Raw genomic sequence first — 113,161 nt, forward strand, 5'->3', positions numbered from 1 at the left:
CATCAGCACCAGCGAGTGCTTCTGTTCCTCGAAGAACCAGATGCTCATGAACGCCGAAAAGTCGGAATCGTGGCGATTGTCGCGCAGGAACATTTCGGTCGCGGGCAGGGCGGACCATTCCGTGATCGCGTTCATCCGGATGGTCTTGGCCTGGTCGTCCGTCAGCATGCTGGCGTCAAAGGTATCCCACGGGATGTCCTTGTCCATGTGCCAGCGGACGGCTTCCAACGATTTGAACAGTTCGGGGTAGAGCATGGTAAGCCTTTGAAATTACGCGAGCTGAAAGCATCATGCGCTCGCCTTGGTTCATACGAAAGAACCAAGAATCGAAATCTTGGATGTACCATGCGGCTATGGCCACAATCTTCGACTTCAAACTGGATCGAACAGCCAAGACCTCGTTGGCTGAGCAGATTCGCATCGGGATTGCCGGCGCCATCGAGAGTGGCGTGCTGGCGCCGGGCGCCAGGCTGCCTTCGTGGCTCGACCTCGCGGCGCAGCTGGGTGTGGCAAGGGGCACGGTCAAGACGGCGTACGAGCGGCTGGCAGATGCGCAACTGATCGTCGCGTCCCGGCCCGGGGGGACCAGGGTGGCCGACCATCCCACAAGGATTCTGTCAGCGGAGCGGTCAAGGTCAGTCGAGACGGATCTGCAGTCAGACCTGTACCAGCATTTTCTTCCCGGGCCGGCGGTTTTCCAGATGGGGGTGCCGGCTTCCGATTGCTTTCCCGCGACCCTGATCGCGCGACTGCGCGCGCGTGCCGTGCGCGATGAAGTCGAAGCGCCCGCGGTCTATCCGGACCCCCGCGGCGAACACGAGCTCAGGCGAGAGATTGCCGCGCATCTGGCGCTCTCGCGAGGCATCGAATGTCGCGCCTCGCAGATTTTTATTACGGCAGGTTCTTCCGGGGCACTTGGCGTTACGTTGCAGGTATTGCGTGCGGAAGGGCGAACTGCGTGGGTTGAAAATCCGGGGTACCTGCCGAGCCGCAGGGCACTCGAGATCTCCCGGATTTCCACGGTCCCGATTCCCGTTGACGAAGACGGGATCGATGTTTCGTATGGGGAGCAGCATGCGCCGGAAGCCGCCCTGGCGCTGGTGACACCAGGCCAGCAGGCGCCATTGGGTCCGACTTTGTCGCTTTCACGCAGACTCCAGCTCATTGATTGGGCGAAACATGCGGACGCATGGATCATCGAGGACGACTACCTCGGCGAACTGCAACTGAGGCGCCGCGCCGCCCCAGCCCTGGCTTCACAGGATCAGTTCGGACGGGTGATCCATATCGGCTCGTTCAGCAAGACGATCAGCCCAACGTTGCGACTCGGCTTCGTGGTCGCGCCGCCAGCGCTGGTTCCGCGGTTCGATGAAGCCGTGGCCTGCCTTGCTCCCGCTCCCGGGCCCGCGGTGCAGACTGCTACAGTTGAATTCATGCGCGACGGTCATTTCCTGCGGCACCTGCGCAGAATGAAGCGAATCTATTCCTGCCGGAGCAATGCGCTGCTCGGCAACCTTGCATCCCGAGGCCTTCAGGCCTATCCCGCCGGGCTGGCGGTCGTACTTCGACTGCCAGATGGTGCCGACGATAAGGCTGTCGCTCGTGAAGCCTTTGCCTATGGTCTCGCTCCCGCTCCCCTTTCAGCATGGTATGGCGCTGCCGCGACGAAACGGTCGGGTCTTCTTCTCGGCGTCGCCACCGCCATCGAAACGCAGCAAGCGACGGCTTGTGCGCGCCTGCATCAGGTGATCAAGCGCTATGCCTGATTGCCTGGCGGCATCCTGGCTCTGCCGTCGCTCAGCGCGGCAGGCCGCTGTCGCCCTCGCCGAACAGCTCCAGCGCGGTCGCGCGCAGCCAGCGGTTGGCCGGATCGTCGTGCTGGCAGCGGTGCCAGTGCTGCTTGAGATCGAACGCCGGGATCGGGAACGGCGGTTTGAGCACCTGGATATCGGCGATGCGCGCGAACAGTTCGCCGACCGGCAGTGGCACCGTCACGATCAGGTCGGTCGAAGCGATCACCAGTGGGATGCTCAGGAAGTGCGGCGAGTGCAGCAACTCGCGCCGCTTGACGCCGTGCTGGCGTAGGTATTCCTCGACCAGTTCCTGGCTTCGGCTCTCGCTTTGAATCACCGCATGCGGCAGTCCGACGAATTGCCGCGCCGCGATGCGTCCGCGCGCCACCGGGTGGTTCTTGCGTGCGAGGAGACAAAGCCGTGCCGGAACAACCGCTGCTGGAATACGTCGGCGCCGCCGAGGTCCGGGAAATAGCCGATCGCCAGGTCCACCTTGCCTCGCTCGAGCCGATCCATGAGGTCCGCATGCCGTGCGGAAATCGTGCGGACGTCGATGTTCGGGGCATTCAGCATCAGTCGCGCGAGCAGACGCGGCAGGAGCGCCGCCTCGCCGACGTCAGACAGTGCCAGCGTAAAGGTCCTGCGCGCCTGGGCCGGATCGAAGCGAGGTGCGGTCAGCAGGTGCGTGCGTACCTGGGACAGCACACCCTGTACCACGATCGCCAGTTCCATCGCCCGGGGCGACGGCTGCATGCCGGTGCGCACCTTGAGGAATAACGGATCGCCGAGTTGCTCGCGCATGCGTTGCAGCGCGTGCGACATCGCCGGCTGGCTGACGCCCAGTTCCTCCGCCGCCCGGCCTTGCGGGCCTACCACGTCGACGCCCATGGACAAGTTCGCCGGGCGCATGCTCGGGGCGACCGGCGTGCTGGGCATGATCGGCAAGGCGGAGCGGGGGGCTGCCGCGGTGCGAGCGATCGTCGAGAGCGGCTGCGTCTATCTGGCCGCGACCGGTGGCGCTGCCTACCTGATCTCGAAGGCCGTCCGTTCGTCACGTGGGCTGGCGTTTGCCGATCTCGGCATGGAGGCCATCTACGAGTTCGAGGTGGAAGACCTTCCGGTGGTAGTCGCCGTGGATGCCAATGGTGGCAATGTCCATGAGCACGGCCCCAAGGCGTGGCGTATCGCAGCGGCCTGATGCGGTTCAGGCACGCTTGCGTGTTCTTGCCTGCGGGGGGTCGGTCTTGTCGCCGCGTCGGTTGGCTGCGCGATCGGTCAACCATTGGACCACCTGCGGACCGTAGCTGGCCGGTGCCTTGTCCATGGTGCGATGGACCAGGTCAGCCAGCGTGTGCTGCTTGAGTTCTGCACGCATGGCCCCTTCCGCCGACTGCATCACAGCGTGGATTGAGCAAACGCCGCGCGTCGCCCACGCCGGTGGACCGCTCTCGAATACCGCGCAGCGGCCACGGATCTCGCGGCAGTCAAACAAAGGCTTGTCGCCGTCGATGGCTACCACCACGTCGTGCACGGTAATGCGGTCAGCGGCGCGGGCCAGCCTGAACCCGCCCTTGATGCCTTCAGTCGCCACGACTAGTTCCGCCTTGGCCAGCTTGGTGAACAACTTGGCGAGGAACTCGTTTGGAATGCCCTGCAACTCGGCAAGGTCACGGACGCTGGCTTCATCCACTGCGGCCTGCGAACGCGTCAGGTACAGCAGGCAGTGCAGACCGTACTCAACTCCGGTGCTGATGTGGGACATTTGCGAACTCAGACTATTTATATCGTAGTTTCAAGCCTATACAAATCTGGCGCGGACCGCAAGGCTTCAGGCGATTAGATCACCATTGCTCGACGCTTCGATAGCCAGACATACGCCGTGTGGCCGAATGGACGGGGCGGCCGAGCTGGAGCTGGTGATGTGCAATCCACCCTGAACCCGGACCACGGGACTTGCCTGCAGTGCCTGCCAGCCCCACCGGCCGTCTTGAGAGCCATCAAGCCCCGCACCGCCTTGCGGCCTAGACTGGAACAAACGATTCCGAAGCGAGGGGCATCATGGCGTACAACAGCATCCTGGTCCATCTCGACGGGAACAAGCAGGCCATGCAGCGCCTGCACGTGGCCGGGCGTATCGCCGCCGCCAGCCAGTGCGCACTGATCGGCCTGCTCGCCGGGCGCGTGCCCGATCCCACCTGGTTCTACCGCATGGACAATGCCCAGCGCTGCCTGGCCGAAGACCAGGAGCGCCGCCGGCTGCAGCGCGAGAACATGCGCTGCGCGTTCGAGGCCGCCACCGCGGATCTGCCGCTCGCCTGCGAGTGGCGCACGGCCGACCGCGACCCGGTCATGCTGGCCCTGCGCGAAGCGCGCGAGGCCGGCCTGATCGTGTCCGGCCAGTATGATGCCGACAACGCCGAAGGCCCGGTCGCGCGGCAGTTGCTGGAGGCGCTTTTGCTCGAAACCGGCCGGCCCACGCTGGTGGTGCCCTGCGCCGGTGAGTTCGCCAGCGTCGGCACGCGCGTGCTGGTGGCATGGAACGGCAGCCGCGAGGCCGCGCGCGCGCTGCACGACGCGCTGCCGCTGCTGGCCGGCGCGCGGGTGCGCGTGCTGAGCGCGCATGCCGCGGCCAGGGAGCCGCGCCCCGATGCCACCCCGGTCAGCCACGCGGTGCGCGTGCTGGAACGGCAGGGCGCGACGGTGGAGGTGGAGCACGGCCCCGGCGGCGCCGACCTGGCCATCGGCGAGCTGATCCTGTCGCGCGCGGCGGACTTCGGTGCCGACCTGATCGTGATGGGCGCCTACGGGCACGGCCGGCTGCGCGAGCTGGTGCTCGCCGGCGTGACCAGGGTGGTATTGCAGTCGATGACGGTGCCGGTGCTGTTCTCGCACTGAGGGGGGCGGCGGCGGACCACATCTGATCCGCAAGAACCTGGATCACAGCTGCGACGCAAACTCCTCCAGCTGCGTAATGCAGGTATTCCAGCCCTCGTAGAAGCCCAGCTCCTCATGCTGCTTGCGCGTGGCCTCGTCCGGATGCATCACGCGGGCGATGTAGCGGGTGCCGTCACCTTCGTCAGCCATGGTGATGACTGCGGTCATGGACAGCCACGGCTTGCCCGGCCGGTAGCCCGCCACCAGCGCCGACGTGGAGACGATCTTCTCCATCGGTACGATCTCGAGGAAGCAGCCCGGGTTGTCGCTGGTGCCGCCGTCGGGGCCTTTCATGAAGGTATGGAATGCGCCGCCGGGCCGCATGTCGAAGGCGCGCACCTCGGTGGTCCAGGGTTTTGGGCACCACCATTCCTTGAGCAGCTGCGGATCGCTCCAGGCGCGCCAGACCTTGGCGCGCGGGGCCTTGATCAGGCGCGAAATCACCAGGTCCTGGCTCTCAGGGCTGGCGGCGTTTTGATTTGCTTCCGGGTTCGGCATCAGACAGTTCCTCCTGGTGGAGCGCTTCGACAAAGGCGGCCATGCGATCCGTCCTGGCTTCCCATAGCGCGCGTTGATCGGCCAGCCATTGCTGCGCGTCGGAAAGCGGCTGCGGTACCAGCTCGCAGGTGCGCACGCGCCCCGTCTTGCGCGAGCGGATCAGCCCGCTGCGCTCCAGCACCTGCAGGTGCTTCATGAACGAGGGCAGTGCCATCGCGAACGGGGCCGCCAGCGCCGAGACCGTTTCCGGCCCGCGCCCGAGCACGCTGACGATGGCACGGCGGGTCGGGTCCGCCAGCGCGTAGAACACGTCGGAGAGCGGGGAGACATCGACAGCCTGGGACACGTCAGGAAACTCGGCACGAATGGTTAGTCATGTGGCTAAGTATAGGGAGGGCGAACGAAGTTGCAAGGTGAAATGCAAAGCGCCCCGGAGGACCGGGGCGCTTTGCAGTGGAACGGCCTAGCGGGCAGGGCGGACGCTATTGCTGCCGCACGTATGCTGCCAGCGCCTGCAATTCCTCCGCCTTGAGCCCGGCAAACGGTGGCATCGGCACCGATCCCCACTTGCCGTTGCTGCCCGCGCGGATGCTCGCTTCCAGCTTCGCTTGCGCCTGCGCGTCGTTCTTGTAGCGGCTCGCGACCTCGTGATACGCCGGTCCGACCACCTTCTGCGTCACGCTGTGGCAGCTCAGGCAGGCGTTCTTCGCCAGCAGGCCTTGCACATCGACGGCGGTTGCGGCGGGCGTGGAAGCAGGGGCCGGCTTGCCTGCCTTCTGCGCGATGGCGACGATCTCGGGATCCTTCAGCTTTGCCGAGCCGTAAGCCACGGCCAGGTAGGCGCCCAGCTGCTCGACCTCGGCGTCGTCGATGGGCGCGCCATAGGCTTGCTGCATCTTTTTCATTTCGCCGGTCCACTGCGCCAGGCTCAGGCCGGGCGGCTGGTAGGAGACGTAGTCGGCCGAATGGCAGATCGCGCATTTCTGCATGGCGATGCCGTAGCCTGGCAGCTTGGCGGGTTTGAGCTTGACGGTCTCTGCCGGAAGCTTGATGTCCTGCGATGCCGCGCAAGCGCTGCCTGCACTGGCCAGCAAGGTGAGCGCCAGCAGCGCGGGGGCGATGGTTGCTTTCATGGCGCGCTCCTCAGGCGATGGTGACCGGCGTGGATTCGATGACGTTGCGGCGGTAGCCGGCTGGGTTCCAGTTGGCCTTGGCCTGCTGCACCTCGCCCTGGACGCTGGTGGCGCGCACCATCAAAACCGCCGGGCCCTTGCGCGCGAACTTCACCGGCAGTTGCCAGGGTCGGAACGAGAAGCGGCCCAGGTCCTGGCCCAGCGTGGCGGCCTGCCAGTTCTGCCCGCCGTCGACGGAAACCTCCACGGTACGGATGCCGGAGCCGCCGTCGAAGGCGATGCCTTTCAGTTCGACCGAGCGCCCCGCGGGCAGCACGCCGCCGGCGCCCACGCTGGTGATAAAGCTGCGCACCGCCAGCGTCGAGATCGGCCGCGTCTTGCTGGCGGGGGTGCCCGGCGCCACGCATTGGCAATCGTTGTCGGGTACGCGGTAGCCCTTGGTCATGAAGAAGGCGTCATGGCCTTCGAAGGGGTGGTCCAGCACCTCGATCTCGGACAGGTGCTTGATCCAGTAGGTGCCGAAGTAGCCCGGCACCACCAGCTTGAGCGGATAGCCATTGAGCAGCGGCAGGTCTTCGCCGTTCATGCCCCAGGCCAGCATCGGCTCGCCGTTCATCGCGTGCGCGATATCGAGCGACTTGCGGAAATCCGGCGTGCTCGGCAGCACCGGCGTATCGAGCCCGTTGAATGTGACCACCTTCGCGCCAGCCTTGACGCCCGCGTGTTCCAGCACCTTGCGCAGCGGCACGCCGGTCCAGCGCGCATTGCCCATCGCGCCGTTGGCCAGTTGCGCGCCGAACACGCGCGGCTCGGAGAAGCCGCGGCTGTTGCCCGAGCATTGGTTGACGGCGACTACCTCGACCGGCTCGGCCAGCTTCTTCAGCTCATCCAGCGACAGCCGCAAGGGCTTGCTGACATGGCCGCCGATCGTCAGGCGATAGCTGGCGAGATCCACCGACAGCGGGATATTGGCCAGGTGGTAGCGCACGAAGAAGGCGTCGTTGGCGGTGATCGGGCCTTCGTTGAAGGCGGCGAAGGGCGTCTCGAGGTGCGGCGGCCGGGTGCTGACGCGCAGCAGCGGCCGCTTGCCCGGATAGCGCACCAGCGGGCGCGGCCCGTCGGCCAGCGTGACGCCGTCGCCGGACTGCGCCGCCAGCGCGCCGAGCGGCGATGCGCCGAGCGCCAGCAGGCCCGCGTTGCGCACGAAGCGGCGGCGGGCGGGCAGCAGCAGGGGATGGTCGGCTGGGTTGTCGTTGTCTCGCATGGGGGCGTCTCCTTGGGCGCGACGGGTCGTGCGCGCTGCGTTGTGGCGGTTACTTTGCTGCGTACGCCTCAATTTGTGAAACGGGTTTTCCAGCTAGCGCTTATCGATTTTGTCGATATAGGGGAAGAATCCGCCATGGCGCCGGGCGGGGGGCGGTCTGGCGTGGAATCGGTCATTCGGGCCATGGGCGATGTTTCAGGGGGCTGCAACAGCGGCACTCGCATCGCCGTTGTCAACGGCGCGCGCCGTTGCCGGACGGCGCCGACGACAGTTCTTTCCAGTGCTCTCGCGTGAAGTCGTAGAGCGCTTCCAGCGCTGGCGACAGCGAGCGCGCCGCCATGCGCGCGATGCCATAGCGGCCGCAGCGGCGCGGGTCTGGCGGCATCGGCACTTCGGCCATCAGTCCGGCGGCGCGCTCCTGGCGCGTGATGGACAGCACGCCGAACAGCAGCGTGTCGGTCGCCAGCGTCACGCTGCGCAGCATGTCGAGGTTGTCGCAGTGCAGGGTGAAGAGCTTGTCCGGCGCGGCCCCGGGGCCCCACAGCTCGGCCAGCTGGCGGCTGACGACGGTGCTGAGCGTGGTGGTCGCGACCGGGTAGGCGCGGATCGCCTCGATATCGACGCGGCGCTTGCGCAGGATCGGATGGCCGGCGCGGCACACCAGGCCCGCGGGCAGTTCGCCCAGCGGTTCCAGGTCGATGTCGTCGGCCGCGCGCAGCACATAGGCGTCGCCGACGATGGCGTCGATGGTCTCGTTGCGCAGCGCCTCCAGCAGCGCGCTGGTGGCGCCGGTCTCGGTGCGCACCTTGATGCGCGGGTGCGCTTGCGCCATGTGGATCAGGAAAGGCGTCAGCAGCAGCGCTGCCGGCGCGGGCGCCACGCCGATCGCGATCGCGCCTTCCTCGCCGCCGCGAAGCAGGTCCAGGTCGCGACGCAACTGGCGCTCTTCCAGCCGCATGCGGCGCGCGCGGTCCGCCACCAGTTCGCCGAACACGGTCAGGCGCGCACGCCGGGCGCCGCGGTCGAACAGCTGCGCCTTCAGTTCGTCTTCAAGCGCGCGGATGCTGCGGCTCAGCGCGGGCTGGGTCAGGTGTACGGCGCGGGCCGCTTCGGAGAAGGTGCCGTGTTCGACCACGGCGAGCAGGTGCAGAAGTTTCTGGGTGTCCATGCAGGATCCCATGCGTGTTAGTTATGGGAGCGGTTCAACATTTGCATTTGAATCATACCTCAGCGCTCCCTATGATGACCGGAACACAAGAGCGCGGGCCGGTGACAGCACACACGGCGCCCGCCATCCACCGTCCATCGGAAATCGGAGAGACATCATGCTCAAGCTGTTTATCGGCCTCGGCCTGCCGTATATCGGCGTCATCGGGCTGCTGCCCTGGGTGGCGACCGTCGAGCGCTTCGTGCTCGGCGTGCCCTTTATCTACGCCTGGATCTTTGCCTGGTTCGTGCTGACCTCCGGCTGCATGCTGGCGTGCTGGCTGCTGTTCGACCGCCACGCCGCCGACGCGGCGCATGAAGCCTGAAGGGGAGACCAGCCATGACCACAGCGGTATTCCTCGGCTTTATCGTCTTCTCGCTCTACCTCGCCATCCGCTCGAAGAAGGGCCACGGCGCGCAGAGCGTGCATGACTTCTTCGTCGCGTCGCGGCAGTTCGGCGCCTACCTGGTGTTCTTCCTGGCGGCGGGCGAGATCTACAGCATCGGCACCATGGTGGGCTTTCCGGGCGGCATCTACGCCAAGGGGCCGACCTACGGGGTCTGGTTCCTCGGCTACATCCTGCTGGCGTATCCGCTTGGCTATTTCCTGGGCCCCAAGATCTGGCAGGCCGGCGCGCGCTACAACGCGATCACGCTGCCCGACCTGTTCAAGGGTCACTATGGCAGCCGCGCGCTGGAGTTGATCGTGGCGGGCTCGGCGATCCTGTTCCTGCTGCCCTGGGGCCAGCTGCAGTTCACCGGGCTGGTCGCGGCGCTCAAGGGGCTGGGATGGGAGTTCAAGCCGGTCTATCTGGTGATGATCTCCGCGGTGCTGGCCTTTACCTATATCGCCATCTCCGGCGTGCGCGCGTCGGCCTATATCGCCATCCTGAAGGACATCCTGATGGTGGTGGCGATCGTTGCGACCGGCGTCGCAGTCGGCTGGCAGGCCGGCGTGGGCGATGTGTTCCATGCCGCCAGCGTGCAGGTGAGCAACCAGATGAACGACACCCAGCTGCGCTTCTCGATGAGCACCATGCTGTTCCAGGCGCTGGGCTTCTACGTGATGCCGTTCGCGGTGCAGAACTTCTTTACCGCCAAGAGCGCCAATACCATCCGCCGCACGCAGGTGGCGATGCCGCTGTACATGCTGATGTACCCGTTCCTGGTGCTGGCGTCGTACTACGCGATCAGCCAGAACCTGCAGCTCGCCTCCCCGAACGAGGCCTTCTTCGCGGCGGCGGTGCGGCTGTTGCCGGACTGGCTGCTCGGACTGGTGACCGCCGGCGCGGCGCTGTCGGGGCTGCTGGTGCTGGCCGGCATCTGCCTCGCGATCGGTCCCATCGTCACGCGCAACCTGCTGCCCGGCATGCCTGAGGCGCGCCAGAAGCAGGGCGCCAAGGTGGTGATCGTGATCTACCTGGTGCTGTCGATCGCGATGACGCTGGCCACGCCCAACCTGATGCTGACACTGATCAACACCACCTACTACGGCGTGACGCAGTTCTTCCCCGGGGTGATGGTGATCCTGCTCTCGCTGAAGGTGCGGCCGCTGGCGATCGCGCTGGGCATTGTCAGCGGGCAGGTGCTGGCGTTTGTGCTCTATGTGCAGCAGGTGGATTTCGGCGGCATCAACCTCGGGCTGATCAGCCTTGGCGTCAACCTGCTGGTGACTGCGCTGGTCAATTACGCGCCGCGCCTGTCCCGGGTGCAGCCCGCCTGAACCCATGATTCATACGCAAGCCATGACTGATAACGACACGGCGCGCACGCAGGTATTCGTCGCGCGCAAGATCCTCACGATGGATGCCGCGCAACCGCAGGCGACGCATGTCGCGGTGCGCGATGGCGAGATCCTCGCCCTCGGCGGCCCGGCCGAGATGGCGCGGTGGCCGGACGCGGTGCAGACCGACACCTTCCGCGACAAGGTGCTGATGCCCGGGCTGGTGGAAGGCCACTGCCACCTGATGGAAGGCGCGATGTGGGATGCGGTCTACGTCGGCTACTTCGATCGCCGCGATCCGGACGGCAAGCTGTGGCGCGGCCTGCGCACGCTGGAGCAGGTGATCGAGCGGCTCGCGGGTGCCGCCGGCCGGCTGCAGGATCCGGACGTGCCGCTGTTGGCTTGGGGTTTCGACCCGATCTACTTCGGCACCGAGCGGCTGTCGGTGCGCGAACTCGACCGCGTCTCGGCCACCCGGCCCATCGTGGTGATGCATGCCAGCGTGCATCTGATGAACGTGAATTCGGCGATGCTGACGCTGGCGGGCATCGACGAGGATACCGATATCGACGGCGTGCACAAGGATGCGGACGGCAAGCCGACCGGGGAGTTGCAGGAGTTCGCGGCGATGTTCCCGGTGCAGCGCGTGATCGGACGCGGGCTGTCGCTGGCGGCCGCCGAGGATGCGGAGGCGGTGCGCCGCTTCGGCCGCGTGGCGCAGCTGGCCGGCGTGACCACGGCGACCGACCTGGTCAATGACTTGTCGCCGAAGGGGCTGGAGACGCTGCATGCGGTGACAGCGGATGACAGCTTCCCGCTGCGCATCGTGCCGGCGTTCGCGCCGCAGCGCAACGCGCAAGGTGGACCGGCGCGCGTGCGGGCGGCTGCCACGCAGGGTACCGACAAGCTGCATTTCGGCCCGGTCAAGTTCATCGTCGACGGCTCGATCCAGGGCTTTACCGCGCGCCTGCGCGCGCCGGGCTACGCGGGCGGCCAGCCCAACGGGCTATGGCTGATCCCGCCGGAGCAATTGCTGGACGCCTTCACGCCGTTCCACCTCGCCGGCCTGCCGCTGCATATCCACACCAATGGCGACGAGGCGACCGAAGTGGTGCTGGACGTGCTCGAAGCGCTGCTGGCCCGCCATCCGCGACGCGACCATCGCCATACGCTGCAGCACTGCCAGCTGGCCGACGCCGCACAGCTGGCGCGTGCGGCGCGGCTCGGACTGTGCATCAACTTCTTCTCTAACCACTTGTACTACTGGGGCGACGCGCATGCCGGGCAGACCGTCGGGCCGGCACGTGCCGCGCGGATGAATCCGGCCGGCACGGCGCGGCGTCTGGGTATCCCGTTCGCGATCCACTCCGATGCGCCGATCACGCCGCTGAACCCGCTCTTCACCGCGTGGTGCGCGGTGCAGCGCCAGACTGCCTCGGGCCGCATGCTCGGGGAGGCCGAGCGCGTGACGGTCGCGGACGCGTTGCATGCGATCACGCTGGGCGCCGCCTATACGCTGGGGCTCGACCACCGCATCGGCAGTATCGCGGCTGGCAAGCTGGCCGACTTTGCCGTGCTGGAAGACGATCCCACCGCCATCGGGCCCGATGGCCTGAAGGACGTGCGCGTGTGGGGCACTGTGTTAGGCGGGCGCGTGTTCGCCGCGCCATCGCGATGAAGGCGCCGCCTCCGATTCCGCTGGCGGTCGTCGGCGGCTACCTCGGCGCAGGCAAGACCACGCTGCTTAACCGGCTGCTGGCCAATGCGCAGGGGCGCCGTATCGCGGTACTGGTCAACGACTTCGGCGAAATCAATATCGACGCCGCGCTGATCCGCACGCGCAGCGACGACGTGATCCAGCTGGAGAACGGCTGCATCTGCTGCTCCATCGGCGGCCGGCTGGCCGAGGCGCTGATGGCCATTGCCGCGCGCGAACAGCGCCCGGAGCTGCTGGTGATCGAGGCCAGCGGCGTCTCCGACCCACAGCGCATCGCACAGGTCGGGCTGCTCGATCCGGCGTTCCGGCTCAATGCGGTGGTGGTGGCGGTCGATGTGACTGGCGTCGATGGCAGCCTGGGCGACCCGCTGGTGGGCGAGATGGTGCGGCGGCAGATCGCCGGGGCTTCGGTGGTGGTGTTGACCAAGGCGGACCTGGGCGATGCCGCCGCGGTTGCGGCGGCCGCCGACAGCGTCGGCGGCATTGCGCCGCGCGCGGCGGTGCTGATGGCGCGGGCAGGGGAGGTGCCACTGTCGGTCTTTGTCGACGCCGCCGCAATGCCGCAACCGCATGGCGCGGCGATGCTGGTGGCGGGATCGCGCTGGCAGCGCGCCGTCGACCCCGTAATACATGAAGGCATCCGCAGTGTCTCGTACCGGACCCGCCGTCGCTTCGACAAGGCACGCCTGCGGCAGGCGCTGGCTACGCTGCCTGTGCGCCTGCTGCGCGCCAAGGGCATCGTCACGCTGGCTGCCGACCCGCGGCTGCATGAGGTGCATGTCGTCGCCGGCCGCATGCGGCTGAGTCCGATTGCGCAAGGAGGGACTGGCGAGTCCGCGCTGGTCTTTATCGGCGCTTTCGAAGCGGCTGATGAAGACCGCCTGCGCGCCTGCCTCGATGTCGCACTGGCCTGAGTTGCCTTGGTGGTGGCCGGTCAGGTATGAAATTCCTCCGAGGCCGCGCGCGGCGTCGCTTCGCCTTCCCACCCGCCACGCTCGAACTCCGCGATCACCTGCGCACCCAGCAGCAGCAACGTCGCCGCGATCTCCAGGCTCAGCAAAACCACGATCGCAGTGGTCAGCGACCCATAGACCCGGCCGACCTGCGACAGCGTGGTGAAGTACCACACCAGCACATGGCGGGAGATTTCCCATAGCACGGCCGCAATCACCGCGCCGCACAAGGCATGCCGCAGCGACAGCCGGCCCACCGGCATGACCAAATAGATCGACGTCAGCAGCAGGATTTCGCCGAGAAAGCCGAGCAGGTAGAGCAGGGTGGTGGAAAGCCGGTCGAGCGACCACTCGTGACCGAGCACGGCCACATGCCGCTCGCCGATGGCCAGCAGCGCGCCGGAGACCACGCTGACCAGCAGCAGGCCCACGCTGAGCACGACGATATAGCAATAGGGCAACACGGCGGAGACCAGGAAATGCCGCCGCCGGATTGCCACGCGGTGCTCAAAGACCACCGACATGGCGTTCTCCAGCACGGTAAAGGCCAGCGAGCTGAAGAACAGCATGGTGCCCAGCAGCACCCACCCCACCGTGCCCCGGTTGCGCATGAACGCGGCCAGCTCGTTCACCAGCGCACGCGACTGCCCCGGCACCACCCACTCGAGGTAGCGCGCCAGCGTGGACAGCAGCAGGTCAGGGTTCACCACATGCGACAGCGCGATCACCATCAGGATCAGCATCGGCACGATTGACAGCAGCGCATAGTAGGCCACCGCCCCGGCCAGCAACAGGCCCTGGTTGGCGCGGAATTGCCTGAGCGTGTGCCAGGCAAAGCGCCCTGGGTGGCGGAGCAGGTCGCGGACGCGGGGGTCGAGCAGCTGCATGGAGGGCGTCGGAGAGGGCAGGTGTCGACATTATGCGGCGACGAGGGGTGTCGGCGGTGTCGGGTTAGCTGGTGTGCCTTATTCGGCATACAAAGATTAATCGTCTTGAGGATCGCATCTCTCGATCGATTGCCCAGCGCAAGGGCGCGGTTGTCCTGCGCTCCGACCTCGTCAATATGGGAAGCACCGCGCAGGTGGGGCGAGTACTGTCTCGCCTCATCGACAAAGGCAAGCTGATCCGCGTCAGCAAGGGCGCCTTTGCAAAAACCTGCATCAACAAGTTCACCGGGCAACCCATGCCCGACGGAACGCTCGAGGAAATCGGGGCCGAGCTCTTCCACAAGCTCGGCATCGAACTCATGCCGAGCCGGCTTGTGGCCGAGTACAACAGCGGCAGGAGCACCCAGGTGCCAGTAACATCGGTAGCCAATACCGGCCGCCGGCGCATCAGCCGGAAGGTGACTGTCGGCACTCGCTCGGTGATCTATGAAAACTATATCGAACGCGGTCAGGGCTGACATTCTCGATGCGACGCGAGGATTTCGCGCTGCAGTTGACGCCCCTTCTCTTCGCCACCGAAAAGCCCGACTTCCACACCTGTTTCACTGCGTTCCATGCGATTGCAAGGCGCTTGCTCGAGCGCCTTCTCCACTAGCCTGAGCCCTGCCCCAACCAATCGGCAGCCATTCCACAAGGTTATGGCGCTATTCCCAATGCATCGTTGTGGTCATGGCCCGCGTCCTTCAACATGGCGCCCGCGGCCTGCAGCACGCGGGCTTGCATTCCAGGAAAACGAGGCGACGCAACTTGCGTGGCACCAGCCTCGATAAAAGAGGAGGCAACATGCGAGCGCATTCGCCATCGCGCAGGACGGGATTCGGGCGCAGCCGCGCCTGGCTGGCAGCGGCGCTGCTGTTGCTGCCGACAGGCGCATCGCTGGCGCAGCAGGGCGGGCAGCCATCGGCCGTAGCCAATGATGGCGTCATGCAAGGCTTTCCGCCGCCGCCGGACAAGCAAGTCAGCCGCGGCAACGGCCTGCGCCCGCCATACATGCGCTGGGCGTTCCGGCATGCGCGCGAGATGTCGCCCACCGCCGGCATCCGCCACGCGAGCCAGCCGTTGGCACTGGCGGGCGAGCAGGGCACGGGGCTGGATGGTACGACGTTCACCGTTGCGGGCAATACCGTCCGGCTGGCGGACTACCTGCACGACACGCATACCGACGGCTTTATCGTGCTGCACCAGGGCAAGGTCGTGTACGAGCGCTACTTCGCGGGCTTCGGCCCGTACCAGCCGCATATCTGGGCCTCGATGACCAAGTCCGTAACCGGCCTGCTGGCCGTGCTGGTCGAGGAGCGCAAGCTCGACCCGCAGGCGCGGCTGGCGCAGTACGTGCCCGAACTGGCCGGGAACCCGTTCGGCGAGGCCACCGTGCAGCAGAACCTGGACATGGAAGTGCCGGTGGGCTACCCGGAAGCGTTGCCGCCGGACCTGAGCCTGTTCGGCGCGGTTGGCATCGTGCCGCGCAAGCCGGATGCGCCTGACAACATCTATGACTTCCTCAAGGTCGTCCACGGCACCTGTGTCAGCGCGGAAGGCGGGGTCTGGTACTACCAGAACGGCTCGCCGGAAGCGGTGGCGTGGGCACTGCGCCGCATCACCGGCAAAAGCTGGGCGCAGCTGGTTACCGAGCGCCTGTGGTCGCGCTTTGCCGAGGACGATGCCTATACGCACGTGGACCGCCTCGGCACCGAGATGGCCAGTGGCGGCCTGAACTCCACACTGCGCGACGCCGCGCGCTTTGCCGAGGCGGTGCGCCGCGCGACGTCGGGCGACGCCTCGGGTGGGATCTCGCCGGCAGCGGTGCGCATCGCGCTGCAGCCTGCCGGCAACCAGGCCCGCTTTGCGCGCGGCAACACCATGCCTGGCCGCGATGGCTATGGGTATCGCAACTACTGGTTCCAGCGCAATGACGGCCACGGCAGCATCGAGGCCAGCGGGCGCTTCGGGCAAAAGATCTACATCAATCCGGCCAAGGCGCTGACGGTGGTGAAGTTCTCCGCCAGCCCGGACGGCGCCGCGCGTGCGACCAGCGCCGCCGGCGTGCGCAAGCGCGACGATCCGTCGCGCGCGCTGGAGTCAGCCGAAGCCATGGTGGCCGCGGCGCTGGCGATCCACCGCGCGGTCAGCCGCTGAGCCAGCCGGCAGCGTTGGCCAGGCAACAAACCACAACGATAGTTACTTCTTCCGCAGCGGCCACTGCAGCATGACGGCGGTAGCCGTCGGCATCCGCCACCGCTTCCGAGCATCGCGTCGCGTCTATGCTATGCCGGAAACTCGGCCGGGGTTTGCTGCGCCCCGGCCGCCCGCCGCAAGCACTCCAGCATCGCCACCACCGCCGCGCGCGACAGCCCGTCCTCGCGCCAGTACATCGACACCGAGCCAAAGCCAGCCAGCCGCAGCGGCACGATGCGCAGCGCGCCTAATTCCTCCAGCCGGCGCGCGGTGCGGTGCGAGGCCAGGCCGATCATGTCGCTGTTGTTGAACAGCGTGAGATTCAGGATGGTGGAATTGCTTTCCACGCAGTCGGCAGGCAGCGCGCGTTCGGCGCTGACCAGCGCGCCTTCCAGCGCATTGCGGATCGGCGTACCGCGCGGCCATACCACCCAGCGGTAGCGGTACAGGTCGTCCCAGCCGATGCGCCCACCCTGCAGCAACGGATGGCGCGGCCGCGCGACAAAGTGGATCGGCTCCATGTAGAGCGATTCCGTGCGCATATGCGCGTCCTGCAACTCCGGTGCGGAGCGGCCCACCACGATATCAAGCTCGCTGCGCGACAGCTGGTTCATCAGCCGGTCCATGGTGGTTTCCACCAGCCGCACGCTGGCGCGCGGCATCTGCTGCAGCAGTTGCAGGGAGGCCAACGGCACCGTGTCGGCCGCCGAGGCCCCGGACGTGCCCACCACCACCAGCCCGCTGCCGCCGTCGCGCATGGCCTGCAGGTCGTCGCGTGCGGAATCGAGCTGCGCCTCGATCCGGCGCGCGTGCTCGATCAGCGACTCCCCGTAGGGTGTGGGCCGCAGCCCACGCGCCTGGCGCTCGAACAGTGGCAGCCCGATATCGTCCTCCAGGTCCTTCAGCCATTTGGAAAGGCCCGGCTGGGTCGTGTTCAGCATGGCCGCCGACTGGCTCATATTGCCGGTCTCGGCCAGGCTCAGCAGCATCTGCAGGTTGCGCAGCCGCAATCTCTGGGTCCAGTCCATGGGGCTACCTATATAAAAAATCGTATCGATAAGATGAAAAGTTCATTTCAAATCTTATAGGGCGGCGCGTATAACGACAACAAGACGGTGCGAGCGATGACGACGCACCCACAAAAGCGCTCCCAAAGCCCTGCACAAAGTTACGGAGACAGCATGTCCGAACACACCCCTGATCCGGCCCGCGTGGCCTATTACGAACACATTGGCCGCAGCCACATGACCCCGTTGTGGGAGTCGCTGCATGCGCTGGTGCCGCCGCAACCCCGCCCGCAGATCGTTCCCGCCATCTGGAAGTACGCTCAGGTCCGCCCGCTGGTGATGCAGGCGGGCAGCGTCATCAGCGCCGAGGAAGCCGTACGCCGCGTGCTGGTGCTGGAGAACCCCGGCATCCCCGGCAAGTCGAGCATCACCTCCACGCTCTACGCTGGCCTGCAGCTGATCCTGCCGGGCGAGGTAGCGCCCAGCCACCGCCATACGCAGTCGGCGCTGCGCTTTATCGTCGAAGGCAAGGGCGCCTGGACCGCGGTCAACGGTGAGCGCACCACCATGCATCCCGGCGACTTCATCATCACGCCGTCGTGGACCTGGCATGACCATGGCAACCCGGCCGTCGAGGACGGCGGCGAGCCGGTGGTGTGGCTCGACGGGCTGGATATCCCGCTGGTGCAGCAGTTCGATGCCGGGTTTGCCGAGAACTACCCGGAAGCCCAGCAGCCCGTCACCCGCGCCGAGGGCGACAGCTTTGCCCGCTTCGGCCACAACATGGTGCCGGTGCGGCATCGCGTGACCGATCCCACTTCGCCGATCTTCAGCTACCCGTACGAGCGCTCGCGCGAGGCGCTGGACCAGCTCTACCGCAACGGCGAGCTCGATGCCTGGGACGGCGTCAAGCTGCGCTATATCAACCCGGCCACCGGCGGCTGGCCGATGCCGACCATCGCCACCTTCATGCAGTACCTGCCGGCGGGCTTCCAGGGCAAGACCTACCGCAGCACCGACGCCACCGTCTACAGCGTGGTGGAAGGGCGCGGCACGGTGCGCATCGGTGACGACCAGTTCCAGTTCGAGCCGCGCGATATTTTCGTGGCCCCGTCGTGGGCGCCGGTGCAGCTGGGCGCGCTGGAAGACGCGGTGCTGTTCAGCTATTCCGACCGGCCCGTGCTGTCCGCGATGAACCTGCTGCGCGAAGCGCGCACTTGAGCGTCCCGCAACCCTGATCCGATTCTGGCCCGGGCGGTGCCTGCGCGCACCGCCGGAGCCCCCCGCTTACCTGACGATTTCCGGAAACTCCGAACCATGTCCTACGTCTTCACGCCCCCCGCCACCGTTTCCATCCCCGTTGCCGGCAGCGACGACCAGTTCGCCGTGCGCCGCGTCTACTGCGTCGGCCGGAACTACGCCGCCCATGCCCGCGAGATGGGCTTCGATCCCGACCGCGAGCCGCCGTTCTTCTTCTGCAAGCCGGCTGACGCGATCGTCCCGGTGCAGGCAGGCACCACGCTGGACCTGCCGTATCCGGCGCAGACGCAGAACTACCACTACGAGGCCGAGCTGGTGGCAGTCATCGGCAAGGCCGGCTCGGATATCCCGGTCGAACAGGCACTCGAACACGTCTGGGGCTATGCCGTCGGCCTCGACATGACCCGCCGCGACCTGCAGATGAAGATGCGCGAAATGGGCCGCCCCTGGGAAATCGGCAAGGCCTTCGATGCCTCGGCGCCGGTCGCTCCGATCCACCGCGCCAGCGAGATCGGCCACCCGCAACAGGCCGGCATCTGGCTGACCGTCAATGGCGAGACCCGGCAACGCAGCGACGTATCGCACCTGATCTGGTCGGTGGCTGAGACGGTGGCCTACCTATCGCAGTTCTTCCGCCTAGAACCGGGCGATGTGATCTTCACCGGCACGCCGGAAGGCGTGGGCGCTGTCAAGGCAGGCGAGACCATGGTCACGGGCGTGGATGGCCTCGGCGAGCTGACCGTGCGCGTGGTCTGACCCGCGTGAATCGCAGCACACAGGCATTATCGATCATGCAGCTCTATAGTTTCTTCAACAGCTCGACGTCCTACCGGGTGCGCATCGCGCTGGCCCTCAAAGGCCTGCCGTACGACTACCTGCCGGTCAACATCCGCACCGGCCAGCACCGCGAGCCGGAGTATGTCGAGGGCATCAACCCGTCCGCGACCGTGCCCGCGCTGGTGGATGGCAGCTTTACGCTCGGACAGTCGTTCGCGATCATCGACTACCTGGACGCGCTTCATCCCGAACCGCGCCTGCTCCCGCAAGACCCGGTACAGCGCTCGCGGGTGCTGGAACTGGCCACGCTGATCGGCTGCGATATCCACCCGGTCAACAACCTGCGCGTGCTGCGCTACCTGCAGGACGTGCTGAAGGTCACGCCCGAGCAGAAGGACGCCTGGTACCGCCATTGGATCGATGAAGGCATGGCCGGCATGGAGCGCCTGCTGGCGCTGCACGGACATGGCAGGTGGTGCTTCGGCGATGCGCCAACGCTGGCCGACATCACGCTGGTGCCGCAGGTGGCCAACGCGCTGCGCATGGGCTGCGACCTTGGCCGCTACGAGCGCGCGATGGCGGTCTATGCCCACGCCAGCGCCCATCCAGCCTTTGCCCAGGCGGCGCCTGGGCGCCAGCCCGACCACACCGCCTGACGCATCGCGCAGGCCAGGAGACAAGACATGAGCAGTACCAACAACGCGACCGGCAAGGTCCTCATCATCGGCGGCGGCATCGGCGGCCTGGCCGCGGCGCTGGCGCTCGCACGCCAGGGCATCCGCATCGAACTGCTGGAGCAGGCCGAACAGATCGGCGAGATCGGCGCCGGCATCCAGCTCGCCGCCAACGCCTTTGCCGCGTTAGACGCGCTCGGCGTGGGCGAGGCCGCGCGCAGCCGCGCGGTCTTTACCGACTACCTCAGCCTGCGCGATGCGATCGATACCAGCGAGATCGCCCGGGTCGACGTGGGCCAGGCTTACCGCGAGCGCTTCGGCAACCCGTATGCGGTGATCCATCGCGCCGATATCCACCTGTCGATCCTGGAGGCGGTGCAGGACCATCCGCTGATCACCTTCCGCACCAGCACGCGGGTGGAACAGCTGCTGCAGGACGACAAGGGCGTGACCGTGATCGACCAGCACGGCGAGCACCACCGTGGCGACGCGGTGATCGGCTGCGACGGCGTCAAGTCCGCCATCCGCCAGGCGCTGATCGGCGATGAGCCCCGCGTCACCGGCCATGTGGTCTACCGCGCCGTGGTCGACGTCGCCAACATGCCGCAGGACCTGCAGGTCAACGCACCGGTGGTGTGGGCCGGCCCGCACTGCCACCTGGTCCACTACCCGCTGCGCGGCGGCCAGCAGTACAACCTGGTGGTGACCTTCCACAGCCGCGAACAGGAAACCTGGGGCGTGCGCGACGGCAGCAAGGCAGAAGTGCTGTCGTACTTCGAAGGCATCCACCCGCTGCCGCACCAGATGCTGGACCGCCCGACCTCCTGGAAGCGCTGGGCCACCGCCGATCGCGACCCCGTGGAGCGCTGGAGCTTTGGCCGCGCCACCATCCTCGGCGACGCTGCGCACCCGATGACCCAGTACGTCGCGCAGGGCGCCTGCCAGGCACTGGAAGATGCCGTCACGCTGGGCGAAGCGGTGAAGGTGGCGGGCGGCGATTTCGAAGCGGCATTCCAGCTTTACGAGCAGGCCCGCATCCCGCGCACCGCCCGCGTGCTCTACGCCGCGCGCGACATGGGCCGGGTCTACCACGCCAAGGGTGTGGACCGCCTGGTGCGCAACAGCCTGTGGACCGGCCGCACGCAGGCCCAGTTCTACGACGCGTTGCAGTGGCTGCATGGCTGGCGCGCCGACAAGTGCCTCAGCCAGACGCCGTGGCAGTAGCGCGCTGACGCAGCTTTCCTTTTCTCTCGCAGCAAATCCCGATAACGATCCGGCGGCCCATGGAGCCGCCGGCCGTGACTCGCCCCTGATCCCTGGCAACAAGGAGGAGACACCATGCCTGCCAGCCAACCCCTGAATGTCACCGCGTTCATCGACCGCCAGCCGCTGTCGGCGTTCCAGGTGACCATCGTCGTGCTGTGCTTCCTGATCGTGGCCGTCGATGGCTTCGACACCGCTGCGATCGGCTTTATCGCGCCTGCCATCCGTGCGGAATGGCAACTCACGCCGGCGCAGCTCGCGCCGTTGTTCGGCGCCGGGCTCGGCGGCCTGATGGCCGGCGCGTTCCTGTTCGGCCCGCTGGCCGACCGCTTTGGTCGCAAGAGCGTGCTGGTGCTGTCGGTCTTGTTCTTCGGCGCGGCCAGCCTGGCCTCGGCGTGGTCGCATGACTTGTGGACGCTGGTGCTGCTGCGCTTTCTGACGGGGCTCGGCCTCGGTGGCGCGATGCCCAACGCGATCACCTTGACGTCGGAGTTCTGCCCCGACAAGCGCCGCTCCTTCCTCGTCACGACCATGTTCTGCGGCTTCACGCTGGGTTCAGCGTTTGGCGGCCTTGCTTCGGCCGGACTGATCGAAGCGTTCGGCTGGCGCTCGGTGCTTGTGATGGGTGGCGTGCTGCCGCTGGCGCTGGTCGTCCTGCTGGTGTGGCTGCTGCCGGAGTCGGTGCGCTATCTGGTGCTGACGGGCAAGTCGCGGGAGCGGATCGTGGCCACGCTGCAGCGCATCGCGCCGAAGGAGGATCTGCGGGATGCGACCTTCTCGGTGGGTGAACGGCGCACCACCAGTTCGCCGGTGCGGCACCTGTTCCGTCCCGAACTGCTGCGCGGCACGCTGCTGTTCTGGCTGACGTTCTTCATGAGCCTGCTGGTGATCTACCTGCTGTCGAGCTGGCTGCCTACGCTGCTGCGTAGTACCGGCCAGTCGATGCGGACCGCGGCGCTGGTGACCACGATGTTCCAGATTGGCGGGACGGTGGGGGCGATCGTGCTGGGATGGCTGATGGATCGGATCAATCCGCACTATGTGCTGACCGCAAGCTATTCGTTGGCGGCGCTTTGCATTGCGGCGGTGGGGAGTTTTGCTTCGGAACCGATCGCTGCGGGGATTGCGGTGTTCTTTGCCGGATTTTGCATCTCGGGCTCGCAAGTCGGCGGCAACGCGCTGTCTGCGAACTTCTATCCGACGGATTGCCGTGCCACTGGCGTGAGTTGGGCCAATGCCGTCGGCCGGATGGGATCGGTCGTGGGCTCGGTTGGCGGGGCGACGATGCTGTCGATGGGGCTGGGGATGCCGGCGTTGTTTGCCTTGATCGGCTTGCCGGCGCTGATCGCTGCGATGTCGATGTTTTCGCTGGGGGTGGTGAGGCGGGGGAGAGTGGTGGAGAGGTTGGCGGTTTGAAGATTGGCTTCGGAGCGATGATGCCACCGAAGTAGTTAAGCAATCATTCTCCGCCGCGCTGAACGCAAGCCGCCAACGCTGGTGTACGCTCCCCCCTCTCGCGCAGTGGGAGAGGGGAGCCAACCGGCAGCATTCAGGCTTAGTCAGTAATCTGGAGCCAGCGAAGTATCGCTGGCTTTTCACTCTGATTTCGTTTCCGGCGCAGCCCAGCGTGACGGCTTGTAGGGTGCAGTCAATAGACTAGGATTGCAATCGATAAAATCGAGTCGGGGCTGTGGCTATGGCAATTCTGATGGTGCGCAATCTGCCTGACGAGGTGCATCGCGCTTTACGGATGCGTGCAGCCCAACACGGCCGCAGCATGGGGGCAGAAGTCCGCGAGATTCTGGAAAATGCGGTGAATCCGGAGCAGCGAGTCCGCATGGGCGATGCGCTGGCGGAGGTTGGCCGCCGCGCAGGGCTGACGGACGATTTCGGAGCATTGGACCTCGTGCGCGACAAGGCGCCGGCGCGGCGGGTGCGGTTTGAATGATCGCATAACGCATGGTGAATGGGGCGGGATGCCCTCGTAACCGCCGCCTGTGCATGCAGCGCAGTGGTATCGAACACCGGCAGGGCCACGTCGTCTTGCCCGAGCAGCAGCGTGATTTGCGTGCAGCCGAGGATCACGCCTTCGGCGCCCTGCTCCGCGAGCGCGGCGACGATGCGCTGGTATTCGGCCCTTGCGTCATCGCGCACGATGCCGTGGCATAACTCTTCATAGATGACCTGGTGTACCCATTCTCGGTCCGCCTGCTCCCGCACCACCACGACGATGTCGTGCAACTCAATCATCCGCGCGCGATAGAAATCCTGCTCCATCGTGAAGCGCGTGCCAAGCAAGCCGACGCGCCCGATTCCCGCCTGGCGCAGTGCCTGCGAGGTGGGATCGACAATATGAATGAAGGGCACCTTCAACACCGACTCGATGGCCGGCGCCACCCGGTGCATGGTATTGCTACACAGCAGCACGAAAGCCGCACCTCCGGCCTCCACCTGCCGCGCTGCCTGCTGCATGCGCCTGCCGAGTTCGTCTCACTGTTGTGCGTGCTGCAGTTCCTTGATTTCTTCGAAGCAGACGGTGGCCATGATGCTACGAGCATTGCGATGCCCGCCCAGGCATGCCTTCATGCCCAGGTTGATCAGCCGGTAATACTCGGCGGACGATTCCCGACTCATGCCGCCGATCAGCCCGATGGTCTTCATGTTTGCCTTCCCCTTGCGCCGTCAGCGCTTGTAACGTGGGGCAAGTTAGCAGTGCGGAATCGTTGCGGCCATGGACAATTCCGGCGAATCCGACCTTGCCAGTCCCGGTAATGCCGGCCACAAAGGTCGGTCGCGGCAGGCCCTACAGCTTTCCTTCAATCGACTTGCGCTCCAACCAGATTTCCTGCACGAACGGATCCGTGACGCCATAGACCCCGTGCCCCTTGCGCATGATCAAGTTCGTCGCCATCAGTTCATTGACCACCGGCTGTGCCTCCTCGATACGGACTTCGCGTCCGATTGCCGCGGAATACGCGGCGGCGGACTCCGCCGAGAACAACCCGCGGGCGTCACCGTCAGAGCAGGCTATGCGGTCGAAGATCGCTGTGGCTAGTCCGCCCAACTGTTCGAGCTTCATCAGTTCGAGGTCCGCGGCTGTCGATCGGAGCGTATTGGCGATCACCGGCAGATGTTCGTCCGGATTGCTGCCTTGCGGCAAATGGAAGTGCAATTGCCGCAAGGCCTTGATCATCTCTTCGGGACGGCTGCCCAACGCACGGAACGCCTGGACCGCTACCTCCGGCGACGGCAGGGCGCTGAATCCCTCGGCCGACAGGCGTTCAAGCAGGTACGCGACATAGTCTTCGCCGAGTACCGGGTAGGAGATCGAGGTGGCACCGGCGAAGGCCTGGTTGCGGCGTGCCGTCAGTTCGCCTACCAGCGCCCGGTGCGAACCAGTCCCTACGAAGAGGAAGTACCCTGGCGTGCCGGGGCGCGGGTTGATGGCGTCGCGCGCAGCCTTGAGCGCGAGCAGCATCCGGTTGCCTTCCTCGGAGGTAATGGCGTGCTGCACCTCGTCTACGATCAGGACCACGTTGGTCTTTGCTTTGTCGACCACTTCCGCCAGCGCCTGGGCCAGCGTGGCCCCGCCGGGCTCCCCGACACTGTCCAGCTTGAATCCGAACTTGAACCCAAAGCCGCCGATGTCAGCACCGGCAACTCGCTTCAGGTGCTTGAGGGCTGCAGAGCCGGGCTGCTCCAGATCGGCTAATGTTCTTTTCACCGCTGCCAGAATGAGTGCGGCAGGGCTGCGCTGCGTGTCGCTCCAGAGATCGACATAGATCACGATCGCCCCGTCGGCCTCCAGGGCCGGAACGAGGTCGTTGAGCAGGAACGTGGTCTTGCCGGTGCGCCGTAGCCCAGACAAGAAAAGGCCGGAACGCAAGCCTTCGTCCAGGACCCCGGGGTGCAGCAATTGCCGCGCCATCTGGGCGGCAAGGGCAGGGCGGCGATAGATGTTGGTCATGGCGCACTTATGGGAAATTATTGGATTCCAATAATTATAGTCCAGCCATAATTTGCACTAAACCATATGCTGCTGGCGTGACCCTATGCTTCCATAGGTGCAGTAAAGATATCTTTTTGGGTGCATCCCTCTCAACCTTCAGCGGCGTTGTGTTCGCCGACACCCGCCACAAAATCCTCCCCCTCCGGCAACCCCAACGAAAACCTTACCGGAAAATTCACAGCAATCCCGTCCTCGCCGGCTACCCGCCGCACCACCTCCCGCGCCTGGACGTGAGGGTCTTCGAACAACGCCGTCGCCCCCAGCACCGGGGAGAATGGAATATCCAGCGTTCCGAAGAACACCTCCCAATCCGCCAGGTCACGGGTACGGAACACCGCTGCCAGCAGGTCATTCACCGCCAGCTTGTGCCCGTACCGCCCCGCACGCGTGGCAAAGCGCGGATCACGCAGGTCGGGAAACGCTTCGCCAAGCGCCTCGCACAGGTTGACCCAGAACTTGTTCTCCAGGATCCCCATCGCGAGATGACGGCCATCGCGCGTCTCGAACAGGTCGTTCTCCGGCATCACCGTCGGCGATTCCTGCGGCGCCGCCTCATGTCCCCGCGCCGCCCATGCCCCGTGCGCGGTCCAGCACAGGATCGCATCATGGATCGAGACATCGAGATGCTGCCCGCGCCCATGCTGTCGCGCACTCATGATCGCAACGGCAAGCGACAGCGCAGCGTAGCCGGACGCGGCATAGTCCGACACCCGCACGCGCGGACGCGACACCACGTCATGCACCTGTACCGGCGTCGCCCAGTATCCCGCCAGCGCAAGGTAGTTCAGGTCATGCCCGGCGTGCTTCGCATAAGGACCGGTCTGGCCGAAGCCGGACACGGAACAAAGCACGATGGCTGGGTTGACCGCCGCCAGCGCTTCATAGGCCAGCTTCAGCCGCGCCATCACGCCCGGACGGAACCCCTCCACCACGGCATCGGCATTGCGCACCAACTCGAGAAAGGCTTCGCGGCCCGCGTCCGTCTTCAGGTCCAGCGCAACCGAGCGCTTGCCGCGATTGAACTGCGCAAACACCGCCGGCCCAAGCTGTCGTGCGGTATCGCCGGTACCGGGCTGCTCGACCTTGATCACATCGGCCCCCAACTGCCGCAGCAGACTGCAGGCGTGCGGCCCGGGCAGCAACTGGCTGGCATCGATGATGGTGACGTCCTTCAGACAAGACCATTCTGGCTTCATGCGGAATCCCGTTCTCAAATGCGGAGGGGCTAGCCCAGGTCGCCAACCATGCCGATCGACTTCATCAGCTCGCCATAGCGGGTATTGTCGGCGGCGACCACGGTGCCGAACTGCGCGGGCGATGCGCTGCGGCGCAGCTCACCCGCGTTGGCCTTGAGCTGGGCATCGAAGACGCCGGCGGTCTGCAGCGCGCTGACGGCGGCATGGAGCTTCTGCGTCAGTTCGGCCGGGAAGTTGGCCGGTGCGAACAGCCCGCTCCAGTTGTCGATGACAAAGCCCGGCGGCAGTGCCTCGGCCATGGTCGGCACGTCGGGAAAGAAGGGCGAACGCGCCGCGGCAGTGACCGCCAGGACGCGGATCTGCCCGTTGCGCACGTATTGCGTGGCAGTGCCCAGCACCGGCATGCCGAACTGGGTCTGGCCAGTCAGCATCGCGGTGATGTTCTCCGGCGCGCCCTTGTAGGGGATGTGCACGGCATCGCAGCCGGCCTGGTGCAGCATGGTCTCGACCGCGAGATGGGCGATGCTGCCCTTGCCGCCGGAGCCGTAGTTGAACTTGCCGGGCGCCTTCTTCATCGCGGCGACCAGTTCGCCGGCGGTCTTGCAGGGCGACGATGCCGGCACGACCAGCGCCGTCGGGCCGCCGGAGAGCGCCGTGATCGGCGTGAAGTCACGCGCCGGGTCATACGGCATCTTGCGGTACATGTGCACGTTGATCACATGCGTGTTGGCGAGAATCCCCAGCGTATAGCCGTCCGGCGCGGCACGGCGCAGCGCGCTGGCGCCGATGATGCCGCCGGCGCCGGGCATGTTCTCGACCACCAGCGGCTGCCCGAGCTTGTTGCCCAGCTCCGCCGACAGCGTGCGGGCAACGTTGTCCGGCGTGCTGCCGGCGATAAACGGAACGATCAGCCGGATCGGGCGGCTGGGGTAGGGTGCGGCGGCGCGCGCGGGCAGCAGCAGGCTGCCCAGCGCGGCGGCGCCGGCGGTGGCAAGCCAGTCTCGGCGGTTCATGCGTAGTCTCCGTGGTCTTGTCGTATTGTCTTCATGCCGGCGGCGACCGTGCCGCCGGCACGGTCATGCGTTCTGCTGCAGCGGTTCGAGAATAGTGCGCGCGATGGTGTTGCGCTGGATCTCGCTGGTGCCGGTGAAGATGCGGAACATGCGCAGCTTGCGGAAGGTCTGCTCGACCGGATGGCCGCGGGTGACGCCGACGTTGCCGTGGATCTGCACGGCCTTGTCCGCCACCTCGAAGCAGCGTTCCGAGACAAACAGCTTGCAGGCCGCGGCCTTCATGCGCAGGTCGGCGCCGGCATCGGCCAGTGCCGCGGTGTGCGTGATCATGCTTTCGCAGGCCCAAAGCGCGGCGGCCATGTCGGCCAGCATGTGCTGGATCGCCTGGAAGCGCGCGATCGGGCCGCCGAACTGGCGGCGCTGGCCGGCGTATTCCAGGGACGATTCGTACGCCCGCGTCGCCAGCCCCAGCATGGTGGGGCAGTGCAGTAGCCGGTTGACGTTGATTCGCGACATGCCCAGCTTGAAGCCATTGCCCTCGCCGCCGAAGATATTGGCGCGCGGCAAGCGCACGTTGTCGAAGTGGATATCGCCATCTATGTGCTGGCCGGACATCGGCACGTACTCGTTGGTCACGGTCACGCCGGGCAGGTCCAGGTCGACCAGCACCGCGCTGATGGCAGGCGGCGTGGTGCTGGCGTCGGTCACGCACATGACGATGGCGAAGTCCGCGAACGGCGCGCCGCTGATGTAGTGCTTGCCGCCGTTGATGACGAGGTCATCGCCGTCGGCGATGGCGCTGGTCTTGATGCTTTGCGCATCGGAACCGGAGTGCGTTTCGGTCAGCGCGAAGCAGGTCGATTTCTCGCCGCGGATGACCGGCTCGAAGTACTGCTTCAGCTGCGCCGGCGTGGCGTACTTGAGCATATTGCCCACACGCGGCGGGCCCCCAGGTCGCCCAGGACGTGCGGGGCCAGGGCGGAGCCACTGGCCGCCAGGTCGGCCTTGAGCGCGCATTGCTCCTGGATGTTCAGGCCCTTGCCGCCAAGTGCCGTGGGCAGGCAGGCGGCGTAGAAGCCCAGCTTGCTGGAGCGGCGCCAGACATTGCGCAGCGTCTCGCGCGGCCATGCGTCTTCAGAGTCCAGCCCGAGTTCGCGCTCCAGCGGGCGCAGTTCTTCGTCGATAAAGCGGCGGATGCCGGCGCGCGTTTCGGCAAGGACGGGGTTGGTCAGGTGATCGAACATAACAGTCTGGCTCCTTAATTGACGCGGCGCTCGACGCCTTGCCAGTAGCCTTCGCGCACGATCTTGCGGGCCAGCTTGCCGCTGGCGTTCTTGGGCAGTTCGGCGACAAAGTCGACCGAACGCGGCGATTTGTAGTCGGCAATGCGCTCGCGGCAGTGCGCGATCAGCTGCTGCGCGCTGGCTTCGCAGCCCGGCCGCAGCGTGACCACGGCCTTGACGCTTTCGCCCCAGGTGTCGTCGGGTACGCTGATGACGCAGGCTTCCAGCACGTCGGGGTGCTGGTACAGCGTGGCTTCGACCTCGGTCGGGTACACGTTGAAGCCGCCGGAGATGATCATGTCTTTCTTGCGGTCCACCAGGTACAGGTAGCCGGCCTCGTCCACGCGCGCCATGTCGCCGGTATGCAGCCAGCCGTCGACGATGGCCTCCCGGGTCAGCTCTGGCTCGCCCCAGTAGCCCTGGAACACGTCTTCGCCGCGGATCACCAGTTCGCCGATCGCGCCCACCGCGACCTCCTGACCCTGCTCGTCGACCACGCGCACTTCGGTTTCGTTCAGGGCGCGGCCGCACGAGGCCAGGCGTTCGGGATGATGTGCGATCGCTTGCGCGTGGTCTGCCGTCGACAGGCGCGTAACGCCGGAGGTCGATTCGCTGGCGCCATAACCCTGCGACAGGATCGGCCCGATGCGCTCCCACGCCTCGCGGATGCGCGCCGGCGCCATCGGCGCGGCGCCGTAGGCCAGCGTCTTGAGGCTGGACAGGTCCGTCTGCGCCAGCGTGGGCTCGGCCAGCAGCATGTTGATCATCGCCGGCACCATGAACACGTGCGTGATGCGCAGCCGCGCCACCTCGGCCAGGAAGTGCGCGGGCTCGAATTTGTCGAACAGCACCAGCGTGGCGCCCAGGTAAAGGTAGGGCTGCATCAGCATGCCGGAGGCGTGCGTGACCGGCCCGATCAGCGCCAGACGGTCGCCGGGCCGGGCCGGGCGGTCCATGCCGGCCACCATCTTGCGCAGCGCTGCCATGCGGTTGCCGTAGCCCTGCATGGCGGCCTTGATCTTGCCGGTGGAGCCCGACGAGAAGTGGAGCACCGCCAGGTCGTCGGCTGCCGGGGTAATGTCGGGCGGGGTGGTGCCAGAGCTGGCCAGCAGGGATTCGTAGCCGACATAGCCGGCCGGCGCGTCCCCGATGGCGATAAAGGTCTCGATGCTGCCAAAGCCCGGCGTTGCACTCGAATACCCGGTATAGCCGGGCCCGGCGATCAGCACGCGCGGCGTGCAGTTCTCGACCACGTCGCTGGCTTCGGCCGCGGTAAAGCGGGGGTTGAGCGCCGCCTTGACCAGCCCGGCCTTGTACAGCGCGCATTCCAGCTCGACCAGCTCGGGCCGGTTGCGCGCCTGCACCGCCACGCGGTCGCCGCGCTGCAGGCCCAGCGCCAGCAGCGCGTTGGCCAGGCGGGTGGAGCGCTCTTCCAGCTCGCGGTAGGTCACCACCTGGTCTTGGTAAAGGATGGCGGGCTGATCGCCCCAGTAGCGCGCGGCGCGGCGCAGGAAGTACGCGAAACCCATGCTGTCTCCGTGATGCTCGATGGTCTGTGCGGGCGTTTTTGTGTGTGCCCGTGCGCCGTAGTCTGTAAGATGGCTGGCATCACCACAATGAAGCAATGGCTATAAAGTCATAACCATCGGGAATGAGGTAATGGAGACGCGGGATATCGAATACATCCTCGCCGTGGCGGCGCACGGCGCCATTGGCCGGGCGGCCGAGGCGCTGGGCATCAGCCAGCCGGCGCTGACCAAGGCGGTACAGCGGGTGGAGATGCAGGCCGGGCTGCCGCTGTTCGAGCGCACCGCCAACGGCATGACCGCCACCTACGCCGGCACGCGTTTCCTGGAGCGGGCGCAGCGGATCCGGCTGGAGTACGAGGACGGGATCAAGGAGATGCTGGGCATCCGCACCGGCGAGCAGGGCATCCTGCGCGTGGGCTATTCACCGTCGATTCCGGGCAAGGTCATCCTGGGTGCCTGCCAGCAACTGGTGCGCGAGCGGCCGGTGGCACGGCTGCGGCTGCGCCGACGCCTGGCGCGCGACCTGCTGGACCTGCTGGCCGCGGGTGAACTGGATATGGCAGTAGCGCCTGCCCCACAAAAGCAGGCGGTCGCGGGGGATTTTGCGGTGGAGCCACTGTTCGACGACCGCCTGGTCGTGGTGGCGGATGAAGGACATGCGCTGCTGCGGCGGCGCAAGCTGCGGCTGGCGGACCTGGCCGACCAGGAATGGTTGCTGCCCGAAGCGCATATCACGCTGCGCCAGCAGGTCGATGCCGCCTTCCGCCAACGCGGGCTGCCCGAGCCCAGGCCGCGCATCGAGATCGATTTCGGCAGCACCTCGCTGTTCGCACTGATGCAGGGCACGCAGATGCTGAGCATCGCAAATGAAGGCGGCGATGCCATGCAGCATGGCCTGCGCGCGCTGCCGCTGGCGCTGGAGGAACTGGACCTGCGCCGGCGCATCGGCGTGATCACTCGCGCCGGCGCCTACCTGTCGCCGCTGGCGCAGCGGCTGACGGCGCTGCTGCGCGAGCACAGCCGATAGCAGCGCCGGCGCTTATTGCAGCGGGATCTTCGCCACGACGGCCAGCCGCTTCCAGCGCACGATCTCGTCCTTCTGGTACTGGCGCATTTCCGCTGGTGACGACAGGATCAGCTCGGTCGACTGGCGCGTGTAGTAGTCGCGCACGTCCGGCGCGTTGCCGGCCTGCGTGAACAGGTCTTGCAGCCGCTTCACCACCGCGGGCGGGGCCTTGGCGGAGATCGCCGCGGCCACCCAGTTGTAGGCCAGGAAGTCCGGCAGGCCGGCCTCGACGATCGACGGCACTTCCGGCAGCAGCGGCGAGCGCTGCGGCGCGGTAAAGGCCAGCGCGCGGATCTTGCCGCCGCGCGCGAGTTCGATGGCGCCGGTGGCATCGACCACGGCAAAGTCCACGTTGGCCGCCATCACGCCGTTGATGGCATCGCCCGCGCCCTTGTACGGCACGGAGGTGGTCTTGATCTTTGCCAGCTCATTGAGCCATTCGCTGTACAGCGTGTACGAGATCGAGCCCGAGCCGTAGTTGAGCGCGCCGGGCCGCTTGCGGGCGTCTTCCAGCAGTTCCGCCAGCGTGCGGTAGGGCGAGCTGGCCGGCACGATGATCAGGCACGGCCCGCGTGACAGCAGCGTGATCGGCGCGAAGTCGGTCAGCGGGTCATAGGGCAGCTTGCGGAAGGTGGCGGCGTTGGTCGACAGCGTGGAATTGCTGCCGATAAACACCGTGTAGCCGTCCGCCGGCGCGTTCAGCGCGGTCTGCACGCCGATAAAGCCGTTGCCACCGGGTTTGTTCTCCACCACCACGCCCTGGCCGGTGAGCTCGCCGATCTTCTTGGCGAACATGCGCGCGGTGGTGTCGGTGCCGCTGCCGGCCGGGAACGGCACGATAAAGCGCATCGGGCGTGTTGGGAAGACATCTTCCGCGGCTGGCGCGGTCAGCGGTGCGGCGATGCCCGCCAGCGCTGCGGCGGCCATGCCCAGGAAGCGGCGGCGCGAACGAAAAGGCTGTTGCATGGTGTCTCCTTCAGTCGGAAAGAAAGCCCGGCGTGTGGCCCGCCGGTGCATGGGGTCAGTGAGGCTCAGCGGCGCAGGCCGAGCAGGTCGCGCGCTATCACCCAGCGGTGCACTTCGCTGGGCCCTTCGTAGATGCGCATCAGGCGGGTTTCATTGGCCATCTGCTGCAGCGGCAGTTCCTTGGTCATGCCCATCGCGCCAAAGGTCTGCATCGCCTGGTCGATCACTTCCCAGGCCATTTCCGTGGCGAAGACCTTGATCATCGATACCTGCGTACGCGCCTCGGCGCCGGCATCGATGCGGCTGGCGGCCTCGTACGTCATCAGGCGGCAGGCGTGGATGCGCGTGGCGGCATCCGCCACCCACCACTGGATCGCCTGGCGCTGCGCCAGCGGCGCGCCGAAGGTCCGGCGCTGCGGCGCGTACTCGCAGATCATGTCGAGCGCTCGCTGGGCGCGGCCGATGCACCACGCGGCCATCTGCACGCGGCGCGTAGACAGGCGCGCCTGCATCGGGGCAAAGCCCTGGCCTTCGGTGCCCAGCAGCTGCGAGGCGGGGATGCGGCAATCCTCCAGCACGACTTCATAGGTGGAGGCGCCGCCGATCATCGGGATGCGCCGCTCCACGCGCAGGCCGGGCGTGCCGCGCTCGACGATAAAGGCCGAGATGCCGCCACGCGCGCCCTTGGCCTTGTCGGTGACGGCCATCACGATGGTCCAGTCGGCCCGCGCGGCGCGGCTGATCCAGATCTTGCGGCCGTTGAGCACCCAGTCGTCGCCGTCGCGCTCCGCGCGCGTGGTCATCATGGCGGGGTCGCCGCCGGCGCCGGGTTCGGAAATGGCGATGGCCGAGACCGTCTCGCCACGCGCATATGGCGCCAGGTAGCGTTCGCGCTGCGCGTCGCTGGCAGTCAGCATCAGCATGCGCAGGTTGGGCGAGTCAGGCGGCAGCTCGTATGGCGTGATGGTCTTGCCGAGTTCTTCGTTGACGCCGACCATCGCCACCACGGGCAGGTCGGCGCCGCCCATCTCGGTGGGGGCGTCCAGCCCCCACAGGCCGAGCTCGCGCGACATGCCGTCCAGGCGCGCGTGTTCTTCCGGCAGCAGCGTCAGCTGCCCGCCCTCGGCCTCGCGGGCCAGGACCGCCGGTTCCAGCGGAATCAGCTGCTCGCGCACAAAGCGCGCGACCAGGTCCTTGAGCATGCGGTGTTCTTCATCCAGCTCGAAATTCATGCGTGTCTCTCTTTGTTATGCCATGCCGCCGTTTTTGCCACCATGCGCGGCAGGCGGGGTGATGCCGATTTCCTGCAGGACCTCGGCGGTGTGTTCGCCCAGCGCCGGTGCGTGACGGCGCAATGACAAGGGCGTGGCCGAGAAGCGCGTGGCCGGGCGCACTTCGCGCAGCGGGCCTTCGGTGGGGTGGTGGGTAGCCTGGAACAGCCCCACGGCGCGCAGGTGCGGATGCTCGACCAGCGCATCGAGGCCGTAGATCGGCGTGGCGGGGATATCGAGCGATTCGAACAGCCTCATCCATTCATCCGTGGTGCGCTCAGGCGTCAGCTCGGCCAGGTGGTTGTACAGCGCGCGGATATTGGCATTGCGCTGCGCACGGTCGCCTACCTCGTAGCGGTCGGCAAGGTCGTCACGGCCGACCGCGCGGAAGAAGGCGTGCCAGTGGCGTTCGGTGTAGGGCAGCGCGCAGATCCAGCCGTCGCGCGTGGGCGCGGGGCGGCGCCCGCCCTGCAAGAGCCGCGCATAGCCGGCGCCGGCGGGGGCGGGCTCGAAGGTCAGGCCGCCCAGGTGCTCGGCCATCACGAAGGCGGCCATGGTTTCGAGCATCGGCACTTCGACCGACTGGCCCACGCCATGGCGCTCGCGGTGCAGCAGCGCGGCCAGCACGGCGTTGGCCAGCGCCAGCCCGGTAGTCTTGTCGGCGATCAGGCTGGGCACGTATTCCGGGCGCTCGCCGCTGCCCGAGCCCAGCGCCACCAGCCCGCAGCCGGCCTGGATGATGTCGTCGAAGGCGGGTTTGTCGCGGTGCGGGCCGTCCTGGCCGAAGCCGGTCGCCACGCAGTAGACGATGCGCGGGTTGATGCGCGCCACCGCGCCGTAGCCAAAGCCCAGCCGCTCCATCGCCGCCACGCGCATGTTGTGCACCAGCACGTCGGCACCGGCGATCAGCGCGCGCAGCGCTTCGGCGCCCTCAGGCGTCTTCAGGTCGAGCACGGCCGAGCGCTTGTTGCGGTTCAGCGCTAGGTAGATCGAGCTCATGCCGGCGTGCTGCGACACACCGTTGGCGCGCATCAGGTCGCCTTCCGGTCCTTCGATCTTGATCACGTCGGCGCCAAAGTCCGCCAGCACCTGCGTCGCCAGCGGGCCGAGCACGACCGAGGTGAGGTCCAGCACGCGGATGCCGTCCAGCGGGCCGGCTGGCGTGGCGCGGGGTGCTTGTTGAGGCACGGGTTCCCTCCTTGTCGGCTGCATGGCTTAGCGGCGGTGGAACACCGGCGTGCGGCGTTCGGCCATCGCGGCCACGCCTTCGCGGAAGTCTTCGCTGCGGAACTGACCGCGCTGGATCGCCAGCTCGCGCTGGTTGACTTCGGCGATGCGGTCGGCCAGCCCCTCGCGCAGCGTGGCGCGCGTGGTTTCAACGGCCAGCGGCGCGGAGGTGGCGATCTCCTGCGCCAGCGCCATGGCGCGGTCGTTGACGTCGGCCTTGGCCACCAGCTCGTCGGCCAGGCCGATCGCCACCGCATCGGTGCCGGTGATGCGGCGGCCGGTGTAGAACAGCAGCGCGGCCTGCTGCTCGCCCACCAGCCGCGGCAGCGTCACGCTGAGGCCGAAGCCGGGGTGGAAGCCCAGCCGGTTGAAGTTGGCGCTGTAGCGCGCCTCGGCGCACGTCACGCGGAAATCGGCCACCAGTGCCAGCCCCAGCCCGGCGCCGATGGCAGCCCCTTCCACCGCGGCGACGATGGGCTTGCGGTTGTGGTAGAGCTTCATCGCATGCACGTAGAAGCCGGCGGGGTCGTTGGCGACCTCGCCCTGGCCGGCGCCGCTGAAATCCGCGCCGGCGCAGAAGGCGCTGACTCCGGAAGCCAGCACGATGGCGCGGCAGCCGGGGTCGTCGTCCAGCGCCAGCAGGGTGTCGGCCAGGCGCCGCATCAGGTCGGCATCGACAAAGTTGTGCGGCGGACGGGACAGCACGATGCGGGCTACGTGGCCGTCTCGGGTCAGCTGGATATCGGCATCGGATGACATGCGGGGCGCTCCTCTGTGATTGGGTCCGGCGCGGGCCGGTGGAGCACACAGTATTCGCGCTGCGGCGCCTCGCCGCTATACTCGAATTTCGCTTACTGAAATTATGCGGAGATGGCTGAGACAGCACGGGAGCAGGCGTCGACGCGGCGGCTCACCCACCAGACCGGGCGTTTCACCCGCGACACCGCGGGCAGCCAGTCGCTGGAGCGGGGGCTGCTGCTGCTGCGCGCCTTCCGTATCGGCACCACCAGCCTGACCAATGCCGAGCTGGCGGCGCGCACCGGCCTGCCGCGTCCCACCGTCAGCCGGCTGACGCGCTCGCTGGTGGACGCGGGCTTCCTGCGCTACGACGTCAATGAGCGCGCCTACCGGCTGGCGCCGGTGGTGCTGAGCCTGGCCGATGCCTTCCGCCACGCCAACGGCGCCGCGGATATCGCGCTGCCGCTGATGCGCAAGGTGGCCGAGGCCGACAAGGTCAACGTGGGGCTGGCCGTGGGCGACCAGCTGGAGATGGTGTACCTGGCCTCGATCCGCCACAGCCGCGACAGCGTCTCGCGCACGCGGCGCGTGGTGCCGGGCTCGCGCGTGCCGATGGAGCTGACGGCGATCGGGCTGTCGTGGCTGGGGGCATTGCCGCCGGGCGTGCGTGAGGACATGCTGGCGGGCATCGCGGCGCGGCAGGGCGAGGCCTGGCCCGCCATGCGCACGCGCGTGCTGCGCGCGATTGCCCAGTCGCAGCAGCGCGGCTTCTGTACCGCTGCCTACCAGCCCGGGCACTTGCTGGCGGTGGGCGCAGCGTTCTGGGGTCCGGATCAGCAGCTGTACGGGCTCAATATCAGCTTCCCGTATTCAGCAAGCGAACGCGGGCGCGACAACGCCCGCTATGCGGCAAAGCTGGAGCGCCTGGTGGACGATATCCAGGCAGCGTGGCAGCGAGCCGGTGCTGGCTAGCCCCGGCGTCAGTACACCGGCGCCATGCCGGCGGGCCGGTTCTTGAAGCGCCGGTGGACCCAGTAATACTGCTCCGGCATGGTCGCGATCTGGGTTTCCAGGAAGGCATTCATGCGGCGCGAATCCTCCTCCACACTGCCCGACGGAAAGCCCTCGAGCGGTTCGAACACGCGCAGCCGGTAGCCGCGGTAGTCGGGCAGGACCTCGGTGGTGAAGGGCACCACGCGCGCGCCGGTCATGCTGGCCAGGCGCGAGGCCGAAGTCAGCGTGCAGGCCGGCACGCCGAAGAACGGCACGAACACGGAATCCGTGACGCCGAAGTCCATGTCCGCCGCCAGCATCACCGGGCAGCCGGCGCGCAGCGTGCGCACCACCTGCTTGCCGCTGCCGCTGCGCGGGATCATCTCCGCGCCGAAACGCCCGCGCTGCATGCGCGAGATCTCGTCGAGCATCGGGCTGGACATTTTGGTGTACAGCGAGGCCACCGGGTAGCGCATCGAATAGAACATGCAGCCGGCCTCGATCCCGACGAAGTGAAAGCCCATGAAGATGGTGGGCTGCTCCGCGCACGAGGCCAGGTCGATGCGGGTGTCCAGTTCGACCAGCTTGCCCAGGCGCTCGGCGCTGCCAAACCATTGGATGCCGCGCTCCAGGTAGCTGCGCAGCACGTGGCCGAAGTGATTGCGCGCCAGGTTTTGGCGCGTGTCTTCGTCCATGTCCGGGAAGCACAGCTTCAGGTTGGTGAGGACGATGCGGCGGCGGCGGCTGGGAATGCGATAAAGCAGCTTCCCAATCCCGTCTCCAATGCGTGCGGTCACGCCATAGGGCAACGCGGCAAGCAGCTTGAAGAGTGCGATGGTCAGTGCGGCCTGGAGCCGTTGAGTCATGAAGATCCTGTGGGGGCAGTGGCAGCGGCGGCGGGGCGTCGGCCCGGGCAGGCGGCTGCGCGGCAATGGTTGGGCGCCACGGACTCGTGGCGGGCGGCGTGCGCGCGAAAGCGGTGAAGAGCGATTGCCGGCCGCCCGGCCCGCGATGGGGCGGCGCCTGGCGCGGCACGGTGTGCGCGTCGGGGCTGAGAAAGCATGGCAGTGCGCAATGGCGGCCGCACCGGCGCGCGGGCGCTGTCGGGGGCGGCCCAGGTGCGCTATATGGCTCTGCGCAAGCTTTACCTGAAGGGCGCACTGTAGCACGCCCGCGCCCCTCGCTGGTGCTCCGCCAGCGTGCGCAGCCTTCCACTTGCCGGCGCTACAGCTTGCAGCCCACGCCGCGGTGCCGGGCGTCTTCCAGTTGCAGCCGGCGGCCGCCGATTTCGATATCCGGCAGCACCGGCGGCGCCAGCCGGAACGTGCCATGGGCGAGCGCCTCGCGCACGGCGGTGCAGTCCGGCCCGATATTGACCGTGGCGATCAGGCGCCATGCGCCCGCGGCGTCCTGGCCGAACACCGAGCCGTTGGCATTGGTGCCGGGAAAGAGCACGACATTGGGGGTGTCCTGCGCGGTCAGCGCCAGTACGTAGGCGTCGCAGCGCATGGTGCGCGAGGTCAGGCAGGCCGGCAGCCGCCAGCGTGGCGTGGCCTGCTGCCAGTCGTTGGCGAGGAATGACGGCGGCACTGTGCGGCCGGGCGTGCGCAGGTCCAGGTTGGCGGCGATTGTGGCGGCATCGGGCGCCGGCTGTGGCGCGCGCGCGCCGTCCGGGCCGCGCTGTTGCGCGGCCTGTGCGCTCAGTTCCCGGATGGCGGCGGCCTGTGGCGACGCGGTCTCGGCCTGCAGCCGCGCCAGCGCCTGCAGGCCATAGTTGCCGGCGCGCAGGCCCAGGTAGCTGAAATCAAACTGCTGGGGCGCCACGCGCCCGTCGAGCAGCCGCGCCACCTGGCTGTTGACGGCCAGCCGCGCGGGATCGGCCAGCGGCGTAAACAGGGCGGCCAGCACCACCAGCATGACCCAGGCGGTCAGCACATTGACCGGCGCCATCCGCTGCAGCGGCGCGCCGCGCCCGAGCGCGGCCCAGGCATAGCCGATGGCATAGCACAGCGCCACGGCCAGGCACGCGGCCATCAGCACGCGCCGCTCCGACAGGCCGTACTGGCCGATGCGCAGCGCCAGCGCATATGCGGCGATGGCCGCCAGCGGCAACAGTGTCAGGCAGGCGGCGCGGGCCGACCACAGCAGGGCGCGCGGCAGGGCCTCGTCTTCCTGCCCGCTCTTGAACACGGCGTTGACCAGCACCACCTGCAGCGCGATCACCGCCAGCAGCAGCATGCCGGCGTGCCGGGTTGCCCACAGCGGCGCCAGGCCGCGGAACGCCAGCGTCAGCAGGAAGCCGGCCACGATCAGCACCAGCACCGGCAGGATCCAGGACAGCAGCGTCAGCACCAGCGTGCGCACGCCGCGGATAAAGTCGTCGCGCACGTCGGTCAGGTGCAGGCCGGCCGCGAACGCCATGGCCACCACGGGGATGTTGAACCACGCGTCGCGCAGCAGCAGCTGCAGGAAATCGAGCTTCAGCAGCATGAACAGCGCGGCGCCCGCCCACAGCACCAGGTACAGCACCGCGGCGAACAGCCCCGCCAGGTGCAGCTGCAGGCCGAGCTTCCAGCTCAGCCGGAAGTAGGCCGGGTAGGGGGCAAAGGCCCGGCGCGCGGTTTCGCCGGCAAGGATCAGCGCAAAGCCGATAAACAGAATGGCCGATGCCGCCTGCACGGCCCGCATGGACGGATAGCTGGTCAGGACGCCCGACTGCCTTGCGGCCAGAGCGGCCGGATCCAGCTGGCGCCAGGCGTCGTGGTAGCCCAGCACCGCCACCACGGCGGCCAGCGCCGCGCCCCACAGCAGCAGCCGGCGCCCCGGCAACTGCGTGATGCCGACGACGGCCAGCGGTGGCACCAGCAGTGCCGACAGCAGCAGAGGCACGAATACCAGGCTGTTGCGGGCGAAGTCGGAATGGGCGGCGGCTTCGCGATACAAGCCATAGAGCAGCAGGCCTTGCACGATGCCGATCGCAATGCGGATGCCGAGGCCGGAGCGGCCGGGCTGTCCTGTATCGGGATGTTGATGGTGAGTCGACCCTGGGATGGTGCGCATGGATTTCCTTTTTTATGTGGTTCTGGACCGGAAACGCTGTGCAATGATAGCGGCTGGTTTCCCTGTCCCGGATTTCCGTGCATGCGAGGATCATCGCGCCCTGCGCGGTGCCGGCAGCCGGGCTGGCGACCGGCGCTGAACGGGCTGCCGCAGGCGCGACGGCGCTTCCCGTGCCACGTCCCCAGAGCGGGGCCAGCGTGGGGAGCGTTTCAAGGATGGGCGGCGCTGGCCGGGCTGCCGCAACGGCGCTGTGGCCCGTGCGCACCAGCGCTGGACGTGAACGGCGGTGGATGCTGCGCAGGGCGTCGGGCTGCAGCAGCCGGATGCGCCGGTGATGGACCTCGATCACGCCGGCCTCGGCCAGGCGCGAGAACAGCCGGCTGATGGTTGCGAGCTTGAGTCCCGGGTTGCTGCCGATCTCCTCCCGACTCATGCACAGCACGAATTCGTTGGCGGCAAAGCCTCGCGCCGACAGCCGCTCGGACAGGCGCCCCGCCTATGCGCTCAGGTTTTCAGCTCGCCAAGGTAATAGTTGATTTCCGCCAGCAGGGTATCGTGGAATTCGCCAGGCAGGGCGCGGTCGTCGGTCAGCGCCAGCAGCTGGTCGACGCGCTGGCGGAAGCGCCGCTCCACACTGGCGCGAGCCGCGGGCGGCAAGCCGGCCGACATCGCGAACAGCAGTTCCCGCATGACCAGCAGCCGGGCACCGTACTGGATCATGGCGTCGCCCTGCGTCTTGAGGTTGCGCGCGAATTGTTCAGGCGTACCGGACGGTGCAGATGGCGCGGCGGGCGCGGTGGGCGTGGCATTCGCGGCATGCACGGCGGCGATGGCCGGTTCCGCCGGCTGGACGGCCGGCGCCTGGTCGGCAGGGTGGTCCGGCAGGGGCGTCGCGGCGCCCAGTATTCTGGAAAGCATGTTGATCCTGAACATGGCGGGCTCCCGGGAGCGAGCCGGCCGCCCTGCCGGATGGCGGCGCGGCGGATGGCTGTAGTGGCTGACGCACTCATCATGAAAGCCCGCGTCCGGCGGGACTGTGCGGCAGGAGACAGTTCCAATGGCGCCTCAGCCGGTGGCAGCTGAAGGTGCGGCCTTGCGGCCCCTGCCGACACGCGCCGGCGGCATGCACAGCCCGCAGACAAAGCGGCGGCGCAGATCGTGGGCGTGGGCGACGTATCTGCCCCCGCAGCAAGTGCAGCGCGCCGGCTTCAGCATGCCGCGCTCGTAGAAGCGGACCAGCGTCCAGGCGCGGGTAAAGCTGAGCTGGGCGGCCTCGCCGGTCACGCTGACCTGTTCGCGGTACATGCGGTAGCCGGCCAGCATCGCGCGGATGCCCTCCAGGCTGCCGTTGCCGGCGATGAAGCGGTAGGCATTGAGCAGCATCGAAGCATGGGCGTTGGGGCGCCAGGCCGCGAAACCAGTCGGTCGAGAACGGCAGCATGCCCTTGGGCGGCGAAACCCCGCACAGTTCCTTATACAGTCGGATCAGCCGTGCGCGCGGCAGCGCGACCTCCGATTCCAGCACCTGCAGGCGGGCGCCGAGGCCGATCATCTCGATCGCCACCCGGGTCTGTTCCATCTCGTGCAGCATGCTTCCGCTTCTGGTCTCGCTTCGTTCCGCGCGACTTCTTTCGTTATTTCGTTGCTCGGTGCGTTGTGCCATCTGCGCGGTATTGCGTGCGTCCATCGTGTTCCTGCTGCGAGTGATCGGAAAATCGCGCAGCCGGAATATCCCCGGGCGTGTCTCCAATAATCATGACCCGCCGCGCCATGTTGCGTGGCCCGCTTCGTCGAATTCGCGGGGCTGCGCCCGCGTTTCTCGTTGAGCGATGCATTCTATTAACCGATGTGGTGATTGCCATGATATGCATCAACAGTCGCATCCCCGGCGTATTAATCTCCGTGCGGTGTGTATTGCGGATGTGGCTTTCGCGGATTCGTGTAGGAGGACCGCCCACACGGTATCGGACAGACCCCGATTTCACCTGTAGGCCCATGCGCTACGCTGCAAATACACCAACGACTATGGAGTAACCCATGGCTGCGAACTTCCTCATCAGGCAGACGCCCCTAGGCTGGGAACTTACGGTCGAAAGTGCACGCAAGGGCCTGGTCCATTGCGAAGACCGGGACGTCGCCGTCAATATCGGCACGGCCGCGGCCAAGCGGCGCGGCGTCGCGCTGATCGTGCAGGAAGAACATGGCGGCTGCGATACCCCGCGGGGCTTTGCGCAGTCCCTGGCTGCCTGAAGCGACATAACACCGCGACACAACACCGGGAACGCCGGCCTGGGCATGCCGGCTGCCGCATTTCCCACCCCTTTGCGGACGGCAAAGGATGCCTTTACAACGGCGGGCGCTTTTTACCCATGGCGCCCGCCGTTGTTTTGTCCGTGCATGACAGGCGCTGCCGACGGCCGTGCCATTTCAGTGGTACGGAACTTGCGCCCTCGGCTACTGGCGTGGCATAGCCGCGATGGCGGCGCCGCGGTTCCAATCAGCGGAGACAGCGATGCATCCATTCCGTAATGAAGGCGGCGGCTCCTGGTGGCGCGAGGACCGCGACGATGACGATACCCGCCGCAGCGAGCGCGGCGGGCAAGGGCAGGGCCGAGGTCAGGGTCAATGGCAGGGCCAGGGTCAGCGGCAAGGACAGTGGCAAGGCCAGGGGCGCAGCGATGATTCGCGCGGCTACGGTGAAGGACGCTACGGCCAGCGCGGCGGCCCGGCCAGTGATTATGGCGAAGGCCGTTATGAAGGCCGCCAGCGGCATGAAAGCGACGTGCGCGAACGGGGCTATTACGGCAGCCGCGAGAGCGCCGGCGGCCAGGACTGGCGCCAGGAACGGCGCGAAGACTGGCAGCAGGCCGGCCGCCGCGCGCCATGGGAAGACGATGACACCTGGCGCGGAAGCCAGGCCGGCGGGCAAGGTGCCCAAGGCAGGCAATGGAGCGGCGGTGGCAGCGTCCGCGACGAATGGGGCGACAGCCGCACCGGCATGTACGAGCGCCCCGGTTCGGCTGGCCGCCGTGCCGGTGAGCCCGGCAAGGATGCGCCCGGCGCGCGCGAACAGGGCTTTGGCGCCATGCGGCGCGGCCGCGACCGGATCGGCCCGAAGGGCTATCAACGCAGCGACGAGCGCATCCGCGAAGAAATCTGCGAACGGCTGGCGCATGCACGCCATGTCGATGTGCGGGACGTGGAAGTCGAGGTGCAGAGTGGCGTGGTGCGCCTGACCGGCAACGTGCAGGACCGCCGCGAGAAGTACTGTATCGAGGAAATCGCCGACGACGTGTTCGGCGTGCGCGAGATCCACAATGCCCTCAGGCTGGGCTCGCCCGGAGCGTTCGGCGTGTCTGGGATTACGGAAGGCGCGCAGGGCACGCAAGGCACGCAACAACGCATGCAAGTCTCGCAACAAGGCGTGCAAGGCACCACCGGCACCCAGTCCGGTGTCTCCACCCCGGGCCGTGTCAGCGGCGTCAGCAGCTCAGGTAGCGCCACGGGATCCACCGCCAGCAGCTATGGCGCGGGCATGGAAACGGGCAGCGGCGGGCTTGGCAAGGGTCGTGACAGTACCGGCGGGACCACCCGCATTTGAGTCGCGGCAGGGGCTGCGCCGGCTGGCGCAGCCTCGCCCGTGTCGCGGCGTAATTTGCCAGCGCGCGGGGAAACATCCCCTCAGCGGGCCGGCGGTTGCTGGTCCGCTTCTGCGTCCGGCTCTTCGGTGCGCGGCTCGGCCATGCGGCGGTGCCGCTCGGCCAGCACGTCCGCCGGCGTCACCATCGCGATGGCGGCACGCAGCTTGTTCTGCCATCCGGTAATCACTTCGCCTTCACCGCGCATCATCGCGTCAAAGCCGATCCGCGCCACCTCGGCAGGGTCGTCCTTCTTGCTTTGCGCGAGCTTGGTGTCGAGCATGTCGGCGCGCTCGAAGAATTCTGTCTCCGTCGCCCCCGGCATCAGGCATGTCACCGTCACGCCGCTGCCATGCAGCTCATGCCTCAGCGCATACGAGAACGAATCCAGGAAGGCTTTGGGGGCGTTGTAGACCGCCTGGTATGTCCCTGGCATAAAGCCGGCGATTGAACCGGTGATCAGGATGCGGCCACCGCCCGCCTCGTGCATGCGCTGGCCAACGCGGTGCAGCAGGTGCAGCGTGCCGGTCACGTTGGTTTCCACCACATGTTGGATATCCGCGAAGTCTTGGTCGAGGAAGGCATGGCCCAGGCCGCGGCCAGCATTGGCACACAGCTCGTCCACGCGACGCTCTTCCAGAGCGGCCAACACCTTGTCGACGCCTTCGGGCGTGGACAGGTCCGCCAGCAACGCCAACACTTCCGCGCCTTCGTCGCGCAGCTGCGCGGCGGCGATCTCGATCTGCGGCTCGTCGGCGGCGATCACCAGGTCATATCCGTGCCGTACGCAATTGCGCGCCAGTTCATAGCCGATCCCCGACGACGCGCCAGTGACGACGGCAAGCAGGCCGGTTCGCGGCGCGGGGGCGTCCGGATGGTCCGGGGGAAGGGAGGTGTCGGGAATGTCAGACACGATGGACTCCATACAGAGGATCTGTATATCGGCTACTGCAAGGTCCATTCCAGGCGTGCGGCCGGTGAAGCCAGGTAAGGCGGCGACGGACGTCGTGCGGCATCGGCCCGCGCCGGAGACGGCGCAGGCCCCTTTTACCGCAGCGTTGTAAGGTTTAGCGACGCGTCAGCCCACGCGCCGCCAGGTGCGCACGCCCATCCACGCCCCCAGCAGCGCCACCAGCGTGGTCAGCAACGCCAGCGCGGCGGTGGCCGCCGGCTCCAGCGAGCCGAGCCAGGTAAAGGCGTCGGTGCGGCGCCAAAGCACCCACGCGAGTGTGGCGGTTGCCACTACCAGCGCGGTCTGGGTCAGCGCATCGACCAGCCGCATGGGGCCGCGCGCGGTGCCGGCAAGCGGGTCGCGGCGGGCTTCTGAGGCGATGATTTCGGGGTCTTCCATGGTGGATGCCGATCGGGGGCGCCGATATTTGCCGTGCAAGTCCTGTTTCCGGCAGTGTAGCCCTGTTGCGGGGAATAGCGCGCCACCAACGCCCGGCTCGTCAAAACACCCCGAGCCCCAACCCGGCCGCCAACCCCTCCCCGAGTTCCGCACACCGTGCAAGGTCCTCCGCCCCGATCTGCTTGGGCGCCAGGATCCGCTCCGGCGTCTGCGCATGCGTGCAAACGATCAGTCCAGGCGCCACGCAATTGAGCCGCCACCCCGTGGCGATGCGTTCGATCTGCCGCAACGCGTTCTGCCCGTCGCTGCCGGCACAGATCATCGTGGCGTACGGTCGGCCATTGATGCGGTCGAGCGCCGCGTAGTAGCAGCGGTCGAAGAAGTCCTTCATCATCCCGGCCATCGCGGCCAGGTTTTCCGGCGTGGCGAACAGGTAGCCGTCGGCGGCGAGGACATCGTCGGGGCCGGCTTCGCTTGCGCGCTTTAGCACGACCGTCACCCCAGTCTGCGTGCGGGCCGCATCGGCGGCGGCCTCCGCCATCTGCCGGGTGCCTCCGGTCATTGTGTGGTAAACGATCAGCAGCGTCTTCATGCTTGCCGGTTTGCGGTGTGCCGTACGCTGAGGACTGTATCACGCGGGCCCGGCGCGATTCCCGCCGCGGCAAGGGCGGCGCGCCGCTGCTGCATCGCTTCACGCCTGCGACGTTGAGGTGCCTCGCAGTGGCGGCGAGGAAACTTTTGTTGCGGCGGCGCGGCCTGAAAGGGTTTGGCGGCGGCGTTAGAATGTCGCGCTAGTCACTGCCGCCCCCAGGAGTCCAAGATGCAGGTTTTGCCGCTTTCGCCCTGTTCCCTGTCCGCCACGCTCGTGCTGATGTTGTCGGCCGCGTGCGCATCGGCGGCGCTGGCCGCGGGGCAGGACAACGCGCCCAAGCCGCGCGGCAAGGACGAGGCCCCGGAAGCGCCGGTCGCCTGCATGAAGGCCGTCAAGGCGGCGCTGCCCAACCCAGGCAGCTTCAAATGGGTCAGCGGCAAGACCCGCAAGGTGGCGGAAGACGCCTACAGCGTAGTGGGCGATGTCGAATACCTTGCGCAGGATGGCGCCGTGCGCAAGGCCAAGGTGCAATGCGACGTGCTGCGCGCGCCCGGCAACAAGTTCGTGGTGCCCAAGGTCCGGCTGCCGCAGTAATTCCTCCAGCCGCTGCCACCCGCGCGGCCTGTCTCCTCGCTTTATCTCCTCAGCTGGCGATCCTGCTCCGGCCACCGCCCGGCCCATTGCAATCAAATGTGGACGCTGTCCATCTCCTTTGCTAGGATATGTGTACAGCAACCACAAAAGGAGTCCAGAGGCCCCGCATCGTGCCGGTGCCGCTTGTGGCTGCCATGCCAGGGAGACCGCGAATGAAGACCGAAGCGCAGAAGGAACACCGCTGGCTGCAACGCCTGGTGGGCGACTGGATCGCCGAAGGCGAGGCGTCGATGGGGCCGGACCAGCCGACGCAGAAGTGGGAAATACCCGAGCGCGTCAGCAGCGTCGGCGACGTGTGGGTGCAGTGCGTGGCGCAGGGCGACATGCCCGGCTGCGGGCCGGCCACCACGGTGATGACGCTGGGCTTCGATCCCGCGCGCAAGCACTTCGTGGGCACGTTCATCGGCTCGATGATGACCCACCTGTGGGTCTATGAGGGCGAACTCGATGCCAGTGGCGAGCAGCTGACCTTGCGCGCCGAGGGCCCTGATTGCTCCGGCAACGGGCGCATGGCGCATTACCGCGATGTGATTACCTTCAAGGGCGACGACCAGCGCTTGCTGACGTCCTACATGCAGGGCGAGAACGGCGAGTGGACCGAGATCATGACGGCCAGCTACCGCCGCGGGCGCTAGCTATGTGCGTCCGCCCGCCATGCGAGCGAGGCGTGCCAGCCGCCCGCCGGGCCCGTGCGCAGCGTCGTGCGGGGGCACGCCGCGCCCTTCGGCATGGCGCCGGCGCCGGCGGCGCAACAGCAGCAGCAGGGACGCCGGCAGTAGCAGCACCAGCGCCAGCAGGCCAAAGGTAAGCAGCCCTGGTTGGCGTGCCGCGGCCGCAACGCGATCAACCAGCGCGGCCGAGATCAGGATGAACGGCAGCATGCCGAGCGCGGTCCCGACCAGGCTGTCGCGCAGGCTGATGCGCGAGGCGCCCACCACCAGGTTGACCAGCGAGAACGGCGCCAGCGGCACCAGTCGCAGCACCACCATCGCCAGGATGCCGTGCCTGCCGAGCTGGTGGCTGACGCGGTTCAGCCGTCTGCCGCCAAAACGGCGCACCGTATTGCGCCCCAGCACACGGCCCGCCAGGTAGCCGGCGCAGGTGCTTACCATCGTGCCGCACAATGCCAGCGGCGCACCATAGACCGGTCCGAATACGACCACGGTCACAAGGATCAGCACCGTCACGGGCAGCATGGTCACGGCGCCCGCCAGGTAGACGCCCATCATCGCAAGCGGCGCCATTGGCATGTCGTCTAGCCGCTCGACCACCGCGAGCAGGGCGCGGAAGTCGGCCCATTCGCGCAGCGGCGTGTGGCGCCAGGCAAACGCCAGGCCGGCCAGTACCAGCGCCAGCGCCACCATGACGCCCACCCGGCCCACCACGCGCGGGCGGGCCTCGTGGCTGACGAATTCCGCCAGCACCTGCTCGCTGTCGATCGGCTCGATCGGGTCCAGCAGGTGGTCCGCCGGCGAGGCGGCGTCGAGGTCGTCCGGCAGCGGCGGCGCATAGTCTTCCAGCGTTCGGTCTTCGTGCCGCTGCAGCGAGCGGATCGCCGCGAGTAGCCTGCGCGTGGACGCGACCTCAGCCTGGAACGCCTCGGGCGCTACACCCAGGTGTTCGCCGAGCAGCCGCGCGCGCATCGCGGCAATGGCCGTGCGCACGCGTTCGTCGCCACCCGAAGTCACCACCACGTTGCATTCGGTGTCCAGTCCGAGCGATCGGTTGCTGAGGTTGGACGAGCCGATGGTGAGGAAGTCGTCATCGATCACCGTCACCTTGCTGTGCACGTTGACGCAATCCGGCATCAGCCCGGGGATCGACGGGCAGAACAGGCGGAAGCGCTCAAAGGTATCGGCTGCATGCAGCCGGCGGTACAGGCGCGCGCGCAGCACGCCCATGCTGTGCGCCTCGAGCCAGCCACTCTCGTTGCGGCGCGACACCAGCACGATGTCCGGGCCATCCTCGCGCCCCAGCTTCGCCCCCAGCGCCTCGGCGATCTCGCCGGAGCTGAAGTACTGGTTCTCCATGTAGATGCTGTTGCGGGCCGAGGCAATGGCGTCGCGCAGCAGCATGCGGATTTCGCTGACGCCGGGCTCGTCTTCGCAGTTGGGCATGGTTCGCGCGATGCCGACACGCACGTCGGTCAGCTCTGGCGCCACCGACTGCGGCCACGGGTCCGAGGAGGTCGGCGCAGGCGGGCGCGCTCGCTTGCCGGTGGCGCGCAGCCAGCGGCCCGCGGCCAGCTCGCCCAGCGCCGCAGCGGCGTCGCCGTCGAGCACGCACTGCACGTCATGGAACGGCGGATAGGGCTTGCCTTCGGCCATGCGCAGCGGCGCCTTGGGGGCGTGCTGGTTGTCGTCCCAGCGGCGCAGCGTCAGGTCCAGGCCGCCGACAAAGGCCGCCTTGTTGTCGAGCACTACCACCTTCTGGTGGTGCGAGGCGCCCGGGGGATGGTTGCCGTCGAGCCGGAACGACAAGTGCCGGTGCGCCTGCCAGTGGGCGCTGGCCGAGGGCAGCCACTCGCGCTCGAGCGCCATCACCATGGCGTAGTCCCAGCTCAGGATATAGATGCGCAGGTTGGGGCGCCGGTCCGCCAGCGCGCACAGGAAGTCGCGCAGGCCGGCGGGCAGGCCGTCGTCGGCGCCCTGCGGCACCAGTTCCATGCGGCTGTCGATGTCCCAGCCCAGGATGAAGATGGTGTGCTCGGCCAGTGGCAGCGCCTCGCGCACCGCGCGGAAGTATGCGTCGCCATCGACCAGCATGGCAAAGCGCCGGCATGGCTCGACGCGCCAGCAATTGCGTCCCGGCTGCAGCGTAAAGCTGGCCGGTTCCTGGACTTCATGCGGTGTGTCCGGCGCCGCAACGCGCGCCGTGGTGCCGGGCGGGTTCTGTTGCCTCATGTCGCACCCTCAGGGATGTTCAGCCTGAAGCGTCGCGCAAGTTCCGTACCGGAAGCGGCAGTGTATGGGAAGGGGGTGGGAAGGGGGCGTCTGGTGCACCTGCAGACGCGGAGAGGGTGCAGGGCCGGAGGGGAAACCCGCTTGCCCTCTGCGCGTGGGAGCGTGGCCGGCGCTCGCCCTGCGCGTGTGCGCTTTACCGGCCTTTGTAAGAACGGCACGCCGGCGCGGGGCGCGGGCAGACTCTGCCGAAGGATGCCGCCGGGCGCGCGCGTGTCAGATGACGGGCAGCAAACGTTCTGCGCGGGCGCCGGGCGCGACTGGCGTTACGAGGCATGGCCACGCGGCAGTGCACGCGGGCGCGCGATGCCCCAGGCGTCGAGCAGTGGCTGGAAGTGCGGCGTGTTTTCGCGTGCGGGCGGCGTGACCCGGCGCGGCGGCGGCAACGGCCGGCCGGTCAGCACGAGCGGGGTGTTGGCCTGTGCCGGCGGTTCCGGCTCGCCGGCGTAGGCCACGACGCCCAGCTGGCGGGCCGATTTCAATGCGCGGGTCAGTTCCGCGGCACTCAGGCGGCTGGCGGCGGCAAGCTGGTGTCGGGGCATGGGCCCCTTGGCTCGCAGGGTGGAAATCAACGCCAGCACGCAATCCCGGGTGGTTCGATTCATGTCGCTGCGTCAGGAAGATGGTGCAGCGGCGGGTGCCCTGACGGGCTGCGCCGCATGCGGGAGCCCATTCTTTCGCAGGGGTCATGTCTTTGCCAACCCGATATGACACTTGTTCACATTTCGGCGTGGACCCGAAATGTCCGTAGGCTAATGCCGCGTTTCGGGGTCGCCGGCAGGAAATCTCCCATCTGTGCGGTCTTGCGCCGCCAGCATCGTGCCGTGCCTTTGCCACTTGCGCGCCTGCCTGGCCTGGACATCAGCGGCCAGTTCGTGCAGCTCGGCAACCGTAGCTTCTATCGGGTCGGGATAGATGTCCAGCGGGCGATACCTGAGGAACAGGGGCATGAGGGGTCTCGGTGGGGTTCTTGATTCAGGATAGTGGTGATCCGCTGTTTCCAGTACCCGGTGTGGACCCGAGGCTTTCACAGAGACAATGCGCGCTGCGTTGATCTCAGCCAACGCAGCAGCAGGCCGGCATGTCGCGCCTTCGGCTGACATCGCGGTAGGACGAAAGCCGACTTTTCGGACCGCTGTGCGTTGCTACGATCCAATTGCCGGTTGGGCAAGCGGCTTGCCCGGTCATGCTATCCGATCATTTCCATCCTGGCGGCGCAAGCCGCATCCACACGAAGCAAGGAGATCGACATGAGAAAGCTATACGCACTGTTTGCCCTCGCTGGCATGCTGCTGGTCACTGGTTGCAACACCATGGCGGGCGCAGGCAAGGATATCGAACGCGGCGGCGAGAAGGTCCAGGGTGCGGCGGAAAACACCAAGCAGAAGATGTAATTCGCTGCCACGCCCGCATCCTTCCGTATCACGCAGTGCGGCCCGCGCCACTGGCGCGGGCCGCCCCTTTATTCGTATTGCGCCAGATCGGATCGAAGGGATTCAGATCACGGCCGTGACCGTGGCGCGCATCTCGTCGGCACGGCTCCTGCGCCAGCTTGCCGGCGGCAGCCCGAATTCGCGCTTGAAGGCGCGACTGAACGCGGCCTCGGAGTCGTAGCCGACCGCGCCCGCGATCTCGCCGATGGAGCGGTTGCCGCTGCGCAGTTCCGCTGCCGCGGTGCGCAGCCGCCAGTGCGCCAGGTACTGCATCGGCGGCTGCCCCAGCAGGTCGGTAAAGCGCTGCGCCAGCGCCGAACGCGACAGGCCCACGTTGCCCGCCAGTTCATCCACTGTCCACGGGTAGGCCGGGCGCGCATGCATGCGCGACAGCGCACGGCCCACGTAGCGGTCGCGCAGCGCCGCCAGCCAGCCGCTTTCATTGTCGGGCAGCGTGTCGATGCAGCGCCGCACCGCCTGCACGAAGAGCAGTTCCGACAGCTTGGCCAGCACCGTTGCGGTGCCGGCGCGCGGCTCCGCCGCTTCCGATGTGGCAAACGCCAGTGCCGATGCCAGCCACGCCGATTCCAGGCCGCTGCCCAACCCCACCTTGAACAGCCGCGGCAACGATGTCAGCAGCGGATTGCCCATGGTGTCGTCGAACCCGAGAAAGCCGCACACCATGCGCGTGGTTTCGCCGCCGCCGCCGTACGACACGCGCATGACTTCGCCGGGGCTGTTGCGCAGCATGTCGGACACCAGCGGCGCGGACGGTATCGCCTGCAGGCGCAGGTCGCTGCCCAGCACGTGCGGTTCGCCCTGCGGCACCACCAGCAGCTCGCCGGTTTCCACGCGCAGGTCGGGGCCGCTGCCATCGACCAGGCGGGCCCAGCAGACGCCCTCGGTAATCAGGTGATAGGAGACGACGCGGTCGGTGCCGGGCAGGAAGGCGCTGCGCAATTCAGCGTCTGCTTCAGAGACCAGGCACCACGGCGACTTGAACTCGCCGTTGAGGAAGACGGCGCCGCTCAACTGCACGGCGCGCAAGAGGTCGGACAGGGCATCCATGGTCACATTCCTCCAGATCCGGTGTTTCGCGCAAGAAAGCCGGACGCCCGATCATACGGGCCAGGGGACCGGGCTCCGATACTAGCACCGTGCTACCTGTCGGACAACGTAGACAACTGGACGGGGGCACGTATCAGACCAGCAGGAGACAACACCATGGAAACACTATCCGCCCCCGATGCCAGCGCAGGTGCGCAGGCCGACTGGCTCGCCCTTGCCGCGGCACTGGGCCGTACCTTCGACGCTCGCGCGCCCGAGATCGACGCCAGCGGGCAGTTCGTCAGCGCCAACTACGACGACCTGCGCGCGCACCGCTTCTTTGCCGCCGCCGTGCCGCAGGAACTGGGCGGAGGCGGGCTCTCGCACCGCGAACTCGGCGCCGTGCTGCGCGAGCTGGGCAAGTACTGCGGCTCGACCGCACTGGCCTTTGCCATGCATACCCATCCGGTGGCCACGGCGGCCTGGCGCTGGCGCAACCAGAAGGCGCCGGTCGAAGGCCTGCTCAAGCGCGTCGCGGGCGAGCAGATGGTGCTGCTGGGCAGCGGCGGCTCGGACTGGCTGCAAGGCAGCGGCAAGGCCACACGCGTCGACGGCGGCTATCGCGTGGACGGGCGCAAGATCTTCGCCAGCGGCGCGCCGGTGGCGGACCTGTTCATGACGTGCGCGGTCTATGACGATCCGGAAAGCGGCCCCACGGTGCTGCATTTCGCGCTGCCGATGAAGACGCCGGGTGTGCAGGTCATGTCGAACTGGCACACGCTGGGCATGCGCGGCACCGGCTCGCACGACGTGCAGCTCGAAGGCGTGCTGGTGCCCGACACCGCCATCGCCGCGCGCCGTCCGCAAGGCGTGTGGCACCCGATGATGCATACGGTGGCGATGATCGCGCTGCCGCTGATCTATGCGGTCTACGTCGGCATTGCCGAAGCCGCGCGCGATATCGCACTGCAGCTTGCGCGGCAGCGGCGCCTGAATGCGCATGCCGTGGAAGCGGCCGGCCGTCTCTGCAACGAAGCCGAGGCCGCGGGCATGGCGCTGAATGCGATGTTCGACGCAGCCTCGGGCCAGGCGCCCAGCGCGGTCACCACCAACCGCATCATGTGCGGGCGCACACTGGCCGCGCGCGCGGTGCTGGCCAGCGTGGAAGCCGCGATGGACCTGGCCGGCGGCGCGGGCTTCTATCGCGATGCCGGGCTGGAGCGGCGCTTCCGCGATGCGCAGGGTGCGCGCTTCCACCCACTGCAGGCGAGTGCCCAGCAGGAGTATGCGGGCCGCATGGCCCTGGGCCTGGATCTCGATGCGCCGACCGGCGAGGTGCAGTCACTCGCAAACCAAGCCGCGCAATGATGCCCGCGCTCGCGCCGCTGCCGTTTGCCACCGAGGCCTGCAACGACAGCGGCTATGACGACGCGGCCTGTGGCATCGGCCACGACGAAGCGGCCCGGCGCGCGCTGCGCGCTGCGCTGGGCCAGTTCGCCACCGGCGTCACGGTGGTGACCGCCGCTGACGCAGACGGCCAGCCCGTCGGCGTCACGATCAATGCGTTCACCTCCGTGTCGCTGGCGCCGCCGTTGCTGCTGTGGTGCCTGGCGCGCGCATCCGCCAGCCTGCCCGCGCTGCGCGCGGCGCCATGCCATGCGATCAACGTGCTGGCCGGCAGCCAGCAGGCGCTGTGCCGCCGCTTTGCCGCGCGCGGCGTCGACCGCTTTGCCGGCGTCGACTGCCGCCCGGGGCCGTGCGGCACCGTGCTGATCGCGGGCGCCCTGGCGACCTTTATCTGCACGCATCGCTCGGTGCGCGCGGTGGGCGACCATATGGTGTTCGTGGTGGAGGTGGTGGCGTACGCCTCGGCGCCGGGCGCGCCGCTGGTGTTCCATGGCGGCGCGTTTGCCGCCGTCGATGCGCAGTAGCTCAGGCGCGTTCGCGCCGCTTGCCCGCGATTACCAGTGCAATGCCACCGAGCACGGCGGCTGCGCTCAGCGCCAGCCGGAAGGTGAGCGCCTCGTCCAGCAGCGCGATGCCGCCCACTGCGGTAATGACCGGCACGCTCAACTGCACGGTCGCGGCAGTGGCGGCGCGCAGCTGCGGCACCACTGCGTACCAGATCACATAGCCAAGGCCCGAGGTGATCGCGCCGGACAACAGCGCATAGCCGAGTCCGGCGCCGTCCAGCGAGCGCTCAGCCTGCATCACCGCGCCCAGCGCCAGCGCCATCGGCACGGCCCGCACGAAATTGCCCGCGGTAGTCGAGACCGGATCGGCGGCACGCCTGCCGTGCAGGGAATAGATGCCCCACGCGATGCCCGCCGCGATCATCAGCAGCGACGAGTGCAGCGGCGGCGTGGCCAGGCCGGGGAGCAACAGCCAGACCAGCCCGGTCAGCGCCAGCGCCAGGCCGATCCACTGGTGCGCGCGCAGCGGCTCGCCGGCGTAGAGGCCATAGCCGGTCATGGTGGCCTGTACCGACGCGAACAGCAGCAGCGCGCCGGCGCCCGCGTTCAGTCGCAGATAGGCAAACGAAAAGGCCGCGGCATAGCAGAACAGCGCCAGCGCGGACAACCAGTTGCCGCCCAGCGAGCCATCGCGCCCGCTTGCGCGCTCGCGCTGCCGCCGCGCCATCACGATGACCCACAGCACCAACGCGGCGGCCGCCACGCGCGCGATCGTGAAACTGGCCGCGTCGATGGTGGTGCCCTTGAGCGCGAGCCGGCACAGCAGCGAATTGCCGGCAAAGGCCAGCAGCGCCAGCGTCGTCAGCAGGGCGGTGCGGGCGCGCGGCATGCGTGGCGAAATCGCTGGGGGCTGCGTGGGTACCTCTATCCGGTTGTCCTGCACCAGCTTCAGTCCGCAGCCGGCGTGTCGCCGATGGCGAACGAGGACAAGTGCTCGATCGCCCTGACCAGCCCCGAGTGGTCCCATCCGGCGCCGCCCAGCCCGTCGCAGACATTGAACAGCTGCTGGCACGACGCTGTATTGGGCAGCCCCACGCCGAGCTGGCGCGCGGTGGACAGCGCCAGCTCCAGGTCCTTCTGGTGCAGGGCGATGCGGAAGCCCGGGTCGAAGGTGCGCTTGATCATCCGTTCGCCATGCACTTCCAGGATGCGCGAGCTGGCAAAGCCGCCCATCAGCGCCTCGCGCACGCGCGCCGGATCGGCGCCGGCGCGCGCGGCCAGCACCAGCGCCTCGCTGACGGCCTCGATGGTCAGCGCCACGATTATCTGGTTGGCGACCTTGGCTACCTGGCCGGCGCCGGCTTCGCCCACGCGCGTGATGTTCTTGCCCATCAGCTGCAACAATGGCAGCACCCGGTCGAACACCTCCTGCTTGCCGCCCACCATGATCGACAGCGTGCCGGCCTTGGCGCCGACCTCGCCGCCGGAGACCGGCGCATCGATGTAGTCGACGCCAAGCACTTCGATGCAGCGGGCGAACTCGCGCGTGGCGATCGGCGAGATCGAACTCATGTCGATCACCGTGACGCCGCCGGGCGTGTCGGCAAGGCCGTCGGCCACGCCCTCCTTGCCGAACAGCACCTGCTCCACGTCAGGCGTGTCGGGCAGCATCAGGATGATGGTTTCCGACTGCCGCGCCACCTCCTCGGCGTTGGCGCAGGCCTTCACGCCCGCATCCAGCAGGTCCTGCGGCACGCCGCTGCGCTTGTAGGCGAACACGGTATGCCCGCCGTCGACAATGTGCTGCGCCATGGGCTTGCCCATCACGCCAAGCCCGATAAAGCCGATCTTGCTCATGTTCGTGTCCTCGGTGGTTACCTGTGGGCTGCCGCGGGGTGCGGCGGGGCATAACTGATGATAGTCAGTCGCACGCTAGCGCAGACAGCGGTCCCGGGGCGGCAGGTACATTCTCGGCGCGGGCCGAGGCAACCTGTGCGGCGGCTTCGTCGAGCTGTTGCCGGCGTGCCGACATCCGCTAGCCTTGGCGAGGGATCAATAGGAAAAGCCCTGTCGCCGGGTGACGGTAACGGGGCTTCATGAAACGGCGGCCACGCGGGCCAGAGGACTTGCCTGGCCGATGAGCGGCAACTACTTACCGGCCCGATGCGCCTTCGGCGGGCCGCTGACCGAGGATCTCGCGGATGCGGGCGAGGTAGGTGTCGCCCACGGTGCGGTGCATGCGCGCGGCCTCTGCAGCGAACTGCTTGCGGGTGGGCGGACGGATGCCCAGGCTGCGGCAGATCGTGGACAGGTACGGCTTGCGCTGGCCGCCCAGCCGCAGCGCCGCGGTCTGCAGGGCGGCATCGCCGATGCGCCCGCGCAGCCAGGCCAGCACCTGGCGGTCATAGTCGTTTTGCACACGGATGAGGTGTTCCACCGCCGGCCTCCTACTGTGTATCCATACAGGTACTGTAAATATATACAGTATCTGCTCGGATGCAAGAAAAGTCCGGTTTTGGTGGTGGAAGATGCCCCGCCTATGCCTATTTTGGTGCTTTATTCGCCACTTCAATCAGCGCATCCACCACCACAACGCCCTCGGGCCCAGCCATCACCGGGTTCAGGTCGATCGCGCGGATCGCGCCGCCGGCTTTGTGGATCAGGTCGCCAACCTGTACCGCCAGCCGGCACAGCGCCCCGATATCCACCGCGGACTCGTTGCGCACGCCGCGGAGCAGCGGGGCGATGCGCAGGCCGGACAATGCGCGTTCCACATCGGTTTCCCTGCATGGGGCCAGCAGCACGGCGGTATCGCGCAGCACTTCCACGTACTTGCCCCCGTCGCCGATCACCAGCACCGCGCCGAACACCGGGTCCCAGTGCGCGCCGATCATGCATTCGCGCTGGCCGCGCGACATGCGCGCGACCACGATTCCTTCGCAACTGGCGCCCATGGCCTGCAGCGTGCGTGTCTGGGCGGTGAAGGCGCTGGCGACGGCCTCAGGGTCGTTGCAGTGCAGGGCGACCAGGCCGTGCTCGCTTTTGTGCGGCACCTGCGGCGAACTGGCCTTGACCGCCACCGGCGCGCCGATGCGGCGCCAGGCGGCGACCGCGGCATCGACGTCCTGGCAGAGGCAGTGCTCCACGACCGGCATGTCGGCCGCTACCAAGCGCGCCAGGCTGGCGGCTTCGCTGAGCGTCGCGCCCGGCGATGCGCTGGCCTGCGGGGCAGGCGCCGGAGGCAGGGGCGGTTCGCCCTCGGCCGCGATCTGCGTTAGCCGCTGCTGGTGCGACACCAGTTGCGCAAACGCGGCCAGCGCCTCGGCTGCGTTGGCGTAGGTCGGCACGCCGGCCTGGCGGAAGGCCTCGGCCACCGGCGGCTGCCAGACCGCCACGACGATGGGCTTGCCGGCGCTGTCGGCAAAGGCTGCGGCATCGCGGGCAAAGCGCGGCACGTCGTAGCCCATGCCCGACACCGGGATATCGAGCAGGAACAGGTCGGCGCTGGGGTCCTGCGCCACGACCGGCAACACCTCGCCGAACAGCGCGCTGTTGGTCAGCAGCGCGGCGGTGACGTCGACCGGGTTGGCGGTGGTGGCGAAGCCAGGAAGGCGCTCGGCCAGCGCGGCCTGGGTCGCGTCGGACAACGGTGCCAGCGACAGGCCGAAGGTTTGCGCGGCATCGGCCGCCATCACACAACTCGCGCCGGAATTGCTGACCACCACCAGCCGGCGCCCGCTGGCCTGCCAGTTGCGCAGGTAGAGCGGCGCGCAGCGCGCCAGCGCGTGCGCGTCATCCACGCGCCAGATGCCGTGGCGCGCCAGGAAGGCATCGACCGCGCGGTCCTCGTTGGCAATCGCGCCGGTGTGCGAGGCCGCGGCGCGCTGGCCGTCCTGCGAGCGTCCGGCCTTGACCGCTACCACCGGCACGTTGCGCGCGCGCGCCACGCGCGCGGCCTCGGCCAGCACTTCCGGGTCGGACAGGCTTTCCAGATACAGCAGGATCAGCTTCACATCGGGGTCGTGCGCCACCGCAAGCGCCAGTTCGCTGACGGTGATATCGGCCTGGTTGCCGGTGGCATGCACATGGCGCACGCCAAGGCCCTGCGCGCGCAGCAGGCCATACACCATCGCCGCCACACCACCGCTCTGGCTGACCACCGCCACCGGCCCGTCCTGCGGCGGCACCTCGATAAACATGGTGGAGAAGCTGGCGATCGCGCCGCTGCCAAAGTTGGCCAGCCCCTGGCTGTTGGGCCCGACCAGCCGCAGGCCGCTGGCGCGCGCGGCGCGCACCATCTCGTCCTGCTGGCGCTGGCCTTCCGCGCCGGCCTCGCCGAAGCCCGAGGCGATCACGATGGCCGCCGCCACGCCCAGCCGTGCGCAGTCGTGCACGGCCTGCACCGCGGCATCGCCGGCGACGATGATGATGGCCAGTTCGGGCACTTCCGGCAGTGCATCCAGCGTGGGATAGGCGCGCAGGCCCTGGAGGGTGTCGCGCTGCGGATTGACCGGGTAGAGCGTGCCGGCGTAGCCGTGCGTCTTCATGTAGTGGATGGGCCGGCCACCGATCTTGTGGATGTTGTCGGAGGCGCCGATCACGGCGATGGAGCGGGGAGCGAGCAGGGGCTGGAGCGTGGCAGTCATGACGGGGGAGGTTGCGGTTGAGCGTGAAGGGTCAGTCGATGGTCGCGCCGGAGGCTTTGACGACCCTGGCCCACTTGTCGATTTCGTGGCCGAGGAACTGGGCGGTCGCGGGCGGCGCCGTCCATTCGGCGGCAAAGCCCTGCGTGGCGAAGCGCGCTCTCACGTCGGGATCGTCCAGCACCGCCTTGAGCGCGGTGCTGAGCGTGCCGAGCACCGCCGGCGGCGTGCCGGCCGGCGCCAGCAGCGCATTCCAGGCGCTGGCCTCGTAGCCGGGCAGCCCGGCCTGCGCGACCGTGGGCGTGTCCGGTGCGGCCGGCGAGCGCGCGGCGCCGGTGACCGCCAGCGCCTTGAGCTTGCCGTCGCGCACGAAAGGCATGGCCGACAGCATGGTGTCGAACATCACCGTGGCCTGGCTGCCCATCACGTCGGTCAGCGCGGGCGCGCTGCCCTTGTACGGCACGTGCGTCATGCGGATGCCGGCCATGCTGTTGAACAGCTCGGCCGCGAGATGGGTGGACTGGCCGTTGCCGGAACTGGCGAAGGTCACCTGACCAGGCTTCGCTTTGGCCAGAGCGATCAGCTCGGCCACGTTGGTGGCTGGCGTGGCGGGGGCCGTCACCAGTACCAGCGGGCCGCGCGTCAGCAGGCTGACCGGCGCGAAGTCCTTGCGCGTGTCGTAGCCGGGCTTGCTGAACAGCGTCATGTTGATGGCATGGGCGGTGGTCGCCACCAGCAGCGTGTAGCCGTCGGGCGCGGCCTTGGCCACGGCCTCGGCGCCGATATTGCCGCCGGCGCCGGGGCGGTTCTCCACCACTAGCGGCTGGCCGAGCTTGTCGGACAGCTTCTGCCCGACCACGCGGGCGACGATGTCGGTCGGGCCGCCGGGCGGGTAGGGCACCACCAGGCGGATGGGTTTGCTGGGCCACGCCTGTGCATATGCCGCGGGGGCAGGAACGGACAGGGCGGACAGGGCCAGGCAAGAAAGCAAGGCGAGCGCGTGCCGCCGGGATGGATTCGGTGCCAACGGAGTCTCCGGTTGTCAGGTGCCGGCAGAAGAGGGGGTGCGCCCGCCGGCCGGGCGCCGGGGCCGCGCTATTCGCGCAGGAAGCGCAGCAGCGTGCCTTCGCCGAAGGGCAGGAAGCCGGCGCGCACCCGGTCGCCGATCGCCACGCCGGGTTCCGCGTGGCCCATCACGCGTGGGCCATCGTCCAGTGTGGCTAGGACCAGCGTGTAGGGCGCCAGTGCGCGGAAGGCCTCGGTCGGTGCGCGGCTGATCTCGGTCACCGCGTGGACCGTGGCCAGGCCGCTGGCATCGCGCCAGCGCAGCTGCAGGCTGCCGCAGGCGCGGCAGGCGTGGCGCTCGGGCGGCTGCCACGCCCCGCAGTCGTCGCAGCGCTGGTAGCGCACCACGCCGGCGGCGAGGCCTTCGGTGTAGGGATGGGTCATCGCGCTGCCTCCAGGACCAGGCTGACGTGGGACGACAGCACGCCACCGTCGGCATGGAACAGCGCGCGGTGGCGTGGCTCCACCTGTCGTTCGCCGGCACGGCCGGCCAGCTGCCGCGCGGCTTCCGCGAGATGCATTAGGCCGCCGGCCACGCCCGAATGCCCGAATGCGAGCAGGCCGCCGTGCGTGTTCAGCGGCAATGCGCCGCCGCGGCTGAAGTCGCCGGCGCGCAGGCGGGCGTGGGCCTCGCCGCGGCCGGCCAGGCCGAGTTCTTCCAGCAGCATGACCAGGGTGATGGTGAAGGAGTCGTAGATTGCCAGGTAGTCGATGCCGCTGGCGTCGCCGCCGGCTTCGGCAAAGGCGCGCCCTGCAGCATCAGCAGCGCCGGTCTGCATCACGTCATCGATCGCGCTCAGATGCTGGTGGCGGTGCGCCTGTCCGGCGCCGGCAATGCGCACCGGCGTGCCCGCGCCGGGCTCGGCCGACACCACCAGGGCCACCGCGCCATCAGAGATCGGGCAGCAGTCAGACAGCCGCAGCGGCGTGGCGATCGGGCGCGACGCGCGCGCTTCGGCGGCGGACAGCGGCTCGCGCAGGTGCGCATCGGGATGCGTGCCGGCATGCTCGCGCATCAACACGGCAAAGTCCGACAGCGCATCGGCATGCATGCCGGTCTCATGCAGGTAGCGCGAGGCCAGCAGTGCATAGTAGGCCGGCACCGAGGCGCCGTTGGGCACCTCGGCATGCGGCTCGCCGACCTGCGCCAGCGTCTGGATCGACTGGTCGCGGCTCTGGCCGCTGAGGCGGTTCTCGCCCGCCACCACCAGCACGTGGCGGCAGCGGCCGGCACGCACCAGTTCGTGCGCCAGCATCGCCATCACGCCGCCGGTGGCGCCGCCCGCGGCCACGCCGTGCGCATAGGCCGGCGTGATCGAGGCGTATTCGCAGAAGCGGTCGGCCAGCATCAGGTGCGGCAGCGTGGTGGCATAGCCGCACAGCACGCCGTCAATCTCGCTGCGGGCGAGGCCTGCATCGGCCAGCGCCGCATCGGCGGCCTGCGCCATCAGCGTCAGCGGCGTACTGCCTTCGAGGCGGCCGAAGCGCGTGTTGCCGGTGCCGCGTACGTAGGTCCGGATCGCCATGTCAGTGCTTGAGCAGCGGGCACTGCGACTTCGATGCCGGCATGAAAGCCTGGTCGCCGGGCACGGTGGCCAGCACCTTGTAGTAGTCCCACGGATATTTGGATTCCGCCGGCGACTTGACCTCGAACAGGTACATGTCGTGGATCATGCGGCCGTCCTCGCGGATGCGGCCGTTCTTCGCGAAGAAGTCGTTGATCGGTGTCGACTTCATCTTCTTCATCACCGCCGCAGTCTCGTCGGTGCCCGCTGCCTGCACGGACTTGAGGTAGTGCATCACCGACGAATAGGCGCCGGCCTGGCTCATGTTGGGCATCTTCTTCAGCTTGTCGAAGTAGCGCCGCGACCAGGTGCGGGTCGCGTCGTTCATGTCCCAGTAGAAGGCTTCGGTCAGCACCAGCCCGGCCGCGGTCTTCAGGCCGATCGCGTGGATATCGTTGATGTAGAGCAGCAGGCCGGCCATGCGCTGGGTGTTGTTGCGCGTCAGGCCGAACTCGGAAGCGGCCTTGATGGCGTTGACGGTGTCGCCGCCGGCGTTGGCCAGTCCCACCACCTGCGCCTTGCTCGCCTGCGCCTGCAGCAGGTACGAGGCAAAGTCGCTGGCGCCAATCGGATGGCGCGCGGCGCCCAGCACCTTGCCGCCGTTTTCGTTGATCACGGCGGTGGCGGAATCCTGCAGCGTATGGCCGAAGGCGTAGTCCGCCGTCAGGAAGAACCACGTCTTGCCGCCACGCTGCACCATGGTGCGTGCGGTGGTGTTGGCGAGCGCATAGGTGTCGTAGGCGTAGTGCACCGACACCGGCGTGCACAGGTCGTTGGTGATGCGCTCGGTGCCGGGGCCGGAGAACACCACGATGCGGTTCTTCTGCTTTGCAACATCCAGAACCGCCAGCGCCGGCGCCGAGGCGGCGACATCGAGGATGGCGTCGACATTGGCGGTCTCGAACCATTCGCGCGCCTTGTTGGCGGCGATATCGGCCTTGTTCTGGTGGTCGACCACCACCAGTTCGATCTTCTTGCCCAGCACCTTGCCGCCGAAGTCATCGATCGCCATCTGCGCGGCGGTGGCGCTGCCGCGGCCGGTGACGTCGGCATACAGGCCGCTCATGTCAAGCAGCATGCCGATCTTGACCACATCGTCGGAGATTGCGGCCTTGGGCTGCTGGGCGTGCGTGCTGCCGCAGGCAAGCGCGGCGGCGATGGCTAGGGCGCTGGCCGCCCTGCGGCAAATCGAATGGTTCATGTCGTCTCCCCTGGCTTGTTGTCGTTGGCTATACTGTGGCAACCGGCGTCACCGGCGAACCCACCGCGCCGGGCAGGCGCAGCGGCGGGGCGGTGAGCTGGAAGCGCGTTCGCCCGTTGGCGCGCAGCCAGTCGGCCAGCTCGCGCAGGTACCACAGCTCGCCCAGCGGCAGGCCCAGCTTGAACAGGCAGTGGTGGTGCAGCGGCAGCAGCGGGTGGCTCTTGTCGCCGTCGGGCGCGGGGCGCGCGGGATAGCGCTCGACCGCGTAGTTGTCGGCGATCAGCGCGGCAATGCCGGCATCGGTGATCCAGTTCAGCAGCTTGTCGTCGCGGCCGTCGAGCGCACTGCAGCTGTGGTGCAGCACGGCCTCGTCGGGCTGGCGCTGCATCGACAGCACCACCTCGGCAAAGCCGGTGCGCAGCAGCAGCATGTCGCCAGGCTCGACCGCCGCCTTGTCCGCGTCCATCGCGCGCATCAGGTCGTCGTAGCCGACGTTGCGGAAATCCGTGCCGAAGGTATGCGCCAGGTCGACCAGCACGCCGCGGCCCTGCATGCCCTTGACCGCGAAGTTCTCGATGCCGAGCGCCTGCGCGGCGCTGTGGTCGTGCCCGCAGGGATGGGCGGCAAAGTGGTCGTCCTCGGCATAGTCCACCGGGCCGACGATATGCTCGTTGGCGCGGTAGCCGTTGTAGTAGACGCGCTCGGCCCGGCCATCGCCGTCGGCATCGAACAGCGCGCCCACGTGCGCCAGCGCATCCCATTGCGTGCTGTACTGCAGGCACAGCAGCACCTGGTCGTCGCTGATGACATCGGTGGCGGCGGGATCGACCTTGGCCAGCGGGAAGTTGACGTAGGGGATGTCGTCGCGGAAGGTCGGGCGCAGCACCGGCGGGTGGCGGCGCGGGTTGAGCTTGTTGCCGCCGGGATAGTCCAGCGGCAGCGACAGGCAGAAGCTGAGGCCGGCCTGCACCTCGCGCGCACCCTTGACCACCTGCTCGGGGCCGATCAGGTTGACGCGGCCAAGCTGGTCGTCAGGGCCGAAGTCACCCCAGTTGGAACCTTGCGGACGTTGCTTCCAGCGCATCGGTCATGCCTCCTGTCGTGTGCGTGGCCGGGTAGCCGGCCGGTCTGTGGTGGGGATCGCGCCCCCGTGGGAGCGCCAGTTCGAGCAGATAGCGTCGGCCTCGCGCCGCAGCGCGCGTGCCATGGCGGCCTCGCGGCCGGTAATGCGTTCGTTTAGGGCGGCGATGCTGATCGCGCCCAGCGGGTAGCCGTCCGGGCCCGGCAGCGCGATGGCGATGCCGCCCATGCGCTCGACCACCACGTCCAGCAACACCGCGTAGCCGCGCTCGCGCGTGGCCTGCACGTGGCCGAGCAGCATCTCACGGCTGAAGCGGGGGTAGCGGCGCATGGCCGGGGCGATGCCGTCGAGCACGGCGTCGACTTCCGCATCGGGCAGGGTGGCCAGCAGTGCCAGGCTGCCGGCGCCGATGCCCAGCGGCCGGCGGCTGCCGATCTCCAGGTAATTGGCGCGGATCGGGAAGGTGCCGAGCCGCAGTTCGATGCAGACGGATTCGCAGCCGCTCGGCACTGACAGGATCGCGCTGTCCTCGAAGGCGTTGGCCAGGCGGATCAGCGCCGGGCGCACCAGCGGCCGCAGGTCGGTACGCTGCAGCGTGGCGGCATGCAGGGCCAGCCATTCGGGGCCCGGCGTGAAAGCCTTGGTGGCAGAGTCGCGCTGCACCAGGCCTTCCGTCGTCAGCGTTTCCAGCAGGCGCAGTGCCGACGCCTTGTCGACGCCGGCGGCCAGCGCCAGGTCGGTCAGGCGGCTGTTGCGCACGTCGGTCAGCGCGCGCAACAGGCGGCAGGCCTTCTGCAGCGAGGTGCTTGGGGTGGTCACGCGGGGTGTCTCCTGTCCGGTTTTCGTTGGTCGAAACCGGTATGTGCCGTTATAGGCGATGGAACAAGGGTAGTCATTCTGCGATGCCGAAAAGTTTTGTGGGATGAAATCGCTTACTGCTGGCGACGGCGGGGCGACGCGTCGATCTCTTGAAAGGTTGTTGTAAGTCATCAGACAACTAGAAAGAGGTGCGTCGTGGGGAGATTTCTAGTATTGGCAGATCGGGGCGCGTTCCTGAAGAATGGCGTCAGATAAGGGAGTGGCGGTGCGGTGGCAGGACCGATACCGAACCTTATGCGCACCAACCTAGGGAAATCCCGGAGTCATTCGACAACCCGAGTCGCTACAATGTCGTCAGACAACGTAACACTGGCGGAGCTACACGGCATCGCCTGGCCTGGAGATGACATGGCAGTAACCGCGACAGCGGCCCGCGAAGCGGCCGCGGCAAAGACTGGCAAGACCCGATACGCAATCCTGCTGCTGATCTTTATCGTCACGACGATCAACTACGCCGACCGCGCCACGCTGTCCATTACCGGACCGGCGATGAAGGCCGAGTTCGGTTTCGACGCGATCCAGATGGGCATCGCGTTCTCGGCATTCAGCTGGGCCTATGTGCTGGCGCAGGTGCCGGGCGGCTGGCTGCTCGACCGCTTCGGCGCGCGCCGCATCTATGCGGGCAGCATCTTCCTGTGGTCGTTGTTCACGCTGCTGCAGGGCAGCCTGGGCATGTTCGCCACGGCCGGCGCCGCGATGGTGGCGCTATTCGCGCTGCGCTTTGCCGTGGGCCTGGCCGAGTCGCCGGCGTTCCCGGCCAATGCCAAGGTGGTGGCCAGCTGGTTCCCGACCCACGAGCGCGGCACCGCGTCGGCGATCTTCAATTCGGCGCAATACTTCGCCGCGGTGGCGTTCACGCCGCTGATGGCCTGGGTCACCCACGCGATGGGGTGGCACCACGTGTACACCTGGATGGGCGCGCTCGGCATGCTGCTGGCGCTGGTGTGGCTCAAGGTCGTACAAAGCCCCGCCCGGCACCGCGGCGTGAGCCGTGCCGAGCTGGACTACATCGAGCAGGGCGGCGGCCTGATCCATATGGGCGAAGGCGAGGAAGCGCGCGCCGGACGCAAGGGCGGCGGCATCCAGTGGTCGCAGGTGCGCCAGCTGCTGCGCAGCCGCATGCTGGTAGGCGTCTACCTGGGCCAGTACTGCATCAACGTGCTCACGTATTTCTTCCTGACGTGGTTCCCGGTCTACCTGGTGCAGGAGCGGCACATGTCGATCCTGAAGGCGGGCTTTGTGGTCTCGCTGCCGGCCATCTGCGGCTTCCTCGGCGGCGTGTTGGGCGGGCGCTTCTCCGACAGCCTGCTGCGGCGCGGCTATTCGCTGACGCTGGCGCGCAAGATCCCGATCGTGCTGGGCATGCTGCTGTCGATCAGCATGATCGCCTGCAACTACGTCGACAATGAATGGGTGGTGGTCGGCCTGATGGCGCTGGCGTTCTTCGGCAAGGGCTTGGGTGCGCTGGGCTGGGCGGTGATCGCCGATACCGCGCCCAAGGAAGTGATCGGCCTGGCGGGCAGTATCTTCAACATGTTCGGCAATATCGCCGGGATCGTGACGCCGCTGGTGATCGGGTACATCCTCAGCGCAACGGGCTCGTTCAACGGCGCGCTGGTATTCGTGGGCGTGAATGCGCTGGTGACCGTATTCTGTTACCTGGTCATCGTGAAGGATATTCGCCGGGTGGAACTGCAGCCGGCATGAGCATCGCGGGGGCTGCGCACGGCGCGGCCCCGCAAGCTTTGGAGCAACAAAGATGAGTGAAGCCAATTCCCCGCAAGCGGTGCGTCCGCTGTACATCACGATGCACCCCGACGACAACGTCGCCATCGTGGCCAATGACGGCGGCCTGCCGGCCGGCACCACATTCCCGTGCGGCCTGACATTGGTCGAGGCCGTCCCGCAGGGCCACAAGGTCGCGCTGGCCGACCTGCGCGAAGGCGACGCGGTGATCCGCTACAACGTGGTGATCGGCTATGCGCTCAACGACCTGCCGCGCGGCAGCTGGATCAACGAGCGCGTTATCCGCATGCCGGCCGCGCCCGAGCTGCACGACTTGCCGGTCGGCACGCGCGTGACGCCGCTGCCGCCGCTGGAAGGCTATACCTTCGAGGGCTACCGCAACGCGGACGGCTCGGTCGGCACGCGCAATATCCTCGGCATCACCACCACCGTGCAGTGCGTCGAGGGCGTGGTCGAGTTCGCGGTGCGCCGCATCAAGGAAGAGCTGCTGCCCAAGTACCCCAACGTCGACGACGTGGTGGGCCTGGAGCACACCTACGGCTGCGGCGTGGCGATCGACGCGCCCGATGCCGGCATCCCGATCCGCACCATCCGCAATATCGCGCTGAACCCCAACTTCGGCGGCGAGGTGATGATCGTCAGCCTGGGCTGCGAGAAGCTGCAGCCCACGCGCCTGATCGGCGCCGGCACCATCCCGATCCAGAAGGAAGGCGAGCCCGACGTGGTCTGCCTGCAGGACGAGCAGCACGTGGGCTTTGCCTCGATGATCGATTCGATCATGGCCACCGCGGAAAAGCACCTGGAGCGCCTCAATGCACGCCGGCGCGAGACCTGCCCTGCCTCCGACCTGGTGGTCGGCGTGCAGTGCGGCGGCAGCGATGCCTTCTCCGGCGTCACGGCCAACCCGGCGGTGGGCTTTGCCACCGACCTGCTGGTGCGCGCCGGGGGCACGGTGATGTTCTCGGAAGTGACCGAGGTGCGCGACGGCATCGACCAGCTCACCGCACGCGCGGCCACGCCCGAAGTGGCCGAGGCGCTGATAAAGCAGATGGCCTGGTACGACCAGTACCTGGAGAAGGGCAAGGTCGACCGCAGCGCCAATACCACGCCCGGCAACAAGAAGGGCGGCCTGTCCAATATCGTGGAAAAGGCCATGGGCTCGATCGTCAAGTCCGGCACCGGCCCGATCCACGGCGTCAGCGGCCCGGGCGAGAAGGTCACGCAGAAGGGGCTGATCTATGCGGCCACGCCTGCGGGCGACTTTGTCTGCGGCACGCTGCAGCTCGCCGCCGGCATGAACCTGCACGTGTTCACCACCGGGCGCGGCACGCCGTATGGGCTGGCCGAGGTGCCGGTGATCAAGGTGTCGACCCGCAACGACCTGGCGCGGCGCTGGCACGACCTGATGGATGTCAACGCGGGCCGCATCGCGACCGGCGAAGCCACTATCGAAGAGGTGGGCTGGGAGCTGTTCCACACGCTGCTGGCGGTGGCCAGCGGCAAGAAGTCATGGGCCGAGCACTGGAAGATCAAGAATGCGCTGGTGCTGTTCAACCCGGCGCCGGTGACCTGAGTTCCGGTTGCGCGCGCAGGCGGGGTGGCTAGCTAGCGCTGCAGCTCAGACAGGATTTGCTCGGCCAGAAAATCGCAGGGCGGTCGCTTCGACTTTGCGCTGCGCGCCAGCACCAGCTCCAGCGAGGCCAGCTCGGGCAGCCCCTGGGCCTGGCCAAGGATGGTGAAATGCGCCGGGACGGCGCAGCGCGCCAGCGGCGCCACCGCCAGTCCCGCTTCGACCATGCTGAGCAGGCCGAGCAGGCTGGGGCTCTCATAGGACATGCGATAGGCGATCCTGGCTTGCTCCAGGCTGCGGATCGCAATGTCGCGGGCGACGCTGCCCGACTGGAATACGGCGATGGGTAGCGGCCGCTCGTTCCAGATCTCATGCGCAGCCGGCGAGGCGGCCCACACCATCGGCTCCAGCCGGATAAACTCGCCGGACAAGCCTTTGACCCGCGTTGCGCAGACCAGGTCGACCGTGCCGTCCTTGACCATGGGCGCCAGCGCCACGCTCGGCTGCCCGATGACCTGGATCTCGACCTTGGGGTAGGTCGCGGAGAACTTCTTCAGGATCGCGGGCAGCAGCGACGAGGCATAGTCGTCCGGCATGCCGAGCACCACGCGCCCGGTCACGTCGGGACGGACCACGGCCGCCCAGGCCTCGTCGCGCAAGGCCAGCATGCGGCGCGCAAAGCCCAGCAGCACTTCGCCTTCCGGCGTCAGCAGCACGTTCCTTGGCTTGCGCACGAACAAGGGCTTGCCCAGTGCCTGCTCGAGCGCCTTGATCTGCATGCTGACCGCTGACTGCGAGCGGTGGACGAGCTCCGCCGCACGGGAAATGCTGCCCGTATCGGCCACCGCCACCATCATCGTCAGCACATCCAAGTCAAGCGCTTTCATTGGTATCAGGAAAACTGAAGCAACAGATCAATATTACGCGTTTTTCTTAACGGTCGGCGGTCGGCATACTGTTCGGAAACGTTTGAAACCTTATGGCACAGCCGATCATGGACCACCCGTTGCGCGACAGCCTTGCGCGTGAATTGCATGCCCGACCCTTCCTGCGCATCGGCGGCTCCGCTTCGCTCGCGCACTTTGCCATCTATGCCGACGGCGATACCGCGGTCCACCACGCCTTGCTGACCTCCTTGTGCCGGCTGACCGGGCTGGAAGAACCGGCCGATGGCGTGACGCACTATTCAGCGCAATGGGGCGATGACAAGCAACTGAAGTGGGAGCGGCACACCGAGTTCTCCACCTTTACCTTCGTGGCCCGGCGCGGCGACACCGACTACTTCTCCGACCTCGCCACGTCACATATCCCGGCTGACTGGTTCGACAACTTCGCCGGCAAGCGCCTGGTCGCACTGCGCATGGAACTCGTTTCAGGCGAGGGTGCGGCTTATGCGCGCGACAACGTGCGGCAATGGATCGACGGTCCCATCCTGGCAGGCAGCCATGTGCTGGGCGGCGGGCAGGTGTTCTGCGACTGGACCATCCCGCCGGATGGCTTTTCGCGCTTCCTGGTGATCGACAACGGCTTCCGCGAAGTGCAGGGCGGACGGCTGCTGCAGCGGCTGTACGAGATCGAGACCTACCGGATGATGGCGCTGCTGGCCTTGCCGGTGGCGCGTGAGCTGGGCCGCAGCGTGGACAACCTGCAGCGCTCGCTGGCGCCGCTGATGCGCAGCATGGACACGAGCCAGGGCGGGCGCCACGATGCCGAGCTATTGGAGCGGCTGACGCACCTGGCGGTGCGCATTGAGGCGCTGGCCGAATCCGGCAACCGCTTCAGCGCGTCGCGTGCCTACGAGAAGCTGGTGCTGGCGCGCATCCAGGAACTACGCGAGGAGCGGATTGAAGGCATCCCGACCATCGCCGAATTCATGGAGCGCCGCTTCGCCCCGGCAATGGAGACGTGCCGGTCGGTCTGGGCGCGGCACGAACAGTTTGCCGGCCGCGTGGCGCGCGCGCTCGACCTGCTACGCACGCGCGTCAACCTGGCGCAGGAGCAGGACACCACGCGCCTGCTCGAGGGCATGGACCAGACCGCGCGCAGCCAGTTGCGCTTGCAGCACGCGGTTGAAGGGCTGTCGGTCGCCGCCATTTCCTACTATGTGCTGTCGCTGGCGGGGACCGGGCTCAAGGCGCTGCATGCGGTGCATATCCCGATGGACCCGGAGCTGATCAAGGGCTTGCTGATCGTGCCGGTGGTGTTGCTGGTGCTGCGCGCTACCAGGCGCAGCAAGCATGCCGGGGAGAAGGCGGCAGAGGCGGCAGCGCGGCGGACGGCAACGAGGCAGGTTGTGTAGGGGCCACCGGCCGCCACGCCCGGCACTAGGTTCGGCCGCGCAACGGCTTGAGCAGATGGGACAGCCCGTTGTGGTCGAGCTCGTGCATCAGCGCCAGCAGGCCGCCGATTTCCCCAGGCGGAAAGCCTTCGCGGGCAAACCAGTTCAGATAATTTCCAGGCAGGTCGGCGATCACCGTGCCCTTGTGTTTCCCGTAAGGCATGGTGACGGTGACCAGCCGCTTTAGTGCGTCGGCGTCGAAGGCGGTCATGGAAAGCGGAAGGTGAGAAGGCGCCACGCTACCACAATCGGGAATCAGAAGCCCACGCTCCCGTTGTCGGAGGGCGGGTATTCACGCAAGCAAAAGGGGTCATTCGCGAAATAGAGATTTACGAACACCCCCAAATCGCGCGGAAATTACGTTCTGGCCATCGCTTGAGAGTTTCCGGTCTCGCCAAGCAACACGATGACGGTACCGGTATCAAAGCGACTCATGAGCAAAATGAAAACGGAGGCAGCGCGCTCCACGGATGTGACCGATCCAGTGGGGGAGGGCGAATTCTGTCTGGATAATCCGGCGTTGGAGAGCATCGGTGTCCGGATCACCCAGTGGCGCCGCGATTACGTAGAGCTTGAACTCCCGGTCGGGCCGGGAATGTTCAACCGCAGCCGGGTGATCCACGGCGGCACCCTCTGCACGTTGCTCGATGCTGCCACCGGCTACTCAGGCCTTTATTCACCGCCGGGCGACACGCCTCTCCATGCCGTCACGCTGTCGCTGACATCGAACTTTCTGAGCAACGGCACGGGTCGCCTGCTGACTGCGAAAGGCTTCGTCGACCGGCGCGGCCGTTCCATTTTCTTTTCGCGCGCGGAGGTCTGGCTGGACGATGAATTGCTCGTCGCCACCGGTGTCGCCACGATGAAGTACCTGAAATAGCGGCTTGAGCAATCAGCGTCGCTGCGCCAGCCAGATCCCCGCCGCGATCGCGGCCAGCCCCGCCGCGTGGTACCAGCGCGGCCAGTCGCCCAGCAGCAGCGTGGACAGCAGCGCCGCGAACACCGGCGTCAGCGTGATGAAGAACACCGGTAGCTGCGCGCCTGCGCGGGCGATGGCGCGGTCCCAGGCAAAGTAGGCGAGCAGGGAGGGGATGGTCGCCACATAGAGCAGGATGGCTGCGACCTTGCCGCTCCATTGCAGCGGCTGGTCCAGCGTCATCAGTTCCCACGCCGTCACTGGCGCGCTCGCCACCAGTCCGGCGACGATCTGCGCGAACAGCAGCACGGGCAGCGGCAAGTCGGGACGCTGCTTGCGCAGCAGCCACGTATAGGCGCTCCAGGCGATGGTCGCCGCCAGCATGAACAGGTCGCCGGCAACGAAATCGAGCTGGGCCAGCCGGCCAAGCTCGCCGCGCACCAATACAAAACACACACCCACCAGGCACAACAGCGCGCCGGCGACATGCCATGGCTTCACCCGTTCGCCAAAGCAGGTGGCACCGATCACTAGCAGGAACAGTGGGGTGGAGGCCCCGATCAGCGTCACATTGATCGGCGTCGAGGTGGTCAGCGCCAGGTACTGCAAGGCGTTATAGCTGGCGATCGACAGCATGCCCATGGCGAAGATCACGCCGACATGCCGGCGCAGCGTCGCGCGGTGCTCGATCACGCCACGCCAGGCATAGGGCGCCAGCACCAGCCCGGCCAGCAGCCAGCGCACGAAGTTCAGGGTAATGGGTGGCACCGTGCCGGCGGCGAGGCGGCCGACGATGGCATTCCCGGCCCAGCTCAGCGGCGGGAAGGTCAGCAGGAACAGGGTGGTCCAGTCGATAAGCCTGGCGCCGTGGATTCTGGCGTGCATGGGAGGTGTTGGTCTTGTTGGTGCCGCATTATCCGCCAGGACCGGCATATCGCGCGCCAGGGCCTCAAGTAAAGCAAAGGCCCTACGTTGACCCTCGTTCGACGATCCGGAATCCGACATCGACGACCGGCTCGGCAACCGCTTCTCCCCGACACCGGTCCAGCAACATGCGCGCCGCCAGCTTGCCGATGTGTGCCCCATCGACCTGCACGGTAGTCAGCGACGGCTCCATGTGCGCCGCGAAGTCGGCATCGCCAAATCCGCACACGGCGAGGTCCTGCGGAATGCGCAGGCCGCGTGCCAGGGCTTCCACGATGACGCCTTGCGCGAGCTGGTCGGAACTGCAATAGATCGCTTCGATGCCGGGATCCCTGGCCAGCAGTTCGGACAATGCCTGCCGGCCCAGCGCCAGGCTGCTCGGCGCCGGCACCACGGCGGTCCGCACGTCATGCCCGACCGTCGACAGGAAGCCTTCGCGGCGCACGGCAGCGCGCTGGTCGTCGCCGGTCGCGATACCCAGCCTGCGCCATCCCTTGCCAAGGAAAAAGCCGGCAATTGCGCTGCCGACCTTGAGATGGGAGAACCCCACGGCCATGTCGACGGGCCGGTCGGTCAGATCCCAGGTTTCGACGACGGGGATGCCGGCGCGCCGCAACCGGTCGCGGGACACCTGCGAGTGGATCAAACCGGTGACGATGATGCCGTCAGGGCGGCGGCTGATCATGGTGCCGAGCAGCGCCTCTTCACGCGCATGGTCATAGCCGGTCTGGCCCAGGATCAGCTGGTAGCCGGCCGCGTCCAGCGCGTCGGTCAGCGCCTTGATGGTCGGCAGGAACTGCGCCACCGCGATGTTCGGCACCAGCGCGGCCACCGTCAGGCTGCGGCGCGACTTCAGGCCGCCGGCCAGCAGGTTGGGGATGTAGCCGGTCGCCTCGACTGCCCGCTGCACGCGCGCAATGGTCTTCTCGGACACGACGCCCGGATTGCTCAGGGCCCGCGACGCGGTGATCAGGGAGACCCCGGCCTCACGCGCCACGTCATGCAGCGTCACGGACTTTGGGGCGTTGGAGTCGCTCATGCCAGTTCAGACTTAGGGAAAATCGCTATGCCAGGTCACGCAGTCAGCGGTTGACCGTGGTAAATGACAACGTTAGCATCGTTCTATTCCGCGCGGCAACGGTTCCATGCGGGCAGAAGGATCCTGGATGAAGCCGGTCATTGTTCATTTAGGGGGACAGTGCATTCGCATTATACCCAATCGTTCTCGCTCAAAAATGATAACGTTGTCATATGTGGCTAGGGGCCCACGGGCTGGCATCGAACCCTCACGTACTTGAACGGACATATGACGCTCTCCAACCGACCCGCCGACACCATCACCCGGATCCGGCTTTCTTCCTGCTACCTGCCGCTGGCGACCCCCATCAGCGACGCCAAGGTACTGACGGGCCGGCAGAAGCCGATGACCGAGGTGGCCATCCTGTTCGCGGAAATCCAGACCGCCAACGGCCACGAAGGCCTGGGCTTCAGCTATTCCAAGCGCGCCGGCGGGCCCGGGCAGTTTGCGCACGCCAGAGAAATCGCCCCGGCGCTGATCGGCGAAGACCCGAGCGATATTGCCCGGCTGTGGGACAAGCTCTGCTGGGCGGGCGCGTCGGTCGGCCGCAGCGGCTTGTCGACGCAGGCCATCGGCGCCTTCGACGTGGCGCTGTGGGATTTGAAGGCCAAGCGGGCAGGGCTGTCGCTGGCCAAGCTGCTTGGCGCCCATCGCGATTCCGTACGCTGCTACAACACCTCGGGCGGCTTCCTGCACACGCCGCTGGACCAACTGCTTGTCAATTCTGCGGCGTCCGTCGCGCGCGGCATCGGCGGCATCAAGCTGAAGGTGGGGCAGCCGGACGGCGCGCTCGATATCAAGCGCGTGGCCGCCGTGCGGGAACACCTGGGCGACGCCGTGCCGGTCATGGTCGACGCCAACCAGCAATGGGACCGCCCGACGGCGCAGCGGATGTGCCGCACCTTCGAGTCGTTCAACCTGGTATGGATCGAAGAGCCGCTCGATGCCTACGACCACGAAGGCCATGCCGCGCTCGCGGCGCATTTCGACACCCCAATCGCGACCGGCGAAATGCTGACCAGCGCCGCCGAACACTGGGACCTGATCCGCCACCGCGCCGCCGACTACCTGATGCCGGATGCGCCGCGGGTAGGGGGCATCACGCCGTTTCTCAAGGTCGCGGCGCTGGCGGAGCATGCGGGACTGATGATCGCACCGCATTTTGCAATGGAGCTGCATGTGCACCTTGCCGCCGCGTATCCGCGCGAGCCGTGGGTCGAGCATTTCGACTGGCTGGAGCCGTTGTTCAATGAGCGGCTCGACATCCGCGATGGCCGCATCACAGTGCCGACACCGCCCGGGCTCGGGGTCACGATCAGCGAGCAGGCCAGGGCCTGGACGCGCGAGCACGCCGAATTTGGCAACCAGTCGTAAGCAAGCCCGGCACACCGGGTCGTGAGAACACACAGGAGACAACCGATGAAAAAGCTGATTGCATCCGTGCTGCTGGGCGCAGCCATGGTGACCGCGCATGCCGCGTGGCCGGAAAAACCCGTGACACTGCTCGTCCCCTTTCCCGCGGGCGGATCGACCGACAATGTCGCCCGCATCCTCGGCGCCAAGCTGCAGCAGCAGTTTGGCGGCAGCTTCGTGGTCGATAACAAGCCGGGCGCAGCCGGCATGATCGGCGCCGCGATGGCCAAGCGCGCGCCGGCCGATGGCTACACCGTGTTCGTGTCGTCATTGGGGCCGTTCGTGATCGGCCCGCACCTGGTGAAGAATCCCGGCTACGATCCGCTGAAGGACTTCGACTACATCAGCGTCGCGGTGCAGGCGCCCAACGTGCTGGCGGTTCCCGTCAATTCGCCGCACAAGAGCCTGCAGGATGTTATCGCTTTCGAGAAGGCCAATCCCAACAAGATGACGTTCGCCTCGGCCGGCAATGGCACCAGCGACCACCTTACCGCGGAGCTGTTCTGGCAGCAGACCGGCACCACCGGCATCCATGTTCCCTACAAGGGCGGCGCGCCGGCGATGAATGACCTGCTCGGTGGCCAGGTCGATGCCACCTTCATGAACATCAACACCGCCGTGCCGCATATCAGGGCCGGCAAGCTGCGCGCCCTCGCCATCACCAGCAACAAGCGCTCGCCGATCCTGCCCGATGTGCCGACCATGGAGGAGTCCGGCGTCAAAGGCGTGACGGTCTACTCATGGCAGGCCGTTGCCGCGCCGAAGGGGTTGCCGCCGGAGATCAAGGCCAAGCTGCATGCCGCCGTCGTCGCGGCGCTCAACGACCCGGCGGTCAAGCCCAAGCTGCTCGACGTGGGCTTCGAGATCGTCGCCAATACGCCGGAGCAGTTCACGGCATTCCAGGCGTCGGAGTACGCGCGCTGGAAGAAGGTCATCGAGGTGGGCAAGATCACGGCGGATTGAGGTCGGCCAGCCCGCTCGCCCGGCTAGCGCCGTCGATCCGTACGGCGTTGTCCGGGCGCGACCTCAGGTTGCAAGAACCAATGCCAGCGCCCCAACCAGGATAAGGCTGCAGGCCCAGACCTTATCCAGATTGAACCAGCTCCGCGACACAAACTTCAGTCCCAGGTAGCGGTAGACCAGCCATGCCATGGCACCGCCCACCGCGATCATGGCCAGGGTATGCACGACGGCGACCACCAGCGCCATGCCCAGGTTGGCGCCGGCCAGCGCGGAGGCCGCCTGATGCCCCGGGTCGGTATCGGTACGGCAAAGTCCGAGATAGATCGGCACCAGCATTAGTCCGGCGCCGTGCGCAATCGCCACGGCAAACGACCATAGCGCGAGCCGCGATGGCGCGATCCGTACCAGCGCCCGTGGATGGCGCTGCCAGATCAGCAGCGCGACGCCGAAGCCCATGACGAGCACAGCCGCACCGATCCGGATCTGCGCTTGCCAGGCGAGCAGCGCGGCAAGCATGCCGAAGGGCAGCGTCACCGCAAACACCGCCAGCGCGTGCCCGAAGGCGAGATACCCCAGCGCCGCGAGCAGCGCGCGCTGGCTTTGCGCCAGCAACCCGTTCGACACCGCCAGCGGCCAGCCCATCGCCGGGTTGAGCCCGTGATAGAGGCCGCTTGCCAGGACCGCCGACCAGAGGCCGAGCTGCTCCCAGGAGTTGCCGATCAAGGCCTGACCGACGGATAGCAGAACGAATCGGTCGAGCAGTCTCCGCCTTCCAGCCGGATCTGGTGGGCCCGGTAGCCTTCCGGGAAGTCGACCCAGTAGTCATCTGCCAGCGTCAGGCCGCCGTTGGGATCGGCATGCGCCATCACCTGCGTCCCGGGAACGCCGTCGGGGTAGAACTGGTTGTCCCAGGTCGAGTAGAGCGAGTTGGTCCAATAGACGCGCTTGCCGTCGCGGCTGATCTCGACCATCTGCGGACCGCCCGTGAAGGGCTTGCCATTCGGATGCGGTGTGCGCCGCGCAATGCCGCCGATATGGACCGCTCCGGAGAGCTTCGGCTTGCGCGGGTCCGTCACGTCGTATTGGCGCATCTCGCCCGTGCCCCAGCAGGAGACATAGAGGAACTTGTCGTCGAGGGACAGATCGATGTCGGTCACCAGCGGCGGCACGGCACCAAAGCCCTGCAGCAGCGGCGGCAGCAGATCGGCTGCGGCAGGTTCAGGCGGAATGGTCGCCGTCTTCTCGACGTGGAACTTGCCGCCTTCGCGCCACCAGGTCCAGATCGAGCCTTCCAGGTTGGTGGTGTCGACCACCACGCCAACGAAGCCGTATTCTCGGATCGGGTCGTGCGCGGGCCTCACTTCCAAAGCCATCTGGTGATTGGCGCCCAGGTCGATCGTCTGCACGTTGCGGCGCGCGCGCAGGTCCCAGAAATGCAGCTTGTGCCCGTACTTATTGGAGAGCAGGTCCTCGGCCACGATGCCGTTCTCGAATTGCGGCGGCAGGGCCCATTCGCTGGACACCATGTAGTCGCGCGGCAGGTTCCACCAGAAGTCGTAGTGCTTCTCCTGCTCGCCGCGGTCGATCTCCCAGCGGCCCAGGACGTCGAAGGTCTCGCAGTCCATGATGAAGATGCCGGGAGGGCCGTCTGTACCATCCTTGCCGCCACCGCCAAGCGTGCTGACGTAGATGCCTTCAGGTCCGCAATGGATGGTATGGGGCCTGGAGTAGCCGGTCTTGCGGAAGACTTCGTCGGGCTCGATGATCTTGTGGATGCGCGCCTGCGTCGGGTGCGGCTTGGTGTCCACGATGTACAGGCGGGACGAGCGCATGCCCGGGATGACCAGGTAGCGCCGTTCGAGGAAAGCGTGGCCGGTCAGCGGCGACAGCGCCGACGAGCATGCATTCCAACCGAAGTGATGCAATTCGTCGCCCGTGTTCGCCATCGGCACGGTGTGCACCACCGTGCTGTAGGTGGGCGAGCCGGGTTTGACATCGATCACCGCGAGGGCGTCTGGCTTGGAGGCGTCGGGGCTGAGCAGCAGCGTATAAGCAAATGATTCCGCTGGCGCGCTCATCGCAAGTTCCGGCGAGGCGTGAAACGTCGGATCTGGCCGCATGTTCATGGTGAGCCCTCCTGGTTCTGCCGGATCACACGTCGCAAGATCGCCGCGATATCACCTCGCCGAAACGGGCTTCCGATGTGCACTTCGAGCCTACTTAGACTAGGACGTTCTCAATTCCGAGTCAACGCGCGAAGCACAGGCGCGCCGGCGCGGCGTGCATGCTGACTGCAGAAGAAAACGCGCTGGCTACATCGCTTCCTGAGCGCTCATGGCACCGCTGCTAATGATCTGCTCCATATGCAGCTTCGAAATACCGGCATCGAAACGGGCTCGGTTGCCGCCGAGAATCTCAGTTGCCTGCCCGGCGACCTTCAGCAGCGTTGCCACTGCAGCGAACATGGTCGGCGCAGCGCTTAGTCTCTGCCTCGGCCCGGACAATGTCAGGGCTCCTACCAGTTCTCCCATGGCACCGAATACAGGCGCTGAGGCAGCAGCGGTTTCGGCATCCCGCTCGCCATATGACACGGCCCAAAGGCTCTCGCGCACCTCGCGCCAGCGCTGATCGTTGGGCTCGCTGAAGGCGAGCAGCACCTTGCCCGAGGCGCCGTGATCGATGGGGAATTCATCGCCGACACCGATCGACACGCGCACGGCGCGCGCCGGCTCGACGCGATACAGCACGAGTCGCCGATCCCCTTGCCGGACGTAGAACGATGCCGTCTCGCCGAGTTCGCGGCTGAGTTGCTCCAGCAGGTGCTCGATGACGGGACCGACACGGAACGAGCGCTGATAAATGGCCGCCAGCCGCAGTGGCTGCGGGCCGATCGCATACTGCCCGTCCTCCAGCTTGCGAATAAAGCCGCCGTGCTCCAGGGCAGCCAGCAGACGTAACACAGTGCTCTTGTACAGATTCGTGCGACGCGACAGCTCCGTCAGGGTCAGGCGCTCATCGGTCGGACCGAACGCGCCAAGGATGGCAAAGGCGCGGTCCAGCACCGCCACGCCGCTGGAGCTCTCGGATGCAGCGGTGTCGGTAACGTCACTCGACGCGGATGTTTGCTTCTCGTCCATGGATTGGATCTCCAGGTAGTTCTGTCTAGTAGAACATAAGGCCAGAAAAGACGAAAGCCTGAGGGTATACCCTCCTACTCCTCGCACAATCGCAGCACTAAAGTTCTTTTCCATAGAACATAGTTCTATCAGAAAGAACAAGGAGGGCAATAAACGCTGGCCAGGTTCGTCGCGTCGAGCTCGTAGACGGACGGACTGGCTGCCTGCCGACCAACGGCGCAGCACGCCCCTTCCCGCATTTCTTAACCAGAGCAACACGCTCGTTGGACGGACAAATGTTGCCGTCTGAACAGGAGACGACATGAACCACGATTTCACTAATCACCGGATCGCCACGGAGCCTGGGCATACCTTTGCTCGCGCGCTGCTCGGCTGCGCCTTGTCGGCGCTGCTCGCCGTTGGCGCCACAGGCGCAATGGCGGCCGATGCCTATCCCTCGCAACCGGTCCGTCTGATCGTGCCATTCCCGCCCGCTGGCGGCACCGACGTGCTGTCGCGGCTCGTGTTCAACAAGATCGGCATGGCCACCAAGTGGAACGTGGTGGTGGAGAACCGCGCCGGCGCGGGCGGCAATATTGGGCTCGATAGCGTGGCCAAGGCAAAGGCCGACGGCTACACGCTGGGCATGGGGCAGACCGCCAACCTCGCGATCAATCCCACGCTGTATCCAAAGATGCCCTACAACGCGCAGAAGGATTTCACGCCGGTGGCGCTGGTGGCAGCACAGCCGGTGGTGCTGATCGTGCGCAACGACGCGCCCTACAAGAACGTTGCCGAGCTGGTGGCCTCGGCCAAGGCTAAGCAACTGTCGATGGCGTCCGCCGGCACCGGCACGGTCGGGCACCTGACCGGCGAGATGTTCGCGCGTCGCGCCGGTATCAAGATGCTGCATGTGCCGTACAAGGGTGCCTCGCCGGCGCTGACCGACCTGCTGGGCGGGCAGACCGATTTCTATTTCGCCACGCCGCCGATCGCCATGCCCATGATCAAGGCAGGCAAGGTCCGCGCGCTGGCGGTGACCTCGGCCAAGCGCATGCCGTTGCTGTCGGCGGTGCCTACCATTGCAGAGTCGGGCTACGCCGGCTTCCAGGCGGAAGACTGGAAGGCACTGGTGGCGCCGGCCGGCACGCCGCCGGAGATGGTGGCGCGCCTGAATGCCGAGGTCAACAAGGCGCTGGCGCAGCCGGACACCATCAGCAAGCTGCGTGAAGAAGGCAGCGAGCCGCGTGGCGGCTCGGCCAGGGACCTTGGTGCCTTTATCCAGAGCGAGAACACGCGCTGGGGCGAAATCGTGCGCCAGTCCGGCGCGCGCGTCGAATAAACTATCCCGTCGCGCTACGGCGGCCGTACCGTCGTGGCGCCACGCCATCGGAAGCCAGTCATGCAAAAGCCCTTGCGCAATATCCGCGTGCTCGACCTCACCAACGTGCTGGCCGGGCCCTTCTGCTGCCATCAGCTCGCCCATATGGGCGCCGAGGTCATCAAGGTGGAAACTCCCGGCACCGGGGACCTCGCGCGCCAGCTCGGCGCCGATGCCGAGCTGAACCAGCGCCTGATGGGGGTGTCGTTCCTGGCCCAGAACCCTGGCAAGCAGTCGATCACCATCAACCTCAAGCATGCGCGCGGCAAGGAAGTGTTCCGCAAGCTGGTGCGCAGCGCCGACGTCCTGGTCGAAAACTTCCGGCCCGGCGTGATGGACCGGCTGGGCCTGGGCTACGAAACGCTGAAGCAGGACAACCCGCGCCTGATCTACTGCGCGATCTCGGGCTTCGGCCAGGACGGTCCGCTGGCGGAGCTGCCGGCCTATGACCAGATCATCCAGGGCATGTCGGGCGTGATGAGCATCACCGGCGATCCGCAGACCGCGCCGTACCGTGTCGGCTATCCGGTGTCGGATACCATCGGCGGCCTGACCGCGGCCTTTGCGGTGGCGGCGTCGCTGGCGGACCACCAGCGCACCGAGGGCTATTTCATCGACGTGTCGATGCTGGAGGCCACGCTTGCCACCATGGGCTGGGTCGTGTCCAACCACCTGATCGCGGGCAAGGACCCGGTGCCGATGGGCAACGAGAACATGACCGCCAGCCCGTCGGGCACCTTCCGCACCGGCGACGGCCTGCTCAATATCGCCGCCAACAAGCAGGAGCAGTTCGAGGCCGTGTGCCGCGTGGTGGGCAAGCCCGAGCTGGCCACCGACGAACGCTTTGCCCAGCGCCAGGCGCGGCTGGCCAACCGCGCTGCGCTGACCGCGGCACTGGAAGCGGAACTGGCCAAGAAGCCGGCCACGGACTGGTGGCCGCTGCTGAACGACGCCGGCGTGCCGGCAGGGCCGGTCCTGGGCGTGCCCGACACGCTGGCGCATCCGCAGGTGCGCGACCGCGGCATGATCGGCGAATTTGCCAATGCGCCCGGCGTCGGCCGCGACATCCGGGTTGTGCGTACCGGCTTCAAGCTCAACCGCGAGGCGCCGGCAGTCGACACGCCGCCGCCCGAACTCGGCCAGCATACGCGCGAGATCCTGGGCAACCTGGGCTACAGCGACGCGGACATAAACCAACTCAGCGAGGAGCGCGCGATATGAGCAGCAACATGAGCGGCATCGGCCAGGACCCCAACGCCGGCGACAACACCATGGACCCCGCCCAGCGCCTGTCGCAGGACTGGTGGCGCACCGAAATCATCGACATGCGCCCGGGCGAGATCCGCTACCGCGGCTATCCCATCGAGCAACTGATCGGCCGCGTCTCGTTCGTGCAGATGATCTGGCTGATGCTGCGCGGCGAGCTGCCCGGCCCGGGCCAGGGCGAACTACTCGACGCGGCGCTGATGGCCGCGGTGGACCACGGCCCGCAGGCGCCCAGCATCGCCATCGCACGCATGGCCGCGACCTGTGGCGTGGGGCTGAACAATGCCATGGCCTCCGCCGTCAACGTGCTGGGCGATGTGCATGGCGGCGCCGGCGAGCAGGCGGTGGCGCTGTACGAAGACGTCGCTGCCCGCGTCGATGCCGGCAACACGATGGAAGACGCGGTCGCCGCGGCGTTGCAGCACTATCGCGACCATCATGGCAAGTTCGTCTCGGGCTTCGGCCACCGATTTCACCCCGTCGATCCTCGCGCGCCGCGCCTGCTGGCGCTGGTGGACCAGGCTGCGGCCAACGGCGTGGTCAAGGGGCGCTACGTGGCGATCGCGCGGGCCATCGAACAAACGCTGGCCGCGGGCCGCAGCAAGCCGATCCCGATGAATATCGACGGCGCCACCGCCGTCATCTATGCCGAACTCGGTTTCCCCGCACCGCTGGCGCGGGGCCTTTTCTGCTTGTCGCGCTCGGTCGGCATCCTGGCGCATGCGTGGGAGCAGACCAACCAGGGCGGCCGCAACAAGGGGCCAATCCCGCGCCAGTTCCTGTGGACCTATAACGGCACGCCGCAGCGCGATGTGCCGGAGGCGCCGCCGCGCTAACCACGATTACGTCTCGCGATGAGCGAAACGACAACATCGGCATGAATTGAAAAGACGCGGGCAGTAGCGCCATCGATACCATCGACCCGCCAGGCGATTCCTCGTCCCGTGACCGCCTCGCAAGCGCCTGTACACGGACGAGTCACCACCAAGGAGAGACAGTATCCCGACTGATCACCACTGGTGTGCTGGTTTGTGCGAGCCTTCCCCGCCATGCGGACACGTGGCCCACCAAGACCGTGCGCATCGTCGTGCCTTGTTCGGCTGGCGGTACTACCGACTTCGTTGCAAGACAGGTCGCGCAAAAGCTGACCGAGAGCACTGGCTAATCAGCTCGCGCGACTTGCATAGTGCCGATCGTACCGCTGGCCCCGGGCTTGTTCTCGACAAAGAATGAATCGCCCGCGAGAGCCTCGACCTGTGTGGCTACCAAGGTCCGATCCCGCCGCGGTCGCCGCCTTGGGCTCGACACGCCAGCGTTCGGAAATGATGGGCAACTGCTCGATGGCCCAGCGCTTGCACTGCTCGCCGTAGCTTTCGGGCGGAACCGTCTCGACCAGATGACCGATGCGCCAGGTCATGACGATTCCCGCACCGCTGTAACAGCCGGCCCCGCGTTGGCTGGCGCCCAGCACATGGGCGATGTCCCTGCCTTGCGACGGCTTCTCGCGCAGGAATACGCGCATGAAGCCTCCTCGGAAATGTGCGGTTCATCAGATGGACGAAAGCATGGCTGCGCCGGATGAGACCGGCAGCAAGGAAGCCGGACGGCATGGACACCGATTTGTGATCGACGGGGGAACGGTTGCCGCAGCGGTATACGTAGATCGCTTCAGGCTACGGGGCGGGTGTTTCGCGTCGGGAGGGCTGATTGAACCCGGTGGATCGCAGTGGAACTATCCCCTGGAGGATAGCACCACTGATGGAACTATTATCCCCAGGGGATAGCACCACTGTTGGAACTATCCCCTGGGGATAGCACTATTGGCGCATGGTGGGCGTCTGATGATTGCTACAGCCGCCCTCGGCGGTTGTCGAGAAAAGCGACGACTGCCCGCCGGTAGGCTTGGCGTTCAGCGTCACAGCTTCAACGCGGTACCACAGGATGCCCACGCGCCGAGCCTCGACCTTGAACTTGACGCGCTCGTTCTCGTTGGCAGCCTCCCATTCGTCGCGCACCGTATGACCCTCGACCAGCACCCGCATGCCATTCTGGTACAAGGTCTTCCCGTGCTCGGCATTGCGGTGCCACAGCTCTACCGGCGCCCAGAAGCCGCCGCGGTCCTCGTAGTCGCCGTCCTTCTTCGGGAACGGGTTGTCGAAACAGACGCCTTAGGAATGATGGGAGTGGACGCGGCATGACCAAGGATACGCCGCAGGTGACGACCGCAGCACGCTGGAGCGCTGGCTCAACGATGGCGCGCACGCACTGCGCAGCCTGTTTTCGCTAGCCCAGCAGTATCGCTACTCCAGCACGACGCGCGATGACTTCGCGGCGAAGAACGAGGCGGCGCGTGCGGCGGTGGAGAAGTTCGGCGAGCTGCCGCAGGACGTGCTCGAAGGCACGCGCCGCTCGCGCTTTGCGCCATCCGTCGCGCGCCGGCACGGTTGCTCCGAATCCTCGGCCGCGCCAACCGCGGCGGGCCCGACTTCCACCTCTATCGATGGCGCAGCCGGCGCCGCGCGCGCGACGAGGATGCGACGGAATGACGGCACCCACCATTCCTGTCCAGCCGACGCGCTTCGGCGCTGGAACAGGCGGACTTCCAGCGACTGGAACACGCAGGCTACCTAAAAGGCCTTTTACAACCTTTTAAAGGTAAGGGGAGTCTGGAGGCCTGGGCCAGCCAGTGCCTGGCGCTGCGCGACAGCTTGATCGTTCCCGCGCCACCCGCGTCGCTACCCCTTGCGCTCACCACCGATACTGTATAAATATACAGGTATCATAAACATCCTAAATCCTCGCCAACTGGCGAGCGATGCCAATTTCACATGACTGCGCAATCCGCAGCCCTCCCTACGACGGCGGAGAGAGTTCTTTTCCCTGCGCCCACGCCAGCCGAGGTCCCGGCCACGCGCCAGCAGGCGCTGTCGGCGCTCGAGCAGCGCTATCCCGGACTCTGGCGGGCCGGCCAGCTGGGCCGTGCCGGCAGCGAGTCGGTATGCCCGACCGGGTATGACGCGCTGTCGGAGGAGCTGCCCGGCGGCGGCTGGCCGGCGGGCGGGCTGACCGAACTGCTGACCATGCAGGGCGGGGCGGGCGAGCTGCGCCTGCTGCTGCCGGCGCTGCGCACGCTGGCCGGCGCAGGGCGCCGCATCGCGCTGGTGGCGCCGCCGTACCTGCCCAATGCGATGGGGCTGGCGGCGGCCGGGCTGCCGGCGCGCCAGCTCTACTGGGTGCGCCCACCCGCCGGCACCGCCAAGGCCGCGCAGGCCGACATGCTGTGGGCGGCCGAGCAGGTGCTGCGCAGCCAGGCCTTCGGCGGCGTGCTGGTATGGCTGCCCACGGCCCGGCCCGAGGCACTGCGCCGGCTGCAGGTGCTGGCGCAGGGCGGCGACGCGGTGGTCTGGGCGCTGCGCCCGGCCGCGGCGCTGCGCGAATCATCGCCGGCGGTGCTGCGGCTGCTGCTGGCGCCGCAGCCCGGCAATATGCTGTCGATCACCTTCCACAAGCGGCGCGGGCCTGTGCGGGATACCCCGCTGCTGGTGCGCCTGGACGGGATGGAAGCGGCCACGCGCACCGCCGCCTGGCCGTCGCCCGTACGGGCGCCTTCGTCTCTCTCGTCTTCTCAGCCTTCTTCCGATGCCGTACTGGATCGCGGTGCACCTGCCGCGCCTGCCCCTGGACGCACTGCAGCCCACCTGGCCTAAGCCGGCGCCCGCCCCGGGTCCGTCCTTCGCCACCGGCACGCTGCACCATGCGCTGCCGGTGGCGGTGATGGCGCAGGAGCAGGTGGTGCTGGCCAACGGCCCGGCGCTGCAGCTCGGCGTGCGCTATGGCATGCGCCGCGGCGGCGTGCAGGCGCTGTCGGCGGATATCGTGCAGCTGGAGCGCGAGCCGAACGCCGAGGCCGAGCTGATGGAGGCGGTGGCGCTGGCGCTGCTGCGTTTCACGCCGGCCGTGACCTTCGACGAGGAGCCGGAATCGGCCACCGTAATGCTGGACGTCACCGCCAGCCTGCGCCTGTTCGGCGGCCATCGCACGCTGTGCCGCGCGGTGCGCGCCTGCGTGCGCCAGCTCGGCACCATTGCGCAAGTGGGCTCCGGCCCGACCGCGCACGGTGCCGCGTGGCTCGCGCGCCAGCCGCTGTGGCGCACGCGGCGCGGCGTGGTGCGGCCCGCGCGCCGGGCGGTGGGCATGGCGCGCCTGCACCGGCTGCTCGACGACCTGCCGGTGGAGGCCCTGCATACGCTGGCCGACCCGGCCTGGCTGGACGGCATCGGCTGCCGCACGCTGGGCCAGGTGCGGCGCCTGCCGCGCGCCGGCCTGACGCGGCGGCTGGGCCCCGCGCTGCTGGCGCGGCTGGACCAGGCCTATGGCGATGCTCCGGTGCGCTTTGCCTGGTATGCGGCGCCGCCCGCGTTTGCGCAGCGCATGGACCTGCCCGGACGCATCGAATCGGCCGAAGGCGTGCTGGCCGGGGCGCAGCGCCTGTTGCTGGCGCTGGCCGGCTGGCTGGCGGTACAGCAGGCTGGCGTCACGCGCTGCGTGCTGGTGCTGGAGCACGAACGCTACCGGCGCGGCGTCGATACCGAGGGTACGCCCGTGCTGGTGGGCCTGGCTCAGCCCAGCCGCGATCCCGTGCACCTGTCGCGGCTGCTGCGCGAAAAGCTCGACAAGCTCAACTTTCACGCCCCGGTCACGGGCCTGGCGCTGCGGGTGGAGACGATGGCCGCCTGCGTGCCGCAAAGCGATGCGCTGTTCCCCGAGCCCGGCGGCACGCCCGAGGATCTTGGCCGCCTGCTCGATACGCTGATGGCCCGCCTCGGCCGCGACAATGTGCTGCAACCCAGGCCGCTGGCCGACCACCGCCCTGAATGCGCCAACCGCTGGTGCCCGGTCGACGAGGCGCAGCCTGGCGGCAAGGTCGGCGCGCTGCCCGGCCCGCTGCCGGAGCGCCCGCTGTGGCTGCTGCCGCAACCGTTGCCGCTGCCGGTGCAGCAGCACCGCCCCTGCCACGGCGGGCCGCTGGCGCTGCTGAGCCGGCCCGAGCGCATCGAGGCCGGCTGGTGGGACGGCGCGCTGGCCACGCGCGACTACTTTATCGCCGAGCGCGCCGACGGCCTGCGCTGCTGGATCTTCCGCGAGCGCCCGGGTCATGCGGCGCAGGACAATGGCGGCGAATACCGCTGGTTCCTGCATGGGTTGTTCGCATGACGGTCCTGCCATCGCTGCCCGGCTTGCTGCCGGGTTTGCTTCCCTCCTTGCCCGACTATGTCGAGTTGCACTGCATCTCCAACTTCACCTTCCTCACCGGCGCCTCGCACCCGGGCGAGCTGATCGAGCGCGCCTTCGAACTGGGCTACCGCGGGCTGGCGCTGACCGATGAATGCTCGGTGGCCGGCACCGCGCGCGCGTATGATGCGATCGAGACGCTGCGCAAGCGCCTGCGCGATGCGGTGGCGCGCAGCGCGGCACGCGGGGAGGAAGGCGTGGACGATCCACTGCTCGGCAACGATGACGAGGCCGACGAGGACCACGACGATCCCCACGCGCATGCCAGCCGCCACCAGGGGCTGCAGGCGCTGGCCGCGGCCGCTGAGGCCTTCACGCTGCTGATCGGCAGCCGCTTCAGCCTGACCCCGGCCGATGGCGCGGAACGCTCGCCGCTGCGGCTGGTGCTGATCGCCCAGCATCGCGACGGCTTCGGCAACCTCAGCGAGCTGATCACGCTGGGCCGCCGGCGCGCGCCGAAGGGCACCTATCGGCTGCATCCCGAAGACCTGACCACGCCCGCGCCTGGCGAGGCGCACCTGCGTGGCATGCCCGGGTGCTTGGCGCTGCTGCTGCCCGACTACTGCGTCGATCCCGAGTTGCTGCGCGAACAGGCTGAATGGTGCCGCGAGGTCTTCGGCGACCGCGCCTGGATCGCGCTGGAACAACTGCAGGGCCATGCCGATGCGCTGCACCGCGCGCGCCTGCAGGCGGTCTCGGCGCAGACGGGCGTGCCGCTCGCGGCAGCCGGCGCGGTCACCATGCACGTGCGCTCGCGCAAGCCGCTGTCCGATGTGCTGACCGCGATCCGGCTGGGCCAGCCGCTGGCCGAATGCGGCATGGCGCTGGCGCCCAATGCCGAGCAGCACCTGCGCATGCGCCAGGTGCTGTCGCGCCTGTACCCACACGAGGCGCTGACGCAGACGCTGAAGATCGCCACGCAGTGCGATTTCTCGCTCGGGATGCTGCGCTATGAATACCCCGAAGAGCTGGTTCCGCCTGGCGAAACGCCGATCTCCTACCTGCGCAAGGAAGTCGAGCGCGGCATGCACGAGCGCTTTCCCAACGGCATGCAGCAAGAGTGGAAAGACCAGCTCAAAGAGGAGCTAGCGCTGATCGAGGAAAAGCAGTACGAACCCTTCTTCCTCACCGTCCACGACATCGTGCGCTTTGCGCGCGCCAACGGCATTCTGTGCCAGGGGCGCGGCTCGGCCGCCAATTCGCTGGTCTGCTTCTGCCTGTACGTGACCGAGGTCAGTCCCGAGCAAGCCAACCTGCTGTTCGGCCGCTTCCTTTCGCGCGAGCGCGATGAGCCGCCCGATATCGACGTGGACTTCGAGCACCAGCGGCGCGAGGAAGTCATCCAGTACATCTACGAGAAATACGGCCGCCACCGCGCCGCGCTGGCGGCGTCGCTGATCACCTACCGCTCGCGCAGCGCGCTGCGCGACGTGGGCCGCGCACTGGGCATCGATGCCAGCGTGGTCGAGCAGGTGGTCAAGGGTCAGGCATGGTGGGACGGCGGCCCGGGCTTTGTCGACAAGATCGCCCGCTACGGGCTCGATCCGGATTCGCCGGCAGTGCAGATGTGGGCCGGCCTGACCGCGCAGCTGCGCGGCTTCCCGCGCCACCTGTCACAGCACGTGGGCGGTTTCGTGATCGCGCGCCACAAGCTGTCGCGGCTAGTGCCGATCGAGAACGCGGCCATGGCCGACCGCAGCGTAATCCAGTGGGACAAGGACGACCTGGAGTCGCTCGGCCTGCTCAAGGTCGATGTGCTGGCACTGGGCATGCTGTCGGCGATCCGGCGCGCGCTGGAAATGATCCCCAACCCGGATCCCGAACGCGCCGCGCTGCCGACGCGGATGGAAGACATCCCCAAGGAAGACAAGCAAACCTACGACATGATCTGCAAGGCCGACACCATCGGCGTGTTCCAGATCGAGTCGCGCGCGCAGCAGTCGATGCTGCCGCGGCTGCAGCCACGCAAATACTACGACCTGGTGGTCGAAGTGGCGATCGTGCGCCCCGGGCCGATCCAGGGCGGCATGGTGCATCCCTACCTGAAGCGGCGCGAGGCCTTCCGCCGCAGCGGCAAGCCACCGGTCTACTTCAACGCGGTGATCGAGAACGTGCTGGGCCGCACGCTGGGCGTGCCGATCTTCCAGGAGCAGGTGATGCAGCTGGCCATCGACGCGGCCGGTTTCTCGCCGGGGCAGGCCGACCAGTTGCGCCGCTCGATGGCTGCGTGGCGGCGGCGTGGCGACCTGCGCCAGCACCAGGATGCCCTGGTGCGCGCGCTGACCGGCAACGGCTATCCGGGGTCCTTTGCGCTGGCGATCTGCAAGCAGATCGAGGGGTTTGGCGAGTACGGCTTCCCCGAGAGCCATGCGGCCAGCTTTGCCAAGCTGGTGTATGTCAGTTCCTGGCTCAAGTGCCACCACCCGTCGGCGTTCCTGTGCGCGCTGCTGAACAGCCAGCCGATGGGGTTCTATTCACCGTCGCAGCTGGTGCAGGACGCGGGCCGGCATGGCGTGCGAGTGCTGCCGGTGGATGTCACCATGAGCCAGTGGGAGAGCACGCTGGAGCCGGCGGCGGAGGTCGATGTCGCGGACGCACAGGCCCGCACCCGGCCACGCCAGCCGCAGCACCCGCTGGTGCGCCTCGGCCTGAGCCGCGTCAAGGGCATGCGGGAAGAGGCCGCGCTGCGCATCGAGGCAGCGCGGGCGCAGCGTCCGTTCGACAGCGTCGAGGACCTTGCGTTGCGCGCCGAGCTGGACCGGCACGATATCGATGTGCTGGCCGCGTCCGACGCCCTGGCGCCGCTGGCGGGCCACCGCCGCCAGGCCCGCTGGCAGGCGCGCGCCGCGGCCAGTCACGCCGCGCATCGCGACCTGCTGTACGAAGCGCCGCCCGCCGAGGACGCGCTGGCACTGCCTGCGCCCCGGCTGGGTGAAGACGTGGCGGCGGACTACGCCAGCCTGGGCCTGTCGCTCAAGTCGCATCCGCTGGCGCTGCTGCGGCACAAGCTGGCGGCGATGCGCTTTGCCACCGCCAGCCAGCTCCAGCGCTGCGCCAACGGCCGCCGCGTGCGCGCCTGCGGCATCGTCACCGTGCGCCAGCGGCCCTCCACGGCCAGCGGCACCATCTTCGCGACCATCGAGGACGAGACCGGCACTGTCAACCTGATCCTGTGGCCGGACCTGGTCGAGCGCCAGCGCAAGGAGGTGCTGGGTGCCACACTGCTGGGCGTGGTCGGCACCTGGCAGCGCCAGGGTGACGTGCGCCACCTGGTGGCCAAGGAGCTGGTGGACCTGAGCCCGTTGCTGGGCCGGCTGATGGTGGGGAGCCGGGACTTCCACTAGCGGCGCGGGCAGCTGGCAATGGGCTGCCCGTGCCCCCTCAGAATTCGTAGTTGACCGAGAAATCGAACACACCGTTGGTTGTCTTGCGCGTGATGGGGCTGTTCGCCGCATCGCCGGTGAGCTGGGAAATGGCCACGTCCCACGAGGCAAACCAGTGCTTGGCAAAGTACCAGACGGACGTCACGCCGAACCCGTACGACTTGATGCCGCCGCGCGCGTGGAACTCGGGCCGTCCCGCGCGGGCCTGTGTGGCACTGACGCCGTACCACGCGTTCATGTAGCGCGAATCGGCCAGCGTGATGGTGGGGCCGGCAAACCAGAAGAATTTCTCCGAGCTGCCCGGCAGCGGCATATAGGCGCCGATATCGCCGACCCAGCCGTCGCTGCCGCCCAGGCTGCGGCGCGCGTCGACGCGCAGCACCAGCGGGAATTCCTTCGACACCGCGTAGTCCGCGAACAGCTTGGCCTCCGGCGCGGGGCTGATATTGCCCATGCCGTCCAGGTGCGGCGAGTCTTCCTTCCCGCGCCGTCCGAGGTTGTACGTGAGCGCCACGCCCGCGCGCCAGTTCTTGCCGCGCAGCAGGTTGACGCCGAGCCCTTCGCCGATCGAGGCGAAGGCCAGGTCGCGGTAGCGGATGTCGATGCTGGGGCCGCCCACGACAATGTATTCGGACGAACCGTCATAGCGCGGCCGCACCATGGCCGCGCCGCCCAGCCGGACCTGCCAGTCGGGGATCTCGTCCTGGAACAGCTTCTGCAGCGGGATGCCGGCCGAGAACTGCCATTCGGCCAGCGGCGCCGGGGTCTGCGCGCTGGCCAGGCCCGGGGCCAACATGGCGCCAGCGGCCAGCAGCAGGACAATGCGCGGCGACGGACGCCTGGGGGTGAACTCGGTCACGGCAGCCTCCACGCCCGCCAGGCGGGCAGTCAGGTTGCGGGCGCGGGGCCCGTGGGCCACATCTTTTCACTGGATGGCCGCTTGCGCAACCATCCGACAATCCTGCGCAGATCAGTCCAGCAGCTTGTCCAGCGTGATCGGCAAATCCCGCACGCGCCGGCCGGTGGCGTGGTACACCGCATTGGCGATGGCGGCGGCCACGCCGACGATGCCGATTTCGCCGATGCCCTTGGTGCCCAGCGCGTTGATATGCGGATCGTTCTCGTCCACCACGCTGACGTCGATGGTGCCGATGTCGGCATTGACCGGCACGTGGTACTCGGCCAGGTTGGCGTTGGCGACGCGGCCGGTGGCCAGGTCCAGCTCGCTCTTCTCATGCAGCGCCATGCCGATGCCCCAGACAATGCCGCCCATCAGCTGGTTGTACGCGGTCTTGCGGTTCAGCAGCCGGCCCACGCCGTAGCTGGCGACGATGCGGTGCACGCGGATCTCGCCCAGGTCGGGGTCGACGCGGACCTCGGCGAAGACCGCGCCGAAGGAGTGCATCGAGTATTTCTCCCTTTCTTTTCCGGGTTTGGCGCTGGCTTTCGCTTCGATCGGCTTGCCGCCTGCGCGGGCGATCGGCGCGGCGATGGGCTCGCGCTGCGCCGGATCGGAACGCCGTTGCAGCCAGCCGTCGGCGATCTCCACGTCTTCCGGCGGTGCGCCAGACAGTGGCGAGGCCGGATCCGCCACGGCCTGGCGGATCAGTTGCTTGCGCGCAGTCATGGCCGCGGCCTGCACAGCGGGTGCGACACTGGCGACCGATTGCGAGCCGCCCGATACCGGGGCTTCGGGGAAGGTGGTGTCGCCCAGTTCGACCTGCACGCGTTCGGGCGGCAGGCCGAGCGCGTCGGCGGCAACCTGCGTCATGACCGTGTAGGTGCCCGTGCCGAGGTCTTGCGAGCCGGTCCGGACCAGGGCCGTGCCGTCCGGCAGGATGCGCGCCATGGCGCTGGCTTCCGAGCGGTAGGCCGGGTAGGTGGCGGTGGCCATGCCCAGGCCCACCAGCTTGCCGTTGGCCTGCATCGAGCGCGGCGCGGGGTTGCGGCGCGACCAGCCAAAGCGCTCCGCCGCCACGCGGTAGCATTCGCGCAGCGACTTGCTGGAGAACGGCAGCTGCTTTTGCGGATCGGACTCGGCATGGTTGCGCAGCCGCAGCTCGACCGGATCGATGCCAAGCTGTTCGGCCAGCTCGTCCAGTGCGCATTCCAGCGCAAAGCTGCCGGGCGCCTCGCCCGGCGCGCGCATGAAGGTGGTGGTGCCGATATGCAGTTTCGCCAGCCGGTGGCTGGTCTGCCGGCTGGGGCAGGCGTACAGCGAGCGCGTCAGCGCGCCGCAGGACTCGAGCCATTCCTCGATCATCGAGGTACTGTTGACGACATCGTGGCGCAGCGCCTGCAGGCGGCCATCCTCGCCGGTGGCAGCCACCACGTGCTGCTCGGTGGCGGGTCGCGCGCCCACCGTGCCGAACATCTGGGTGCGGTCGACCACCAGCTTGACCGGCCGGCCCGCCTCGCGCGCGGCCATCGCCGCCAGCACCACGTGCGACCACACCGAACCCTTGCAGCCGAAGCCGCCGCCGACAAAGGGACAGATCACGCGCACCTTGTCCACCGGGATGCCAAGCGTGGATGACACCGCCTTGCGCACGCCGGAGACGTACTGGGTGGCGTCGTACAGCGTCAGCGCGTCGCCGTTCCAGGCGGCGATGGTGGCGTGCGGCTCCATCGGGTTGTGGTGTTCCATCGGCGTGGTGTAGACCGCGTCGACGGTGGTGGTGGCGGCGCGCAGCGCGGCGGCGACATCGCCGCGGCGGCTGTCGGCTCCGCCCGCGTCTTCGCCTTGCGGCTTGCCTGCCTGCGCGCGCGCCTTGCCGAAATCAAGCACGGCATCGTGCGCGCGATAGCTGACCGACAAGCGCGCGGCGGCGGCACGTGCCTGCTCCAGCGTGTCGGCTACCACCACGGCGATGGGCTGGTTGTTGTAATGCACCGCAGTGTCCTGCAGCAGGTGCATCACGTGGCCGGCGGTGGGCGTGTCGGCGCCGGCCTTGCCGCCCTTCGGCAGGCGCGGCGCGTTGAACGGCGTCATCACCAGCCGCACGCCGGGCATGCCTTCGCTCGCGGCGGTGTCCATCGCCGTGATCTCGCCGCTGGGGATGGTGCTGGTGACCATCACCGCATGGACCAGTCCCGGCAGCCGATGGTCGGCGGTGTAGCATGCGCGGCCGGTGACCTTGAGGATGCCGTCGGTGCGGTCGAGGGGGGCGCCGGTGACGCTCATGAGGATCCTCCCTGCGGCCGGCTGGCAACCTGCAGCGCGCGCACCACGGCCCGCTGCGCCAGACTGACTTTAAACGCGTTGTGCGCATAGGGCCGGGCCCCGTCGAGCAGCAGGAGCGCGGCCGCGGCAGCGCTCTGCGCGCTCAACGGGCGACCTGCCAGCGCCTGTTCGGCCGCGGGCACACGCCATGGCTTGTGCGCCACGCCGCCCAGTGCCAGCCGGGCGCTGCGAACGGTGCTGTCCGTCATTTCCAGTGCCGCCGCCACCGAGACCAGCGCAAAGGCAAAGCTGGCGCGGTCGCGCACCTTCAGGTAGCAGGCGTGCGCGGCATAGGGCGAGGGTGGCAGGTCCACCGCGACCACCAGCTCGCCCGGCGCCAGCGTGGTATCGACCTGCGGCGTGTCGCCCGGCAGGCGGTGGAACTCGCCGATCGGGATGCGCCGTTCGCCCACCGGCGCACGCGCGACGATCACGGCATCGAGCGCGGCCAGCGCCACGCACATGTCGGACGGATGCACGGCGATGCATTGCTCGCTCGCACCCAGGATCGCATGCATGCGGTTGATGCCCTCGCGCGCACCGCAGCCCGAGCCAGGTTTGCGCTTGTTGCAGGCAGGAAAGCCGGGGTCGTAGAAGTAGTGGCAACGCGTGCGCTGCAGCAGGTTGCCGCCCACCGTCGCCATATTGCGCAACTGTCCCGAGGCCCCGGACAGCAGCGCCTGCGCCAGCAGCGGGTAGCGCTCGCGCACCAGCGGGTGGTTGGCCGTGTCGGTGTTGCTGGCCATCGCGCCGATACGCAGCCCGCCGTCCGGCAGCGCCGCCACCTGTGCCAGCGGCAGTCGGCTCACGTCGACCAGGTGCTGTGGCTGCTCGACCCCGGCCTTGACCAGGTCGAGCAGGTTGGTGCCGCCGCCGAGATAGCGCGCGCCCGGCTGGTTGCCCAGGCGCAGCGCTTCATCGACGGTGTCGGGCCGTGCATACGAGAAAGGATTCATCCGCTGCCCTCAGCTTGTTCAGCGCTTGCCGTCGACCTCGCGGATCGCGGCAACGATATTGGGATAGGCGCCGCAGCGGCACAGGTTGCCGCTCATGCGCTCGCGGATCTCGTCTTCGCTGAGCGGCAGCGCCGGAGCGGCCAGCGGCTCCACCGCGCTCGCTTCGCCGGCGCGCGCCTCGGCCAGCAGCGCGACCGCGGCGCAGATCTGGCCCGGCGTGCAGAAGCCGCATTGCAGCGCGTCGTGCGCGACAAAGGCGGCCTGCAGCGGGTGCAGCGTATCGCCGCTGGCGAGGCCCTCGATGGTGGTGATCTCACGTCCTTCCTGCATCACCGCCAGCGTCAGGCAGGCTTGGATGCGGCGCCCGTCCGACAGCACCGTGCAGGCGCCGCACTGGCCGCGGTCGCAGCCCTTCTTGGTGCCGGTCAGGTGCATCACTTCGCGCAGCGCGTCGAGCAGGGTGGTGCGTGGTTCCAGTAGCAGGGTGTAGGGGTTGCCGTTGACCTGCAAGGTGACCGGGCGCGCCGCGGCCCCAGGGGGCAGGGCGGTGCTGCCGGGGGCAGGGGCCTGGTTCTCGGACATGCGCTGGCCTTTTGTGGAAGCTTCGGCACGGTGGGACGTTGCCGGGGATGCCAAAAGGCAGCAAGTTCGGTGCCGGGCACGGCGCGGTGGGCGCGTTGCGCGCGGAGAGGCGGGCGTCTGGGGGGGCGCGTCAAAACTCCACGGGTTTTGTAGAAATTACGCTGGTGAGGGCGGCGCGTTGGAAAACAAAAAGCGGCGCACGATGGCGCCGCTTGGATATGCTGACTACGTCTGGATGCCCGCTTGTTCTCTCCCCTCTCCCATTTATAGGAGAGGGGCGGGGGTTAGGGCGGGAGTCCCCACGAAGTGAAGCGCCGCGATGCTTGCCATGCGCCTGCCCTCACCTCCGGCCCCTCTCCCGCACGCGGGAGAGGGGAGCAAACCGGCGTGATCCCAGCCTCAACCCTTCAGCACACTCCCAATAGCCTTTGCCACGATCCCCACATTGCGCTCATTCAACCCCGCCACGCACATTCGCCCCGAACGCAGTAGGTACACGCCATGCTCTTCGCGCAGCCGGTCGGCCTGGCCGGCGGTGAGGCCGGTGTAGGTGAACATCCCGCGCTGGGTCAGGTAGCGCGACAGCGCCTCGCCGCTGACATGCTCACGCAGGTGACCATGGATCGCTTCACGCATGCGCGCGATGCGGCCGCACATCTGGGCCAGTTCCTCTTCCCACAGCTGGCGCAGCTCGGGCGTGGTCAGCACCTTGGCCACCACGCGCGCGCCGTGCGTCGGCGGGTTGCTGTAGTTGGCGCGCACCGCGCCGGTCAGCTGGCCCAGCACGTTGGCGGCTTCGCCGGCGGTGTTGCAGAACACGCTCAGGCCGCCGCAGCGCTCACCGTACAGCGAGAAGTTCTTGGAGAACGAGTTGGCCACCAGGCAGGGCACGTCCTGCGCCACCAGTTCGCGGATGGCAAAGGCGTCGTCTTCCAGCCCGGCGCCGAAGCCCTGGTAAGCCATGTCGACGAACGGCAGCAGTTCATTGGCCTTGAGCAGCGCGATCAGCTGGCGCCACTGGTCCTGGTTCAGATCCACGCCGGTCGGGTTGTGGCAGCAGGCGTGCAGCAGCACGATGCTGCGCGCGGGGATGGCGCGCAGCGCGTCCATCATCGCGTCGAACTTCAGGCCGCCGGTGGCGTCGTCGTAGTATGGGTAGGTGTTGACCGTGAAGCCCGCGCGCTCGAACACCACGCGGTGGTTTTCCCAGCTCGGGTCGCTGATCCACACTTGCGACTGCGGGTAGTAGCGCTTGAGGAAATCCGCACCCACGCGCAGCGCGCCCGAACCGCCCAGCGTCTGCAGCGTGGCGATGCGGCCGGCGGCGCGCGCCGGCGAGTCTTCGCCGAACACCAGCGCCTGCACCGCGCTGCGGTAGCCGACCAGGCCCGACATCGGCAGGTAGGGGCGTGGGCCCATGTCGGCCAGCAGCGACGCTTCGGCCCTGGCCACGGCCTGCATCACCGGCAGGCGGCCTTCATCGTCAAAGTAGATGCCGATGCTCAGGTTGACCTTGTCGGTGCGCGGGTCTCGCTGGAAGTCCTCGTTGAGCGAGAGGATCGGATCGCCGGGAAAGGCCTCGATGTGTGCAAACATGGGATGCGATGGAATTGAGGTCGGAGGAGGGGGCTGCGGCGGCGGCAAGGGCGCCGCGCAGCCTGGATTCTAACCGGCGGCGCCCGCAGCCTGCAGGCGCCGCCTTGCCGTTCAGCGAAGTTGCTGGGCGGCCACGCCGCTTTGCAGCGCGGCGGCGGACTTCTTCTGGCGCAGCATGTAGCTCACGCCGAGCACCGCCAGCCACACCGGGATCAGGTACACCGACAGGCGCAGGCCCGGCGTCAGGTACATCACCACCAGGATGCCGGCCAGGAACGCCAGGCACAGGTAGTTGGTCAGCGGATAGCCCCAGCTCTGGAAGCGGGTGGCCTGGCCGGCCTTGCGCTTGTCGGCGCGGAACTTCAGGTGGATCAGGCTGATCATGGCCCAGTTGATGATCAGTGCCGACACCACCAGGCCCATCAGCATCTCGAAGGCCTTGCCCGGCATGAAGTAGTTGATCACCACGCACACCGCGGTGGCCAGCGCCGACAGCCCCAGCGCCGTCAGCGGGATGCCGCGCTTGCTGACCTTAAGCAGCGCCTTGGGGGCGTTGCCTTGCTGCGCCAGGCCGTACAGCATGCGGCTGTTGCAGTACACGCCGCTGTTGTAGACCGACAGCGCCGCGGTCAGCACCACCACGTTCAGCACATTCGCGACCCAGTTGCTGTTCAGCGCGTGGAAGATCAGCACGAAGGGGCTGCCGCCGCTGACCACGTTCTCCCACGGATACAGCGACAGCAGCACTGCCAGCGCGCCCACGTAGAAGATCAGGATGCGGTAGATCACCTGGTTGGTAGCCTTGGGGATGGTCTTCTCGGGCGCATCCGCTTCAGCCGCGGTGATGCCCACCAGCTCCAGCCCGCCGAACGAGAACATGATCACCGCCATGGCCATCACCAGCCCGCCCATGCCGTTGGGGAAGAAGCCACCGTGCTGCCACAGGTTGGCCACGCTCGCCTGCGGGCCGGCGTTGCCAGACATGAGCAGGTAGCCGCCAAAGCCGATCATGCCGATGATGGCTGCGACCTTGATGATCGAGAACCAGAATTCCATCTCGCCGAAGGACTTCACGCTCGACAGGTTGATCGCGTTGATGATCAGGAAGAAGGCCAGCGCCGACACCCAGGTCGGCATCTCCGGCCACCAGTACTGCATGTAGATGCCCACGGCGGAGAGCTCGGCCATGCTCACCAGGATGTACAGCACCCAGTAGTTCCAGCCCGAAATAAAGCCGGCGAAGTGGCCGCAGTATTTGTCGGCGAAGTAGCTGAAGGAGCCGGCGACGGGCTCGTCCACCACCATCTCGCCGAGCTGGCGCATGATGAAGAACGCCACGATGCCGGCGATCGCGTAGCCCAGCAGGACCGAGGGGCCTGCCATCTTGATGGTCTGGGCAATGCCCAGGAAAAGGCCGGTGCCGATGGCGCCGCCCAGGGCGATCAGCTGGATATGCCGGTTCTTCAGGCCACGCTTGAGCGTGCCGTCATTGCTGCTTGCATGCATTCAGTTGTTTCCTCTACCCATTCTCATGGAATGCGGGCCCGCGCCTCTGGCTGTTTGGAGTCGGACGCTTGGGCCGGGGACGTCACCGCCCCGCGCGGCAGGGTTACTGCCGCGAAGGAGGTGTGCGCGTTTCCGGAACCGGCCGGGGCCGGTCAGGGAAGATCGATGCCGGTCAGGCCTCGACCTTGAGCGTGCCGCGTTCGATCTGGTCGCGTTCCAGCGACTCGAACAACGCCTTGAAGTTGCCTTCGCCGAAGCCTTCGTCGCCCTTGCGCTGGATGAACTCGAAGAACACCGGGCCGAGCGCGGTCTTGGAGAAGATCTGCAGCAGCAGGCGGGGCTTGCCGCCTTCCGTGGTGCCGTCCAGCAGGATGCCGCGCGACTTCAGTTGCTCGACGGGCTGGCCGTGGCCGGGCAGGCGCGTGTCCAGCGCGTCATAGTAGTAGTCGTTCGGCGCGGTCATCAGCGGCACGCCTGCCAGTTGCAGGTTGTCGATGACTTCGATCAGGTTGTCGGTCAGGAAGGCGATGTGCTGGATGCCCTCGCCGTTGAAGGCCATCAGGAACTCTTCGATCTGGCCGGCGCCCTTGGACGATTCCTCGTTCAGCGGAATGCGGATTTTACCATCCGGCGCGGTCATGGCCTTGGAGGTCAGGCCGGTGTATTCGCCCTGGATGTCGAAGTAGCGGATTTCGCGGAAGTTGAACAGCTTTTCGTAGAAGTTGGCCCAGTAGGCCATGCGGCCACGGTAGACGTTGTGGGTCAGGTGGTCGATCAGCTTGAGGCCGTGGCCGACCGGGTGGCGGTCGACGCCCTCGATGAACTCGAAGTCGATGTCATAGATCGACTTGCCTTCCTCGAAGCGGTCGATCAGGTACAGCGGCGCGCCGCCGATGCCCTTGATCGCGGGCAGGCGCAGCTCCATCGGGCCGGTCGGGATCTCCACCGGCTGTGCGCCCAGTTCCAGCGCGCGGGCGTAGGCCTTGTGCGAATCCTTGACGCGGAAAGCCATGCCGCAGGCGCTCGGGCCGTGCTCGGCGGCAAAGTAGGCGGCGTAGCTCTGCGGCTCGCGGTTGACGATGAAGTTCACTTCGCCCTGGCGGTACAGCACCACGTCCTTGGAGCGGTGCTTTGCCACCAGCGTGAAGCCCATCTGCTCGAATAGCGGCTCGAGCACATTGGGGGTGGGCGAGGCGAATTCCACGAATTCGAAGCCCATCAGCTGCATCGGGTTGTCAAACAGGTCGGCCATGGCTTTCTCACTAAAGGGGGAGGTTAAGTGATTGGATCGATGCGAGGCGGGCGGAGTTGCAGGGTGGGGCGACGGGCGGGCTCGCATCGGATATCGGGTATCCGGTTCAGCGTCCCGCGCCATCGGGGCTGGCGCCTGGAACACAGGCAGGGGCAGCAGGTTCGTGGTCATGGGGGCGTTCGGAACCGGTCAGTCGCGAAATATTATTGCAGTGGCGGCACTTCGCAATGATGTGGCGCCGCCGTCAGTCGTCGTGGCACAAAGCTATTATCTGTGGTGCTACTGTCCGCTGGCTTGGTATGCAGTGTATATTCTGGGCAGCAAAATTGGATTTCGTTAGTCACGCAGGGAAACCCTAGATTATGAAATCTGATTGCGTGTAAATCTCGGATGAGGAAATCGACATGCCATCGATCGAGCTGGACCGTACCGATCGCCGCCTGCTGGGGGTCTTGCAGGAGCACGGGCGCGCTTCCAACCTGGAACTGGCCGAGGCCATCGCGCTGTCGCCGGCGCAGACTTTGCGGCGCCACCGCCGCCTGGAAGAGGCCGGCCTGGTAAAGCGCTATGAGGCGCGACTGGATGCCGCCGCGCTGGGCCTGGGCGTGGTCGCGTTTATCCATGTGACGATGGAGCGGGGCCATATTCGCGACCTGTCCAACTTCAAGCGGCTGGTGGCGGAACTGGCGCAGATCCAGGAGTGCTTCTCCGTGACCGGGGATATCGACTACGTGCTGAAGGTGGTGGCCAAGGACCTGAAGTCACTGTCGGACTTCCTGCTCGATACTCTGATGCGCATTCCGGGCGTCAGTGGGGTGAAGTCGAGCGTGTGCCTGGACGAGATCAAGTGCACCAGTGCCGTGCCGCTGGAGACGTGAGCGGCCGTTGTCATAGTCCAAGCTAGGCCGGAGTCTCCGGGTCCTGCCGGTCGCACTGCACGTTCATTTCGCGGCACACCGCGCACCAGGACGGCCGCGAACCCGGCTTGGCGCGGCAGCGGGCAGCATCGTCCACCTCGGGCGCTGCCGCCAGCCCCGGCAAGGCCACCCGGTAAGGCGGCAACCCGCCGGCGCAAGCCCGCGCCACTGCTTCATCCAGCGCCTGCAGCCCGACCGGCTTGACGATCACGGCATTCATGCCGGCGTCCAGCGCCGCCTGGTGGTCTTCCGCCACGGCACTGGCGGTGCAGCCGATCACCGGCACGCAGCGGACCGCGTCCTCGCGCGCCCGCACGGCGCGCGTGAAGGCGAGGCCGTCCATCATCGGCATCGGCGCCGAGGCACAGGCGCGGCTCTTCGAACCATTCGAGCAGGTGCACGGCCTATCGGCGTCCAGGCTGGCCAGCGCATCGCGGCCGTCGCAGGCGGTGCTCACCCGGTGGCCCAGGTGTTCGAGCTGGCGCTGTAGCAGCAGCCGGTTGGGCGCGTGGTCGTCGATCATCAGGATGCGCGCGTGACGCCGTGCGCAGCAGGCCACCGGCGCGCATGGCGGCGTGTGATCCTCGACCACGGTGGCAACCGGCAGCGGCAGCGATACCGCCACCCGCGTGCCTGCCCCGGGCTCGCTGGAGAGCGTGATCTGGCCGCCCATCGCGCTGACCAGGCGCTGGCAGATTGCCAGCCCCAGCCCGGTGCCGCCGGCCTGCGGGCGCGACAGGCCGTGCACCTGCTCGAATGGTTCGAAGAGCCGCGCCTGTGCCTCGGCGCCGATGCCGATGCCGGTATCCGATACCGTCAGCAGCACCTGCTGCACGCCGTCGCGGGGCGGCTGCGCGTCCAGCGCGACGTGGATGGTGCCGTGGTCGGTAAAGTGCACCGCATTGGAAACCAGGTTGGCCAGGATCTGCCGGAAGCGCAGCCCGTCGACCTGGTGCAGCGGCGCCAGGCTCTCACCGAGGTCGCTGCCAAGCGACAAGCCTTTCTGCGCAGCCACGGGGCCGAAGATCAACAGCGTGTCCTGCACCAGTCCCGCGAGCACGGCCGGCGCGGGCTGGATGCTGAACTTGCCGGCCTCCATCTTGGACAGGTCCAGGCTGTCGTCGATCAGCCCCAGCAGGCCCAGCGCCGACTTGTGGGCCGTGACCAGCTGCAGGCGTTTGTCCTCCGACAGCCGGCAGCGCGCCAGCGTCAGTTCCAGCATGCCGGTGATGGCGTTCATCGGCGTGCGGATCTCATGGCTGACCGAGGCGAGGAAGGTGGACTTGGCCCGGTTGGCGGCCTCGGCCTCGGTCTTGGCCTGCGCCAGTTCGGCCAGCATCTCGTGGCGTTCGGTCAGGTCCACGCAGCCGCCGGCCAGCCCCTTGACGGTCCCGTCGGCACCGCGCAGCGGCGTCAGCCAGTTGAGTACATGGTGGTTGCGATCGCCCAGCCGCAGGCAGCGGTCCTTGAGTAGCGGCGCGCCGTCTTCAAGCACCTTGCGGTAGTCGCGTGCCACCTCGGCCATGTCGGTGACGATGGGGTGCACATGGCCCGCTGCGTCCAGCCCCTGACCGCGCAGCGTGTCGCGCGTGGCACCGACCAGTTCCTCATAGCTGCGGTTGCAAGTGATGAGTCGCAGCGAAGCATCGCGCAGGTAGACCGGTTGTGGAATGCCGTCGAGCAGCGCCGACTGGATCGCGGCCTGGTCTTTCAGCGCGATCTCGGCCGCGCGCCGCAGGCGCACCTCGCGATAGAGCATGACGATCCAGGCCAGCAGCAGCGGCGTCAGGAAGCACAGCACCGAAGCGGCCCACCACAGCATGCGTTGGTGGGCGCTGGCCTGGGCCGGCGTGGTCGCAGCCGCGTGGAGCGACAGGTCGAGCAGCAGGATGACGGCCCCGGCGATGGGCCAGGCGCGGACAGGTTTGGGGGAGCGGTCAGGCAAGCGGGACGGCGAGGAGCGATGGAAAACCAACGATGGAAAACCGAAGGCGTCCGCGGCCCGGCAGGCGCGGCGGACGCAGGATAGTCCCCACTCTATGGGCGTGATCCCGCCGTCTGATTAAGACATATCTGAAAATCGGTGTGGAAATTTCCGAATCTTATGTAGCGGTCGCCTGCGCAGCGACGTTTCGATCCATTCAGAAATTGCGGCATGGATTGCCGCGCGGCCGATTGACGGGTTATTGGGAAAAATCGTAGTGCTCCTCGGAAAATTCCGGTGCCTTCCGGAGCAAATGCTGAGCACAATGCGGTGACATGGCGCTGCGTGCCCGCTCTTCCGGACACCAAGGCGTTCGCTATGGAGTTCAAGCTGTGGCCACAATCCTGATCGTCGACGACCACCCCCCGGTGCGTGTCGTACTCAAGACGCACTTGTCGCAGATGCTGGGCGTCACGCATGTCCTGGAGGCAGACAACGGCCAGGCCGCCATCGAGATCGTGCGGCAATACGCCCCCGACGTGGTGATCCTGGATCTCGACATACCCAAGATCAACGGCCTGGAGGTCATCCCGCGCCTCAAGGCCATCCACCCCGGCGTGCGCATCCTGGTCCTTTCAGGCCAGGACCAGAACACCTTTGCGCCGCGCGCGCGCCAGGCCGGGGCGCACGGCTACGTCAGCAAGACCCAGGAACTGCCGGAAATCGTGCGCTGCGCGGAATCGGTCCTGGCCCGTTATACCGTGATGCCGGAAATCGATCGCAGCAAGGCCGAGCATCCCGACGAGGACGCCCGCCTGGCCAGCCTCTCGGACAAGGAGCTGAGCATCATGCAGATGCTGGCCAAGGGCATGACCAACAAGGAAATCGGCGACACGCTGTTTATTTCCAACAAGACGGTCAGTACCCACAAGACCCGGATCATGGAAAAACTCGGTGCCAGATCGATCGTCGATGTCATCGATTCTGCGCGGCGCCACCATATTGCGATCGGCTAGCATGGCACATCCGGACGCTCTTGCCGTGCGCCGGCGCGCCCGCTCATGACCGGGGCGCTGCTCCTTGCCGGGCCCGGCGACGCGCGCTGGGCCGCTGGCGTGGGGGAAATCCTGCGCGGCCTGGGTTTCACCATCCAGACTACGGCGCACGCGCCGGCTGCCACGGCGGACATTGGCGTGGTGCTGGCCGGACCTGACGGCGCCTGCACGCTGCGCGCCTGGCACGCCGACGGCGCCATCTGCGCCGTGGTGCTGCCCGCCGATGCGCCGACGCCGGCCGAGCAGTGCAAGCCCGTCATCGCACGGCTGCGCGAACGGGTGACCGAAGCCGCCATCCTGGAGATGCTGGCCAACCACCGCTACCTGGCCTTGTCCGCGCGCGAGGCGGCCGGCATCCCCGCTGCACTCGCCGAACAGACCATGGGCGACCCCGAATTCGCCGCCGAACTGGTGCACGCGCTGGCGACCTCAACCCAGGCCGATCTGGCGCAGTTGCGCGCCGCGGGCAGCGACCTGGAAACCCTGCGCAGCATCGCCCACCGGCTGAAGCCTTCGGCGCACTACGCCGGCTGCCAGTCGCTGCGGGCGCTGGCGCAACGCCTGGAGCATGCCGCCCGCGACGGCGATGCGGCAACCACCGCGGCGCTGGCCGCGATTTTCGTGCCGACCGTGGCGCGGCTGCTCGATCTGCTGGCGGCACTGCCGACAAAAAAATAAAACCTGCAAAATCCGCCGAATTATGGGGGCGGTAATTCACCGGATAGGCGCGCGGCACTGCGTTGATTATGCTGGATTAGTCGCGGTCTTTATTCCGGAGCGCCGTGAATAGATCGAGCAGGCTGATGTAATACCCGCCTCAATCGGATTTTCAATGCGCTGGCGCGGGTATTTTCCGGGGAGCATCATGCACCACGCCATGGCGGCAATGCCGGAATGGGCATCCTATTTCCACCTGGCCGCGGTGGCGCTGCTGCTGCTGGTGCTGGACACCGCCTGGGCGGTGTACCGGGTGCTGGCCACCCCCGACGCGCGTGCCATCCGCGCGCGGCGCGTGGCGCTGGCCATGGCAGGGCGCTTGCTGGCAGTGGGCGGCATCTGGACTGCCATCGTCTACGGCCATGGCGCCTGGGAGCGCGCGGGCGCGCACAATTGCCGCCACCTGCCGGCGGTGGATGCCAGCGCCCGCTACGCCGCCGAGTACTGCTACCTGCGCCAGGACCGGCTGCTGTTGCGGATCTACGATGCCCGTCGCGACGGCGTGCTGGCCCGGCGCACCTTCACCAGCGTGGAGCCGGTGCGGCTGAGCTGGGATGGCCAGGCGCTGGTCTACGACGCCGCGGCGCCCGGCGCGAAAGGCCGCCTGCTGCTGCCGCCGACAATGCGTGACAAGTTGCTCGCGCGGCTGCCCTGAAGCCAGCGGCTTCACGTCCTGCGCGCCGGCCACCCCTCGCCTCAGCCGTCCTGCTCAAACATCGCGCGGATAATGCCGCCCATTTCATGCCGGCGCGCTACCGGCATGCGCGACGCCGTGGAGACGATGCTGATGGCAGCGTCGGCGCCCATCGTCAGCGGTAGCGCATAGCCCACGCCCGCCACGCCTTCGGCGCCCGCCAGCGCATAGCCTTGCCTGCGGCTGCGCTCGACGCCGCGCAGCAGCTTGAGCAGGCTCAGTCCGCCGGCCTCGTACTCGGCGCGATGGCGCTCGAAGTGCGCGCGCACGGCCTCGTTGTCCATCAGCGCCAGCAGCGCCATGCTGCCGGTGCCCTGGCCCAGCAGGCGCGAGGTGCCGGTCAGCATGTGGAAGGACTTGATGCGGTGGCTGCCTTGCTCGGTATGCAGGCAATGGCCGTGGTCGCCCATGCGCACGGTCAGGAAGACCGTGTCGCCGGTCAGCCGCGCCAGTGCCTTCATGCGCGTCACCAGCACGCCGTTGGGCGAGGGGCGGTTCATCGCGCGCAGGCCCAGCGCCATCGCGGCGGTGCCCAGGTGGTAGCGCTTGCCGGCGGATTCGCGCTCGATGTAGCCGGCCGATTCCAGGAAACGTGCCATGCGGTGCGCCGTGGTGCGGTCGATGCCGGTGCGGGTAGTGAGCTCCTGCAGGCTCAGCCCGGCATCGTGGTGTTCGGCAAGCAGGTGGAGCAGGGCGAACGCGCGCGCGAGGCTCTGAACGCCGCCTGGCGCTGAAGGCTTTGTGGTCATGGAATGAGGCGCCGGGGCGGCACGGCGCTGGCGCAGCGCGGGCCGGCGGGGGGACGCCGCAGGCGGTGCGCGCGTACTTTGCCCACCTGGTGCAGGGCGAGGTGGAGCGTTTCGAGGTCCCGTGGTCGGACGTTACGTCTGACGCGCGCATAACAAACGGCTTCAGACTACGCCGCACGTAGGTCGACTAGCTCCCCAAGGAACTTGACAAACTAATGCTCATAGAAGGAGGAGACATGAATCCATCGCAACGCACCCGGCGCCGGCTTGGCCTGGGCCTGTTCGCCGCGCTCGCCGCGGGCATCGCCACACCAGCCCTGGCGCAGGTCGATGCCTTCCCCAACCGGCCGATCCGCGTGGTGGTCCCATACACGCCCGGCGGCGTGTCCGATGCCGTGACGCGGCTCGTCATGCAGAAGCTTTCCGAGCGCCTCGGCCAGCCGGTGGTGGTGGAGAACCGCCCCGGCGCCAACGGCATGATCGGCTCGGACAACGTCGCCAAGTCGGCGCCGGACGGCTATTCGCTGCTGGTGGTGGTGGCAGCGCATGCCATCAATCCCAGCCTGTATCCGAAGATGACCTATGACCCGCTCAGGGACCTGACCGGCGTCAGCATGATCGGCCGCATTCCGCTGCTGCTGGTGTCGAGCGCGCAACTGCCGCCGGCCAGCGTGAAAGCGCTGGTGAGCTGGGGCAAGGCCAATCCCAACAAGATGACGTTCGCCTCCAGCGGCAACGGCTCCGGCGCGCACCTCGCGGGCGAGCTGTTCTCGCAGGCGGTGGGCATGCCGATGACGCACGTGCCGTACAAGGGCATCGCGCCGGCCTTGCCCAATCTCTTCTCTGGCCAGGTGGCGGTCATCTTCGACTCGGTGCAGACCATGATGCCGCAGGTCAAGGCCGGCAAGGTGCGCGCGCTGGCCATCACCAGCCCCGCGCGCTGGCCGGCGGCGCCCGATGTGCCGACCATGGCGGAAGCGGGCTATCCGGCCGTCACCGCCGGCAGCTGGATCGGCCTAATCGCCCCGGCCAGGACGCCGCCCGCGGTGCTGGCGAAGCTGTCGGCCGAGATGGATGCGGTGGTGCATCAGCCGGACGTGAGGGCGCGGTTGATCGATTACGGCATCGACCCGGTCGGCGGCAAGTCCGACCAGTTCCAGGCGTTTATCCGGGAGGAGTCGGTGCGCTGGGCCGCGGTGGTGAAGAAAGGCGGCGTGAAGCTGGAGTGAGCGGCGAGGATTTGCGGCGCTATCAGCCCCGCATGGCGGCGCGCACGCGCGCCAGTACCGCGTCCTGCCCGTCTGGCTTGGGCAGGTGCCTGAGCAGCCATCGCACCGCGTCGGCCAACGCATGCGTGTCGTAATCCGGGGCGAAGCTGTGCTGCGTGGCACCGTGCAGGAAGCAGCGCAGCGCCAGCCATTCCGGGTGCGGCGGGGCGTCCGGAGGCTGGCCGAAAAGCATCTGGGGCACCGCGGCCAGCGGCGCGCGTACCGCCCTGGCCAGGCGCTCGTCGCCGCGCGCTGCCATCCAGACTTCCAGCATGGCGAGCGAGGTGTGGCGCTGCGGCCGGCTGGCGAGGATATGCAGCATCAGGTGCAGCCGCACCGAGGGGCTGAGAGGCCCCAGCGCGTCCAGCCGCGCGGCTTCGCGTTCCAGAGCCAGCCCAGCATGGCCGGCAGCAGGTCATAGCGCCCGTCGGGGAAATAATGGCGCAGCGAGCCGCGGCTGGTGCCGGCGAGCTCGGCCACGCGCGCTTCCGAGAAGGCCGCGTAGCCCTGCTCGGTCAGCAAGGTGACGGCGGCGTCGATCAGGGACTGGCGGGTGCTGGCGCTGCGTGCGGCTTGGGTGGGCATGGCCCGATTGTAGCAACGGCGCCGGGGGCATCCCGCGGGGGAGGCGGACCCCGGCGAAGGGCCGCGGACCCACTGCGGGCTTCGCCAAGCCGGGCGCTGGCTGTGCAAGCTAATGCGGCGCAGCCGCCGGGATATCGGCGCTGCAGCTGGGCGCCCCGTCGTCGTGCGAGTGCACATGCAGCGCGCCCGGCACATGACGGCTGTCCAGGCCCTTGGCCTTCAGCCACTGCCCGGTAGTGGCCGCGGCGCGGTCGATCAGCTCGCCGCACTTGCTGTAGTCGTAGGGCGAGATATCGAGCGGGCACAGCGGCGGCACCACGCTGATATGCGCGCGCTCGGCAAAGTGCTGCAGGTCGTTGACCAGCTGCCGCGCCACCAGCAGCGACAGCGCGTTGAAGGCATGCTCGAGCGCGCCGCGCGGCGGGCGGCGCTCGGCGCAGGTGAAGCCCGCCGGCAGCACGATCACGCGCGTGGCGCCCAGCGCGATCGCGGTGGACACCGGCGTGTTGTTGGCCACGCCGCCGTCGATCAGCGTGCGGCCTTCGAATTGCACCGGCGGGAACACGCCCGGGATGGCGGCGCTGGCCAGGACCGCGTCGACGATGCTGCCGCTGGAGAGCAGCACTTCAGCGCCGCTTTGCATGTCGGTCGCCACCACATGCAGCGGCAGCTCCGCCGCTTCCAGCCGCCGTGGCCCGAAGTGCCGCGTCAGCAGGCCGCGCAGGCCGGCCGATTCCACCAGGTGGCCGCGGTTGCCGCCGACCATGCTCCAGACGCTGCGCCAGCTCCACGGCATGATGTCCGAGCGCCGGATGCCGCGCCAGAGCTCGTCGAGCCGCCCAGCGCCGGCCACGCCCGGATTGCAGGCGAAATACGCGCCGTTGATGGCGCCAGCCGAGGCGCCGATCACGATATCGGGCATTACGCCCCAGGCCACCAGCTCGCGCAACATGCCGACCTGGATCGCACCCAGGCTGCCGCCGCCGGCAAATACGAAGGCTGTCTTTTCCATGGTTGTCCGATGCGGCGCCGCTGCGGCGGCGCCTTTCTCCCCTTTGGTGTCTGTCTGCTCTGAGCAAAGCATAGGCGACATCGGCGCAGCCGGGCAGGGGCATGCGGTGCGCCTGAATAACGCAATTAACCGCCAGAAATCTACCCCGACCACAAACTCGGCCGGCAGGCGGTGAGGGTGGCCGGGGTACTGACTGACTGCTTGCAGGCGCGGACTACTAGCCGAGGAATTCGTCCGAGGCGATGCCCAGTTGCGCGGCTATGTGTTCCACCAGGCCTTGCAAGCGGGCGACCTTGTCGGTCAGGGCCTGCTGCTCGGCGCGCAGCTGTTCGAGCTCGCTGGACGACACCGTGGCGCCATCCGCTGCGCGCTCGCTGCCTTCGGCTGCCGCGGCGGCGCTGACTTCGCCGCTTAGCAGGTGCATCCAGCGGCTTTCGCGCGCGCCGGGCGCACGGGCCAGGCGCACCACAAAGGGCGGCGCGTGGTCGGCCAGCTCGTCCAGGAAGCCCTCGACCGATGAGATATCGGCAAAGGCATGCAGCCGGGCCGTGTTCAGGCGCAGTTCCGCGGCGGTCTGCGGGCCGCGCAGCAGCAGCAGCGCCAGCAGCGCAACCGACTGCTTGGGCACGGCCAGAGCGCGCTGCATATTGTGCTCGAAGCGCGGCACGCGGCTGCTGCTGCCTTCAAAGACCAGGCTCAGGCCCTTGAGGCCGTCGATGGCGTCGAGGATCTCGGCCTCGCTGACGTTCATCACGGGCGCGCGGGCGGTCTTCTGGTTGCAGCCGGAGGCCAGCGCGTTGAGCGACAGCGGGTAGGTGTCGGGGACGGTGTGCTGCTTTTCGACCAGCACGCCCAGCACGCGGCCCTCCACGGGCGTCAGGGGGCGCAGCGCGCGGGCGGGGCGGTCGCCGGGCTGGCCGGCGTCAGAGGTGTAGTCGGAAGCGGAATCGGAATCGGAATGCATCAAGGCTCGATCTGGGCTGGAGGGAAAGGATGGCGGCGGGTTCACGGGGTCGGCCGAGGCGATCATTCAATCCCAAGCCGGCCTAATCCGCAACTGTGCCATGCCCCGCACCGGGGAAACCCGCCCGCAGGCGGCGCACCCCTCGCATTCTCCGCCGCGCCGACTACTATCGATAAGCCGCGCCGCCACAGCCGGGCAGGCGCGGGTCCAGACAGGAGGGAAGCATGGCGAGTTCGCAGACGGAAGCGATGGGTCGGGGCGCGGCGGAGGAGACCGGCGGCGCCCCCGAGGTGGCACCGGAGGCGGGCGGCGGGCTGGAAGCCCCGTACTCCACGCTGGAGACGCGCTGGCACCAGATGTTCCCGCGCCTCAGCGCCGAGGACATGGCACGGGTGCGGCGCTTCGGCACGCAGCAGTGCTGGCGCGCCGGCGAGAAACTGTTCGCGATCGGCGAGACCGGCCGAGGCATGTACCTGGTCACCAGCGGCTGCGTGCGCATCGTACGGCGCGACGGGCTGGGCCGCGAGCATTCGATCACCGAGCTGGGCCCCGGCCATTTCCTGGCCGAGGTCGGCACGCTGAGCGGCCGTCCCGCGCTGGTCGACGGTGTCGCCGTGACCGACACCGAGGGCTACGCGATCACGCCCGAGCGGCTGCGCGCGTTGCTGGTGGCAGAGGCCGAACTGGGCGAGCGCATCATGCGCGCGCTGATCCTGCGCCGCGTGGGGCTGATCGAGTTCGGCAGCGGGCCAGTGCTGGTGGGCCACGGCGCCGAGCCGCTGCTGCTGTCGCTGCAGGCTTTCCTGCGGCGCAACGGCTACCCGCACAGCGTGATCGACATGGACGACGACAATGAATGCTCGCTGTTGCTCGAATACACGAACGCGCCGGCCAGCGACTTCCCGCTGGTGATCTGCCCGGATGGCAGCGTGCTGCGCGCCCCGGATGAAGGCCAGCTGGCTTCATGCCTGGGGCTGTTGCCGGAGTTCGATCCGCACCACGTGTATGACGTGGTGGTGGTGGGCGCCGGGCCGGCCGGGCTGGCGACGGCGGTGTATGCGGCCTCGGAAGGCTTGTCGGTGGCGGTGATCGACTGCCGCTCGCCCGGGGGGCAGGCCGGGGCCAGCGCGCGCATCGAGAACTACCTGGGCTTTCCCACCGGCATCTCGGGGCAGGCGCTGGCGGGGCGGGCCTTCGTGCAGGCGCTGAAGTTCGGCGCGCATATGGCGATCCCGCTGGAGGTAAAGGCACTGCATTGCGGCGCCGACCCGATCCGGCTGGAACTGGCCGACGGACGCATGATCCCCACGCACACGGTGGTGATCGCCACCGGCGCGCAGTACCGGCGTCCGGGCATCCCGGGGCTGGAGCACTTTGAAGGGCGCGGCGTCTACTACTGGGCCTCGCCGGTGGAGGCCAAACTGTGCCGGCAGGAGCCGGTGATGCTGGTCGGCGGCGGCAATTCGGCGGGGCAGGCGGCGGTCTACCTGGCCTCGCACGCGGCGCACGTGCATATGCTGGTGCGCGGACCTGGGCTGGGGGCGACCATGTCGCGCTACCTGATCGACCGCCTCGGCTCGCTGTCCAACGTCACGCTGCACACGCACGCGCAGATCTGCGCGCTGTCGGGCGAAGGGTGGTTGTCCAGCGTGCGCTACGAGGCCCCGGCGGAAAGCCCGCAGCCCATCGAGATGGACGTGCGGCACCTGTTCCTGTTTATCGGCGCCGATCCCAACACGGCATGGCTGCGCACCTGCAACGCGGAGGTCGACGACAAGGGCTTCGTGCGTACCGGTGGCGGCGCGCTGGGCTGCGCGACCGTGGTGCCATATCCGCTGCAGACCAGCGTGCCCGGCGTGTTCGCCATCGGCGATGTGCGTTCGGGCTCGATCAAGCGGGTCGCCGCGGCGGTGGGCGAGGGCGCGGCGGTGGTGGCGCAGATCCACGACTACCTGTCCAAGGTGCAGGTGGCCGTGGCGCAGTGAGCGCGCGGCCGGCTCAGGACTGCGCCTCGCGCTCGAGCAGCTCGCGCTTGCGCGCCACGCCCCAGCGGTAGCCGGACAGGTTGCCGTCACTGCGCACCACGCGATGGCAGGGGATGGCCACAGCGAGGTGGTTGGCGGCGCAGGCCTGCGCCACCGCGCGCACCGCGCGTGGCGCGCCGATGCGGGCCGCGATTTCGGCATAGCTGGCGGTCGTGCCCGCGGGGATTTCCTGCAGGGCCTGCCACACGCGTTGCTGGAACGCGGTGCCGCGCACATCCAGCGGCAGGTCAAGCCCGATCGAGGGCGCCTCGATAAAACCGACCACCCGCGCCACCAGTTGCTCGAACTGCGCATCGCCGCCGATCAGGTTGGCGCGCGGAAACTGGTCCTGCAGCGCCTGCAGCAGCGCCTGCGGATCGTCGCCCAGCAGGATCGCGCACACGCCGCGCTCGCTCTGCGCCACCAGGATCGCACCCAGCGAGCACTGGCCGATGGCAAAGCGGATATCGGTGTCCACGCCGCCGGCGCGGTAGCGCGACGGGGTCATGCCGAGCACGGCGTCGGCCTTCTCATAGAAGCGGCTGTTGGAGCCGAAGCCGGCGTCGTAGATCGCCTCGGTGACGGAGTCGCTGGTGCCGAGCTGTTCGCGCAGCTTCCGCGCGCGCTGCGCGGCGGCGTAGGCGCGCGGCGTCAGGCCGGTGGCGGCCTTGAAGATGCGGTGGAAATGGTAGGGGCTGACGCCCGCGGCCCGGGCCAGCGCTGGCAGCGTCGGCAGGGTGTCCGAGGCCTCGATGCGGCGGCACACCTCGGCCACGATCGCCGCGTGCTGCGCGGCAAGTTCGGGGGCTGCGGCGCGGCGGCTGGGCCGGTAGCCGGCGGCCTCGGCTGCGGCGGCGTTGTCGAAGAACTCGACATTGGCCGGATGCGGCAGGCGCGACGGGCTGCTCGGCAGGCAGTAGACGCCGGTGGTCCTGACCGCGTAGACAAAGGCATCGCCGGCGGACGGATCGCGCGCCAGCACGCGGGCCCAGCGCGGATCGGCCTCGACGGTGGTGGCAGGAGCTCGATGCGGATTCGGCCTGGTCTCGCCTGCCTCGGATCGATGGGTTCGACGGTGGCTCATGACAACCCTCACGTGGCGTCGTGGAAGATGATGCCCAGCGTGTAGCGCTGGCCCGCATGCAGCCGGCTCACGCCGTGCCGCAGGTTGACGCGGTAGCTGCCGCGGCTGCCCTGCACCGGGCGCTGGCTGACCGCAAAGACCATGGCATCGCCCTGGCGCAGCGTCACCACCTCCGCGCGCGACTGCATGCGCGGCCGCTGCTCGGTCATCACGAACTCGCCGCCGCTAAAGTCGCGGCCCGGCTCGGACAGCAGGATCGTGACCTGCAGCGGGAAAACGTGCTCGCCATACAGGTCCTGGTGCAGGCAGTTGTAGTCGTCCGGGCCGTAGCGCAGCAGAAGCGGGGTGGGGCGCAGCTGGCCGGCGCGGTGGCAGCGGGCGAGATAGTCCGCGTGCGCGGCCGGATAGCGCGTATCGATGCCCATGGCGGCGTTCCAGTGGTTGGCCACCGGCACCAGGTGCGGGTACAGCGCTGCGCGCAAATCCGCAACGGTGGCGGGCAGGGGATAGGCGAAGTACTTGTACTCGCCGCGCCCGAATCCGTGGCGTGCCATGACGATGCGCGAGCGGAACAGCGCGTCGTGCGCGTAGCAGGTTGCCAGGGCTTCGCATTCGGCGGGTGACAGCAGGCCTGGGATCGCGGCGCAGCCGTAGTCGTCCAGTGCTGCGCCGAGTGCGGTCCAATCCACGCGGTCCACGCGCGTGGCGAAATCTGTCTGGGGTGCGGTTATGAGCGTGGCCTTTGGCGCCGGGCCGCCCGGCGCCGGGATCGGCCTGCGCGGGCCCGCCACAGCCACGTCGCGGGCCTGGGGACGCTGTGCCTGCTTGATGCTGCTCACTGCCGTTCTCCTGTGTCTGGCTTGCATGGTGCCAACTTTAGGCCGCTGGCGCGCGCACCACACTCCGGGTCTTGCTTTTGAATTCTGCCCGGCGAAGGACCTTGGGAATACAGCGGTGCGCTCTGCCATGTAAAAACCCCCAAAAAGTTGTCTCCAACTTCTGGGGGGGCAGTTCACTGGCGGGAGGGGGCAAACAATCAGTAGCGCGAGAGCCTTACTGCATCTTGTCCAGATTCCCGATCCGAACCAGCATCTCCGTAAACATCTGCATATCCAGGTTCAGGTCGGCCACTTCCTTGTACTCGCGCGCGTTGTGCGCGGTGTACTTCTTGCCCGGCATCGCCGGCCCGAAGTTGATCGCATTGGGCATCAGCTTGGCCGTGGTGCTGCCCGCGGTGGACACCGGCTTGGCTTCCAGCCCCGTGGTATCGCCAAAGATGTTCAGCAGCGTGCTGAGCCACGCGCCCTTGGGATCGCGCGCCATCCAGTTGCCCTGGTCGTACTTGATCTCGACCGGCCCATGCGTGGCGGCCCAGCCGAAGATGCGCTTGGTGATCTTGCCGCCCAGCTCATCGGGCGTTCGGCCGCGCGGCATGCGCACATTGGTGACCACGTCGACGTATTCGCCGCGTTCGCGCACCAGCGTGGGCGACATCGTCAGCGGGCCCATGAAGGGATCGCGATAGGCCACCTCCATCTTGTTGCCGAGGTAGTCCAGCCCGTACAGGTCGTTAAGGTAGCGAACCGCGTTCAGGTAGTGGTTCTCGGCAAAGCTCACGTCGCTGGCTTGCAGGAACAGCGCCAGCCGCGGCAGCGGATTGACGCCTTCCTCGGGGCGCGAGCCATGCGCCGAGGTCCCGGTGACCTTGACCTCGACTTCGTTGCCGTCGCGCTTCACGTCGATCGAGAACTTGCCGCGCGGCGTGTAGCGGCGCAGGAAGTCAGGCCGCGCCATTTCCAGCGAGGCGACCACCGCCGCGGGATCGCCGCCGGCAATCCGTGCGGTGGCGGTTTCCGGGATGGCGTTGGCCGAGGCCGCACCACGCATGGCGACGATGGCAGGGCCCTTGGTATCGGCCTTGCTGCGTTCCGCCTTGCCGTCCGCCGACTTGATGCCGAACGACACCGTCA

At 67.7% G+C, this 113,161-nt stretch carries 101 protein-coding genes and 10 pseudogenes (2 of these 111 running past the window's edge); 44 read left to right on the plus strand and 67 right to left on the minus strand.

Translation table 11 applies throughout. The features are described 5' to 3' along the window. On the minus strand, positions 1-255 hold the beginning of the coding sequence (locus K307_RS10345; protein WP_042877990.1) for a ferritin. 603 nt of this gene lie to the left of the window's left edge; 255 of the gene's 858 nt are visible here — the first part of the coding sequence; its start codon is at positions 253-255; its stop codon lies off the left edge, out of view. A gap of 98 nt (positions 256-353) precedes the next feature. Here K307_RS10345 and K307_RS10350 point away from each other — a divergent pair, with 98 nt between their 5' ends. Further along, complete coding sequence (locus K307_RS10350) at positions 354-1,766, plus strand: PLP-dependent aminotransferase family protein (protein WP_042881767.1); 1,413 nt, start codon at positions 354-356, stop codon at positions 1,764-1,766. Between the two features lie 31 nt (positions 1,767-1,797). Here K307_RS10350 and K307_RS51025 read toward each other — a convergent pair. Further along, positions 1,798-2,729, minus strand: a pseudogene (locus K307_RS51025) (LysR family transcriptional regulator). On the opposite strand from K307_RS51025, the pseudogene K307_RS10360 reads away from it, so the two are divergent. Continuing rightward, positions 2,653-2,991, plus strand: a pseudogene (locus K307_RS10360) (fumarate hydratase C-terminal domain-containing protein); the annotation flags it as partial. The pseudogenes K307_RS51025 and K307_RS10360 sit on opposite strands and share 77 nt — an antisense overlap. A 6-nt stretch (positions 2,992-2,997) precedes the next feature. Here K307_RS10360 and K307_RS10365 read toward each other — a convergent pair. Then, the gene (locus K307_RS10365; RefSeq protein ID WP_042877993.1) at positions 2,998-3,555 is read right to left on the minus strand and encodes an RrF2 family transcriptional regulator; all 558 of its coding nucleotides are present in this window, start codon (positions 3,553-3,555) and stop codon (positions 2,998-3,000) included. A 296-nt stretch (positions 3,556-3,851) separates the two neighbouring features. Here K307_RS10365 and K307_RS10370 point away from each other — a divergent pair, with 296 nt between their 5' ends. Beyond that, positions 3,852-4,688 carry a universal stress protein gene (locus K307_RS10370; RefSeq protein ID WP_042877995.1) on the plus strand — a complete coding sequence of 279 codons (837 nt, stop codon included), beginning with the start codon at positions 3,852-3,854 and terminating at the stop codon, positions 4,686-4,688. Positions 4,689-4,730: 42 nt separating this feature from the next. Here the strand turns inward: K307_RS10370 and K307_RS10375 are convergent, their stop codons facing one another. The 5 genes from K307_RS10375 to K307_RS10395 form a co-directional block, all read right to left on the minus strand. Continuing rightward, positions 4,731-5,225, minus strand: a complete 495-nt coding sequence (locus tag K307_RS10375; RefSeq protein WP_042877997.1) for an SRPBCC family protein — start codon at positions 5,223-5,225, stop codon at positions 4,731-4,733. Beyond that, on the minus strand, positions 5,185-5,571 hold the full coding sequence (locus tag K307_RS10380) for an ArsR/SmtB family transcription factor (RefSeq protein WP_042877998.1): 387 nt from the start codon (positions 5,569-5,571) through the stop codon (positions 5,185-5,187). The genes K307_RS10375 and K307_RS10380 overlap by 41 nt, the downstream gene beginning before the upstream one ends. 136 nt (positions 5,572-5,707) lie before the next feature. Beyond that, on the minus strand, positions 5,708-6,358 hold the full coding sequence (locus tag K307_RS10385; protein ID WP_042878000.1) for a c-type cytochrome: 651 nt from the start codon (positions 6,356-6,358) through the stop codon (positions 5,708-5,710). A 10-nt stretch (positions 6,359-6,368) separates the two neighbouring features. After that, positions 6,369-7,622, minus strand: coding sequence for a molybdopterin-dependent oxidoreductase (locus K307_RS10390; RefSeq protein WP_042878002.1), 1,254 nt, complete (start codon positions 7,620-7,622; stop codon positions 6,369-6,371). A gap of 232 nt (positions 7,623-7,854) precedes the next feature. Then, a complete protein-coding gene (locus K307_RS10395) occupies positions 7,855-8,790 on the minus strand; it encodes a LysR family transcriptional regulator (protein ID WP_042878003.1) in 936 nt (311 codons plus the stop codon). A 157-nt stretch (positions 8,791-8,947) separates the two neighbouring features. Between K307_RS10395 and K307_RS10400 the strand changes: the two genes are divergently transcribed. The 4 genes from K307_RS10400 to K307_RS10415 are packed head-to-tail and all read left to right on the plus strand — an operon-like array spanning position 8,948 to position 13,182. Beyond that, positions 8,948-9,154, plus strand: coding sequence for a DUF3311 domain-containing protein (locus tag K307_RS10400; protein WP_042878006.1), 207 nt, complete (start codon positions 8,948-8,950; stop codon positions 9,152-9,154). 14 nt (positions 9,155-9,168) lie between these two features. Beyond that, the gene (locus K307_RS10405) at positions 9,169-10,551 is read left to right on the plus strand and encodes a sodium:solute symporter family protein (RefSeq protein WP_042878008.1); all 1,383 of its coding nucleotides are present in this window, start codon (positions 9,169-9,171) and stop codon (positions 10,549-10,551) included. A gap of 22 nt (positions 10,552-10,573) precedes the next feature. Continuing rightward, positions 10,574-12,229, plus strand: a complete 1,656-nt coding sequence (locus K307_RS10410; protein WP_042881771.1) for an amidohydrolase — start codon at positions 10,574-10,576, stop codon at positions 12,227-12,229. Continuing rightward, a complete protein-coding gene (locus K307_RS10415) occupies positions 12,226-13,182 on the plus strand; it encodes a CobW family GTP-binding protein (RefSeq protein ID WP_042878010.1) in 957 nt (318 codons plus the stop codon). The genes K307_RS10410 and K307_RS10415 overlap by 4 nt, the downstream gene beginning before the upstream one ends. Before the next feature lie 20 nt (positions 13,183-13,202). On the opposite strand, the gene K307_RS10420 is transcribed toward K307_RS10415, so the two are convergent. Further along, positions 13,203-14,108: a YihY/virulence factor BrkB family protein gene (locus K307_RS10420; RefSeq protein ID WP_042878012.1), complete on the minus strand. Its 906-nt coding sequence runs from the start codon at positions 14,106-14,108 to the stop codon at positions 13,203-13,205. Positions 14,109-14,179: 71 nt separating this feature from the next. Here K307_RS10420 and K307_RS10425 point away from each other — a divergent pair, with 71 nt between their 5' ends. After that, positions 14,180-14,626: a DUF6088 family protein gene (locus tag K307_RS10425; RefSeq protein ID WP_268989190.1), complete on the plus strand. Its 447-nt coding sequence runs from the start codon at positions 14,180-14,182 to the stop codon at positions 14,624-14,626. 325 nt (positions 14,627-14,951) lie between these two features. Next, positions 14,952-16,304 (plus strand): serine hydrolase domain-containing protein, encoded by a 1,353-nt coding sequence (locus tag K307_RS10430; protein ID WP_042878014.1) that lies wholly within the window; start codon positions 14,952-14,954, stop codon positions 16,302-16,304. Positions 16,305-16,432: 128 nt separating this feature from the next. Here K307_RS10430 and K307_RS10435 read toward each other — a convergent pair whose 3' ends face one another. Next, entirely contained in the window at positions 16,433-17,371 is a 939-nt protein-coding gene (locus tag K307_RS10435; RefSeq protein ID WP_042878016.1) for a LysR family transcriptional regulator, read from the minus strand. A 153-nt stretch (positions 17,372-17,524) separates the two neighbouring features. Between K307_RS10435 and gtdA the strand changes: the two genes are divergently transcribed. The 6 genes from gtdA (at position 17,525) to K307_RS10465 (ending at position 23,272) form a co-directional block, all read left to right on the plus strand. Beyond that, positions 17,525-18,571: a gentisate 1,2-dioxygenase gene (gene gtdA, locus K307_RS10440; RefSeq protein WP_042878019.1), complete on the plus strand. Its 1,047-nt coding sequence runs from the start codon at positions 17,525-17,527 to the stop codon at positions 18,569-18,571. Positions 18,572-18,667: 96 nt separating this feature from the next. Further along, the gene (locus tag K307_RS10445) at positions 18,668-19,366 is read left to right on the plus strand and encodes a fumarylacetoacetate hydrolase family protein (RefSeq protein ID WP_042878020.1); all 699 of its coding nucleotides are present in this window, start codon (positions 18,668-18,670) and stop codon (positions 19,364-19,366) included. 35 nt (positions 19,367-19,401) lie between these two features. After that, entirely contained in the window at positions 19,402-20,043 is a 642-nt protein-coding gene (gene maiA, locus K307_RS10450; RefSeq protein ID WP_042878021.1) for a maleylacetoacetate isomerase, read from the plus strand. Positions 20,044-20,070: 27 nt separating this feature from the next. Further along, positions 20,071-21,285, plus strand: a complete 1,215-nt coding sequence (locus tag K307_RS10455) for a 3-hydroxybenzoate 6-monooxygenase (RefSeq protein ID WP_042878023.1) — start codon at positions 20,071-20,073, stop codon at positions 21,283-21,285. A gap of 114 nt (positions 21,286-21,399) precedes the next feature. After that, entirely contained in the window at positions 21,400-22,740 is a 1,341-nt protein-coding gene (locus K307_RS10460) for an MFS transporter (protein WP_042878025.1), read from the plus strand. A gap of 280 nt (positions 22,741-23,020) precedes the next feature. After that, a complete protein-coding gene (locus K307_RS10465) occupies positions 23,021-23,272 on the plus strand; it encodes a FitA-like ribbon-helix-helix domain-containing protein (protein ID WP_042881775.1) in 252 nt (83 codons plus the stop codon). A 26-nt stretch (positions 23,273-23,298) separates the two neighbouring features. On the opposite strand, the pseudogene K307_RS10470 reads toward K307_RS10465, so the two are convergent. The 6 genes and pseudogenes from K307_RS10470 to K307_RS10495 all read right to left on the minus strand — a co-directional run. Next, a pseudogene (locus K307_RS10470) lies at positions 23,299-23,985 on the minus strand (aspartate/glutamate racemase family protein); the annotation flags it as partial. 142 nt (positions 23,986-24,127) lie between these two features. Further along, entirely contained in the window at positions 24,128-25,291 is a 1,164-nt protein-coding gene (locus tag K307_RS10475) for an AAA family ATPase (RefSeq protein WP_042878027.1), read from the minus strand. Between the two features lie 131 nt (positions 25,292-25,422). After that, positions 25,423-26,529 carry a CaiB/BaiF CoA transferase family protein gene (locus K307_RS10480; protein ID WP_042878029.1) on the minus strand — a complete coding sequence of 369 codons (1,107 nt, stop codon included), beginning with the start codon at positions 26,527-26,529 and terminating at the stop codon, positions 25,423-25,425. A gap of 29 nt (positions 26,530-26,558) precedes the next feature. Beyond that, entirely contained in the window at positions 26,559-27,542 is a 984-nt protein-coding gene (locus tag K307_RS10485; protein ID WP_042878032.1) for a tripartite tricarboxylate transporter substrate binding protein, read from the minus strand. A 63-nt stretch (positions 27,543-27,605) separates the two neighbouring features. After that, a pseudogene (locus tag K307_RS10490) lies at positions 27,606-28,786 on the minus strand (acyl-CoA dehydrogenase family protein). Positions 28,787-28,800: 14 nt separating this feature from the next. Beyond that, positions 28,801-30,354, minus strand: a complete 1,554-nt coding sequence (locus tag K307_RS10495) for an AMP-binding protein (RefSeq protein WP_042878034.1) — start codon at positions 30,352-30,354, stop codon at positions 28,801-28,803. Positions 30,355-30,484: 130 nt separating this feature from the next. On the opposite strand from K307_RS10495, the gene K307_RS10500 reads away from it, so the two are divergent. Further along, on the plus strand, positions 30,485-31,381 hold the full coding sequence (locus tag K307_RS10500) for a LysR family transcriptional regulator (protein WP_042878037.1): 897 nt from the start codon (positions 30,485-30,487) through the stop codon (positions 31,379-31,381). 12 nt (positions 31,382-31,393) lie between these two features. Here the strand turns inward: K307_RS10500 and K307_RS10505 are convergent, their stop codons facing one another. The 4 genes from K307_RS10505 to K307_RS10520 all read right to left on the minus strand — a co-directional run bounded on the left by K307_RS10505 (position 31,394) and on the right by K307_RS10520 (position 35,643). Continuing rightward, positions 31,394-32,386, minus strand: coding sequence for a Bug family tripartite tricarboxylate transporter substrate binding protein (locus K307_RS10505; RefSeq protein WP_051974807.1), 993 nt, complete (start codon positions 32,384-32,386; stop codon positions 31,394-31,396). 65 nt (positions 32,387-32,451) lie between these two features. Further along, the gene (locus K307_RS10510) at positions 32,452-33,618 is read right to left on the minus strand and encodes an acyl-CoA dehydrogenase family protein (RefSeq protein WP_042878038.1); all 1,167 of its coding nucleotides are present in this window, start codon (positions 33,616-33,618) and stop codon (positions 32,452-32,454) included. Between the two features lie 15 nt (positions 33,619-33,633). Further along, positions 33,634-34,845, minus strand: coding sequence for a CaiB/BaiF CoA transferase family protein (locus tag K307_RS10515; RefSeq protein ID WP_042878039.1), 1,212 nt, complete (start codon positions 34,843-34,845; stop codon positions 33,634-33,636). Between the two features lie 27 nt (positions 34,846-34,872). Beyond that, entirely contained in the window at positions 34,873-35,643 is a 771-nt protein-coding gene (locus tag K307_RS10520; protein ID WP_042878040.1) for an enoyl-CoA hydratase/isomerase family protein, read from the minus strand. Positions 35,644-35,754: 111 nt separating this feature from the next. Between K307_RS10520 and K307_RS10525 the strand changes: the two genes are divergently transcribed. Next, entirely contained in the window at positions 35,755-36,594 is an 840-nt protein-coding gene (locus K307_RS10525) for an IclR family transcriptional regulator (RefSeq protein ID WP_042878042.1), read from the plus strand. A gap of 8 nt (positions 36,595-36,602) precedes the next feature. On the opposite strand, the gene K307_RS10530 is transcribed toward K307_RS10525, so the two are convergent. The 5 genes and pseudogenes from K307_RS10530 to flhC form a co-directional block, all read right to left on the minus strand. Next, positions 36,603-37,481 carry a lipid A biosynthesis lauroyl acyltransferase gene (locus K307_RS10530; protein ID WP_042878044.1) on the minus strand — a complete coding sequence of 293 codons (879 nt, stop codon included), beginning with the start codon at positions 37,479-37,481 and terminating at the stop codon, positions 36,603-36,605. Positions 37,482-37,839: 358 nt separating this feature from the next. Then, entirely contained in the window at positions 37,840-39,675 is a 1,836-nt protein-coding gene (locus tag K307_RS10535) for a DUF4153 domain-containing protein (protein ID WP_051974809.1), read from the minus strand. Between the two features lie 342 nt (positions 39,676-40,017). Then, positions 40,018-40,162 (minus strand): annotated as a pseudogene (locus tag K307_RS50330) (helix-turn-helix domain-containing protein); the annotation flags it as partial. A gap of 17 nt (positions 40,163-40,179) precedes the next feature. Further along, entirely contained in the window at positions 40,180-40,608 is a 429-nt protein-coding gene (locus K307_RS10540; RefSeq protein ID WP_042878046.1) for a hypothetical protein, read from the minus strand. Between the two features lie 132 nt (positions 40,609-40,740). Then, positions 40,741-41,266 (minus strand): annotated as a pseudogene (flhC, locus tag K307_RS10545) (flagellar transcriptional regulator FlhC). Positions 41,267-41,712: 446 nt separating this feature from the next. Between flhC and K307_RS10550 the strand changes: the two are divergent. Then, a complete protein-coding gene (locus K307_RS10550; RefSeq protein ID WP_042878047.1) occupies positions 41,713-41,925 on the plus strand; it encodes a transposase in 213 nt (70 codons plus the stop codon). A gap of 262 nt (positions 41,926-42,187) precedes the next feature. Next, the gene (locus K307_RS10555; protein WP_042878048.1) at positions 42,188-43,276 is read left to right on the plus strand and encodes a BON domain-containing protein; all 1,089 of its coding nucleotides are present in this window, start codon (positions 42,188-42,190) and stop codon (positions 43,274-43,276) included. Between the two features lie 80 nt (positions 43,277-43,356). Here K307_RS10555 and K307_RS10560 read toward each other — a convergent pair whose 3' ends face one another. From K307_RS10560 to K307_RS10570, 3 genes are all read right to left on the minus strand, one after another. Then, the gene (locus tag K307_RS10560; RefSeq protein ID WP_051975042.1) at positions 43,357-44,217 is read right to left on the minus strand and encodes an SDR family NAD(P)-dependent oxidoreductase; all 861 of its coding nucleotides are present in this window, start codon (positions 44,215-44,217) and stop codon (positions 43,357-43,359) included. Positions 44,218-44,391: 174 nt separating this feature from the next. Then, the gene (locus K307_RS10565; protein ID WP_042878050.1) at positions 44,392-44,664 is read right to left on the minus strand and encodes a hypothetical protein; all 273 of its coding nucleotides are present in this window, start codon (positions 44,662-44,664) and stop codon (positions 44,392-44,394) included. A gap of 100 nt (positions 44,665-44,764) precedes the next feature. Beyond that, positions 44,765-45,256, minus strand: a complete 492-nt coding sequence (locus tag K307_RS10570) for a flavodoxin family protein (RefSeq protein WP_042878051.1) — start codon at positions 45,254-45,256, stop codon at positions 44,765-44,767. Between the two features lie 228 nt (positions 45,257-45,484). Here K307_RS10570 and K307_RS10575 point away from each other — a divergent pair, with 228 nt between their 5' ends. Beyond that, positions 45,485-45,850 carry a DUF2880 domain-containing protein gene (locus K307_RS10575; RefSeq protein ID WP_042878052.1) on the plus strand — a complete coding sequence of 122 codons (366 nt, stop codon included), beginning with the start codon at positions 45,485-45,487 and terminating at the stop codon, positions 45,848-45,850. A gap of 212 nt (positions 45,851-46,062) precedes the next feature. Beyond that, entirely contained in the window at positions 46,063-46,545 is a 483-nt protein-coding gene (locus K307_RS10580) for a DUF1579 domain-containing protein (protein WP_042878054.1), read from the plus strand. Here the strand turns inward: K307_RS10580 and K307_RS10585 are convergent, their stop codons facing one another. The 3 genes from K307_RS10585 to K307_RS10595 all read right to left on the minus strand — a co-directional run bounded on the left by K307_RS10585 (position 46,546) and on the right by K307_RS10595 (position 49,820). Beyond that, on the minus strand, positions 46,546-48,813 hold the full coding sequence (locus tag K307_RS10585) for a VTT domain-containing protein (RefSeq protein WP_042878057.1): 2,268 nt from the start codon (positions 48,811-48,813) through the stop codon (positions 46,546-46,548). 323 nt (positions 48,814-49,136) lie between these two features. After that, positions 49,137-49,475, minus strand: coding sequence for a hypothetical protein (locus K307_RS10590; protein ID WP_063771674.1), 339 nt, complete (start codon positions 49,473-49,475; stop codon positions 49,137-49,139). Between the two features lie 147 nt (positions 49,476-49,622). After that, on the minus strand, positions 49,623-49,820 hold the full coding sequence (locus tag K307_RS10595; protein WP_042878059.1) for a hypothetical protein: 198 nt from the start codon (positions 49,818-49,820) through the stop codon (positions 49,623-49,625). 300 nt (positions 49,821-50,120) lie between these two features. Between K307_RS10595 and K307_RS10600 the strand changes: the two genes are divergently transcribed. Further along, positions 50,121-50,264 carry an entericidin A/B family lipoprotein gene (locus tag K307_RS10600; RefSeq protein WP_042881786.1) on the plus strand — a complete coding sequence of 48 codons (144 nt, stop codon included), beginning with the start codon at positions 50,121-50,123 and terminating at the stop codon, positions 50,262-50,264. A gap of 102 nt (positions 50,265-50,366) precedes the next feature. Here the strand turns inward: K307_RS10600 and K307_RS10605 are convergent, their stop codons facing one another. Then, complete coding sequence (locus tag K307_RS10605) at positions 50,367-51,371, minus strand: AraC family transcriptional regulator (RefSeq protein WP_042878061.1); 1,005 nt, start codon at positions 51,369-51,371, stop codon at positions 50,367-50,369. A gap of 156 nt (positions 51,372-51,527) precedes the next feature. Between K307_RS10605 and K307_RS10610 the strand changes: the two genes are divergently transcribed. Together K307_RS10610 and K307_RS10615 are read left to right on the plus strand one after the other, a co-directional pair. Further along, positions 51,528-52,718 (plus strand): acyl-CoA dehydrogenase family protein, encoded by a 1,191-nt coding sequence (locus K307_RS10610; protein WP_042878064.1) that lies wholly within the window; start codon positions 51,528-51,530, stop codon positions 52,716-52,718. Further along, entirely contained in the window at positions 52,715-53,281 is a 567-nt protein-coding gene (locus K307_RS10615; protein WP_080744983.1) for a flavin reductase family protein, read from the plus strand. The genes K307_RS10610 and K307_RS10615 overlap by 4 nt, the downstream gene beginning before the upstream one ends. A 1-nt stretch (position 53,282) precedes the next feature. On the opposite strand, the gene K307_RS10620 is transcribed toward K307_RS10615, so the two are convergent. From K307_RS10620 to K307_RS10665, 10 genes are all read right to left on the minus strand, one after another. Further along, on the minus strand, positions 53,283-54,152 hold the full coding sequence (locus tag K307_RS10620; protein WP_042878066.1) for a DMT family transporter: 870 nt from the start codon (positions 54,150-54,152) through the stop codon (positions 53,283-53,285). 59 nt (positions 54,153-54,211) lie between these two features. Next, positions 54,212-55,120 (minus strand): 2-hydroxy-3-oxopropionate reductase, encoded by a 909-nt coding sequence (locus K307_RS10625; protein WP_042878068.1) that lies wholly within the window; start codon positions 55,118-55,120, stop codon positions 54,212-54,214. A 295-nt stretch (positions 55,121-55,415) separates the two neighbouring features. Next, complete coding sequence (locus tag K307_RS10630) at positions 55,416-55,700, minus strand: hypothetical protein (protein ID WP_042878070.1); 285 nt, start codon at positions 55,698-55,700, stop codon at positions 55,416-55,418. Between the two features lie 106 nt (positions 55,701-55,806). Beyond that, positions 55,807-57,909 carry an acetate--CoA ligase family protein gene (locus K307_RS10635; RefSeq protein ID WP_042878073.1) on the minus strand — a complete coding sequence of 701 codons (2,103 nt, stop codon included), beginning with the start codon at positions 57,907-57,909 and terminating at the stop codon, positions 55,807-55,809. 31 nt (positions 57,910-57,940) lie between these two features. Beyond that, the gene (locus K307_RS10640) at positions 57,941-58,933 is read right to left on the minus strand and encodes a tripartite tricarboxylate transporter substrate binding protein (protein ID WP_042878075.1); all 993 of its coding nucleotides are present in this window, start codon (positions 58,931-58,933) and stop codon (positions 57,941-57,943) included. A gap of 68 nt (positions 58,934-59,001) precedes the next feature. Beyond that, positions 59,002-59,355 (minus strand): Zn-ribbon domain-containing OB-fold protein, encoded by a 354-nt coding sequence (locus K307_RS10645; protein WP_042878077.1) that lies wholly within the window; start codon positions 59,353-59,355, stop codon positions 59,002-59,004. Beyond that, the gene (locus K307_RS10650; protein ID WP_042878079.1) at positions 59,352-60,497 is read right to left on the minus strand and encodes a thiolase family protein; all 1,146 of its coding nucleotides are present in this window, start codon (positions 60,495-60,497) and stop codon (positions 59,352-59,354) included. The genes K307_RS10645 and K307_RS10650 overlap by 4 nt, the downstream gene beginning before the upstream one ends. A gap of 1 nt (position 60,498) precedes the next feature. Further along, entirely contained in the window at positions 60,499-61,737 is a 1,239-nt protein-coding gene (locus K307_RS10655; RefSeq protein ID WP_042878081.1) for an ABC transporter substrate-binding protein, read from the minus strand. Between the two features lie 28 nt (positions 61,738-61,765). After that, a complete protein-coding gene (locus K307_RS10660; protein WP_042878083.1) occupies positions 61,766-62,821 on the minus strand; it encodes a cyclase family protein in 1,056 nt (351 codons plus the stop codon). 3 nt (positions 62,822-62,824) lie between these two features. Further along, a complete protein-coding gene (locus tag K307_RS10665; RefSeq protein WP_042878085.1) occupies positions 62,825-63,637 on the minus strand; it encodes an IclR family transcriptional regulator in 813 nt (270 codons plus the stop codon). 408 nt (positions 63,638-64,045) lie between these two features. On the opposite strand from K307_RS10665, the gene K307_RS10670 reads away from it, so the two are divergent. Together K307_RS10670 and garD are read left to right on the plus strand one after the other, a co-directional pair. Next, on the plus strand, positions 64,046-65,404 hold the full coding sequence (locus tag K307_RS10670) for an MFS transporter (protein WP_042878088.1): 1,359 nt from the start codon (positions 64,046-64,048) through the stop codon (positions 65,402-65,404). Positions 65,405-65,456: 52 nt separating this feature from the next. Further along, the gene (gene garD, locus K307_RS10675; protein WP_042878090.1) at positions 65,457-67,016 is read left to right on the plus strand and encodes a galactarate dehydratase; all 1,560 of its coding nucleotides are present in this window, start codon (positions 65,457-65,459) and stop codon (positions 67,014-67,016) included. Positions 67,017-67,048: 32 nt separating this feature from the next. Here the strand turns inward: garD and K307_RS10680 are convergent, their stop codons facing one another. After that, positions 67,049-67,900 (minus strand): LysR substrate-binding domain-containing protein, encoded by an 852-nt coding sequence (locus K307_RS10680; RefSeq protein WP_196251544.1) that lies wholly within the window; start codon positions 67,898-67,900, stop codon positions 67,049-67,051. Positions 67,901-67,992: 92 nt separating this feature from the next. Here K307_RS10680 and K307_RS10685 point away from each other — a divergent pair, with 92 nt between their 5' ends. Further along, on the plus strand, positions 67,993-69,312 hold the full coding sequence (locus K307_RS10685) for a DUF3422 family protein (RefSeq protein WP_042878092.1): 1,320 nt from the start codon (positions 67,993-67,995) through the stop codon (positions 69,310-69,312). Between the two features lie 25 nt (positions 69,313-69,337). Here the strand turns inward: K307_RS10685 and K307_RS10690 are convergent, their stop codons facing one another. Next, entirely contained in the window at positions 69,338-69,562 is a 225-nt protein-coding gene (locus K307_RS10690; RefSeq protein WP_022538275.1) for a DUF3820 family protein, read from the minus strand. A 231-nt stretch (positions 69,563-69,793) separates the two neighbouring features. On the opposite strand from K307_RS10690, the gene K307_RS10695 reads away from it, so the two are divergent. Beyond that, positions 69,794-70,231 (plus strand): PaaI family thioesterase, encoded by a 438-nt coding sequence (locus K307_RS10695; protein ID WP_051975044.1) that lies wholly within the window; start codon positions 69,794-69,796, stop codon positions 70,229-70,231. 12 nt (positions 70,232-70,243) lie between these two features. Here the strand turns inward: K307_RS10695 and K307_RS10700 are convergent, their stop codons facing one another. Together K307_RS10700 and K307_RS10705 are read right to left on the minus strand one after the other, a co-directional pair. Continuing rightward, a complete protein-coding gene (locus K307_RS10700) occupies positions 70,244-71,152 on the minus strand; it encodes a DMT family transporter (RefSeq protein ID WP_042878095.1) in 909 nt (302 codons plus the stop codon). Between the two features lie 82 nt (positions 71,153-71,234). Beyond that, positions 71,235-72,230, minus strand: coding sequence for a LacI family DNA-binding transcriptional regulator (locus K307_RS10705; RefSeq protein ID WP_042878097.1), 996 nt, complete (start codon positions 72,228-72,230; stop codon positions 71,235-71,237). A gap of 267 nt (positions 72,231-72,497) precedes the next feature. Between K307_RS10705 and K307_RS10710 the strand changes: the two genes are divergently transcribed. Together K307_RS10710 and K307_RS10715 are read left to right on the plus strand one after the other, a co-directional pair. Further along, complete coding sequence (locus K307_RS10710) at positions 72,498-73,643, plus strand: L-talarate/galactarate dehydratase (RefSeq protein ID WP_042878099.1); 1,146 nt, start codon at positions 72,498-72,500, stop codon at positions 73,641-73,643. 45 nt (positions 73,644-73,688) lie between these two features. Next, entirely contained in the window at positions 73,689-74,645 is a 957-nt protein-coding gene (locus K307_RS10715; RefSeq protein WP_042878102.1) for a Bug family tripartite tricarboxylate transporter substrate binding protein, read from the plus strand. 63 nt (positions 74,646-74,708) lie between these two features. On the opposite strand, the gene K307_RS10720 is transcribed toward K307_RS10715, so the two are convergent. The 3 genes from K307_RS10720 to K307_RS10730 form a co-directional block, all read right to left on the minus strand. After that, positions 74,709-75,287 carry a hypothetical protein gene (locus K307_RS10720; RefSeq protein WP_230625897.1) on the minus strand — a complete coding sequence of 193 codons (579 nt, stop codon included), beginning with the start codon at positions 75,285-75,287 and terminating at the stop codon, positions 74,709-74,711. Positions 75,288-75,364: 77 nt separating this feature from the next. Then, positions 75,365-76,771: a selenium-binding protein SBP56-related protein gene (locus K307_RS10725; RefSeq protein WP_042878104.1), complete on the minus strand. Its 1,407-nt coding sequence runs from the start codon at positions 76,769-76,771 to the stop codon at positions 75,365-75,367. A gap of 186 nt (positions 76,772-76,957) precedes the next feature. Continuing rightward, the gene (locus K307_RS10730) at positions 76,958-77,782 is read right to left on the minus strand and encodes an IclR family transcriptional regulator (protein WP_042878106.1); all 825 of its coding nucleotides are present in this window, start codon (positions 77,780-77,782) and stop codon (positions 76,958-76,960) included. Between the two features lie 301 nt (positions 77,783-78,083). Here K307_RS10730 and K307_RS10735 point away from each other — a divergent pair, with 301 nt between their 5' ends. Genes K307_RS10735 through K307_RS10745 form a run of 3 tightly spaced genes read left to right on the plus strand, consistent with a single transcriptional unit; the run spans position 78,084 to position 81,244 of the window. Beyond that, positions 78,084-79,103, plus strand: a complete 1,020-nt coding sequence (locus tag K307_RS10735) for a tripartite tricarboxylate transporter substrate binding protein (protein ID WP_051974811.1) — start codon at positions 78,084-78,086, stop codon at positions 79,101-79,103. Between the two features lie 60 nt (positions 79,104-79,163). Beyond that, complete coding sequence (locus tag K307_RS10740; RefSeq protein WP_042878107.1) at positions 79,164-80,363, plus strand: CaiB/BaiF CoA transferase family protein; 1,200 nt, start codon at positions 79,164-79,166, stop codon at positions 80,361-80,363. 8 nt (positions 80,364-80,371) lie between these two features. Next, on the plus strand, positions 80,372-81,244 hold the full coding sequence (locus K307_RS10745) for a citryl-CoA lyase (RefSeq protein ID WP_042881799.1): 873 nt from the start codon (positions 80,372-80,374) through the stop codon (positions 81,242-81,244). 443 nt (positions 81,245-81,687) lie between these two features. On the opposite strand, the pseudogene K307_RS10750 reads toward K307_RS10745, so the two are convergent. Then, positions 81,688-81,930: pseudogene (locus K307_RS10750) on the minus strand (DNA topoisomerase III); the annotation flags it as partial. Between the two features lie 295 nt (positions 81,931-82,225). Further along, a pseudogene (locus K307_RS10755) lies at positions 82,226-82,573 on the minus strand (single-stranded DNA-binding protein); the annotation flags it as partial. Positions 82,574-82,628: 55 nt separating this feature from the next. Between K307_RS10755 and K307_RS51030 the strand changes: the two are divergent. The 5 genes and pseudogenes from K307_RS51030 to K307_RS10775 form a co-directional block, all read left to right on the plus strand. Continuing rightward, a pseudogene (locus K307_RS51030) lies at positions 82,629-83,039 on the plus strand (AcaB family transcriptional regulator); the annotation flags it as partial. Next, positions 82,970-83,155 (plus strand): annotated as a pseudogene (locus tag K307_RS46030) (DUF3158 family protein); the annotation flags it as partial. The pseudogenes K307_RS51030 and K307_RS46030, both read left to right, overlap by 70 nt. Before the next feature lie 81 nt (positions 83,156-83,236). Then, complete coding sequence (imuA, locus tag K307_RS10765; protein WP_042878112.1) at positions 83,237-84,115, plus strand: translesion DNA synthesis-associated protein ImuA; 879 nt, start codon at positions 83,237-83,239, stop codon at positions 84,113-84,115. After that, positions 84,048-85,622: a Y-family DNA polymerase gene (locus K307_RS10770; RefSeq protein ID WP_042878115.1), complete on the plus strand. Its 1,575-nt coding sequence runs from the start codon at positions 84,048-84,050 to the stop codon at positions 85,620-85,622. The genes imuA and K307_RS10770 overlap by 68 nt, the downstream gene beginning before the upstream one ends. Continuing rightward, positions 85,619-89,044 carry an error-prone DNA polymerase gene (locus K307_RS10775; RefSeq protein WP_042878117.1) on the plus strand — a complete coding sequence of 1,142 codons (3,426 nt, stop codon included), beginning with the start codon at positions 85,619-85,621 and terminating at the stop codon, positions 89,042-89,044. The genes K307_RS10770 and K307_RS10775 overlap by 4 nt, the downstream gene beginning before the upstream one ends. Positions 89,045-89,081: 37 nt before the next feature. On the opposite strand, the gene K307_RS10780 is transcribed toward K307_RS10775, so the two are convergent. From K307_RS10780 to hppD, 7 genes are all read right to left on the minus strand, one after another. Continuing rightward, on the minus strand, positions 89,082-89,942 hold the full coding sequence (locus tag K307_RS10780; protein ID WP_042881804.1) for a MipA/OmpV family protein: 861 nt from the start codon (positions 89,940-89,942) through the stop codon (positions 89,082-89,084). Positions 89,943-90,053: 111 nt separating this feature from the next. Then, on the minus strand, positions 90,054-92,267 hold the full coding sequence (locus tag K307_RS10785; RefSeq protein WP_042878119.1) for a xanthine dehydrogenase family protein molybdopterin-binding subunit: 2,214 nt from the start codon (positions 92,265-92,267) through the stop codon (positions 90,054-90,056). Further along, positions 92,264-93,262: an FAD binding domain-containing protein gene (locus K307_RS10790; protein WP_042878121.1), complete on the minus strand. Its 999-nt coding sequence runs from the start codon at positions 93,260-93,262 to the stop codon at positions 92,264-92,266. The genes K307_RS10785 and K307_RS10790 overlap by 4 nt, the downstream gene beginning before the upstream one ends. A gap of 18 nt (positions 93,263-93,280) precedes the next feature. Next, on the minus strand, positions 93,281-93,844 hold the full coding sequence (locus K307_RS10795; protein WP_080744984.1) for a (2Fe-2S)-binding protein: 564 nt from the start codon (positions 93,842-93,844) through the stop codon (positions 93,281-93,283). Positions 93,845-94,243: 399 nt separating this feature from the next. Continuing rightward, positions 94,244-95,440 (minus strand): amino acid aminotransferase, encoded by a 1,197-nt coding sequence (locus tag K307_RS10800; protein ID WP_042878122.1) that lies wholly within the window; start codon positions 95,438-95,440, stop codon positions 94,244-94,246. Between the two features lie 111 nt (positions 95,441-95,551). Continuing rightward, complete coding sequence (locus K307_RS10805; protein WP_042878125.1) at positions 95,552-96,946, minus strand: amino acid permease; 1,395 nt, start codon at positions 96,944-96,946, stop codon at positions 95,552-95,554. A 172-nt stretch (positions 96,947-97,118) separates the two neighbouring features. Further along, positions 97,119-98,198: a 4-hydroxyphenylpyruvate dioxygenase gene (gene hppD, locus K307_RS10810; protein ID WP_042878127.1), complete on the minus strand. Its 1,080-nt coding sequence runs from the start codon at positions 98,196-98,198 to the stop codon at positions 97,119-97,121. A 404-nt stretch (positions 98,199-98,602) separates the two neighbouring features. Between hppD and K307_RS10815 the strand changes: the two genes are divergently transcribed. Then, positions 98,603-99,076: an Lrp/AsnC family transcriptional regulator gene (locus tag K307_RS10815; protein ID WP_022538315.1), complete on the plus strand. Its 474-nt coding sequence runs from the start codon at positions 98,603-98,605 to the stop codon at positions 99,074-99,076. Between the two features lie 22 nt (positions 99,077-99,098). Here K307_RS10815 and K307_RS10820 read toward each other — a convergent pair whose 3' ends face one another. Further along, complete coding sequence (locus K307_RS10820; RefSeq protein ID WP_230625629.1) at positions 99,099-101,060, minus strand: PAS domain-containing sensor histidine kinase; 1,962 nt, start codon at positions 101,058-101,060, stop codon at positions 99,099-99,101. 371 nt (positions 101,061-101,431) lie between these two features. Here K307_RS10820 and K307_RS10825 point away from each other — a divergent pair, with 371 nt between their 5' ends. The 3 genes from K307_RS10825 (at position 101,432) to K307_RS10835 (ending at position 103,466) form a co-directional block, all read left to right on the plus strand. After that, positions 101,432-102,055, plus strand: coding sequence for a response regulator transcription factor (locus tag K307_RS10825; RefSeq protein ID WP_042878129.1), 624 nt, complete (start codon positions 101,432-101,434; stop codon positions 102,053-102,055). A gap of 45 nt (positions 102,056-102,100) precedes the next feature. Next, the gene (locus K307_RS10830; RefSeq protein WP_042878131.1) at positions 102,101-102,772 is read left to right on the plus strand and encodes an Hpt domain-containing protein; all 672 of its coding nucleotides are present in this window, start codon (positions 102,101-102,103) and stop codon (positions 102,770-102,772) included. Positions 102,773-102,959: 187 nt separating this feature from the next. Further along, entirely contained in the window at positions 102,960-103,466 is a 507-nt protein-coding gene (locus K307_RS10835; RefSeq protein ID WP_042881809.1) for a hypothetical protein, read from the plus strand. Between the two features lie 41 nt (positions 103,467-103,507). On the opposite strand, the gene K307_RS10840 is transcribed toward K307_RS10835, so the two are convergent. After that, positions 103,508-104,254 (minus strand): IclR family transcriptional regulator, encoded by a 747-nt coding sequence (locus K307_RS10840; RefSeq protein ID WP_042878133.1) that lies wholly within the window; start codon positions 104,252-104,254, stop codon positions 103,508-103,510. A gap of 236 nt (positions 104,255-104,490) precedes the next feature. Between K307_RS10840 and K307_RS10845 the strand changes: the two genes are divergently transcribed. Beyond that, on the plus strand, positions 104,491-105,483 hold the full coding sequence (locus tag K307_RS10845; RefSeq protein ID WP_042878135.1) for a Bug family tripartite tricarboxylate transporter substrate binding protein: 993 nt from the start codon (positions 104,491-104,493) through the stop codon (positions 105,481-105,483). A gap of 22 nt (positions 105,484-105,505) precedes the next feature. Here the strand turns inward: K307_RS10845 and K307_RS49370 are convergent, their stop codons facing one another. From K307_RS49370 to K307_RS10860, 4 genes are all read right to left on the minus strand, one after another. Further along, entirely contained in the window at positions 105,506-105,844 is a 339-nt protein-coding gene (locus K307_RS49370) for a hypothetical protein (protein WP_230625631.1), read from the minus strand. Beyond that, positions 105,844-106,107, minus strand: coding sequence for a TetR/AcrR family transcriptional regulator (locus K307_RS49375; protein ID WP_230625633.1), 264 nt, complete (start codon positions 106,105-106,107; stop codon positions 105,844-105,846). Before K307_RS49375 ends, K307_RS49370 begins: the two co-directional genes overlap by 1 nt. A gap of 109 nt (positions 106,108-106,216) precedes the next feature. Continuing rightward, positions 106,217-107,119 carry a patatin-like phospholipase family protein gene (locus K307_RS10855; RefSeq protein WP_042878137.1) on the minus strand — a complete coding sequence of 301 codons (903 nt, stop codon included), beginning with the start codon at positions 107,117-107,119 and terminating at the stop codon, positions 106,217-106,219. Positions 107,120-107,336: 217 nt separating this feature from the next. Continuing rightward, positions 107,337-108,083 (minus strand): YceH family protein, encoded by a 747-nt coding sequence (locus tag K307_RS10860; RefSeq protein WP_042878139.1) that lies wholly within the window; start codon positions 108,081-108,083, stop codon positions 107,337-107,339. A 224-nt stretch (positions 108,084-108,307) separates the two neighbouring features. Here K307_RS10860 and K307_RS10865 point away from each other — a divergent pair, with 224 nt between their 5' ends. Continuing rightward, positions 108,308-110,068 (plus strand): FAD-dependent oxidoreductase, encoded by a 1,761-nt coding sequence (locus K307_RS10865; protein WP_042878140.1) that lies wholly within the window; start codon positions 108,308-108,310, stop codon positions 110,066-110,068. Positions 110,069-110,081: 13 nt separating this feature from the next. Here K307_RS10865 and ada read toward each other — a convergent pair whose 3' ends face one another. The 3 genes from ada to K307_RS10880 form a co-directional block, all read right to left on the minus strand. Further along, positions 110,082-111,191, minus strand: coding sequence for a bifunctional DNA-binding transcriptional regulator/O6-methylguanine-DNA methyltransferase Ada (ada, locus tag K307_RS10870; protein ID WP_051974812.1), 1,110 nt, complete (start codon positions 111,189-111,191; stop codon positions 110,082-110,084). Positions 111,192-111,199: 8 nt separating this feature from the next. After that, on the minus strand, positions 111,200-111,922 hold the full coding sequence (locus tag K307_RS10875) for a 2OG-Fe(II) oxygenase (RefSeq protein WP_230625900.1): 723 nt from the start codon (positions 111,920-111,922) through the stop codon (positions 111,200-111,202). A gap of 322 nt (positions 111,923-112,244) precedes the next feature. Further along, a protein-coding gene (locus tag K307_RS10880) for a dipeptidase (RefSeq protein WP_155301124.1) crosses the window boundary here: on the minus strand, positions 112,245-113,161 show its 3' portion. It continues 802 nt past the right edge of the window; only the last 917 of its 1,719 coding nucleotides appear in the window; its start codon lies off the right edge, out of view; it ends in the stop codon at positions 112,245-112,247.

The organism is Cupriavidus necator A5-1 (assembly GCF_000744095.1).
Lineage (GTDB): Bacteria > Pseudomonadota > Gammaproteobacteria > Burkholderiales > Burkholderiaceae > Cupriavidus > Cupriavidus necator_A.

Coding starts and splice junctions, on each gene's coding strand:
- K307_RS10725 (WP_042878104.1), bottom strand. CDS start 76,771: ATGAACATGCGGCCAGATCCGACGTTTCACGCCTCGCCGGAACTTGCG.
- K307_RS10400 (WP_042878006.1), top strand. CDS start 8,948: ATGCTCAAGCTGTTTATCGGCCTCGGCCTGCCGTATATCGGCGTCATC.
- K307_RS10610 (WP_042878064.1), top strand. CDS start 51,528: ATGGAAACACTATCCGCCCCCGATGCCAGCGCAGGTGCGCAGGCCGAC.
- K307_RS10615 (WP_080744983.1), top strand. CDS start 52,715: ATGATGCCCGCGCTCGCGCCGCTGCCGTTTGCCACCGAGGCCTGCAAC.
- K307_RS10700 (WP_042878095.1), bottom strand. CDS start 71,152: ATGCACGCCAGAATCCACGGCGCCAGGCTTATCGACTGGACCACCCTG.
- K307_RS10860 (WP_042878139.1), bottom strand. CDS start 108,083: ATGCATTCCGATTCCGATTCCGCTTCCGACTACACCTCTGACGCCGGC.
- K307_RS10770 (WP_042878115.1), top strand. CDS start 84,048: ATGCCGTACTGGATCGCGGTGCACCTGCCGCGCCTGCCCCTGGACGCA.
- K307_RS10445 (WP_042878020.1), top strand. CDS start 18,668: ATGTCCTACGTCTTCACGCCCCCCGCCACCGTTTCCATCCCCGTTGCC.
- K307_RS10695 (WP_051975044.1), top strand. CDS start 69,794: ATGAAAACGGAGGCAGCGCGCTCCACGGATGTGACCGATCCAGTGGGG.
- K307_RS10460 (WP_042878025.1), top strand. CDS start 21,400: ATGCCTGCCAGCCAACCCCTGAATGTCACCGCGTTCATCGACCGCCAG.
- K307_RS10385 (WP_042878000.1), bottom strand. CDS start 6,358: ATGAAAGCAACCATCGCCCCCGCGCTGCTGGCGCTCACCTTGCTGGCC.
- K307_RS10835 (WP_042881809.1), top strand. CDS start 102,960: ATGCACCACGCCATGGCGGCAATGCCGGAATGGGCATCCTATTTCCAC.
- imuA (WP_042878112.1), top strand. CDS start 83,237: ATGACTGCGCAATCCGCAGCCCTCCCTACGACGGCGGAGAGAGTTCTT.
- K307_RS10845 (WP_042878135.1), top strand. CDS start 104,491: ATGAATCCATCGCAACGCACCCGGCGCCGGCTTGGCCTGGGCCTGTTC.
- K307_RS10370 (WP_042877995.1), top strand. CDS start 3,852: ATGGCGTACAACAGCATCCTGGTCCATCTCGACGGGAACAAGCAGGCC.
- K307_RS10590 (WP_063771674.1), bottom strand. CDS start 49,475: ATGAATCGAACCACCCGGGATTGCGTGCTGGCGTTGATTTCCACCCTG.
- K307_RS10435 (WP_042878016.1), bottom strand. CDS start 17,371: ATGGACTGGACCCAGAGATTGCGGCTGCGCAACCTGCAGATGCTGCTG.
- K307_RS10480 (WP_042878029.1), bottom strand. CDS start 26,529: ATGAAGCCAGAATGGTCTTGTCTGAAGGACGTCACCATCATCGATGCC.
- K307_RS10430 (WP_042878014.1), top strand. CDS start 14,952: ATGCGAGCGCATTCGCCATCGCGCAGGACGGGATTCGGGCGCAGCCGC.
- K307_RS10580 (WP_042878054.1), top strand. CDS start 46,063: ATGAAGACCGAAGCGCAGAAGGAACACCGCTGGCTGCAACGCCTGGTG.
- K307_RS10365 (WP_042877993.1), bottom strand. CDS start 3,555: ATGTCCCACATCAGCACCGGAGTTGAGTACGGTCTGCACTGCCTGCTG.
- K307_RS10710 (WP_042878099.1), top strand. CDS start 72,498: ATGACGCTCTCCAACCGACCCGCCGACACCATCACCCGGATCCGGCTT.
- K307_RS10505 (WP_051974807.1), bottom strand. CDS start 32,386: ATGCAACAGCCTTTTCGTTCGCGCCGCCGCTTCCTGGGCATGGCCGCC.
- ada (WP_051974812.1), bottom strand. CDS start 111,191: ATGAGCCACCGTCGAACCCATCGATCCGAGGCAGGCGAGACCAGGCCG.
- K307_RS10715 (WP_042878102.1), top strand. CDS start 73,689: ATGAAAAAGCTGATTGCATCCGTGCTGCTGGGCGCAGCCATGGTGACC.
- K307_RS10535 (WP_051974809.1), bottom strand. CDS start 39,675: ATGCGCACCATCCCAGGGTCGACTCACCATCAACATCCCGATACAGGA.
- K307_RS10600 (WP_042881786.1), top strand. CDS start 50,121: ATGAGAAAGCTATACGCACTGTTTGCCCTCGCTGGCATGCTGCTGGTC.
- garD (WP_042878090.1), top strand. CDS start 65,457: ATGAGTGAAGCCAATTCCCCGCAAGCGGTGCGTCCGCTGTACATCACG.
- hppD (WP_042878127.1), bottom strand. CDS start 98,198: ATGGCCGACCTGTTTGACAACCCGATGCAGCTGATGGGCTTCGAATTC.
- K307_RS10805 (WP_042878125.1), bottom strand. CDS start 96,946: ATGCATGCAAGCAGCAATGACGGCACGCTCAAGCGTGGCCTGAAGAAC.
- K307_RS10670 (WP_042878088.1), top strand. CDS start 64,046: ATGGCAGTAACCGCGACAGCGGCCCGCGAAGCGGCCGCGGCAAAGACT.
- K307_RS10395 (WP_042878003.1), bottom strand. CDS start 8,790: ATGGACACCCAGAAACTTCTGCACCTGCTCGCCGTGGTCGAACACGGC.
- K307_RS10555 (WP_042878048.1), top strand. CDS start 42,188: ATGCATCCATTCCGTAATGAAGGCGGCGGCTCCTGGTGGCGCGAGGAC.
- K307_RS10735 (WP_051974811.1), top strand. CDS start 78,084: ATGAACCACGATTTCACTAATCACCGGATCGCCACGGAGCCTGGGCAT.
- K307_RS10565 (WP_042878050.1), bottom strand. CDS start 44,664: ATGGAAGACCCCGAAATCATCGCCTCAGAAGCCCGCCGCGACCCGCTT.
- K307_RS10520 (WP_042878040.1), bottom strand. CDS start 35,643: ATGTCATCCGATGCCGATATCCAGCTGACCCGAGACGGCCACGTAGCC.
- K307_RS10475 (WP_042878027.1), bottom strand. CDS start 25,291: ATGACCAACATCTATCGCCGCCCTGCCCTTGCCGCCCAGATGGCGCGG.
- K307_RS10865 (WP_042878140.1), top strand. CDS start 108,308: ATGGCGAGTTCGCAGACGGAAGCGATGGGTCGGGGCGCGGCGGAGGAG.
- K307_RS10525 (WP_042878042.1), top strand. CDS start 35,755: ATGGCTGAGACAGCACGGGAGCAGGCGTCGACGCGGCGGCTCACCCAC.
- K307_RS10575 (WP_042878052.1), top strand. CDS start 45,485: ATGCAGGTTTTGCCGCTTTCGCCCTGTTCCCTGTCCGCCACGCTCGTG.
- K307_RS10660 (WP_042878083.1), bottom strand. CDS start 62,821: ATGCGCTGGAAGCAACGTCCGCAAGGTTCCAACTGGGGTGACTTCGGC.
- K307_RS10855 (WP_042878137.1), bottom strand. CDS start 107,119: ATGGAAAAGACAGCCTTCGTATTTGCCGGCGGCGGCAGCCTGGGTGCG.
- gtdA (WP_042878019.1), top strand. CDS start 17,525: ATGTCCGAACACACCCCTGATCCGGCCCGCGTGGCCTATTACGAACAC.
- K307_RS10830 (WP_042878131.1), top strand. CDS start 102,101: ATGACCGGGGCGCTGCTCCTTGCCGGGCCCGGCGACGCGCGCTGGGCC.
- K307_RS10375 (WP_042877997.1), bottom strand. CDS start 5,225: ATGCCGAACCCGGAAGCAAATCAAAACGCCGCCAGCCCTGAGAGCCAG.
- K307_RS10705 (WP_042878097.1), bottom strand. CDS start 72,230: ATGAGCGACTCCAACGCCCCAAAGTCCGTGACGCTGCATGACGTGGCG.
- K307_RS10415 (WP_042878010.1), top strand. CDS start 12,226: ATGAAGGCGCCGCCTCCGATTCCGCTGGCGGTCGTCGGCGGCTACCTC.
- K307_RS10720 (WP_230625897.1), bottom strand. CDS start 75,287: ATGGGCTGGCCGCTGGCGGTGTCGAACGGGTTGCTGGCGCAAAGCCAG.
- K307_RS10800 (WP_042878122.1), bottom strand. CDS start 95,440: ATGTTTGCACACATCGAGGCCTTTCCCGGCGATCCGATCCTCTCGCTC.
- K307_RS10495 (WP_042878034.1), bottom strand. CDS start 30,354: ATGGGTTTCGCGTACTTCCTGCGCCGCGCCGCGCGCTACTGGGGCGAT.
- K307_RS10420 (WP_042878012.1), bottom strand. CDS start 14,108: ATGCAGCTGCTCGACCCCCGCGTCCGCGACCTGCTCCGCCACCCAGGG.
- K307_RS10485 (WP_042878032.1), bottom strand. CDS start 27,542: ATGAACCGCCGAGACTGGCTTGCCACCGCCGGCGCCGCCGCGCTGGGC.
- K307_RS10405 (WP_042878008.1), top strand. CDS start 9,169: ATGACCACAGCGGTATTCCTCGGCTTTATCGTCTTCTCGCTCTACCTC.
- K307_RS10585 (WP_042878057.1), bottom strand. CDS start 48,813: ATGAGGCAACAGAACCCGCCCGGCACCACGGCGCGCGTTGCGGCGCCG.
- K307_RS10595 (WP_042878059.1), bottom strand. CDS start 49,820: ATGCCCCTGTTCCTCAGGTATCGCCCGCTGGACATCTATCCCGACCCG.
- K307_RS10410 (WP_042881771.1), top strand. CDS start 10,574: ATGACTGATAACGACACGGCGCGCACGCAGGTATTCGTCGCGCGCAAG.
- K307_RS10635 (WP_042878073.1), bottom strand. CDS start 57,909: ATGACTGCCACGCTCCAGCCCCTGCTCGCTCCCCGCTCCATCGCCGTG.
- K307_RS10540 (WP_042878046.1), bottom strand. CDS start 40,608: ATGTTCAGGATCAACATGCTTTCCAGAATACTGGGCGCCGCGACGCCC.
- K307_RS10620 (WP_042878066.1), bottom strand. CDS start 54,152: ATGCCGCGCGCCCGCACCGCCCTGCTGACGACGCTGGCGCTGCTGGCC.
- K307_RS10795 (WP_080744984.1), bottom strand. CDS start 93,844: ATGTCCGAGAACCAGGCCCCTGCCCCCGGCAGCACCGCCCTGCCCCCT.
- K307_RS10550 (WP_042878047.1), top strand. CDS start 41,713: ATGGCTGCGAACTTCCTCATCAGGCAGACGCCCCTAGGCTGGGAACTT.
- K307_RS10785 (WP_042878119.1), bottom strand. CDS start 92,267: ATGAGCGTCACCGGCGCCCCCCTCGACCGCACCGACGGCATCCTCAAG.
- K307_RS10510 (WP_042878038.1), bottom strand. CDS start 33,618: ATGAATTTCGAGCTGGATGAAGAACACCGCATGCTCAAGGACCTGGTC.
- K307_RS10465 (WP_042881775.1), top strand. CDS start 23,021: ATGGCAATTCTGATGGTGCGCAATCTGCCTGACGAGGTGCATCGCGCT.
- K307_RS10645 (WP_042878077.1), bottom strand. CDS start 59,355: ATGACCCATCCCTACACCGAAGGCCTCGCCGCCGGCGTGGTGCGCTAC.
- K307_RS10815 (WP_022538315.1), top strand. CDS start 98,603: ATGCCATCGATCGAGCTGGACCGTACCGATCGCCGCCTGCTGGGGGTC.
- K307_RS10745 (WP_042881799.1), top strand. CDS start 80,372: ATGAGCGGCATCGGCCAGGACCCCAACGCCGGCGACAACACCATGGAC.
- K307_RS10690 (WP_022538275.1), bottom strand. CDS start 69,562: ATGACCGCCTTCGACGCCGACGCACTAAAGCGGCTGGTCACCGTCACC.
- K307_RS10455 (WP_042878023.1), top strand. CDS start 20,071: ATGAGCAGTACCAACAACGCGACCGGCAAGGTCCTCATCATCGGCGGC.
- K307_RS10500 (WP_042878037.1), top strand. CDS start 30,485: ATGGAGACGCGGGATATCGAATACATCCTCGCCGTGGCGGCGCACGGC.
- K307_RS10740 (WP_042878107.1), top strand. CDS start 79,164: ATGCAAAAGCCCTTGCGCAATATCCGCGTGCTCGACCTCACCAACGTG.
- K307_RS10625 (WP_042878068.1), bottom strand. CDS start 55,120: ATGAGCAAGATCGGCTTTATCGGGCTTGGCGTGATGGGCAAGCCCATG.
- K307_RS10650 (WP_042878079.1), bottom strand. CDS start 60,497: ATGGCGATCCGGACCTACGTACGCGGCACCGGCAACACGCGCTTCGGC.
- K307_RS10570 (WP_042878051.1), bottom strand. CDS start 45,256: ATGAAGACGCTGCTGATCGTTTACCACACAATGACCGGAGGCACCCGG.
- K307_RS10680 (WP_196251544.1), bottom strand. CDS start 67,900: ATGAAAGCGCTTGACTTGGATGTGCTGACGATGATGGTGGCGGTGGCC.
- K307_RS10685 (WP_042878092.1), top strand. CDS start 67,993: ATGGCACAGCCGATCATGGACCACCCGTTGCGCGACAGCCTTGCGCGT.
- K307_RS10530 (WP_042878044.1), bottom strand. CDS start 37,481: ATGACTCAACGGCTCCAGGCCGCACTGACCATCGCACTCTTCAAGCTG.
- K307_RS10350 (WP_042881767.1), top strand. CDS start 354: ATGGCCACAATCTTCGACTTCAAACTGGATCGAACAGCCAAGACCTCG.
- maiA (WP_042878021.1), top strand. CDS start 19,402: ATGCAGCTCTATAGTTTCTTCAACAGCTCGACGTCCTACCGGGTGCGC.
- K307_RS10790 (WP_042878121.1), bottom strand. CDS start 93,262: ATGAATCCTTTCTCGTATGCACGGCCCGACACCGTCGATGAAGCGCTG.
- K307_RS10730 (WP_042878106.1), bottom strand. CDS start 77,782: ATGGACGAGAAGCAAACATCCGCGTCGAGTGACGTTACCGACACCGCT.
- K307_RS10390 (WP_042878002.1), bottom strand. CDS start 7,622: ATGCGAGACAACGACAACCCAGCCGACCATCCCCTGCTGCTGCCCGCC.
- K307_RS10605 (WP_042878061.1), bottom strand. CDS start 51,371: ATGGATGCCCTGTCCGACCTCTTGCGCGCCGTGCAGTTGAGCGGCGCC.
- K307_RS10655 (WP_042878081.1), bottom strand. CDS start 61,737: ATGAACCATTCGATTTGCCGCAGGGCGGCCAGCGCCCTAGCCATCGCC.
- K307_RS10840 (WP_042878133.1), bottom strand. CDS start 104,254: ATGACCACAAAGCCTTCAGCGCCAGGCGGCGTTCAGAGCCTCGCGCGC.
- K307_RS10775 (WP_042878117.1), top strand. CDS start 85,619: ATGACGGTCCTGCCATCGCTGCCCGGCTTGCTGCCGGGTTTGCTTCCC.
- K307_RS49375 (WP_230625633.1), bottom strand. CDS start 106,107: ATGCCCACCCAAGCCGCACGCAGCGCCAGCACCCGCCAGTCCCTGATC.
- K307_RS49370 (WP_230625631.1), bottom strand. CDS start 105,844: ATGCTGCATATCCTCGCCAGCCGGCCGCAGCGCCACACCTCGCTCGCC.